This window comes from Agromyces sp. NPDC057679, assembly GCF_042799635.1.
In the GTDB taxonomy this organism is placed as follows: Bacteria; Actinomycetota; Actinomycetes; order Actinomycetales; family Microbacteriaceae; genus Agromyces.
Map to the genome: position 1 here is coordinate 1,293,515 of NZ_JBHVIK010000001.1, position 111,465 is coordinate 1,404,979.

The following is a 111,465-nucleotide window of genomic DNA, read 5'->3' on the forward strand; positions in this document are numbered from 1 at the left end:
CGCGGCGTGCTCGAGCTGCACGGGGCCGACCTCGAGGCATCCGAACGCCGCCTGCTGCAGGTGATCGCGACCCAGCTCGACCAGGCCATCGAGCACGGCGCCCTCGCGCGGGCGGCCGAGGCGGCGGCCGGCCTCGCCGAGACCGACCGGGTGCGTTCGGCCCTGCTCGCCGCCGTCGGCCACGACCTGCGTCGCCCGCTCACCTCGGCGTCGGCCGCCGTGAGCGCGCTGCGATCCCCCGAGCTCGAGCTGCCCGCCGCCCAGCGCGAAGAGCTCCTCGCCACCGCCGCCGAGAGCCTCGACTCGCTCGCCGAACTCGTCACCAACCTGCTCGACGTGAGCCGCGTGCAGGCCGGCGCGCTCGCGGTCACGCTCGCCCCGACCGAGGTCGCCGACGTCGTGTTCCCCGCCCTCGACGAGCTCGGCCTCGGACCCGGCGCGGTCGAGCTCGACCTCGCCGACGAGCTGCAACCGGTGCTCGCCGACGCGGTGCTGCTGCAGCGGGTCGTGGTGAACCTGCTCGCGAACGCGGTGCGACACACGCCCGAGGGCGAGCGCGTGCGGTTCTCGGCGTCGGCGTTCCAGGGCCGCGTCGAGCTGCGCGTCGTCGACCGCGGGCCGGGCATCCCGGTCGAGCGGCGCGACGAGGTGTTCACGCCGTTCCAACGGCTCGGCGACACCGACAACGACACGGGACTCGGCCTGGGGCTCGCCCTGTCGAAGGGCTTCGTCGAGGGGATGGACGGCACACTGGAGGTCGACGACACCCCCGGTGGCGGCCTCACCATGGTCGTCACCCTGCCGGCCGCCGAGGAGGCGCGATGAAGATCCTGCTCGCCGACGACGACGGCCAGCTGCAGCGTGCGATGCGCATCACGCTCAGCGCGCGCGGCTACGAGGTGGTGTCGGCCCACGACGGCGCCGAGGCCATCGACCTCGCGGCGAGCGCGCACCCCGACCTCGTGCTGCTCGACCTCGGCATGCCGAAGGTCGACGGCCTCGACGTGATCCGGGCGGTCCGCGCATGGTCGAGCGTGCCGATCCTCGTGCTCTCGGGTCGCACCGACTCGGCCGAGAAGGTCGAGGCGCTCGACGCCGGTGCCGACGACTACGTCACGAAACCCTTCGCGATGGACGAGCTGCTCGCCCGCATCCGCGCACGCTCACGTCGCCCGGCGGGAGATGACGACACCGCGGCCGTGCACCGCATCGGGGAGCTCGAGGTCGACCTCGCCGCGAAGACGATCCGCCCCGCGGGCGACGACGGGCACGGGGCATCCGTTCGCCTGACCCCGACCGAGTGGCGTCTGCTCGAGCTCTTCCTCAAGCACCCGGGGCGCCTGCTCACCCGCGAGATGCTGCTCGGAGAGGTGTGGGGCCCGTTCCATGCGAACGACGCGGGCTACCTGCGCCTCTACGTCGCCCAGCTGCGACGCAAGCTCGAGCCGGTGCCCGCAGAGCCCCGCCACTTCCTCAACGAACCGGGCATGGGCTACCGCTTCGAGCCGTGACCGGGCTCGTGGCAGGGGCGCCTGACCGGGCTCAGCGCAGCAGCTCGCCGAGCCGGGCGAGCCAGTGCTCGGCGGTGGCGCCGTCGAAGGGCGCCTCCCGTCGTCGCACCGCGGCGAGCACGGCGTCGGCGTCGGCCCGCACCCGGGCGACGAGCTCGGCGGGATAGCCGAAGGCCACGGCGTGCTCGGCGAACTCGTGCTCGTCGTCGATGAACGCCGAGGCGCCGTCGCGCTCGACCACGTCGAGATCGAGGTCGACGTACGAGACCGTCGCGCCCGTCGCATCGCTGCGCCACTCGGGCGGCGTGGCGAGGTCGACGTACGTGCCGAGGCCGCGCGGGTGGCTCGCGTTGAACCCGGCGGCCCACCCGCCCGACGGGAAGAGCGACACCGAGACCCAGCTCGCCGTGAAGGCGTTGCCGGGGCGGGCGAACGAGGTGCCGGCCGGGAACCCCACCCAGTCGCCGTGCTCGTCGGCGCCGAGCCAGAGCCCGTCGAACTCCCAGTGCGGGCGGCCGCCCCATTTCGTCGCGCGGACGCGGACGAGGGTGCCGGGGACGGTCGGGTGGCTCGCGGGATCGATGCTCGTCACGCCATCACCGTACGCCCCGCCGACGTGCGGCGCCGACGAGGCTCGGCCCGGCGCGGCGCGGCTCGGCCCGGCCCGGCTCGGCCCGGCTCACTCGCCCGATGCCGCCGCAACCGGCCCGCGCGTGCTCGTCGCCTTGGCGCGCAGGCGCAGTGCGAACACGCCGCCGGCGAGGAGGAAGCCGGATGCCGCGAAGAGCGCCCAGCGCGAGGCATCCGCCATGCTGGCCGAGAGCGCGTCGGCGACGGGCGGGCCGGCCTCGCCGAGCTGACCGTCGGTGCCCTCGGCGCGCAGCGGCGGGATGTTCGCGCCCGCCGACTGCTCGGTCGAGTCGATGATCTGCTGCTCGGCCTCGGCCGAGAGCCCCGACTGCCCGTCGAGCTGCGTCGGCAGGACCTGGGCGAGGCCCGCGGCGAGCACGGCGCCGATGATCGCGGTGCCGAGCGCCGAGCCGACTTGGCGCACCGTGCTCTGCGTCGCCGAGCCCTGCCCCGACTGCTCGGGCGGGATGTCGGCGAGGACGGTGCCCGTGAGCTGCGCCGAGGCGAGGCCGAGGCCGAGGCCGTACACGGCGAGCACGGCGGCGAGCAACCAGCCCGACATCTCGGGGCCGAGCATGAGGGCGGCGACGAGCGTGCCGACGAACTCGATGCCGAGTCCGAGCAGCACCACGTTCGGCGCACCGAACCGCTCGGAGAGGTGGCGGGCCGAAGCGCCGGAGACGAACGCGCCGAGCCCCATCGCGGCGAGCACGAAGCCGGCGGCGAGCGTCGAGAGCCCGAGGGCGTTGACGATGAACAGGGGCAGCACGAAGAGGATGCCGAACTCGCCGACGGCCACGCAGAGCGCGACGAGGTTGCCCCAGGTGAAGGTGGGCACCGAGAAGAGCCGCACGTCGAGGATGGCCGACCGGCCGTTGCGGGCGCGATGCCGCTCCCAGAGCACGAAGAGCACGAGCGAGACCACGCCGATGGCGAGCGCGATCGGCACCGGGGAGACGGGCCAGTCGGCGGGCCAGGTCCAGCCGAACAGCACGAAGGGCTGCTCGGGCGCCCACCAGCCGAGCGAGCCGCCCTCGATGAGGCCGAAGACGAGCGCGCCGAAGCCGATCGCCGAGAGCAGCAGCCCGTCGATGTCGAGGCCGGGGCTCGTCACGTGCGCGCGGGTCTCGTCGACGGTGAAGATCGCGACGACGGCGATCACGATGCCGAACGGGAGGTTCACGAGGAAGATCCACTGCCAGCCGAACGACTCGGTCAGCCAACCGCCGAGCAGCGGGCCGAGCGCAGCCACGCCGGAGATCACCGCACCCCACACGCCGAACGCGACCGCCCGGTCGCGACCGCGGAACGTCGCGTTCACGGTCGACAGGGTGGTCGGCAGGATGAAGGCGCCGCCGACACCCTGCACGAGTCGCGCGAGGATGAGCGAGTCGCCGCTGGAGGAGAGCGCGGCGAGCAGGCTGCCCGCGAGGAAGAGCGCGATGCCGAAGAACATGGCGCGCCGTCGCCCGAGGCGGTCGCCGAGGCGGCCCGCGGTGAGCAGCAGGGCGGCGAAGACCACCGAGTAGATGCCGTTGACCCACTGCGCCTCGCTGAAGTCGAGCTGCAGCTCGGTGATGAGCGTCGGCAGCGCGACGCCGACGATGGTGCCGTCGAGCACGATCATCGACAGGGCCGCGGCGAGGACGCCGAGACCGACCCACCGCCGTGCCCCCGCCCGACCCGGAGTTCCTCCGGTGGCCACCACTGCGTCGTTCCCCTGTTCGCCCACGCGCCAACGATACGAGCACGCGCCGCCCGGGTCATCCATCGAACGACGGAAGGCGTGTCGCGAAGGCGGCCGACGCCGTGTCCGGAACCCGCCGGACGCCCGTGCGCCGCGCCGCGAGGCTGGGACCACCAGACAGGAAGGCGGCCGACGTGGGAACCCTGACCCCGATCGACGCGCACGCGCGCAGCACCCGGCACTCGACGATCTCGCCGGCGATCCTCTACTTCGGCAGCCAGGTGTCGCTGCTGTCGACCGTCGACGACGAGGGGCACCCGAACCTCGCGCCGAACTCCTCGGTGTGGTGGCTCGGGCAGACCGCCATGCTCGGCGTCGCCGCGCGCAGCCAGACCGGCCGGAACCTCGTCGCGAACGGCGAGGCGGTGATCAACCTGCCCTCGGTCGACCATGTCGACGCCGTCGACCGGCTCGCCCTCACGACCGGGCGCAACCCGGTGCCCGAGCGCAAGGCGGGGGCCGGCTACCGGCACGTGCGCGACAAGTTCGCCGCGGCGGGGCTGCGGCCGCTCGCGTCCGAGACGGTCGCCCCGCCGCGGGTGGCCGAGTTCCCGGTGCACCTCGAGGGGCGCGTGGTCGCGATCCACCCGATGGGCGGCGCCGGGTCACCGGCCGAGGCGAGCCTGCTCGCGGTCGAGCTCGGCATCACGCGGGTGCACGTGGTCGAGTCGGTGCGCATGGCCGGGCATGCCCACCGCATCGACCCCGTGCGCTGGCGTCCGCTCATGATGAGCTTCCAGCGCTTCTTCGGCCTCGGCGGCGAGGCGCGGCCGTCGCGCCTCGCGAGCATCGACGAGGAGTGGTACCGCGGCTGAGGCGGATCGCGCGACGGCGTCAGTTCAGTTCGGCCACCGCCCGACTCGCCTCGTCGACCGCGGCGTGCGTATAGCCGAACGCCTGCGCGTCGGAGTTCGCGATCGTGATGTTCCCGTGCCGCCGCCGAGCCGACTGGAATGGCTGCTGCTCGAGCGGTCCGAAGATCGACGGGTCGGCGATGGAGTTGTACTCGTAGGCGTAGCCGTGCGACCACCGGTTGACGGTGATCGCGGCGATATCCCGTTTGGCGTCGAATCCTGCCCCGCCGAGCGAGCGCTGCATGAGGTCGCGGATGTCCCGTTCGAAGTCGGCGAAGGTCACCTGAAGCAGCTCGCGGCGCCCGGCCTTGTGCTGCTCGCGGGTGATGCGCTCCCCGGGAAGGTTCGGCGTCTTCGACAACGTGACGACGATCGGCTCCTTCGGGTCGCGCGCCGATCGATACCCGCCCTGATCGGTCGGGGTGGCGAGGCCGAGGCTGTCCCAGAAGTGGTTGTACGGGGTGACCCGCGAGACGCCGGCGTCCGCGAACGCCGTCCAATTCTTCACCGCGACCCGCGCGTAGACCAGCGGCACCTTCACGCCGTAGCGCATGGCCTCGACCTGGTCGCCCGGCAGCCCGTCGACGACGTACGACGACACCGCGTTCCAGCAGGCCATGACGACGTGCTTCGCCTCGACCCGGTACGCCTTGCCGCCGTTGACGTAGTCGACATCGATCGGCCCGCTCGTGCCCGAGCGGTGGCGCACCGCGGTCGCCATGCTGTTCAGACGGATCCGCACCGACGACTTCGGGTGGTCGAGCAGCGCGTAGTTGGCCGATGCGGCGATGATGCTCTCCTGCGTCTGCACCCCGCCGAAGGCCTGCGGGATCAGTCGGGAGACGAGCAGACGCGAGACCGTCGCTCCACCGTCGGGGAAGTAGTAGAGCTCCTCGTCGGTCGTCGTGAGCGTCATCGCGGGCGTACGGCCGATGCCCGGGTACGGCTCGGGGCTCAGCCCCAGACCGCCGAACCCCGGGTAGCCGACGCCCCAGCAGTCGCCCGCGGGCACGGCCTCGATGCCGGCGCCCCAGAGCCCGTGCGGCCGCTTCTGGTAGTAGACGAGCGCCTCGTCGCCCACGCCGACGAGGTTCTGCAGGTACTCGCGGTACGTCATGCGAGCGAGCGCCTGCTTCTTCTCGGCGTCGCTCATGCCGGGCAGCACGTCGTCGCTGAACGTCTCGATCCGCATGATGTCGTCGCGAGCCTGCTGCGAGAGCGGCAGACGCGACACGAGCGAGGCGGTCGACTCCCCCGGCGCCCGGCGCAGGAAGGTGTCGGCGCCGAACGACTCCTCGGGGAAGAAGTACCCGTTCGTGAGTCCCATCGAGCTGTAGAGCCCCGTGTCGACGCCCTCGGCAAGCTCGGCGAAGTCGATGCCGAGGTCGTCCATGAGTTCGAGCGAGGGGGCGTTCCACGTATCGGGGCTGTCGAGGTTGACCATGCCGCCGTTGCTGAGGAGGGTGCGACCGCGCACCGAGAACTCGTTGCGGTGCTGGTGCCCGCCGAAGTCGGCGAGCGCTTCGACCACCAGGATCTTCGCGTCGGCACCGAAGCGCTTGCGGTAGAAGTGCGCCGCGGCGAGGCCGCTCACGCCGCCGCCGACGACCACCAGGTCGTACACCTCGCGCAGACGCTTGGGCGCTCCGAAGTCGGCGCCCCCGAAGGTCGCGCCGTGACCGGTCGAACGCGCGGCATCGGTCTGGCCGACGAGCCCCGTCTGCCTCGGACGGCTCGCGACCGCGTGCCCGCCCGCCTGCGCGTGCGCTGCTCCGCCCGGCACCGCGGTGAGCGCCGCGGCCCCGGCCGCGACGGCCATGCCGTTGAGCAGATCGCGTCGGCTGATGCCCGCCGACATCCCCAGTTCGTCGTCCCCGTGCTTCGCCATCTCGACTCCTTCGTCTCGTGTGCCCGTCCGTGCCCGCAGGCTAGCCACGCGACGATCGCACGGTCAACGATTTCGTTGCACAATCTGCGAAATCGGCTGATTTCAGCAGAGTTCCCTGCGAGATGCGACGGAATCCGAAGCGTCAACGCGCGCGCTGCTCGGTCCCCTCGCCCACTGGCGGACCCGCGCTCGCGACCGGGACGACGCGCCTGACGCCTACGCTGGAACCGTGGACTGTTCGTACTTCGACGCCGGGCGCTGCACCTCGTGCGCCCTCATGGGTCGGCCGTACGCGCAGCAGCTCGCCGACAAGCAGGCGCACGCCGAAGAACTGCTCGCCCCGTTCGACGTTCCCGTCTGGGAGGCGCCGGTCGCGAGTCGCGAGGACGGCTACCGCAACAAGGCGAAGATGGTCGTCGGCGGCACCGTGGATGCCCCGACGATCGGCATTCTCGACGCCGACGGGCACGGCGTCGACCTCGAGGCGTGCGGCATCTGCTCGCCCGGTCATCGGGCCGCGTTCCCGGTGCTCGCCCGCTTCATCACGCTCGCACGGCTCACCCCCTACGACGTCCGCTCGCGCACGGGCGAGCTGAAGCACCTCATCGTCACCGAGTCGCCCGACGGCGAGCTCATGATCCGCTTCGTGCTGCGCTCGACCGAGCCGGTGCCCCGCCTCCGCAAGCACTTGCCGACGCTCCTCGCCGAGCTGCCGCACGCGCGCGTCGTCACGGCGAACGTGCTGCCCGAGCACAAGGCGGTGCTCGAGGGCGAGCAGGAGATCGTGCTCACCGAGGCGCAGACCCTCGCGATGCGGCTCAACGACGTGACGATGCACCTGCGCCCGCAGAGCTTCTTCCAGACGAACACCGAGATCGCGGCGGCGCTCTACGCCGACGCCCGCGACTGGATCCGCGACCTCGCACCCGACACCGCCTGGGACCTCTACTCGGGCGTCGGCGGCTTCGCCCTGCACCTCGCCGGCACCGACGGCGCCGGCCCCGAGGTCACGGGCATCGAGACGAGCGTCGAGGCGGTCGCGAGTGCCGAGCTCAGCCGAACGGATGCCGCGCTCTCGCGCCTGCGCTTCGCCTCGGGCGATGCCACGGCCTTCGCCCTCGGCGCCGAGGCGAGCCCCGACCTCGTGATCGTGAACCCGCCCCGGCGCGGCATCGGCGCCGAGCTCGGCGCCTGGCTCGAGGCATCCGCCGTCTCGCACGTGCTCTATTCGAGCTGCAACGCGGCCTCGCTCGCGAAGGACCTCGCGGCGATGCCGTCGCTGCGCCCGGTGAAGGCGCGCGTCTTCGACATGTTCCCGCAGACGACGCACTTCGAGGTGATGGTGCTGCTCGAGCGGCGCTGAGCCCGCGTCGAGCGCGGCTACGCTCCGGCCGGCACCTGCTGGGTGATGCAGTGCGGTCCGCCGCCGCCGAAGGCGATGGTCGACCCCGGAACGCCGACGATCTCGCGGTCGGGGTGCACCCGCGCGAGGAACTCGAGCACCCCCGCGTCGCGCTCGTCGCCCCCGACCGGCACGATGACGGCGCCGTTCGCGAGGTAGTGGTTCGCGTACGACACCTCCGAATCGGGGTCGGGGTCGAGCAGGTCGATCTCGAGCGTGCGGCCGGCGGCATCGGGCGAGGCCTGCAGGCGCGCGAGGTTCTCGCGGGCGCGGGCGTACTCGCTCGAGCGCGGGTCGGAGGGCACCTCGAGCAGCACCCGGCCCGGGGCGACGTACTGGGCGACGCCGTCGACGTGGCCGTCGGTGCCGGCCGGGCCGACGTCGAGGCTGTGCCCGAAGGGCAGCCAGGTCACGGCGGTGACGCCGAGGTAGTCCTTGAGGCCCTGCTCGATCTCGGCCTTCGAGAGGTGCGGGTTGCGGTTCGGGTTGAGCAGGCACTGCTCGGTGGTGATGAGCGACCCCTCGCCGTCGACGAAGAAGGCGCCGCCCTCGAGCACGAACGGGGCCCGGAAGAGCGGCACGCCGAAGTGCTCGGCGAGCCGGTCGGGGATGAGCTGGTCGCTGTCGTGCGGGTGCCAGCGGCCGCCCCAGGCGTTGAAGCCGAACTTCACCGCGGCGAGCTCGCCGGCGGCGTTCGTGACGAACGCGGGGCCGCTGTCGCGCGCCCACGAGTCGTCGACGGGCACCTCGAGCGCTTCGACGCCCGAACCGCAGAGGCTGCGCACCTCGGCACCCTGGCCGGGGTTGCAGAGCATGACGACAGGCTCGAACGCGGCGATCGCCCTGCCCACCGCGGCGTAGTCGCGCTTGGCCTCCTCGAAGCGGTCCTTCCAGAGCTCGCGACGCGCGGGCCAGATCATGATGCAGGCCGAGTGGGGTGCCCATTCGGCGGGCATCGAGTAGCCGGCCTCGGCCGGGGTCGGCGTCGAGATGCCGGCCTCGGCCGGGATGGGAGTCGTCTGAGTCACGGCGGACCTCCAGGGATTGCGCGTCGGTGCGAAAGCGATGTCCCGACTATTTTGGATGAGAACCAAAATTCTCGCAAGTGCGCCCCGACACGCGAAACGGGATGCCTCGCCGCGGCCCGAGGGCACGGCGGGACATCCCGTCTCGAAGTGCCGCCCCACGGGGCGGCGGTGCGTCTCAGCGCACCCGTCAGCGTCGCGCGGGCTCGCCCAGGAACACCGCGCAGGTCTGTATGCAGAGCGCGAGCAGCCGATCGTGGTCGACGCCCGCCGCCCCGACCGTGAGCTGGATCGACAGGCCGTCGATCGTCGCGGAGAGGATCTGCGAGACCTCGTCGAGATCCTCGAAGGCGAACACCCCGCGCTCGCGCCCGTACTCGAGCACGTCTCGGAGGATCCGACGCCATCCCTCGTCGAGTTCGTTGTGCACCTCGGAGACGAGGTCGTCGGTGGCCGCGTCGGACCAGACCTGGAACCACAGGATCCAGCCGGGATCGCCGCGCCCATTCGACGCCGAGAGCTCGATCAGCCGCTCGAGCCGGGCCCACGGGTCGTCGATCTCGCCGAGCTCGGCCCCGGCCTGCGCGACGAGCGACTCCTCGCTCTGGCGGATCGCGAGCATCAGGAGCTCGGTCTTCGAGGGGAAGTAGTAGGTGATGTGCCCGGGGCGCATGCCCGCGCGCTCGGCGATGTCGGAGACGCGCACGTTCGCGAGGCCGAGCTCGGCGATCGCCTTGGCCGCAGCCTCGACGACGAGCTCTTCGCGCGCCTTGCCCTTCGCGCGCCGGTCCGTCACCACGTCACACCGCCGTCCCCTCGCTCATCGCGACACCATCCTAGCCAGCGGCTCCGGCGCAGCTCTCCCGGCGCGATCGGTCTCGCCGGCAACCGCGAGACCGTCCGCCGGAGGAACCGCGAGCCGGCCGGCCGGCGGCGCCTCGAGTCCGCGGGCCGGCGGGGTCGACGCGGCCCACGACGCCCCCATGCGCGGCGCCGCCGCCAGCAGGGTCGCCGTGTACGGGTGGTGCGGATCCCGGAAGAGCTCCTCGGTCGGGCGGTCCTCCACGATCCGGCCCGCCGTCATCACGACGACCCGCTCGGTGAGGTGCCGCACCACCGCGAGGTCGTGCGAGATGAAGAGCAGGGTCAGGCCGAGCTCGGCCCGCAGCCCCTCGAGCAGGTTCAGAATCGCGGCCTGCACCGAGACATCCAGCGCCGCGACCGACTCGTCGGCGATGAGCACCTCGGGCTCGAGGGCGAGCGCACGGGCGATGCCCACCCGCTGACGCTGCCCGCCCGAGAGCCGACGGGGGTATGCGCCGAGCAGCGACACCGGCAGCTCGACGAGTTCGAGCAGCTCGGCGGCGCGCTGCGGCACCTCCCGTGCCGGCACCATCCGATGCACCTTCAGCAGTTCGCCGAGCGCCTGCCCGATGGTCATCGACGGGTTGAGCGAGGCGCTCGGGTCCTGGAAGACCATCTGGATGCGCCGGGTCGCGGCCTTGGTGCGGTGTCGCGCCAGCGGCTCGCCGTCGAGCACGATCGAGCCCTCGTCGAGTTCGACGAGGCCGACGATGGCGCGTGCGAGCGTCGACTTGCCGCACCCCGACTCACCCACGATGCCCACCGCCGAGCCGCGCTCGACCACGAGGTCGACGCCGTCGAGGGCGTGCATCACCGGCACGGGGCGCCCGCGCAGCCGCGCCGCGAACGCCGAGCCCGTCCGGTAGCTGACCCGCAGTCCGCGGGCCTCGAGATACGCGCTCATACGCCGACCTCCATCAGCATCTCGGGGTGGATGCACGCCGTCGCGCGCTTCGCGTCGCCGACGAGCTCGTGCGGCGCACGGCGGCAGTCGTCCTGCGCGAACGCGCAGCGGGGGGCGAAGCGGCACCCCTCGGGGAACCGCCGCGGGTCGGGCGGCGAGCCCGGAATCGTCGCGAGTGCCCCGTCGCCGCCGGCGAACGACGGCGCCGACGCCAGCAGGGCGGCCGTGTACGGATGCCTCGGCGAGCGCAGCACCTCCCCGACGGGGCCGATCTCGACGATGCGGCCGGCGTACATCACGGCCACCCGGTCGCACACCTCGGCGACGACCGCGAGGTCGTGCGAGACGAAGACCATGGCGAGCCCGCGCTCGGTGCGGAGGCGCCGGAGCAGTTCGAGGATCTGCGCCTGGACCGTCACGTCGAGCGCGGTCGTCGGCTCGTCGCAGAGCAGCAGCTCGGGCTCGGTGGCGAGCGCCGCGGCGATCATGACGCGCTGGCGCAGCCCGCCCGAGAGCTCGTGCGGCCACATCCTCGCGCGCCGCTCGGGCTCGGGGATGCCGACGCTCGCCATGAGCTCGATCACCCGTGCCCGCACCTCGCGTCGCGGCATCCGCCGCCGTGCCCCGACCGCCTCGCCGATGAGCTCGCCGACCCGCATCGTCGGGTTCAGCGCCGTCATCGGCTCCTGGAAGATCATCGCGACGCCGTGCCCGCGCACGCGCTCGACGTCGACGGTCGGGCGCTCGCCACGGCCGCCGCCGCGGTCGGCATCGAAAGCGAAGCGGATGTCTCCACCCGCCGTGCCGCCGGGCGGCAGCAGGCCGAGCACGGCCTTCAGCGTGAGGCTCTTGCCCGACCCCGACTCGCCGACGATCCCGAGCGATTCGCCGGGCGCCACCTCGAACGAGACCCCGTCGACCGGATGCATCGTGCCGCCGCCGAGCGCGAGATCGACCCGCAGCTCGCCGACGCTGAGCACGGGGCGGCTCACTTCCTCGTCCATTCTTCGATTCCCTCTCCGATGAGGCTGAGTCCGAGGCCGAAGCCCACGACGACGAGACCGGGCACGGTCGAGAGCCACCACTGCTCGCGGATGTACGGCTGGCCGGCGGCGATCATGGCGCCCCACTCGGGCGTCGGCGCCTGGATGCCGAGGCCGAGGAAGGAGAGCGCCGCGAGGCCGAGCGTCGCGCCGACGATGTCGCTCGGCAGGTAGACGAGGGTCTGCCCCACCGAGTTCGGGAAGACGTGGCGCCAGAGCACCCGGCGCGGCGACAGGCCGGAGGCCCGAGCCGCCGAGACGTACTCGAGTCCGCGGGTGCGCAGCACCTCGGTGCGGATGAGTCGCGCATAGGCCACCCACGCGATGAGCGTGAATGCGACGAGGATCGACGTGACGCCCGGCCCGAGCACGAAGACGAGCGCGATGATCAGGATGTACGTCGGGAACGCCTGCACGACGTCGGAGACGCGCATGATGACGCCGTCGACCCACCCGCCGCGGAACCCGGCGATCGCGCCGAGCGCCGTGCCGAGGATCGCGGGCAGCGCCGCGCCGAGGAATCCGACGAGCAGGTCGATGCGCGAGGCGAACACGAGCCGCGACACGACGTCGCGACCGAGCTCGTCGGTGCCGAGCCAGTGCTCGGGGCTCGGGTCGGCGAGCGCGTTCACGATGTCCTGCTCGAGCGGGTCGTACGGCGCGACGAGCGGCGCGAACACCGCCACGAGCACGTAGACGGCGACGATGCCGGTGCCGACCCACACGCGGCGCGGCAGCCGCACCCGCTCGGCGCCGATCACCGAGTGGGCGGGCATGACGTCCGCCGCGGCGGCGGTGACGGTGGTGACGGTCCCGGGGCTCATGACTCGACCTCCAGTCGCGGGTCGGCGATCGACGTGATGATGTCGGCGATGAGGAAGACGAGCACGACCGCCACCGCGAACAGCAGCGTGTAGCCCTGGATCGAGGGGATGTCGCGCTGGCGGGCCGCCAGCACGATGCCCTGGCCGATGCCCGGCAGTGCGAAGGTCGTCTCGATCACGACGGCCCCGAACAGCAGGTAGCCGAGGTTCAGCGCGAGGATCGAGACCGTCGGCGGGGCCGCGTTGCGCAACACGAACCGCGACATGATGCGCGAGCGGCCGATGCCGAGCGACCGGGCGGTCGTGACGTGCTCGGCGCCGAGCACCGTGATCATGCTCGCCCGCAGGCTCCGCACCTGCAACGGGGCGATCGAGAGCGCCAGGGTGAGCGCCGGCAGCGCGATCGACCGCAGGTGCTCGGCGGGGGTCTCGCCGAAGCCGCCGACGGGGAACCACCCGGTCGGCAGCGCGACGGTGAGGATGAGGATGATGCCCACCCAGAACGACGGCATCGCGAGTGCAACGAGTCCGAAGGCCCGGGTGGCGTGGTCGAACGGCCGGTCGGGCCCGCGCGCCGAGACGATCGCGAGCGGAACCGAGATGACGAGCGACAGGAGGGTGCCGAAGCCGAGCAGCCACACCGTCACGGGGAGTCGCTCGCCGATGAGGCTCGCCACCGGCTCGTTCGACTTGAACGAGTAGCCGAGGTTGCCCGTGAGCACCTCGCCGACGTAGCGGAAGTACTGCACGATCGCGGGGTCGTCGAGGCCGAGCTGGGCGCGCACGACCGCCAGCTCGGCGTCGGAGGCGCGAAGGCCCACGATGAGCCGGGCGGGGTCGCCCGGCGTCACCTTGAGGATGAGGAAGACGAGCAGCACGATCGCGAAGAGGAGCGGTATCGCGAAGACCAATCGCTTCGCGATGAAGAGGTAGCGGCCCATGAGCTACTCGCCGACCTCGATCGTGTCCCAGTAGTACATGCCCCACGGCGCCGCGCTGAAGCCCGAGACGCGGTCGGAGACCCCGTGCAGCACCTGGAACTCGGCGAGGCTGATGGCCTGCGCGCTCTCGATGGCGTCGTTCTGCACCGCCTCGACGATGGCCTGCTTCTCCTCGGGCGACTCGGTCGCGGTGTACGCGAAGAACTGCTGCTCGACGGTCTCGCCCTCGAATCCGGTGAAGAGCCACGAGGTGCCGTGGATCCAGCCGAGGGGGTCGATCACGTCGGGCGAGACGGCCCCGTACGACCAGAGCACCATGTCGGCGTCGAGCCCGTACGCCCGGCTGAGGAACGCGCCGGTCTCGAGCGCGGTGAGGGTGACCTCGATGTCGAGTTCGGCGAGGTTCGACGCGACGACCTGCGCGACGAGGTGATCGGTGGGGTTGCCGGCGTCGTAGATGAGCTCGAGCGGGCCGGGCTGCGGCGTCGCGGAGTCGGCGAGCAGCTCGCGCGCCTCGTCGAGATCGAGCGAGAACGGCGCGGCGCTCGGCGCCGCCCAGTTCGCGAGGTTCGGCGGGATGATTCCGCGAGGCGCCGAGCCGTAGCCGCGGAACGCACCCTCGACGATCGCGTCGTAGTCGATCGCGTGGGCGAGGGCACGACGGAGCTGCGGGTCGTCGAGGGGCGCTCGGGTCGTGTTGAAGCTCAGGTGCTCGACCTGCCCCACCGGCAGGTCGACGAGTCCGTCGCCGTACTGCTTGGCGTCGATCGCCGAGACGTACTCGGCGATGTCGACCTGGCCGGCCTGGAACTGGGCGCCGCGCTCGGTCGCGTCGGCGACGACCTCGATGACGACCCGGTCGAGGTGCGGTCGGCCCTCGAGGTAGTAGTGGGGGTTCTTCTCGAGGGTGATCCGGCCACCGGGCGTCCAGTCGGCGACCACGAACGCGCCGGCGCCGACGGGCTTCGCGAAGTACTCCTCCTTCGAGAGCCCGCCGAAGCCCTCGGGGAAGATCGCCGACGACGACCAGGTCATCAGCACCGGCAGGGTCGAGTCGGGGGCGGCGAGCGAGAAGACCGCGGTGCGCTCGTCGGGGGTGGTCACGCCCGTGAGGTTCGCGTAGAGGGCGCCGTAGTTCGGGCCCTCGGCCCAGACGCCGGCCGAGAAGGCGACGTCGGCCGAGGTGAGCGGGCTGCCGTCGCTGAAGAGGGTGCCATCGCGCAGCACGAAGGTCCAGGTCAGGGCGTCGGCGTCGTACGTCCACGACTCGGCGAGGCCCTCCTCGACGCCGGAGCCGTCGGGGGCGACGCGGAGCAGCGGTTCGAGCACGCCCTGCAGGGTCTGGTAGGTCGAGTACGCCGCCGCCTTGTCGGGGTCCCAGCCGTCGAACGACTCGGCGCGGGCGACGTGGAGCGTGCCCGCGTCGGCCGGATCGGCGGCGCCGCCGCCAGGGCTGCAGGCGGCGAGTGCGGCGACCGCGAATGCGCCGGCGAGTGCGGCGAGCGCCTTCGTCATGGAGGGGGCCATGAGGACTCCTGTCCCCGATGACGGCGTCGTCATCGGTCGAAATTGGATGATATCCAAACATCATCGACGTCCGCCGCCCGGTTGTCAAACACCGGCGAACGACCGTCCTCGGCGGGGCCGCGCGGACACGCCGAACAGCCCCGGCGCGCCCGCGAACGGGTGCGCCGGGGCTGCGGCAGGACAGCAGCTCACCCGGCGAGGCGGCACGGGGATCGCGCGCCGCGTCAGCGACTCGAGGTCACTCCTCGGGCTCGCCCGGCAGGTCGTGCGTCGCGCAGTGGATGCCGCCGCCGCCCGACGCGATGGTGTCGATCGCGACCGGGACGATCTCGCGGTCGGGGAAGTGCTCCTGCAGGATGTCCTGCGCACGACGGTCGGCGCTCCGGTCGCCGAACTCGGGCAGGAAGACGGCGCCGTTGGCCACGTAGAAGTTCACGTACGACGCGAGGAAGTCGTCGCCCTCGCCCCGGATCTTCGCGAAGTCGGGCTGCGGCAGCTCGACGACCTCGATCGCGCGCCCCCTGGCATCCGTCGCCCCGTCGAGCACCGAGCGCGCCTGCGCGCTCGAACGCGACCACACGTCGTCGGGCGCGCCTGGCCCGGGCACGTCGAGCAGCACCACGCCGGGCGCGACGAAGCGCACGAGCGAGTCGACGTGGGCGTCGGTGATGTCCTCGCCGTAGACGCCGTCGAACCAGATGACCTTCCGCATGCCGAGGAGCTCGATCAGCTCGGCCTCGATGTCATCGCGCGAGAGCCCCGGGTTGCGGTTGTCGTTCACGATCGAGCTCTCGGTGACGAGGAGGGTGCCCTGCCCGTCAGTCTCGAGCGAACCGCCCTCTGCGACGAGCGAGGCGACGATGCGCGGGATCTCGAACTCGGCGAGGACTGCCGCCGAGACCCCTGCGTCATGGTCGTGGAACTGCTTGTCGCCCCAGCCGTTGAAGTTGAAGTCGACCCCCTCGAGGCCGTTCGGCCCCTCGACGAAGACCGGCACGGTGTCGCGCGCCCAGAGGTCGTCGACGGGCACGGTCAGGATCTCGACGTCGGAGCCCGCCTCGTACGCGGCATCCTCTTCGTCGCCCGGCGAGGCGAGCAGCACGACCGGCTCGTAGGCGGCGATCGTCGCCGCGAGCGTCGCGATGTCGTCGCGCACGTACTGCAGGTCTTCGCCCCAGATCGCCTCGGTCGGCCACGACATGACGGTGAGCTCGTGCGGCTCCCATTCGGCTCCGAGCCTGCGGGCCATGGCGGCCTCCCCTTCGGTCGGGCCCGGCGTCTTCGTGCCGGGGTTCGTCGTCGGGGCGCAGCCGGCCGCGCCGACGCCGAGCAGGCCGATGCCCGCCGCGGTGAGCACCCCTCGTCGAGAGATCAGGAATCCCGACATGCTCCACCTCCTAGAATTGGATATCATCCAATATAGGTGGAGGCGTCGCCTCGCCCTCGCTGAACGATCCGCTCCATGGCGCATTCACAGCGTGGCACACGCGCCCGCCGGGCGACCGGAGCAGAGCTTCGCGACCGGCGCCAGCGCCGACCGGATCACCCCGGTCGACGCGGCGCGGGTCACCGCTTCCGCGGCTTGATCAACCCCTCGTCGAGCTTCTCGCGCTTCTGCGCGCGCTTCTCCTTGAGCGAGAGCTGGGCGGTCTTCTTCGCGCCGTTTCCGCGCGGGGACTTCTTCGACATTCGAGCTCGCTTCCCTTCATCAGCTGGCGGGCTTCCGAAGACCATAGCCCGCTTCCACGAGGAAGTCACTTCGGGTGGGAAATGGCACCTGTTCAGGAAATTTTCTCCGGCTCGGGCTATGCTGGAAGGTCATGCGAAAGGAGGTGGACATGCGCAGGATCCCCCTGATCCCCGCCATCATGATCGTCGCGACCTGGCTGTTCGCGGTCGGGTTCGTGCTCGCGTACGAACTGCGGCCGGGCGAGCAGCTCGAGGCCGACGCCGTCGCCGGCGCGGTCGGCATCGGTGCCGTCACGGTCGCCGTCGTCGGCGTCGTCGCCGGCATCGCGTGGCTCGCCGCCGGGCCCGCACGCCGCAGGCTCGCCGCAGCCCGCGGCTGACCGGGCGAGCTGCTCGAACGGGCACGAACGCCCGGAACGAGCCCGCCTCGTGACGAGCCGTCGGCACCCGCCGACACGCCGCCTCGGAGACGGATGGGCGGCGTGTCGCGCGCCGAGTCCGACGACTCGTCAGCCTGCACCACCGATGCCTCGTCGCACGGCCACGGCCACAGCCACGCATCGTCGGCGCTACGAGGCCGAGCCGGCGCCAGTGCCGGCGCGCGCCAGGCAGAACCGGCGCACCGGTTCGGTCGGCACGAGCCCGGCGAGTCGCGAGTACTCCGCGGATGCCTCCTCACGGCGCCCGGTGCGCCACGCGAGGTCCGCCAGCGCGAGGCTCGCGTCGATCGCGGCGTACGGCGCAGCGCCCTCGGCGAGCGCGCGCAGTTCGTGTTCGACGGCACGCAGCCGCGCGGTCCGCTCCCCCGACGGCGGTGCGAGCAGCGCACGGTGCAGTTCGGCCGACAGCCGTGCGACGGTGACCGACGGCGCTCCCCAGACCCGCTCGAGGGCACGGTAGAAGTCGACGACCCGGGCCCAATCGGTCTCGGCGAAGCTCGGCGCGGTGCTGTGCAGGCCCGCGATCGCCGCCTCGAGCACGAAGCGGCCGTCGCCGCGCTCGGCGGCCGCCGCCGCGTCGTCGAGCCCCGCTTCGATGAGGCGGCGATCCCAACGACGGCGGTCGACCTCGTCGAGGGGCACGGCCGCACCGGTCGCGTCGAGGCGCCCGGGTCTGCGGGCGAGCCCCAGCCGGATCACCGCCCGCAGGCCGCGCACCTCGGCGTCGTCGGGGTACTCGGCGACGAGCGCATCGGCGATCGACAGCGACTGCCGCCCGAGGTCGTCGAGCGGGGTCTGCGGGTCGAGCACGTCGCGGTGCGCCACCGTGAACATGCCCGCGACGCTCGCGAGCACGACCGGCAGCCGCACGCGCCGCTCGGGCGCCTCGGGCACGTGGAACCGCCCGCGCGCCTCGGCGAGCGCGCGCTTCGCCCGGGTCAGCCGGGCCGCGGCCGCCGAAGGCTGCACGCCGAGATGGGCCGCGATGCGCGGCACGTCGAGCCCGCACACGAGCCGCAGCGCGAGCACGAGTCGCGCCTGCTCGGTGAGCGCGGGATCGCACGCCACGAAGAGCAGGGCGACGCGGTCGTCGAGCGCACCGCTCGTGCGGGTTCCACCCATCGAGGATGCCGCGTCCGAGACATCCCCGTCGTCGTGCAGCCCGGCCGAATCGGCGGCGAGCTGCTGCGCGTGCCGTTGCTCGGTGGCCGCCCGGCGCCGATCGTCGATGAACGCCCGCTTGCCGACCGCGATGCACCAGGCTGCGAGCGAGCCGAGCGGCGGGCCGTCACCGGCCTGGGCGACGGCCCGCGCGACGGCCTCGGCCGCGTACTCCTGCGCGTCGTCGACGCTGCCCGTGTAGGCGGCGAGCGCACGCACGATCCGCGGCCAGGCGTCGACGAAGTCCTCGCCCAGTTCGGCGATCGGGTCGGTCACGAGACCGGGAACACCTTGCGCCACTCGATGTGGCCGCCCGTGGGCACGAGCGCCGCGATCTGTCGTGCGAGCCGCTCGTCGTCGGTCTCGACGAGGTAGTAGCCCGAGACGACCTCGCTCGTGTCGGGGTACGGCCCGTCGGAGTAGACGGCGTCGTCGAGCGCACGGTCGCCGGCGCCGGGGGTGACCTGCCCTCCGTGCCGCGCGTTCTGCAGTGCGGCACCGCCGACGAGGCGAGCGCCGAGCTTCACGACGGCCTCCTGGAAGGCGTGGTGGGCGGGGAAGTTTGACTCGGGCTCGCCACCGGGAACGCCGTCGCGCGCGCCCAGGTACGCGTCGGAGTCCCAGTCGGGCTCGTGGATGAGGTACATGTACGTGTCGGTCATGGCGTCTCCTTCGTCGGGCCCGTCACGGGCCTGTGACGACGTTCGTCACACCATGGTGACGAACTCGGCCGCTCGAAATCGACATCGTTCGCAGAAATCCCCGTCGACCGAGGGGTGCGGCGCCCTACTCGACCGACCGCTGCGAGCGCAGCGTCGCCGTGAGGCGCTCGAGCTCGGCGAGCCGGTCGGCCCGCTCCCGCGGCACGCCGGGCACACCCGGCCGCTGCTGATCGGGTCGCGGTCCGTCGAGGGGCCGGGCGTCGACGCCCTGCGCGTCGAGCCAGGCGAGGTAGGCGGGCAGCCGCTCGGCGAACGCCGCCCAGTCGAGCGGGCCGCCGTTCCAGGCCACCTCGGCGAAGGCCCCGAGCCGCGGGAAGACGGCGTAGTCGAGCCGGTCGCGGGTGTCGAGGTGCTCGGTCCAGACGTTCGCCTGCACTCCGGCGATGCGAGACGCGTACCAGTCGGGCGCGTCCGCCGGCACGGGGTCGAACGTCGCGACGTCCTCGAGCGAGAGCACGGTGCCGACCGGGATCGGCTCCTCCGGGGCATCCGACTGGCGGTAATCGAAGTAGGTCCAGAGGTCGGGGCAGAGCACGACCTCGTGCCCGAGCCGCGCGCCGAGCTCGGCGCCGACGGGCCCGCGCCACGAGGCGACGACCGCGTCGGGCGCGGGGTCGCGACCCTCGAGCATCTCGTCCCAGCCGACGACGCGGCGTCCGTGCCCGCGCAGGCGGTCGGCGATCCGGGCGAGGAACCACGACTGCAACTCCTCCTCGTCGGCCAGGCCGCGCTCGGCCATGAGCTCCTGCGTGCGCGCGTCCTCGTTCCAGAGCCGCTTGCGCGCCTCGTCGCCGCCGATGCCGATGAACTCCGAGTCGAACACCTCGCACAGCTCGTCGAACACGGTGCCGACGAACTCGAGCGTGGCCTCCTCGACGTTCAGCACTTCGTCGCTGATCCCGTAGCGCGTCCACGGTTCGGCGACCCGTGCGCGCACCGTGTCGGCTCCGCCGACCCCGAACTCGGGATACGCGGCGAGGATCGCCTGCGCGTGCCCCGGCACGTCGATCTCGGGCACGATGCGGATGCCGCGCTCCGCCGCGAACCGCACGAGCCCCCGCAATTCGTGCTGGGTGTACGAGCCCGCGTGGGGCACGCCGTCGAGCGTCGAACGCGGCCCATGGCCGAGCTGCGACTGTGAGCGTCGCCCGCCGATCTCGGTGAGGCGCGGGTAGGCGCGCACCTCGAAGCGCCAGCCCTGGTCGTCGGTGAGGTGCAGCTGCAGCACGTTGAGCCCGTGCGCGGCGAGCAGTTCGACGAAGCGCTCGAGCTCGGCGATCGGGCGGAACCGCCGGGCGACGTCGAGCATGACGCCGCGCCAGGCGAAGCGCGGCTCGCCGTCGAGCCGAAGGCCGGCGGCGGGGCTCACCCGGACGTGGGCCGCGCTCACGCGCCGGCCGCCATCTCGCGGGCGCGGGCGAGCGCCGCGTCGGTGGCGCGGTCGAAGGTCTGCTTGAGCGCGGCCTCCTCGAGCACGGCGACGGCCCGCTCGGTCGTGCCCTTCGGGCTCGTCACCCGGCGGCGCAGCTCGGCGGGCTCCTCCCCCGAGGCCGCGAGCAGCTCGCTCGCTCCGCGGAAGGTGCCCTGCACCATCGTCGCCGCCTGCTCGGGCGTGAAGCCCTTGTCGATCGCAGTGGCGGTGAGCTGCTCGATCAGGTAGAAGACGTACGCCGGCCCCGAGCCCGAGATGGTCGAGAGGGCGTCGAGCTGCGACTCGGGCACGACGAGCACCTCGCCGACGGTCTCGAACATCGCGACGGCGAGCGCGAGGTCGTCGTCGCTCGAGCGGGTGCCGGCCGAGACCCCGGTGACGGCGCGGCCGACGACGGCGGGGGTGTTCGGCATCGAGCGGATGACCGAGACCCCGGCGGGCAGCAGCGCCTCGAAGGTCGCGACGGTGACGCCCGCGGCGACCGAGACGACGACGGTGCCGGGTTCGAGGGCGTCGGCGATCTCGCGGAGGAGGTCGGGCACCATCGCGGGCTTCACGGCGACGACCACGAGCTTCGCGCCGGCGACCGCGCGGCGGTTCGCTGCGGCATCCGATTCGGTGGCGTACGCGGTGACGCCGTCGACGCCCCCGAAGGCGGCCGCCTTCTCGGCGGTGCGGTTCGTGGTGCGGATGCCCCCGTCGACGACGACGCCCGGCTGGAGGAGGCCCGAGATGACGGCCCCGGCCATCGATCCGGCGCCGAGGAAGGCGATGGGGGGAAGGGTCACGGTCGCTGACTCGGATGCTTCGGGGGTCATGGCGACCATCCTAGGATTGTCGCCATGAGCGCATCCGGCGGCACCAAAGCAATCATCGCGGCATTCCTCGCCAACACGGGCATCGCCCTGACGAAGTTCATCGCGTGGTTCTTCTCGGGCTCCGCCTCGATGCTCGCCGAGGGCGTGCACTCGCTCGCCGACGCCGGTAACCAGCTGCTCCTCATCCTCGGCGGACGCAAGGCGAAGAAGGCCGCCGACAAGGAGCATCCCTTCGGTTACGGGCGCGAGCGCTACGTCTACGCCTTCGTCGTCTCCATCATCCTGTTCTCGGTCGGCGGCATCTTCTCGATCTACGAGGGCGTCGACAAGCTGACGCACCCGCACGAGCTCGAGAACGCCTGGCTGCCGATGCTCGTGCTGACCATCGCGATCGTGCTCGAGTCGTTCTCGCTGCGCACCGCGGTGAAGGAGTCGAACCACGTGCGCGGGCGGCAGAGCTGGGTGCAGTTCGTGCGTCGGGCGAAGGCGCCCGAGCTGCCCGTCGTGCTCCTGGAGGACATCGCGGCGCTCATCGGCCTCGTCTTCGCCTTCCTCGCCGTCGGCCTCACGGTCATCACCGGCAACCCGCTGTTCGACGCGATCGGCACGCTCATGATCGGCACGCTCCTGGTGCTCGTCGCGATCGTCCTCGGCATCGAGACGAAGTCGCTGCTCGTCGGCGAGGGCGCGAACGACGACGACGTCGCGAAGATCGAGGAGGCCATCACGGCGGGCCCCGAGATCGAGCGCATCATCCACATGAAGACCCTCTACCTCGGGCCCGACGAGCTGCTCGTCGCCGCCAAGCTCGGCTTCGCCGCCGACCAGCGCCTGCTCGAGGTCGCCGCCGCGACGAACGTGATCGAGCAGCGCATCCGCCACGCGGTGCCCGCCGCGCGGGTCATCTACATCGAGCCCGACGTGTACGTCGAGCCGAACCAGCCGGCACCGCCGACCGACGCGATCGTCATCAAGGGCCTCGAGTGAGCGCTGCCGCCGGCGCCGAAGGGCGCCGCGTGGCGCTCGTGCTGCGGCACGACTCGGCGATCGGCCTCGGCAACCTCGGCGAGACGCTCGAGGGTCGCGGCTACGAGATCGTCACCGTCGACGCCCCCACGGCGGATGTCTCGGCGCTCGACCCGCTCGACGCCGACCTCGTGATCGTGCTCGGCGGCGACGAGGCGGCGTACGAGTCCGACCGCTACCCCTACCTCGCCGACGAGATCGAACTGCTGCGCGAGCGCATCGCCGCCGAGGCGCCGATCTTCGGCGTGTGCCTCGGTGCGCAGCTGCTCGCCGAGTCCCTCGGCGGACGTGCCTACAAGGGCGACGGCAAGGAGGTCGGCTGGCTGACGGTCGAGCCGACCGAGGCGGGCGCCGCCTCACCCGTGCGGCACTTCGCCGGCGTGCCGACCGTGCAGTGGCACGGCGACAGCTTCGAACTGCCCGACGATGCGGGGCTCACCCGCCTCGCCTCCTCGGCCCGGTACGAGAACCAGGCGTTCGCGAAGGGCGACTGGCTGCTCGCGGTGCAGTTCCACCCCGAGGTCGACGACGCGATCCACGAGGACTGGCTCGAGGCCTGGGGTGACGAGCTGCCCGAGTACGGGCTCAGCCGCGAGCGGCTGCGCGCGGAGCGCGCCGTGCACGGGCCGCGTGCGCAGGAGGCATCCGCCCTGCTGCTCGGCGAGTACCTCGACGGGCTCGCAGCCCGCGGCTGAACCCCGTTCACGCCGCTGAACCCCGGACATCCGGGGTTCAGCCACGCAGACGGGGTTCAGTGCCGGCGAACGGCGACGATCAGAAGTGCGTGCCGCCGTCGATGCGTACCTCGGTGCCGGTGATGAAGGCGCCGTCGGCGCTCGCGAGCATCGCGACGACCGAGGCGACCGTCTCGGGTCCGGCGAAGCCCTGGCCGAGGGCGGGCGACAGCTTCATGAAGAGCATCATGTCGGCGTCCTCGGGCAGGCCGGGGCCCTGGCTCTGCTTGGACTGGCCCGAGCCGTCGGTCATGCCCGAGGAGATGGAGCCGGGCTGCACCGAGTTGAAGCGGACGCCCTGCTTCGCGTACTCGGCGGCGAGCGCGTGGGTCATCGACTGCACGCCGCCCTTGCTCGCGGCATAGGCCGCCATGTAGGGGTGGGCGAACGTCGCCGAGGTCGAGCTGAAGTTGACCACGGCCGCGCCGTCGCCCTCGAGCAGTGCGGGGATCGCCTCGCGGATCACGAGGAACGTGCCGACGAGGTTCACGCGGACGACCTGCTCGAAGGCATCGAGCGTGGTCTCGTGGGTGTGCGAGGAGCGGAGGATGCCCGCGGCGTTGACGAGCGAGTCGAGCCCGCCGAGTGCGCTGACCGCGGCGGCGACGCCCTCGCGAACGGATGCCTCGTCGGCGATGTTCATCGTCACGGTGGTCAGCCGCTCGGCAGCCTCGCCGGCCTTCGCGACGGTGTCGGCGAGGCCGGCCTCGCTGACGTCGGCGGCGACGACCCGGCCGCCTTCGGCGAGCATGCGCAGCACGGTCGCCTGTCCGATGCCCGATCCGCCGCCGGTGACGAGTGCGCGGCGGCCTTCATAGCGGTTCATGTGTTTCGACCTTTCACTGGGAGGCTGTTTCACTACACGCTACGCCTGCATGGCACATCGTGCCACTCTGGCCAGAACCGACATCTGGTGAAGAATTCGCGTACGCTGCGATCGTGGAACCCAGCACCCCGAGCCCGACGCTCACCGAACGCCGCAAGGCCGCGACCCAGCTCGAGATCGCGCGCGCCGCAGCGGTGCTGTTCGCCGAGCACGGAGCCGACCGCGTCACGGCCGAGGCCATCGCGGCGGACGCCGGGGTGTCGCTGCGCACCTTCTACCGCTACTTCCGCAGCAAGGAGGACGCGATCGGCCCCCTGCTCGCCGTCGGGGCGGGCGCCTGGCAGAGCGCGCTCGCGGCCTCCGAGCGCGGAGACCCGATCGCCTCCGTTCCCGCGATCATCGCCCAACAGCTCACTCCGCGCGACGACGAGGCTCGCGAGGGCCTGCGCTGGACGCGCGGCGTGCTCCGCGCCGCCGAGGGCGATCCGGCGCTGCTCGGCGTGTGGCACCGCGTGAACCACGACTCGGAGTCGCGCCTCCGCCAGATCATCGCCGAGCTCGTCGACGACGCCGACCCGTTCGAGGTGCGCCTCGCCGCGGCAGCCGCGACCGATGCGATCCGCGTGGGCCTCGAGGCCTGGGCCGCGGGCGACGGCCCCGACGAGGGGCCCGGGTCGCCCGCCGACCTCGCCGTGCGCGCGTTCGCGCAGCTGTCGCACGGCATCGCCCTCGTGCCCGACGCGACAGGCCGGTAGCCCTACCCGGTGGGAGCGGGCGGTCGTCGCAGCGGATCCTCGAAGAAGTCGAGCAGCAGGCGGGCCGACGCCTCGGCCTCGACCCCCGCGAACACCTCGACGCGGTGGTTGAGCCGCCGGTCGCGCAGCACGTCGTAGAGCGAGCCCGCGGCCCCCGCCTTCTCGTCCCACGCGCCGAAGACCACGGTCGGCACCCGGGCGGCGAGGATCGCCCCCGCGCACATCACGCACGGCTCGAGGGTGACGACGAGCGTGCACCCCTCGAGCCGCCAGTCGCCGGTGGCCTCGGCGGCGGTGCGCAGGGCCAGCAGTTCGGCGTGCGCGGTCGGGTCGCCGTCGCGTTCGCGTTCGTTGCGTCGCGCCGCGATGACCGCGCCCGAGGCATCGACGACGATCGCGCCGACGGGCACGTCGCGGGTCGCGGGCGCCTGGGCGGCTTCGGCGAGCGCGAGCCGCATCCACTCGCGGTGGAGCGCCGGCCCCGGTGCATCCATGCAGCTCTCCCCTCGCGAGACCCCCGCAAACTAGAATCGAGCCTATGCGAGTCCACGTTGCCGATCACCCGCTCATCACCCACAAACTGACGGTGCTCCGCGACGTGAACACCCCGTCGCCCGTCTTCCGCTCGCTCGTCGAAGAACTGATGACGCTGCTCGCGTACGAGGGCACGCGGAACGTGCGCGTCTCGCCGGTCGACATCCAGACGCCGGTGGCACCGACCACGGGCGTGCGCATCGCCGAGCCGAAGCCGCTCGTCGTGCCGATCCTCCGCGCCGGCCTCGGCATGCTCGAGGGCATGGTCAAGCTCGTGCCGACGGCCGAGGTCGGGTTCCTCGGCATGGCGCGCAACGAAGAGACCCTCGAACCGGCGACGTACGCCGAGCGCCTGCCCGACGACCTCTCGGGCCGCCAGTGCTTCGTGCTCGACCCGATGCTCGCGACGGGCGGCTCGCTCGCCGCGGCGATGGAGTACCTCTTCCAGCGCGGTGCCGACGACGTGACGGCGATCTGCATCCTCGGCACGCCCGAGGGCCTCGAGGCGGTCGAGAAGGCGATGCACGGCCGCGAGGTCACCATCGTGCTCGGTGCGGTCGACGAGCGCCTCAACGAGCACGGCTTCATCGTGCCGGGCCTCGGCGACGCGGGCGACCGCCTCTACGGCACGGTATAAGGGCGCCCTGAACCCTCTCCTTCGCAGATTCTTCGCTCCACGACACGCCGAGGCGCAGATCGACTGCGGAAGATTTTCGAGATTCGCATCTGATCGCAGAATCTTTCATGCGAGGCATCCGGTCATCTGATTCCTCCGGATGCCTCGCGCTGACGCGCACCCACTGCGACGTCACACCCCGTCATCCGACGGACATGAATTGACACATGCTCGACCGTCGGATTTACTCGCACCCATGACTGACAACGCACGCACCCTGACCGCCCTCGGCGCTCTCAGGACGAACGACATGATGATGTCGTCGCGTGCACCCATGTGTTGTCGAATGTGCCGCTGACCGCGACCCCTCCGCCGAGTCACGCAGCCGATCAGCATCCCGATCGGCACGGACTCCACTGAACCCACCGAGTCTCGGGGGTTCGCCAGGCCGATCGGCCGTTCGTTCACGACCCCGCAGACCGGGGTCTCCTGCAGCACCCTTCGACACAAGGATTCCCGTCATGCCTCTCGCACTCGCTCCCGTCCGCACCGCTTCCGTCCGTCCCGTGCAGGCCCGCACCGCTCCGTCGCTGTCGGCCGCGACCTCGGCCGCGCCGCTCCGCTCGCTCTCGAGCGTCGCCGCCGCCGACCGCTCCCCCGCTCCCGCCGCCGCGCCGGCCGCGCCGGCCGGACCCCGCGTCCGCGCCGTGCCCGAGGGCACCGAGGCCCGCGGCTTCGTGCTCTACGTCGGCATCGACGAGGCGAAGGCCGCCGAGGACGGCACGACCCTCCACCGCATCGTCGAGGCGCTTCGCGCGCTGACGGCCGAGGTCTCGCCCTCGTCCGAGACCTACGCCGCCGTCGCGCTGGCCCCCGAGGGCGCCGGCGGCCGCGACGTCGACGTCGTGCGCCTCGCCCTGCAGGACCCGTCGGCGCTCGCGAAGCAGCGCGACGGCCAGGGCGTCCGCGACGACGCCGACCGCCACCCCAACGGCGTGATCATCGACATCTCGCGCAAGCGCGTGCTGCTCGACGGCGAGGCCGCCGGCCTCACCTACAAGGAGTTCGAGCTGCTCCAGTACCTCGTGCTGCGCGAGGGCCGCACGATCGACCGCCACGAGCTCATCGAGAGCCTCTGGGACGCCGACGACGAGGCCCCCAGCGAGCGCACGATCGACGTGCACGTGCGTCGCCTGCGTTCGAAGCTCGCGCACTACCAGGACATCGTGCGCACCGTGCGCGGCGTCGGCTACCGCTTCGACCGTCACGCCGACGTGTCGATCCGCCAGGCCTCGACGCCCTCGCCCGACCTGTACTGACGCGCCGGCCGCCGCCGCGACGAACGCCGTCGGCGGCAGTTCCGAAAAATCACGAAACGATAACTAGCGCCTGTTACCGATCCGTTATATATTCGGAAGTGCGCCGAACGTTTGCTGTGGCGGACGGCGCGGAATGTGATTGCAGGACACTCTTGGTGCAAGGGCGAGGGCCGGTCGTCAGCCTCTACGACCGGCCCTCAACCGTTTCCGGAGTGCCTCGTTTTCCTCTGCCGAGTCCCTCCTTCCTCCGCCGATTCCCTAATGTTGGTTGAGTCGAAGACGAAGGGAGCCCCGATGGCCGAACGCGCACTCACGGTCGCTGCATGGGAGGCGCTCTTCCGCACCCAGGTGACGACCATGCGAGAGCTCGCCGCGGAGTTCCCGACCGAACTCATGTCACTGAACGAGTACGACGTGCTCTTCAACATCTCGCGTGCGCCAGGCCGACGGCTGCGGCTGAAGGAGCTCAACCGCAACTCGCTCATCACCCAGCCGAGCATCAGCCGCCTCATCGACCGGCTCACCGCACGCGGCCTCGTCGTGAAGGAGCCCGACCCCGACGACGGGCGCGGCACGATCGTCGGGATCACCGACGTCGGCTTCGCGCTGTTCCGACGCGTCGCCATCCAGCACATGGACGCGATCCACCGGCAGTTCGGCGCCTCCCTCACCGAGGACGAGCTGCACACGCTCGCCGATCTGAGCGTCCGCGCGCGCCCCGAGTCCGCCCGCGACTGAAGCCGTCCCGTCGAACTCCGGCGCGCGGCATCCGGTACTGGACTCAGCCTCACCGCGCGCAGTACTGTCTGGTCAGGAGTGAGCGCCTTGCGACTCCGGGAGTGAGTTCCAGTCCATCCTGTGGGGGGATTCCATGGACATCCTGCTCGTGATTCTGCAGGCCGCCGTCGTCATCGGCGCGATCGTGCTCGGCGTTCGGACCGGCGGCCTCGGCCTCGGCCTCTGGGGCGTCGTCGGCACCGTGATCCTCGTCTTCGTGTTCCAGCTGCCACCGGGCTCCATCCCGATCGACGCCTTCTTCATCATCATCGCGGTGATCACGGCGTCGTCGGCGATGCAGGCCGCCGGCGGCATCGACTACCTGGTGTCCATCGCCTCGAAGATCATCCAGCGCAATCCGAAGCGGCTCACCTACGTCGCCCCGATCGTCGCGTTCGTCTTCACCGTGCTCTCGGGCACCTCGAACATCTTCTTCGCCCTGATCCCGGTGATCTACGAGACGGCGTACCGCAACGGGCAGCGACCCGAGCGGGCGCTGGCCTCCTCGACGGTGACGTCCGGACTCGGCATCACCGCGAGCCCGGTCTCCGCCGCGATGGCCGCGTACCTCGTGCTCATGGACGGCACCGGCTACGGGCTGCCGCAGATCCTGCTCATCACCGTTCCGGCGGCGATCGTCGCGTGCATCGCCACCTCGGCGGTGCAGCAGCGCATCGGCAAGGACCTGCTCGACGACCCGGTGTTCATGAAGCGGGTCGCCGAGGGAACCGTCGCGGTGCCCGCCTCGCTCAAGGCCCGCTACGAGGCGAAGGTCGGCGGCACCGCGGTCGCCACGGGCGCCGGCGGTGCTGCGACGGCCGGCGAGGGAGCCGGCGCATCGGTCACCGCGACCGATGTCCCGCCCGCACGCATCGAGCACCCGGTCCCCCCGGGCGGTGCGACCGCCGCGTGGATCTTCGTCACGGGCACCCTGCTCATCGTGCTGCTCGGGCTGTTCCCCAGCCTCCGCCCGGCGTTCCCCGACGAGTCGGGCGAGCTGGTGCCGATCGGCATGGCGACCCTCATCGAGATGGTCATGTTCTCGGTCGCGCTCGTCATCATCCTCGTGCGCAAGGTCAAGCCGGCCGTCGTCGTCGAGCAGCCGCTGCTGCGGGCCGGCTTCGTCGCGGCGGTGGCGCTCTTCGGCATCGCGTGGATGGCCGACACCTTCATCTCGGCGAACGAGGAGACGATCATCGAACCGCTCGGCGCGATGATCGAGGCGAACCCGCTGCTGCTCGCCGTCGCGCTGTTCGTCGTCTGCGGTCTCACGACGAGCCAGTCGGCGACCACGAACACGATGATCCCGATCGCCCTCGCGGCCGGGCTGGCACCGGGCGTGATCACGGCCATGTGGCCCTCGCTCATCGGCGTCTGGCTGTTCCCGGCGAACGGCTCCCAGATCGCCGCGGTCGAGACCGACCTGACCGGGTCGACCAAGCTGACCCAGGTGCCCGTCTGGCACTCGTTCACGATCCCGATGCTCGTCTCGTGGGTCGCCGTCGTGGCCTCCGGCCTGCTGATCCAGCTCGTCGTCCCCGTGTGATCCGTACGGCGCCACTCGGCGCACGTCGACCGTCTCGCCGCCCCGACGGCGAGCACCGAACCGTCCGTCCGTCGATCCGAGGAGGAACCAAATGAACGACCCCGGAAACGTCTCGTCCGCTGCGGCGGCGCTCATGCCCGAGGTGATCGAACGCCTCGAGACCCTCGTGCGCATCCCATCGGTCGCCTTCCCGGGATTCGATCCCGAACCGGTGCACCGCATGGGCGAGGCCGTGGTCGACCTCTTCGAGGCGGCGGGCGCCGAGGGCGTACGCCTCCTCGACGTGCCGGGCGGGTACCCCTGCGTCTACGCCGACCTGTCGGGGCCCGAGGGCTCGCCGACCGTGCTGATCTACGCCCACTACGACGTGCAGCCGGCGCCCGAGAGCCAGGGCTGGTCGAGCACGCCGTTCGAACCGGTGACGAAGGAGGACGGGCGCATCTACGGGCGCGGCGCCGCCGACGACAAGTCGGGTCTCGTCATCCACTACGGCACGCTGAAGCTCATCGGCCCCGACCGCCCGTGCCGCATCAAGATCCTCGTCGAGGGCGAGGAGGAGACGATCTCGCACCTCGAGGACTTCGTCGAGGCGAACCCCGAGCTGTTCGCCGCCGACGCCTACGTCATCGCCGACATCGGGCCGCAGAAGGTCGGCCGCCCGGGACTCACGACCGCGCTCCGCGGCGACGTCGCCTGCACGGTCACCGTGCGCACCCTCGCGAACCCGGTGCACTCGGGAATGTTCGGCGGGGCGGCGCCCGATGCGATGACCGCGATGATCCGGATCCTCGACACCCTCCATGACGAGCACGGCGACACGGTGATCCCCGGCGTCGACCGCTCCGCCTGGAGCGGCGCCGACATGGACGAGGACGTGTACCGCGAGGGCTCCGCGATCCTCCCCGGCGTCGACTTCCTCGGCACGGGCTCCCTCTCCGACCGCATCTGGGCGAAGCCCTCGGTGACCGTGCTCGGCATGGACCTGCCGAACACCGCCGAGGCGTCGAACGTGCTGCTGCCCTCGGTCACCGCGAAGCTCTCGATGCGCATCGTGCCCGGCTCGGACGGCGACGCCCAGCTCGAGGCCCTCATGTCGCACCTGCGGTCGCAGCGCCCCTGGAACTGCGAGGTCGAGGTCGAGAAGGTGAAGGTGGGTCACGCCTTCGCGGTGGATGCCTCGAACCCGGCGATCGTCGCGGCGGAGTCCGCGCTCGAGGAGGCCTACGGCGCCCCGGTCGAGAACATCGGGAGCGGCGCGTCGATTCCGCTCGTGGCGTCGCTGCAGAAGGTCTCCCCCGGCTCCGCGATCATCCTCTGGGGCGCGGAGGACACCGCGCAGTCGCGGATCCACGCCTCCGACGAATCGGTCGACCCCGGTGAGATCGAACGCATGATCGCCGCGCAGACGCTCTTCATCCGCGGGTTCGCCGAGCGGGCCTGACGCGGGCCGACAGGCCGACGGCGTGACGATGGGGTGGGAACCCTACCTCCCACCCCATCGCGGTCTCCTGAGGAGACCCTCTCGCCGAGCGACCCGAACTGAGCTCGGCGAGCCTGACCCGAGCGATCGATAGGGACATTCCGATCGCTCGGCCGTCGAGGCAAGACGGGCCGGTCCGGTCGGGTCGGACTCGGGTTGTGCTCGAAATGGTAATCCTGTGCCGGGCTCGACGCACCGCCCCCAACTGGGGGTGATTCCGTTCCCGCACACGGCGACGGCCGGTGATCCTCCGATCACCGGCCGTCGCCACCGTCACGTCACGGGCTCAGGGCCAGTCGACGGAGCTCTCGTACTCGTCGTGCCTGCGGAGGTAGGCCGCGATGAACGGGCACTCGGGCACGATGCGCTCCCCGCGCGCGACCGCATCGTCGAGCACGTGCCGCGCGAGGCGACTGCCGAGACCACGGCCCTCGTACTCGGGCTTGATGACGGTGTGGGTGAACACCACCTTCCCGGGTTCGTCGCGGTACTGCGCGAACCCGGCGCGCGCGCCGTCGACCACGAGCTCGTAGCGGTGCCGCTCGTCGAGTCGCGTGATCTCGACGACTCCCGCCTCGGCGGTCACTGCTCGACCGGCTCGACGCGGTCGCCCGCGGGCGAGGGCGTGGACGAGGCATCCGTGTGCTCGACCGCGATCTTGCGCGGCTTCGCCTTCTCGCTGACGGGGATCGTGACGCTCAGCACGCCGTTCGTGTAGTTCGCCGAGATGCGCTCGGTGTCGACGCCCTGCCCGAGGTTCAACTGGCGCAGGAACGAGGCGGCCTCGCGCTCGCGGGTGATCCACTTGACGCCGTCTCCGGCGGCGAGGGTGCGCTCAGCCCGGATCGTGAGCAACTGGCCGTCCACGTCGATGTCGACGGAGCCGGGGTCGATGCCCGGCAGGTCGGCGGTGAGGACGTAGTGGTCGCCGTCGCGGTAGAGATCCATCGGCATGCGACGCGGCCCGCGGCGGGGCTCGAACAGCGCGGACGCGACTCGGTCGAGATCGCGGAACGGGTCGTAGGCGGTGGGCATGTTTCCTCCTGGTCGGTGTTCTTGAGTCATCCCGACTCAACTCTCTACCGAACATAACGCCGAGCGCGTGGGAGGATTCCGGGTCGCCGTGCGCCGACAGCGAACGACCGTGCGAGTGGTGGCGGCCCGACGTCGTCGCGACGAGCGCGATGAGCCAGGCGAACACGAGCGTGAACGCGATGATCTCGAAGACCGTGAGGTTGAACCAGCCGAGGGCGTCGTAACCCGCCATGGCCACGAGCTCGAGCGTCAGCGCCGTGTACGAGAACACGAGGAGCCGACGAGGGATCCGCCTCGCGTACCAGCGCGCCCCGATGCAGAGGAGCGCGAACGCGAGCGCCGCCCCGAGTGCGAACGCGTTGTGGAGGTCGGTCTCGCGGTCGATCGGCACCGTGCCGACCCCCATCAGCCCGAAGCCGACGAGCCCGATGAGCACGCGCATCGTCGTGCGGGCCCCTCGACGGATGGCGAAGCCGCCGAACGCGAGCGCCCGCGTGAGCGCGCCCGACAGCCCGGCCATGCCTGCCCCCGAGACGACCACGGCGACGTTGAAGCACGCCGCGGCGAGGTCGTTCGAGGTGCCGAGCGTGCTGAAGTTGCGCGTCCACCAGTCGCCCGTCGGGGTGATGCTCATGCTCGCGAGGCTGCCGGCCGCGAGCAGCATCGCGACGAGGTTGAAGGAGCGGTACGCCTCGTGCTCGAGCGCATGCCGGTGCAGGCGGTAGGTGCCGAAGCCGAAGGTCGCCCCGAGCAGGCAGCCGATCGCGAGCGGTCCGCCCGGCAGCGGTTCGAAGGCCGCCGAGGTGAAATGCACTCCGAGCAGGGCGAGTGCCGCCCAGGCGAGTCCGTTCGCAGCCGCGCGAGGCCCCGGGGCGAGGCCGGGCAGGCGCAGGTGCGCGATCGAGGCGATCCCGGCGTGCGACGCCGAGACGGCGATGAGCGCGGCGCACACCGCCACCCCTCCCGCGAGTGCGGGAACGAGGCCGACGACGTCGAGGGCGCTCGCGGGATCGAGCGCGGCGGGCGCGAACGCGCGAGCGAGCACGACCGAGATCGCCATGGCGATCAGCAGGGCGTAGAGCCGGCGCACGAGCGAGACGAGGCGGCCCGAACGGCCCGTGGGCTCGACCATCGGCCGACCGTGCCCCTCACGGTCGGCTGCACTCGGATGCATCGTGTCGAAACACGACGCGAACCCCGAGTCGAACGAGACGGGGATCGCCCCCGCGCACACACCCCTCATAGGTCGAACCCTCGATCAACGGGAACCAGGCCTGAGGCGAGCCTACTGACGGCCGCCGATCCGTGTCATCCCGGGGATGGCATCGCTGCCATGATGCGCGGTGGATTCCCAGCCCCCGGCCGCCCGGAATTCGGGGTCTCGACACGTCCTCGGAAACGACGAAGGCGGCTCGCAGAGCTGCGAACCGCCTTCTTCCGTGCGCCCGGAGGGACTCGAACCCCCAACCTTCTGATCCGTAGTCAGATGCTCTATCCATTGAGCTACGGGCGCATGGCTTGTCGCCTGCCGCATCATCTGCGATCAGGCAACCAGGTAACTCTAACGCACCGTTCGCGTTCGCGCCAATCGAGCGACCCGGAGCATCGGCGAGGCCCCGCCGCGGCGCCCGCCTGTGCCCGGCCTCTGGCACTCAGCCGCCCGCGTGCTCGGGCCGCTGCGCGTCGAGCGCGGCGAGCTGGCGCCGGTTCGCGACCTGCCGGTAGGAGGTCTCGATGAGTTCGGCGAGGAGCGCCCAGTCGGTGTCGGGCCCGTCGAGGTCGGTCGCCACCCAGCGGTCGCGGTCGTAATAGGGCGGCCCGAAGAACCGCGCGTCCTGCACGAGCGCGGGGTGCTCGTCGGGGTCGGTCTTCACCACGATCGAGAACGGGCGCTCCATGCTCGCCGAGACGTGCACGAAGATCGGCTTCGCCGCCCGGAACGTCGGGCGGCCCCACGCCTCGACCTCGACCGCCTCGGGCAGGTCGAGGCAGAGCGCGCGCACGCGCTCGATGAGCGGATGCCCGGGGTCGACGACGCGGGGGTGCTCCATGCGGGTCACCCTACCCGCGGGCGGCGACGCCCACCACGGCGGAGCGCCCGAGCGGCGCCCCGCCGTGGCATCCTCAGCCCTTGACCGCGCCGCCGAGGCCGGCGCCGCGGAGGAACAGCCGCTGGAACACCAGGAACAGCGCGACCGGGATGAGCGTCGAGATCGCGAGCGCGGCGAGGAAGACGTCGAGCTCGGTCTGCGACTGCACCGCGGGCAGGCGCACCGACAGCGGCTGCACCGCGGGGTCGGGCAGCACGAGCAGCGGCCAGAGGAAGTCCTTCCAGGCGGCGATCACCGCGAACACCGAGACGACGCCGAGGATGGGCTTCGACATCGGCAGCACGATCGACCAGAACACGCGGAAGGGCCCGGCGCCGTCGGTGCGGGCGGCCTCGAACACCTCGCGCGGCAGCCCGTCGAAGAACCGCTTCACGAGCAGGATGTTGAACGCGTTCGCCGCGGCCGGCAGCCACACCGCCCAGTAGGTGTTGAGGAGCGAGGTGTCGATGAGCGGCGGGTGCAGGATCGTGAGGTACAGCGGCACCAGCAGCACGACCGCGGGGATGAACAGCGTCGCGAGCACGAGCGCGTTCAGCAGCGGCGCGTACTTCGGCCGCAGGATCGACAGCGCGTACCCGGCGGTCGTCGCGATCAGCAGCTGGAAGAACCACGATCCGGCCGCGACCCAGATCGTGTTCAGGAAGTACTGGTCGATGTGGATGTCGTTCCACGCCTGCTCGAGGTTCGCCCAGTCGATGCCGTTCGGCCAGAGCGCGAACGGCTGGGAGAGCGTGTCCTGGGTGGGGGTGACCGCCGCCTTGGCCAGCCACAGCAGCGGCCCGAGGCCCGCGACGACGAGCCCGACGAAGAGGAACACGTGGATCGCGCCCATCGACGTGCGAACGCCGCCGCGCCCCCGTTCGTACTCGGAGACGATGCCCCGGTCATTCCCGTCATCGGGCGTGCCCGGCCTGCGCCGCGTCATCCGCGACAGCCGTGCGCGCAGCGTGATGGAGTCCGCCGTCGTGGCGGGGGCGGTGCCCTGCGCGGTGGTCAATTCGTGCTCCAACGGTCGGTCAGCTTGAAGTAGAGCCAGCTCAGGAGGCCCAGGAAGATCGCGAGCATGAGGCTCAGCGCGGTCGCCTCCCCGTAGTCGCCGCCGAGGCTGTTCTGGAAGGCGTAGCGGTAGATCAGCAGCAGCACGGTGAGGGTCGAGTTGTTCGGCCCGCCGCCCGTGAACAGGTACGGCTCGAGGAAGACCTGCGCGGTGCCGATGACCTGCAGGATCAGCATGATGAAGAGGATGCCGCGCAGCTGCGGCAGGGTGACGTGCCAGATCTTGCGCCAGATGCCGGCGCCGTCGACCTCCGCGGCGTCGTAGAGCTCGGGCGGCACCGCGATGAGCGCCGCGAGGTAGATGATGATCGACCCGCCGGCGGCGGCCCACGTCGCCTCGATGACGAGCGACGGCATCGCCGTCGCCGACGACTGCAGCCACGGCTGCGGCGGGATGCCGACCCAGCCGAGCACGGTGTTGAATACCCCGTCGGGACTCGCGTTGTAGAAGACCTTCCAGAGCAGCACCGCGACGACGGGCGGCACGACGACGGGCAGGTAGGCCAGGGCGCTGTACAGGCCCTTGCCGCGGCGGACCTCGCTCATCAGCACCGCCATGAGGATCGGCAGCGGGAACCCGAACACGAGCGCGAGGCCGGCGAAGTACAGGGTGTTGAGCACCGCGGTGCCGAGGTTCGGGTCGCTGAGCACTCGCGCGAAGTTGTCGAGCCCGACCCACACGGGCGGCGTGATCAGGTTCGTCTTCTGGAAGCTCATGACGACCGCCTGCGCGATCGGCCCCCAGCTGAAGACCCCGAAGACGATGAGCATGGGCGCGAGGAACGCGAGGTTCCAGAGCCCGCCGCCGCGCAGCCAGGTCGCGGGGGTGCGGCGATGCCGCCGGCCCGCCTTCGGCGCGGGGGGCGAGGGATGCCGCGGGGCGACGTCGGTCGCGGCATCCGGATCGATGGTGGTGGTCATGATGGTCCTTCCTCGGCCCGACGGTCTCGCCGGTCGAGCAGCGCGGAACGCGGAGCGCGTATCGAGGCCTCGGGGGCGGCCTCGATACGCGTCCTGCTCCGTCGGGCGCTCCTCGACCGACGAGGGTGCACTACTGGTCGAGCAGGGCCTGGGCGTCGACGTCGACCTGCTTCAGCAGCGCGTCGACGTCGGCGTTCTCATCGGTCAGCACGGCCTGCACGAGGTTGTCCATGAGTGCGTAGATCGGCTGGGTCTGGCCCTTGAACTCACCCACCGGCGTCTGCTCGAAGATGCCGTCGAAGAAGCCGGTCATCTGGTCCTGCGGCACGTTGACGTAGGGCGCGATCCACTCCTGCTGCTGGTCCCAGGTGTCCTTGTCGAGCACCGGCAGCACGGGGGTTCCCACTGCCTGGTCGGAGGCGGCGAGCGCCTTCGCGTCGGCGACGGCGGCGTCCTCGTTCAGGAGCTTCTGCATGTAGTACCAGTCGATCCACTCGACGGCCGCGGCCTTGGTCTCGTCGTCGAGCGTGGGCGGCATCACGGCGATGTCGCCGCCGCCGAGCACGCCGCCGCCGTTCTCCGTCGGGATCACGGTGAGGCCGTAGATGTCGGGGCTCATGCCGAAGTCGCGCACGAGCGCCGTGTACACGTCGGAGCCCGAGGTGTACATGCCGACGTTACCGGCGGCGAACTCCTGGTTGATGCTGCCCCAGTCGAGGTCGAAGGTCGCCCCCATCGAGTCGTCCTCCCAGCGGAGGTCGTGCAGGTACTCGAGCGTCGCCTTCGTGGCGTCGTTGTCGATCGTCGAGGTGTAGCTGCCGTCGTCGTTCGCCTCCTGCAGCGACGCCCCGCGGGAGTCGGCCTGCACGGACAGCTGCCAGCCGCCGGTGTTGCCGGCGGCCATCGTCGCGTACCCGGCCTTGCCGGTCTTCTCGGCGATGGTCTTCGCAGCCGCGCGCACCTCGTCCCAGGTGGTCGGCGGGCTGTCGGGGTCGAGGCCGGCCTCCTCGAAGAGCGCACGGTTGTAGTGCAGGCCGTTGGCATACGCCTGGCGCGGGAAGCCGTAGAGCTTGCCGTCACCGCCCGTGACCTCGTTCAGGATGATCGGGTTGAACTTGTCGGAGTAGCCGAGGTCGTCGATCTCCTTCGTGACGTCCATGAGCTGGCCGTTCTCGAGCAGCGTCTTCGAGTCGGTGAACGGCACCGTGAAGACGTCGGGCAGGCTGCCGCCCGCGAGTTGGGCGGCGAAGGTCGGTGCCGTCCACTCGTACTCGAGGCCGACGATGTCGATGTCGGGGTTGTCCTTCTCGAACTGCTTCTCCTGCTCGGCGAAGGCGTCGTAGGCGGCCTGGTCGGCGCCGGGCGGGAAAGTGGCGACGCGCAGTTCGAGCTTGCCGTCGTCGCCGCTCGAGTCGGCGCTGCAGGCGGCGAGCGAGCCGGCGACCACGAGCGCGGTGAGCCCCGCGATCGCGATGCTGCGTGATGACTTCATTGTCCTGTTCCTTTCGGTGCTGTGCTGGGTGGTGCGGATGGTGCGGTTCGGGGTGGTGGGGCGGAGCTGTTCAGGGATGCCTCGGCGCCGGCGCGATGCGCAGCCAGGCTGTCGCATCGCTCGGGAGCAGGCCGGCTTCGAGCGGGGCGCTCGCGAGCAGGATGCTCTCGTGCTCGGGCAGGGCGATCGGCGCCCCTCCCAGGTTCGTGATCGAGACGAGGTCGTCGCCGCGACGGAAGCAGAGCACGTCGGCGCCCGCGTCGATCCAGCTCATGGGCCCGTCGCCGAGGGCGACCTCGCGCTTGCGCAGGCGCAGCGCCTGCCGGTAGAGCCAGAGCATCGACGAGGGGTCGGCCTGCTGGGCCTGCACGGTGAGCGCCGCCCACTCGGCGGGCTGGGGCAGCCACGGGGTCGTGACGTCGGGGCCGAACCCGAACGGGGCCGTGGTGCCGCGCCACGGCAGCGGCACCCGGCAGCCGTCGCGGCCGGGGTCGACACCGCCCGAACGGAAGTGCATCGGGTCCTCGAGCACCTCGCGCGGCAGCTCGACCTCGGGCAGGCCGAGCTCGTCGCCCTGGTAGAGGTAGAGCGATCCGGGCAGGGCGGCGGTGAGCAGCGCCGCCGCCCGGGCCCGCCGGCTGCCGAGGTCGAGGTCGCTCGGCGTGCCGAACCGCTTCTTCGCGAACGCGAACGACGAGTCGTCGCGCCCGTAGCGGGTGACCGGCCTCGTGACGTCGTGATTCGACAGCACCCAGGTGCTCGGCGCCCCGACGGGCGCGTGCGCGGCGAGCATGAGGTCGATCGAGGCGCGGAGCTCGTCGGCCCGCCAGGGGCGCGACATGAAGTCGAAGTTGAACGCCGTGTGCATCTCGTCGGGGCGCAGGTAGGCCGCGAAGCGGGAGGCATCCGGCACCCAGACCTCGCCGACCAGCACGCGGGTGCCGTCGTACGAGTCGGCGATGCGCCGCCACGAGCGGTAGACCTCGTGCACCTCGTCGCGGTCCTCGGTGGGGTGCTGCCCCGGCGCGACCATCTCGGGCACCTCGCCGAGCGCCGGGTCCTTGATGAGCAGACCCGCCGAGTCGATGCGCACCCCCGCGACGCCGCGGTCGAACCAGAACCGCAGGATGTCCTCGTGCTCGGCGCGCACCTCGGGGTGGTTCCAGTTGAGGTCGGGCTGCTCGGGGGTGAAGAGGTGCAGGTACCACTCCCCCGGCGTGCCGTCGGGGTTCACCGTGCGGGTCCACGTGTCGCCCTGGAAGTTCGAGACCCAGCGGGTCGGCATCTCGTCGCCGTTCTGCCCCTTGCCCGGGTGGAACCAGAACCGCTCGCGCTCGGGGCTGCCGGGGCCGGCGGCGAGCGCCTCGCGGAACCACGGGTGCTCGGAGCTGACATGGTTCGGGACGATGTCGATGATGGTGCGGATGCCTCGCGCCGCCGCCTCGGCGATGAGCTCCTCGGCGTCGGCGAGCGTGCCGAAGGCCGGGTGGATGTCGCGGTAGTCGGCGACGTCGTAGCCGCCGTCGGCGAGCGGGGACGGGTACCAGGGGTTGAACCAGAGCGCGTCGACGCCGAGGTCGGCGAGGTAGTCGAGGCGGCTGAGCACGCCGCGCAGGTCGCCCGTGCCGTCGCCGTCGGAGTCGGCGAAGCTGCGCACGTACACCTGGTAGATCACGGCGCTGCGCCACCAGAGCGGATCGCGGGTGAACGCGGTCGGCGCGGTGGCGATGGGGTCGGTGAGCGGCATGGTCACTCGGTCGCTTCTCCTCGAATCGGGCGGGCCTCGTGCCGGACCGTTCGAGACGCCGGCGTCGATGCGGCTCAACGTAATGAGAGCAACAGAATGATGCAACTATTCAACAATCAAGCATCAGTTTGCGACAACTTGCGCCGACTTGCGGCAGCGGCTTGCAGAAACCGTGCGCATCGTCGGTCGCAACAGCGCGCAGCGCCGTATCGGAGACCACCGCACGTGGCCTCGTGACGCTCGTTCGTCGCTACTCGACCGGCGCCGACGGCACGGGCGCGGTCGACGCGCGCACGACGAGCTCGGGTGCGAAGAACACCTCGTCGCCGATCGCCCGTTCGCTCGACATCTGGCGCATGAGGAGTTCGATGATCATCTTGCCCATCGACTCGATGGGCTGCCGGACCGTCGTGAGCGGCGGCTCGGTGCAGTTCATGAGCGCCGAGTCGTCGAAGCCGATCACCGAGACGTCCTCGGGGACGCGGAGGCCGGCCCGTCGCACCGCGCGCACGGCGCCGAGCGCCATCGGGTCGCTCGCGCAGACGATGCCGGTGACGCCCGCGGCCAGGAGCTTCGACGCCGCGGTCTGCCCCGATTCGAGCGAGTAGAACGAGTGCACGACCCGCTCATCGGGAAGCTCGAGTCCGAGTCGCGCCGCCATGGCGATCGCCGCGGCGTGCTTGCGCCGCGACGGCATGTGGTCGCTCGGTCCGAGCAGGATCCCGATGCGCTCGTGCCCGAGCTGCGCGAGGTGCCCGAGCGACTGCTCCATCGACATCGCGTCGTCGCACGAGACGGTCGCGAAGTCGAGGCCGTCGATGGGCGCGTTGACGAGCACGGTCGGGAGCCCGAGCTCGCGGAGACGCTCGTAGTGGTCGTGGTTGACGTCGGCCTGCGCGTACGCCCCGCCGGCGAAGATGACGCCCGAGACCTGCTGGTGCAGCAGGAGCTCGACGTAGTCCGACTCCGAGATCCCGCCCGCGGTCTGGATGCAGAGCACCGGCGTGAAGCCGTTCTGGGCGAGGCCGCCGCCGATGACCTCGGCGAGCGCGGGGAAGATCGGGTTCTGCAGCTCGGGCATCACCAGGCCCACGAGGCGGGCCCGCTCACCGCGGAGCTTCGTCGGCCGTTCGTAGCCGAGCACGTCGAGCGCCGTCAGCACGGCGTCGCGCGTCGACGCCGAGACCCCCGGCTTGCCGTTGAGCACCCGGCTGACGGTCGCCTCGCTGACTCCGACCTTCCGCGCGACATCCGCCAGCCTTCTCGACATGGCCGCAATGCTACGCGAGGCGATGCAAGAACTCGACAATCGCCCGGAACCCGGCCGCACCGTCAAGCCCTTGCCGCCCGGCTCCCGACGGGGCCAGCATCGGAGTGGCACGAAGGGAGCCTCGATGACCCACGACGCCGGCACCGTCGGGCGGCGAGCATCGACCCGCAGCGGCGGTGCCGCCCGCTGGTTGCACGAGCACGCCCTGTTCCTCGTGTGCATGGCGGTCTTCGTGCTGTGCCTCGCCGGCATGGCCGCGAGCGGATTCCAGGTCGCGAACGAGGAACGGCTCGACCACGGCGCCGGACCGCTCGCGCTCGGCGACTACCTGCGGTCGGGGCAGTTCATCGAAGCGACCTTCGAGAACTGGGAGTCCGAGTTCCTGCAGATGGGCGCGTACGTGGTGCTGACGATCTTCCTCTTCCAGAAGGGGTCGAGCGAGTCGAAGCCGATCGGCAGACGCACGCCGCAGGACGACGATCCCCGAACCGCCGAGCTCGGCCCCGGCACCCCCTGGCCCGTCCGTCGCGGGGGGCTCGTGCTCGTGCTCTACGAGAACTCGCTCGCGATCTTCTTCTTCGTGCTGTTCGGGCTCTCGTTCTGGCTCCACGCCGTCGGTGGCGCCGAGGCGTACTCGGAGGAGCAGCGGCTGCACGGGTCGCCCGGGATCTCGGCGTGGGAGTACCTCGGCACCGCGCAGTTCTGGTTCGAGTCGATGCAGAACTGGCAGAGCGAGTTCCTCGCCGTGGCGGCGATCGTGGGGGCCTCCGTGTACCTGCGCCAGCGCGGATCGCCCGAGTCGAAGCCCGTCGCGACCCCGCACCACGAGACCGGCTCGTAGTCACCCGGGCGCAAGTCGGTCGCCACGCGCTCAGGCTCGACCGCCCCGGGTCGCCACGGTGCCGGCCACGCGGCGCGGTCCGAGCAGCAGCCCGAGCAGGATCATGCCCAGCGCGAGCGCCGCGTGCAGCCAGTTGTCGGCGGCGTTCAGCGGCACGAAGTTCGCCGCGTCCTCGCCCGGCACGACGAGCCCGTACAGCAGCAGTGCGGCGTACACGAGCCCGCCGATGATGAGGTAGCCCCGCGCCCCGCCGATGCCCGTCGCGAAGACGAGGCCCGAGACGCCGAACAGGAGGTGCACGATGTTGTGCAGGATCGACACCTGGAACACCCCGAGCACCATCGCCCCCGACTCGTGGCCTGCGAAGACGATCGTGTCGAGCCCGGTGGTGATCCCGGGGATGAAGCCGGCGATGCCGACCAGGAGGAAGACGATGCCGATGATCATCGCCGCCTTCTGGACGGGTGTCTCGGCGTATCGGACGGTGCGGGTGTGCGTGCTGGTCATGATCGACCCCCTCGCGGCCGCCGGGCGGTGCCCCCACCCGGCTCCTTCTCGCATCATGCACCGGACGCGCGGGTGCAGCCAGGGGGTTGATTCACCGCGGGAGGTGTGGGGCTGGGCACGTCGCCATCGGCCTCACGAATCGGCAGGAGCCCCCGGGGTCAGCCCGGTCTAGAGTGCAGACATGGGCAAATTGATCTACAACTCCTCGACGCGGGAGCTCGACATCGACGACCGCACCCTCGCCCACCTCCGGATCGCGATCCTCAACAAGCTACGGCGCTCGGAGAGCTTCGCGCTGACGTGGGAGCACGGCGTCGAGAACGGCAGCGGCCGCACGACGCTGTGGCTGAACGAGTCGATCCCGTTGCAGTTCGTGTTCAGCGGCAACCGCCCGCCGACGCTCAACCGCCTCTGGATCGAGCAGCTGCTGCTGACGGCCAACAGCACGAGCGGCCTTCACTACGTGCCCGAGCCCGCCGAGAGCGAGGAGCTCGAGAACGACTGATCGCTCGCCTCAGTCGACCGGCTCGATCTGCGTGAGCACGAACCGGCGCTCCTCGTGCGTGAGCAGGTCGGGAGCGTGCCCTCCCGAGATGCGCTCGATCTCGGCCGCGACCTCTGCATGGATCGGGGCCTCCAGATCTTCGAGCACGCGGTGCTTCGCGCGGATCGAGAGCTTCGGCCACCAGTCCTCGATCGCCGGTCGTGATGCCTGCGATTCATCGGCGCCCATCGAAACCACCTCCCGGATTCCCGGAGCCGGAAAGCTCCCCCACTCCCGTCTACCAGCCGCGGCGTCGGCTGACAAGCCCCTCGCGATCAGGGCGCCGCGCTGCCTACGGTGGCCACCGGGCGCCGACGGTGCGCCCGGAATGGGAGGATCACCATGAGCACGACCGTGACCGCATCGACCGAGGTCGACGTTCCCATCCGCGTGGCGTACGACCAGTGGACGCAGTTCGCGACGTTCCCCGAGTTCCTGAGCGGCGTCGAGGAGGTGACGCAGCTCGACGACGAGCTCACCCACTGGGTGGTCTCGATCGGCGGGGTACGTCGCGAGTTCGATGCAGACATCAGCGACCAGGTTCCTGACGACCACATCGCGTGGCGGAGCGCCGGCGAGGTGCTGCACCGCGGTCGGGTGCAGTTCGCCCCAGAGGGACCGGACCGCACTCGCATCGATCTCGAGATCGAGTGGCAGCCCGAGGGGTTCGTCGAGCAGGCCGGCGCCGTGCTGCAGATCGACGACCTCCAGGTGAAGCGCGACCTGCACCGGTTCAAGGAGTTCGTCGAGGATCGCGGGGCGGAGACGGGCGCCTGGCGCGGTGAGATCCATCGGGGCGGTGCGACACCGGCGCCCGGGCGCGCCGACACGACCGACGGAACCGTCGGGTCGGACCCCGATCTCAGCGTCTGAGGCGGGGCCATCGGCGAGGGGCCGCGAGGGTCAGGCGGGGCGCGCCCCGTCGCCCGCGGGCTCCGGGGATCGGCCCTGTTCGACCTCCTGCACGTCGACGCCCACCTGCACGGGCTGCTCGACGACGGTCGGGATCGCCGAGGTGTCGAGCTGCTCGGGCACGAGTTGCACGCCACCCGTGCTGTTCGCCGACCGCATCAGTTCCTCGATCCACTGACGGCTGAGCTCGGGCGTCTCGGGCTCGTCGAACACGAAGCGGAGCGGGATGGACTGGTGGATCCAGAGCGTGCTCCGCCCGCGCGGCTGGTCGTCGGTGTGGCGCCACGAGAGGGTGAAGCTCTCGCCGCGCCGCAGCTTCGTGATGATCGCGACCTTGAGGTGCGCGAGCGCCCGGTCCTCGATACCGATCGGCGTGCCGGAATCACCGTAGTAGAGGGTTCCCACGTTCGTCAGCCTATGCCTCTCCGGCGCGCGCGGCGCCCGTCACGGGACGAGCGGCAGGCTCGCCGAGCGAGCGGGAGGCCCGATGGGCCCCCCGCTCGACGCACGTTCGCGTGGGTTTCATACCGTGCGGTTCCCACCGATGTACCGCACCAGGAACACGATGACGGCGATGATGGCGAGCGCCAGGCCGACCCAGAGCAGGAAGTTCAGTGTCGGTACGATCCCGCCGGTGATGAGCAGCGCGACGGCAGCAATGGCGATGATGACGACAAGAATGTTCATGATTCCTCCTTCACGTCCCCGACGCTACGGGTCCCGGGCCGCCCATGCGAGGGGTTGACCTCGCATTGGAACCCCGTGTAAGCGCGTGCACGAGGGGTTCCGCGAGGGCGGCCTCGCACGCTGTCAATCCCCTCGCGCACACCGATCGCGCCGCGTACCGTGGCTCGGGTTCGAGGGGGCGCATGACCATGATGAACGACCGACTGATCGATCCGACCACGAAGCACACCACCGACCGGTTTCCACGGCAGGAACAGGCGCCTCCCGGGCTCACCGAGGCGATGTCACCGCTCCCCGACCACGGCGAGCAGAGCTACCAGGGCAGCGGCCGGCTCGACGGACTCCGCACGCTGATCACCGGAGGGGATTCGGGCATCGGCCGTGCGATCGCGATCGCGTTCGCCCGAGAGGGCGCCAGGGTCGCGATCTCCTACCTGCCCGAGGAGCAACCCGACGCCGAGGAGACGGCGAGCTGGATCACCGACGCCGGCAGCGACCCGTTGCTGCTGCCCGGCGACCTCCGCAGCGAGGCGCACTGCAACGAGCTCATCGAGCACACCGAGCAGGCGTTCGGCGGCCTCGACGTGCTCGTGCTGAACGCGGCCCACCAACGCGACCGCGAGGGCATCGAGCACGTGCCGAGCGACGACTTCGAGACGGTGATGCGGGTGAACCTGTTCGCCCCGGTGTTCCTCGCCCGAGCAGCCGTGCCGCTCATGGAGCCGGGGGCGAGCATCATCACGACCGCTTCGATCCAGGCCACCGAGCCCTCGCCGGCGCTCGTCGACTACGCGATGACCAAGGCGGCGCTCGTCGCGTTCACGAAGGCCCTCGCCGAGGAGCTCGGGCCCCGGGGCATCCGCGTCAACGCCGTCGCACCGGGACCGGTCTGGACGCCCCTCATCCCGGCGACGGGCTGGCCCGACAAGATCACCGACTTCGGCAAGGACACCCCGCTCGGCCGAGCCGGACAGCCGGCCGAGCTCGCCCCCGCTTACGTCTACCTCGCCTCCGACGACGCCTCGTACGTCTCGGGGGCGGTGCTGCCGGTGACCGGCGGACGGCCGTTCTGAACAGCCGGGTCGACGAACGATCAGGAAGGAGCGCACCATGCCCGGACGCAGGAACGCGTCGCTCAAGGATCCGGAGCTCTACGAGGAGCTCCGCGAGGACGGCGCCTCGAAGGAGAAGGCCGCGCGCATCTCGAATGCCGCGGCCGCGCAGGGCCGCAGTGCGATCGGGCGCAAGGGAGGCCAGCACGGCGACTACGAGAGCTGGACGGTCGACGAACTGCGCCGGCGCGCGAAGGAGCTCGGCCTCACCGGGTACAGCGGCAAGCGCAAGGCCGAGCTGATCTCGGCGCTGCGCAACCACTGAGCCAGGCGGAAGGATCGCGCGATGCCGCGGCTGAAGCGGGTCGTGCCCTACGTCTCACCCGGCTACACGCGGGTGAGACGAGGGCGCGGCTTCGGGTACGTCCACAGCGACGGCGGGTCGGCGGGTCGCGCCGAGCGGTCCCGCATCGCCGAACTCGCCGTGCCACCCGCCTGGCAGGAGGTCTGGATCTCGGACTCGGCGAACGCGCACCTGCTCGCGGTCGGCGTCGATGCCGCCGGCCGTCGCCAGTACCTCTACCACCCCGCATGGCGTGAACGGCAGGACGCCGAGAAGTTCCAGCGCATGGCGGAGCTCGCGCGGTCGCTCCCGGCGGCGAGGCGCAGCGCGCACCACGATCTCGCCCTCGACGGGATGCCTCGCGCCCGCGTGCTGGCGGCCGCGTTCACGACGCTCGACCTCGGCGCGATCCGGATCGGCTCGGAGGAGTCGCTCGCGGGGTTCCGGAACCGCGGCCTGACGACGCTGCTCGTGCGCAACGCGAGCCTCGAGGACGAGAAGACGGTCCGCCTCAGGTTCCGGGCGAAGGGCGGCGTCGCACAGCAGCTGCGCATCATCGACACCGGACTGGCTGGTTACGTCGAAGGTGCGGGCGAACGGTCGCGCGCCGCACGGCTCTACGCCTGGACGGAGGGCCGGGTCGCCCGCGCGGCCGCGCCGGTCGACGTGAACGACGACATCCGCGAGCGCACGGGCGGCGAGTTCACGGCGAAGGACTTCCGCACCCTGCGCGGCACCCTCGTCGCCGCTGAGCATCTGGCGCTGATCGGTCCCGCGGGCACGGCACGGGCCCGCGCCGCTGCGGTGCGCGACGCGGTCGAGGCGACCGCCCTGGCGCTCGGCAACACCCCCGCGATCGCCAAGGGCAGCTACATCGACCCTCGGGTCGTCGCGGCGTACGAGCGGGGCGCGGTCGTGGCATCCGGTGCCGACCGAGAGCGTCGCCTGCTCGAACTGCTCACGTCCGACGGCGAGTGAGCGGGCGTCGCCGCCGGGGCGAGACCGCTGCTCATCCCTCGTCCTCGCGACGCACCTCGTCAGGCGACTTGTCGGGCCTGAGGCCGCGCCAGCGCGGGTGGCGGGCGACGCCCGTGCCCGTCCACTCGCTGAACTCGATCTCGCCGACGAGCTCGGGCCGCACCCAGACGGCGTCGACGGCGTCCACCGCGGGCACCTCGACGAACGGCGGATCGCGGCGCACCTCCGCATCGAGCCGGGCGAGCAGGCGCTCGAGCTCCCGCTCCCGGAACCCCGAGCCCACACGCCCCACGTACTCGAGCACGCGCTCCCCATCGGCGCGGTCGCCCTCGACCGGGATGCCGACGAGGAGCGATCGGATGCGCCCGGCCCGGCTCCCGACCCCGCGTCGGTAGCCGCCGACGACGACCTCCTGCGTGCGAGTGAGCTTGAGCTTCACCCAGTCGTCGGAGCGCACGCCCGGGCGGTACGCCGAGCCCGGACGCTTCGCCATGATCCCCTCGAGGCCGAGGAGACGGCTCTCCTCGAGCGCGTCTTCCGGTCGCCCCTCGGCGAGCGCCGGCACCTCGACGGGCACCCCGCGCCGCGGCCGCACGAGCGTCTCCAGGCGGGCCCTCCGCACCCGGTACGGCTCGTCGACGAGCGACTCGCCGTCGGCCTCGAGCACGTCGAAGAGCAGCAGGCGCACCGGCACGGATGCCGCGACTGCGGCGATCTCGCGCGGCTTCGTCAACCCCATCCGCTGCTGGAGCACGCCGAAGTCGGGCCGGCCCCCGGGGTCGAGCGCCACGATCTCGCCGTCGAGCAGGGCATCACCGTCGATCAGTTCGGGCAGCCGATGCAGTTCGGGGTAGCGCGCGGTGACATCGATCCCGTTCCGGCTCGACAACCGCACCCGACCGCCCTCGACCCTGGCGAGCGCGCGGATCCCGTCCCACTTCCATTCGAGCGCCCAGTCCTCGCCGTGCAGCATGCCGAGCGTGCCTGGAGTCGCGAGCATCGGCGCCTCACGCACTGGCGACGTCGACGACACGGCGTCGCTCATCGACCCGGCGTCGCTCGTCGACCCGGCGTCGCTCGTCGACCCGGCGTCGCTCATCGACCCGGCGTCGCTCGTCGACCCGGCGTCGCTCGTCGAGCCGCTCGACCGCGGTGCCCGGACGGACGAGCCCCCCTGCTCCTTCATCCGGTGCAGCAGCCACGAGCTCTTCTCGCCGCTGCCGTCGGTGCGGATGAGCACGAGCCGCACCCGGCCGAGCGGCCCGCCGGTCGATCCCGTGAGCGTGAAGATCACCTCGTCGTCGCGCCACTTCTCGACGTCGTAGGTGCCGGTGTCCCACACGGTCATCGAGCCCGCCCCGTACTCGCCGGAGGGGATCGTGCCCTCGAAGTCCAGGTACTCGATCGGGTGGTCCTCGGTCTGCACGGCGAGGTGATTCCTCCCCGAGGTCTCGGGCACGCCCTTCGGCACGGCCCAGCTCTTCAGCACGCCGTCGCGCTCGAGCCGCAGGTCGAAGTGGAGACGCCGCGCGTGGTGCTCCTGGATCACGAAGCGCGGCTCCTCCCCCGCCCGCCCATTGCCCGGTCCGCCCGGCATCGGCTCAGGAGTACGGCCCTCCCGACGCATCGAGAGGTACGTCGCGAGCGGGCCGGGCCCCGCGGCATCCGCGAGCCCGGCCATCGGGTCGCCCTGTTCGGCGACCCGCGCGAGCACCTCGTGCGCCTCGAGGTGCCGCAGCCCCGGATCCTCGAGCTCCTCCCAGGTGCGCGGCGCCGCGACCGTCGGCCGCAGCCGGCCCCGCAGCGAATACGGAGCGATCGTCGTCTTCTTGCCGTTGTTCTGGCTCCAGTCGATGAGCACGCGGCCGCCCCGCAGCGACTTGCGCATGCTCGAGACGACCAGCTCGGGGTGATCGGCCTCGAGCGCGCGGGCGAGTTCGTGCGCGACCTCCGACACCTGCTGCGAGGTCTGCGCGCCGTCGAGCTCGGCGTAGAGGTGGAGGCCCTTGCTTCCGCTCGTCACCGGCATCGCCTGGAGGCCCATGCCGGCGATGAGGTCGCGCACGAGCCGGGCGACCTCGGCGCACTCGGCGAGGCCCATGCCGGGCCCGGGATCGAGGTCGAAGACCATCCGATCGGGATTCGACGCGCTGCCATCGGGCGCGAAGCGCCACTGCGGCACGTGCAGCTCGAGCGCAGCCTGCTGGGCGAGCCACACGAGCGTCGCGCGGTCGCCCGCGATCGGGTAGGTCTTCGGGCCGTCCGAGTGCTCGATCACGCCGCGCCGGATCCAGTCGGGGGCGTGGTCGGCGAGCTGCTTCTCGAAGAAGGGCGACTCGGGGGTCTCGCCCGTGCCGACGCCGTGCACCCAGCGCTTGCGCGTGATCGGCCGCCCGGCGACGTGGGGCAGCATGACGGGGGCGATCTCGGCGTAGTACGAGATCACCTCGCCCTTGGTCATGCCCGACTCGGGATACATGACCTTGTCGAGGTTCGTCAGCCTGAGCCTCCGGCCGTCGACCTCGACGAGTTGCCGCTCCCCATCGGCCATGCCCCCATCTTGGCGTCTCGCGCCCGCGCTGTCGAAGGGCTCGGGGTTCCCACGAGGCATCCCCGGGTGTGTACTAGGGGGTATGCGAGCCGTCTGGAAGGGGGCGGTCACATTCGGCCTCGTCAATGTGCCCGTCAAGTTGTACAGCGCCACCGAGGATCACGACGTGTCCCTGCACCAGGTGCACGACGAGGACGGCGGGCGCATCAGGTACCAGCGCAAGTGCGAGGTGTGCGGCAAGGTCGTCGCCTATCAGAACATCGACAAGGCCTACGACGACGGCGAACGCACCGTCGTCATCACCGACGCCGACCTCAAGGCGCTGCCCGCCGAGCGCAGCCGCGAGATCGAGGTCGTCGAGTTCGTGCCGAGCGAGCAGATCGACCCGATCATGCTCGACCGCAGCTACTACCTCGAACCCGACTCGGCCTCGAACAAGGCGTACGTGCTGCTGCGCGAGACGCTCGAGTCGACCGACCGCACCGCGATCGTGCAGATGGCGCTGCGGCAGAAGACGCGCCTCGCGGCGCTCCGCGTGCACGGCGACGTGCTGGTCGTGCAGACCCTCCTCTGGAGCGACGAGGTGCGCGCGGCCGAGTTCAAGAGTCTCGACGAGCCCGTGAAGATCTCGGCGAAGGAGCTCGACCTCTCGAAGCAGCTCGTCGAGAGCCTCGTCTCCGACTTCGATCCCGAGCAGTACGTCGACGAGTACCAGCAGGAGCTGCGCACGCTCATCGAGGCGAAGCTCGAGCAGGGCGAGACGCTCGACACGGCGGCGACGTTCGGCGAGGAGCCCGAGGAGGAGCAGGGCGGCGAGGTCATCGACCTCATGGAGGCGCTGCGGCAGTCGATCGCTGCGAAGCGCGGCGGCAAGGGCGACGAAGCCGCGGCCTCCGCGAAGAAGAAGGCGGCCCCGAAGAAGGCGCCCGCCAAGAAGGCGGCGAAGTCGAAGTCGGCCTGAGTGCGATGCCGCCCGGGCGGCATCGCCGTCGCCGAAACGCGAAGCACGCGGCATCCGACGATGGGATGCCGCGTGCTCGCGTACTGGGGATGCCCCGATTACTCGGCCGAGCACACCTCGGTGACGGTGACCGCGGCGGCCTGGATGTCGCCGGTGGCGGCGGCCTGCGCGTCGGCGTCGGCCTCGAAGTCCTCGGTCTCGGTGGTCGGCAGCGTGGCCGCGTAGGTCTCGGCGGCCTCGATCTTCTCCTGCAGCCCGTCGAGCGCCTCGGCGAGCTTGGTGTCGTCGGCGGCCTGCTCGTCGAGCTCGTCGACGCGCTCGGAGTACCCGTCGAGCTTCTCGAGGAGCGCAGCCTGCTCGGTCGAGGTGAGGATGGCGTTCTGCGCGCCGTTCGAGATGTCGCGCACGGCGACCCGGACGACCTCGCAGTCGTCGCTGCCGCCCTGGGCGGCGGTGTTGTCGTCGCTGCTCGTGGCGCACCCGGTGAACAGCAGTGCGGCGGCGAAGACGAGCGCGGTGGACGTGATGATTCGTTGCATGGTGCAGTTCCCCCTGAATTCAGTGACCCGAAGAGTCTAGCGACGGCGTCGGACACCCGCCGGGGGTGGCGCTGCCGGGGCCCGGGCGCTACGCGCAGCGGCACAGCGGTGGTTCTCGGTCATCGATTCCGGTTTCGTGGGTGGTCGGGATCGTCGGACGGGCGATACGACCGTAGCGAACGCGAGCGCCTCCCACGCGCGGCCGGTGGCGCACCGAGGCACCCGCCCCCGGGTATGGGGTGCTTCAGGTTGCCGAGCAGGAGGGAGCACATGACCGACGCCGAGACGACCGCCGAGGACCGACCGGCCGCAACACCGTCCGCGCGGACCAGACCCCGGTCGACCCGCAACCGGTGATCATGGATCCGCCGCAGGCGCCATTCGAACAGTGATGCACCCGGAGACAGCGAAAGCCCCCGCGAACCGCGGGGGCTTCTCTGGTCTGTGCGGAGACGGCGGGATTTGAACCCGCGGTCCCCTTACGGGGACTCCACCTTAGCAGGGTGGTGCACTCGACCGGACTATGCGACGTCTCCTCGCGGGTGCGCACGCGCACACGCGACTGTCATCATAACCCGACGACCGCCGGAATGACGATTCGGCCGGGTGCGAGCGCCCCGCGAGCGTCCGCCCGGTCGCCGAACGACCCGATCCGGCCGCCCGCCTACTGGTCTTCGAGGGTGCGTCCCGCCGAGCAGCGCGTCTCGGCCGCCGTCTGGCCGGTGACGTCGGTCGGCAGCGCCTCGGTCGTGGGCGCCGGAGTCGCCGGGGTCTCGGCGGCCGGCTCCTCGGCGGCGGGCTCCTCGGCGGCCGCCTCACCCTCGGCCGGCACGGCCGTGGGGTCGCCGGCCGACGCGAACGAGGCCTCGTCGGCGTCGGGGTCGAAGACGACCGGGGTGTCGTTCTGCAGCGCGAGGTTCACGATCTCGGCCGAGTCGCTCGGGATGACCCCGCCGTCGGTGGTGCCCGTCGGGTACTGGATGAACGCGATCTTCGAGAGGTCGATGTCCTTCATCGCCTTGGCGATCGAGACCATCGTCGTGGGGTTCGCGAGCGAGTCGGAGAGTTCCATGTTCGCGAGCGCGGCCTTGGCGATCGAGTAGAGCGCGACCGGGTCGCTGAGCGTGCCACCGGACTGCAGCTTGCGGGCGAGCGCTGACATGAACACCTGCTGGTTCGAGATGCGCCCGAGGTCGGAACCGTCGCCGACGCCGTGGCGCGTGCGCAGGAACTGCAGCGCCTCGAGCCCCTTGAGCTCGCGCATGCCGGCTGGGAGGTAGAGGTCGGTGTGCTCGTCCTCGATCGGTTCTGCGATGCAGACCTCCACGCCGCCGACGGCCTCGCTCATGGCGGCGACGCCCAGGAACTGCACCGTGCCCGCGAAGGGGATCGTGACGCCGGTGAGCTGCTCGACCGTCTTCACGACGCAGCCGAGCCCGCCGTAGTCGAGCACCGAGTTGATCTTCACGCCGTACTGCTCGTAGAGCGGCTCGCCGGCGGGGTCTTCGGGGTCGGTGCACGCGGGAACGTCGACGAACATGTCGCGGGGGAAGCTGATGACCTCGACGTGCGAGTGGTCCTCCGAGATGTGCATCAGCATCGTGACGTCGTTGAGCACGGCGGTCTCTTCGTCGGGGTCGCCGAAGCCGTCGCCCTGGCCCTCACGGCTGTCGCTGCCGACGAGCAGCAGGTTCACGCCGCCGGGCATCGCGCCCACGTCGGGCACGCCCTCGAGTACGTCCTCGTTGCCGAGCGAGACGGTCGGCTTCACGGTGCTCGCGAGATCCCATGCCGCGTACGCCGCGACGGCGCCCCCGGAGACGAGGGCGACCGAGAGGCCGATGCCGACGACCTTCCCGAGGGTGCGGCCGATCGAACGGCGACGGAGCTTGCCGTGGTGCGCCACCGCGGGGTTCTTCGCGGCACGCCGCGAGCTGGGTCGCAACGCTTCGTTCACCGGGATCCTCTCGTGTGTGGTGGTCGCGCGGAGGGCGTGGGATTCGAACCCACGAGACATTTCTGCCCACTGGTTTTCAAGACCAGCTCCATCGGCCGCTCGGACAGCCCTCCTCGCCCGCGCGACGTCCCGTCGAGGGATTCGTCGTACAGGCAGGCCCCGATTCTAGCCGAATCGCGTTCCGTTCAGCCTCGCAGGCACTCCTGAGAGAGCGCTGAAGCGGGGGCGGGTGCCTCCCTCAGCCGTCGTTCGAGGTGGTGCATCGCACCTCGTCGCCGGTGAGTCCGGTGATGTCGGGCGGCAGCTGCTCGGCGGGCGGCGCCGACGCGGTGGCATCCGGTGCGGGCGCCTCCGGCGTCTCCTCGGCAGGAGTTCCCGCAGGGGCCTCCGTCGCCGGGTCGGCGGGGGCCGTGCCGAACTCGGCGTTCTCGTTCGCCGTCGGATCGAGGACGACCGGGCGATCCTCCTGGAGGGCCAGGTTCACGGCCTCGCCGGAGTCGGCCGGGATCACGTGCTGGCCGTCGCCGTACTCGACCGTCGGGTACTGGATGAAGGCGATCTTCGACAGGTCGACGTCCTGCAGGGTGCGCGCGATCGACATGAGCACCGTGGGGTTCTGCAGGAAGTTCGACAGCTCCATGTTCGAGAGCACCGCCTTGGCGATCGAGTAGAGCTTCACCGGGTCGGTGAGCGTGCCGCTCGACTGCAGCGTGCGGGCGAGCGAGGCCATGAACGCCTGCTGGCTCGCGATGCGGGCGAGGTCGCTGCCGTCGCCGACCGAGTGGCGCGTGCGCAGGAACGCGAGCGCGTCGTAGCCGGCGATCGTGCTCCTGCCCGCCGGGAGGTGGAGCCCCGAGTCGATGTCGTCGATGGGATCGACGAGGCAGACCTCGACACCGCCCACCGCGGACGAGAGCGCGGCGACGCCCTTGAACTCGACGACCCCGCCCACGGGGATCTTCGTTCCGGTGAGCTGCTCGATCGTCATCACGACGCAGTTCAGCCCGCCGTGCTCCAGCACGCTGTTCAGCGGCACCTCCGACATCGCCGAGAGCGGGCCCGTCGCGGGGTCTTCCGGGTCGGGGCACTCGGGCACCGCGACCATCATGTCGCGCGGAAAGCTCACGACCTCGACGTGCGAGTGGTCCTGCGAGATGTGCAGCAGCATGTTGACGTCGTTCAGGGTGCCCGAGTCCACTTCGGGGTCGCCGAACGAGCCGTCCTTCGGCCGCTCGTCGCTGCCGACGAGGAGGAAGCTGAGGCCCCCGTCCATCGCGCCGATGTCGGGCACGCCCTCGAGGATCTCCTCGTTCGCGAGCGTGACGCCGCTGCCCACCGATCCGACGAGATCGGCGGCCGCGTAGGCGCCGACGGCCCCCGCGCTCACGAGCAGCACGGCGGCGGCGGATGCCACGAACTTCACCGCGGTGCGCGGCCCCGTGTGCCGGGGCAGGCGCCCGTGACGGGTCGGAACTTGCGCCCCGCCCGCCGAATCGGGGGCGGTCGCCTCCGCCGTCTCGGGGGCCGCCTGCTCCGAGTCGCTCGTTCCAGGCGCCTCCGGCGCCGTATCCTGCCCCATGTCGCCCTTCCCCTCGGCACGATCGATTCTATTCGCGCCCGTGTGCACGAGTCAGGGAAGCGAGTCGAGCGCCGTGGCGAGTCCGGCCTCGGCGACCGGGCCGGTCACCTCGCCGGCGGCGGCCCGCACCTCCTCGGGAGCCTGTCCCATCGCGACGGCGCGCCCGGCGGAGCCGGCCCAGGCGAACATCTCGAGGTCGTTGCGACCGTCGCCGGCGGCGAACACGCGGTCGGCGTCGACGCCGAGCCATCCGCGGACCCGCTCGAGCGCCGTCGCCTTGTTGACGCCGTCGGGAGCGATGTCGAGCCACGCCGTCCAGCCGATCGCGTAGCTCACGTGGTGCAGGCCCATCTGGTCGACGATGTCGAAGAACTCGTCGAGCCCGTGCTCGAGGCTCGTCACGACGACGCGGGTGGCGCGCTGGTCGAGCAGCTCGTCGAAGACGACCTCGCGGGCGTTCTCGAGGTTCCACTCGGTCATGCCCTCGGTGTACAGGCGGTAGCCGTCGGCGAGCTCGACCATGAACTTGCCCGACGGGAGGAAGGTGCGGATGCGCTCGAGCACCGCCGTGGGATCGAAGGTCTCGACGTGCTCGCGCACGTACCCGTCGGACGCGGTGTCGTCGCGGCGCATCGTGATGGCGCCGTTCGCGCAGACCACGTACTCGGGCGCGAGTCCGAGCGCCTCGATCACCGGTCGCGTCGTCGACCACGATCGCCCGGTCGCGAGCGTGACGAGGTGGCCCCGCTCGACCGCACCGGCGACCGCCTCGGCGACGGCCTCGTCGATCGTGCCGTCCTCGTGCATGATCGTGCCGTCGACGTCGAGCGCGACGAACCACGCCTCGGTCGCGACCTCGGCCTCGCGCGCTCGCTCGATGCTCATCGCGCGACGGGCTCGAGTCGGTCGAGTCCGCCGAGGTAGCCGCGCAGCGCCTCGGGCACCAGCACCGAGCCGTCGGCCTGCTGATGCGTCTCGAGGATCGCGACGAGCCAGCGGGTCGTCGCGAGCGTGCCGTTGAGCGTCGCGACCGGCGCGGTCTTGCCGCTCTCGGTGCGGTGGCGGATGTCGAGTCGGCGGGCCTGGAACGTCGTGCAGTTCGAGGTGGAGGTGAGCTCGCGGTACGCGCCCTGCGTCGGCACCCACGCCTCGACGTCGTACTTGCGGGCCGCGCTCGACCCGAGGTCGCCCGCCGCGGTGTCGATCACGCGGTAGGTGAGGCCCAGGTCCTGCAGCATGCCCTCCTGCCAGGCGAGCAGGCGCTCGTGCTCGGCCTCGGCGTCGGCGGGGTCGATGTAGGTGAACATCTCGAGCTTGTTGAACTGGTGCACGCGGATGATGCCGCGGGTGTCCTTGCCATGGCTGCCGGCCTCGCTGCGGTAGCAGGTCGACCAGCCGGCGTAGCGGATCGGGCCGTTCGACACGTCGATGATCTCGTCGGCGTGGTACCCGGCGAGCGCGACCTCGCTCGTGCCGGTGAGGTAGAGCTCCTGCTCGGGCAGGTAGTAGACCTCGTCGGCGTGCGCACCGAGGAACCCGGTGCCGTTCATGATCTCTGGGCGCACGAGCGTGGGCGTGATGAGCGGGGTGAACCCGGCCGCGATCGCGCGGTCGAGGCCCATGTTCATGATCGCCAGCTCGAGGCGGGCGCCGACGCCCTTGAGGTAGTGGAATCGCGCACCCGAGACCTTCGCCCCGCGCTGCATGTCGATCGCGTCGAGGAGCTCGCCGATCTCGAGGTGGTCGCGCGGCTCGAACGCGAACGCGGGGATCTCGCCGACCTCGCGGAGCACGATGTAGTCGTCTTCGCCGCCGGCCGGCACGCCCTCGAGGACGACGTTGCCGAGCTTCTGCACGGCGAGCGTGAACTCGGCCTCGGCGTCGCTCACGGCCTGGTTCGCCGCCTTCACGCGGGCGGCGAGCTCCTGCGCCTGGGCGACGAGGGCGGCCTTCGCCTCCTTGGGCGCCTGCGCGACCTGCTTGCCGAAGGCGTTCTGCTCGGCGCGCAGCGCCTCGAAGACGGTGATCGCGGTGCGGCGGGCGGCGTCGGCGGCCACGGCGTCGTCGACGAGTTCCGAGGACTCGCCGCGGAGCTCCTGCGAACGCTTGATCAGGTCGGGGTTCTCGCGAAGCAGTACGGGATCGATCACCCGAGCAAGTCTAGCCCGGGGCATCCGACACCCTTCATGGGCGCGAAGCGCCCGTTCGCCGTGTTCCCGGGCGGATGCAATACGGTGGCAGCGTGTCGGACGATCGGAACGAGCGGCAGGGGGATGCCACGCAGCCGCGCCTGCGCGCCGCCGTGATCTTCAACCCCAGCAAGCAGGGCACCGATGCCCTGCGCGCTGCGGTCGGCCGCGCCGAGGAGCGGCAGTCGTTCGCGCCGAGCCTCTGGATCGAGACCGCCGTCGACGACCCCGGCAAGGGCATGGCGCGCGAAGCGGCCGAGGCCGGCGTCGACCTCGTGATCGCCGCGGGCGGCGACGGCACCGTGCGGTCGGTCGCCGCAGCCCTTCGCGGCACCGGGATCCCGCTCGGCATCGTGCCGATCGGCACGGGCAACCTCTTCGCCCGCAACCTCGACATCCCCGTGAACGACATCGACGACGCGGTCGTGCTGGCCTTCGCCGGCGTCGACCGCGCGGTCGACGTCATCGTCGCCGACATCACCCGCCCCGACGGCGACGACGAATCGCACGTCTCGCTCGTGATGGCGGGCATCGGCATCGACGCCGAGATGATCCAGAACACGAACCCCGAGCTCAAGAAGCGGGTCGGCTGGCTCGCCTACGTCGACGCGGGAATCCGGGCGCTGCCCGCCTCGAAGCCGTACCGGGCGATGTACCGCCTCGAGTCGAGGCGCCACCACCGGGCGCGGGTCGCGAGCATCCTCGTGGCGAACCTCGGCTACCTGCCGGGCAACATCGAGCTCATCCCCGACGCCGAGATCGACGACGGCCACCTCGACGTGGTCGTGTTGCAGCCGCGCAACCTGCTCGGCTGGCTGCTCATCTGGCGCACGGTCTTCTGGGAGAACCGGGTGCTGCGCAAGTCGGCCCTCGGCCGGCAGTTCATCGACCTCACGAGCGGCAACCGCAAGCAGCAGATCGTCTACCGACGCGGCCGCTCGGTCGAACTCGAGATCGAGGGCGGCCCGCAGGAGTTCGAGATCGACGGCGACGAGTTCGGCAGCGTGGTGTCGGCGCGGTTCCGTGTCGACCCGGCCGCGCTCGTGGTGCGCGTCCCGCGCTGAGCTCCGTTCGTCGAGACGCCCTGGCACCCGGTGGTCGAGCGGCGAAGCGCATCGGGACCCCTCAGCCGAGCATCGTGCCCTCGGCCGCCTCCGACGGCTTCGGATCGGGCAGTCGGCGCATCCGCAACGCGTTCAACACCCCGAGCAGGCCCGCGAGGATCGGCACGAGCAGGGCGACCTGCAGGGCGATGTCGCGCGAGTCGTTGTTGATGCGCAGGATCTCCTCCTGCACGTCGGCCGGCTCATCGACGAGGAGTTCCGCGAGCCCCTCGTCGGTCATGATCTCGGCGTCCTCCTCGAGCACGGCCGAGACCTGCTGCGCCTCCTCGGCGCTCAGCACACTCGACGACTCGGCGCTCGCCGTGAAGGTGAACGCGAGCGTCGCGAGCATGATCGCCCCCGCGAAGGCCAGGCCGAACGAGAGTCCGAACGAGCCGGCCGCGGAGTTCACGCCGGCCGCCTCGCTCACCCGCTCGTCGGAGATCGGCGAGAGCGTGTAGTTGTTCAGCTGCGAGACGAGGAACCCGAGGCCGCAGCCCGCGACGATGAGCGGCACGGTCAGGTACCAGCCCGAGTCGGCGATCGGCACGATCGGGACGAGCACGCCGACGCCGACGACGACGAGCGCGAAGCCCCACAGGATGATGGTGGCCGGGCGCCGCTTGAGCCCCCGCCCGGCGAGCAGCGCGACGACGAACATGCTGAGCGAGAGCGGTGCGATCGAGAGGCCAGCCTGGAGGGCGTTGTACCCGAACACCATCTGCAGGTAGATCGGCAGCACGATCATCGTGCCGCCGAGGGCGATCTGCTGCAGCAGCTGACCGCTCGCCCCGGTGCGGAACATCTTCGACTCGAAGAGCGCGGGATCGAGCAGCGTCGGCTTGCCGCGGCGCTTGCGGTTGCGCAGCCAGAAGACGAGGAGCCCGAGCCCCACGACCCCGATGCCGATGATGAGGCCGACGTAGCCGCCGCCCTCCTGCCACACGAGGATGCCGGTGACGACACCGCCCATGCCCACGATCGAGAGCAGCGCGCCGACGTAGTCGACCGAGCGGTCGCCGTGGTACGGCACGTCCTTGACGAGGCCGATGCCGGCGAGCACCACCGCGATGATGACCGCCTCGAGCGCGAAGCCGACCCGCCAGGAGAGGAAGGTCGTGATGAAGCCGCCGAGGAGGGGCCCGACGGCGGCCGCGATCGCGGCCGACGCCCCCACGAGCGCGTAGACCCGCTTCTGGTGCGCGCCCTCGAAGTTGCCGTGGATGAGCGACTGCATCGCCGGCAGCAGCAGCGAGGCGCCGATGCCGCCGATGAACGCCCAGAAGACGATGATCGCCGTGAGGTCCTGGGCGAGCATCATCGCGACCGCACCCACGGCGTAGCCGAGGAGACCGAGGATGTACGCCAGCTTGCGGCCGATCAGGTCGCCCGTCTTGCCGCCGATCAGGATGAACGCGGCGGAGACGAGCGCCTCGAGCGCGATCGCCCCCTGCACGCCGCTCACGGTGGTGTCGAGGTCGCGCACGACGGCCGAGATCGACACGTTCATGAGCGAGGTGTCGACGACCAGGACGAACATCGCCATCGCCAGGAGGATGGCGAGCTTGCCGTTGAACTTCACTTCACCGCCGCTGCGAGAGTCCATGGCTCAGCCAAGCACACCGCCGCCCCTCTGCGGAAGAGTCCAGTTCGGGGCCCGGCCGCACGGCCGCGTGGTGACGGGCGGGCCGACCGATGCCGGCCGACCCCGCCCGAGCCGTCATCCGGCGGTCACTCGCAACTCACCGCGGCGTCCGCCCAGTCGGCCCGGTCCCACCACTCGGCCTGACCGGCCGGCGAGCCGGCGGCGTTCGGGTCGACGACGAGCTCGAGCGTCTGCACGCCGGTGAGGTCGACGGCGACCTCGGCAGCGAGGCCCTTCGTCATCGCGCCGCTGTCGTAGAGGAGTTCGTCGTCGCCGAGCACCCTGAAGATGACGTTCGGCGACGCCCCCGCCTTGTTCATCACGTCGTCGATGCCGACCACCGCCTCGAACGTCGAGCATCGCCCGCCGAGGTTGAAGCCGATCGTCGTCGGCGAGTTCACGCCGAGGCCCTTCGCGTACTGGACGCCCGCGAGCCGGATCGGCTTGCCGTCGCCGTAGGCCGCCTCGCCGATCTCGGTGTCGCGCTCGATCGGCCCGTAGGCCGCGTTGAGCGACACGGTCGCGAACGGCAGGTCGGAGAGGAAGTGCTCCCCCGCCGCCGGCGGCTCGGGCACATCGGGCACGGTCGCGTCCCATGCCTCGACCGCGAGCGCCGCAAGCTCGACGACGTCGCCCTCGGGCTCGGTCAGGAAGCCCGAGGTGTCGGTCGAGGCGGTGAACTCCGCCCCGACGGCGTACCAGTCGATCGCCGCCGGCGCCTTGCCGGTGTCGAACGAGGTCTGGACGCTCGCGAAGAAGCGCTCCCAGCGGTCCTTGTAGTAGGTGCCGACGAGGCCCTGCCATTCGCGGTTCGCATAGTCGTTGAGGCCCGCGTTCACGGCGCTGCGGTCGCCCCACGTCGTGACGATGGATCGTGCGTCGAACTCGAGCCGGTCGGCCTCCGCCGAGTCGGCGGCCGCGGCGCGGGCGTCGGCGATCCACCGGCCGAAGAGCATCTGCGGCTGCGTCGCGACGAGGTCGTCGAGCAGCTCGATGTTGCCGAGCCACTCCTCGCTGAGCTGTGTGAAGGCCGCCCGATCGCGCATGCCGTACGCCTGCTGGAGCTGCGGCAGCAGCACGCGCGAGGTGTTCGAGGTCACCTGGCGCGCGACGTCCATGAGGTCGTAGCGGTAGCTCGGCATCTCGGCCGCGGCCGGTGCCGCGGCGAGCAGGTGGTCGAGCGCCTCGGCGAAGCGGTCGGGGTCGTACGAGAAGCTCCCCGGCGACCAGCTCGCAGCGCGGCTCGCCGAGAGCGAGGGTCGTGCGCCGTAGAGCCCGTCGTGCGCCTCGCTGTAGCTGTCGTTGCTCGGCAGCGTGTACGCCGTCTCGGCGAGGGCGCGCCACGCGGCCTTCAGCTCGGGGTCGTCGACGCCGTAGCGGCGCTCGGTCCACTCGTCGAACCAGGCGTTCACGTCGACGGGGCCGTCGCGCCAGGCGAGGCCGGCGAAGAAGTCGATCGCGGCGGGGTTGTTGAGCCCGCCCTCCGGCATCGCGGCGATGCCGTCGACCGCGCTGCCCTCGGCGTCGAGCCAGTCGTAGTAGCGCTCGTTCCACGTCGAGAGCTCGGCGCCCATGGTCGTGTGCCCGCCGAAGTTCCAGATGGTGCCGAAGGCGTACGGGATGCCGCTCCACTGCTCCTCGAGCCCGCCGCGGCCGTCGTAGCGGTCGGAGAGGCCGTCGACGATGAACGTGGTCTCGGGGTTCGCGGCGGCGGCGACGTCGGCGGGCGGGTTGTTCTGCCAGCCGAGCAGCACCCACGTGGCATCCGGATGCGCCGTCTGCAACGCGGTCTCGATCGCCCGCGTGGCGGCGGGCACGTCGACCGTGCCGCGACGACCGCCCTCGTGCAGGACGTCCATCTTGTACGCGGCCGAGACGCCGAGCTTCTGCTCGGACGCCGTGTAGAACGCGTCGGCCACCTCGGGGAACACGGTCGAGTTCGGGTCGAGCCATCCGGGGCGCTGGAAGCCGACCCAACCGCCCTGCGGCTCGACGCGGGCACCGGCGTTGCGCTCGGCGAAGTCCGTCGGCACGGTGCCGAAGTACCCGGGCAGCACGGGGGTCATGTCGAGCTCGCGCAGTCGGTCGGCGATCTTCCTGCCGAGCTCGGCCCGCTCGGCGAGCAGGGCGTCGCTCGTGCCGGCGGGGTAGCTCGACATGTTCTGGAGCAGCCACCACGGCTGGTGCCCCGGCAGCGGGATCCAGGCGCGCGCCTCCTCGGCGGAGTACCCGAACTGCGTGAGCACCTCGAAGTACACGGCCTCGGAGCCGACGGGCATGAACACCTCGTTGAAGCCGAGCGCGGCGAGCTCGTCGATCTCGCGCTCCCATTGCTCCCAGCTGCGGTAGGCGCCGGTGTAGCCGTCCTCGGTGTCGTTGCCGTAGAAGCGGTGCGAGACGTTCGAGCTCGCCGTGATGGGCGAACGCGGCAGCGGCAGTGCGGCGTCCTCGTCGAGGTTGCGCACGTTCCACGAGATCGACTGCCCGATCGTGCCGAGGTAGGCGTTGACGCCCGCGATGGCGGTGGCCGGGTCGGTCGCGGCCACGCGGACGTGGTTGCGCTTCGACGTGATCTCGTACCGGTCGGCGCCGTCGGCCGCGTCGAGCTTCGCGAAGTCGAAGCCGTCGGCCGCGTCGCCGAGGAGGCGATCGGCCGCGGCGCGAGCCGACTCGAAGCCGTTCGCCGTCTTCGGCGGGACGTTGAGCTTCGCGTTGCGGTCGGGCGGCTCGGCACTCGCGCCGACGGCGGTGCCGGTCACGAGCAGCAGGGTCGTCGCGAGCGCCGCGAGCGGCGCGATCACGGCGCGTCGACGGCGGTTGGGCGTTGGGTGCATCATCGGGCCTTTCGCCAAGGGAGTGCGCGGGATCCGCGCGGTCACGACCGACCCAACCAGAGCCCCGACATTTACGCAAGGTCTTAACGTAAAGTCTCGGCTAAAGTATTCTCGGAACGGAGCCCGCATGAACGACCCGATCGTCGGCACCGCGCGACTGAAGCGCTACAACACCGCGCGCGTGCTCGATGAGCTCCGCACCGGCACCGATCCCCAGCGCATCGTCGAGATCGCCGAGCGCACGGGACTCACCCGCTCGACGGTCGCCACGATCATGGAGGAGCTCGAGGCCGACGGCTGGCTGCAGCGTCACGAGCCCGCCGGGTCGCTCGGCCGCCCGGCCGTCCGCTTCTCGGTCACGCCCGGCCGGTTCCACGTCATCGGCGTCGACATCGGCCTGCACCGCGTCGTCGCCGAGGTGGCGGATGCCTCGGGCACGGTCCTCTCCTCGGCTGATGCGCAGCACGAGCTGCACGACGGGCGGGCGCTGCTCCAGCTCGTCGGCTCGACGATCGACCGCGCCCTGGACGGCGCCGGGCTGACGCGGCACGACGTGGCCGCGCTCTCCATCGCGAGCGTCGGCATGATCGATCACGCCGAGGGTCGGGTCCGGGTCATCCGCGGCATCGACGCCTGGTCCGACCTCGACCTGACCCGTGAACTCGGCCGCGGCTTCACCTGTTCCGCCGAGCTCGACAACGACGCCAACCTCGCCGCGCTCGCGATGTCGCGGCTCGACGACTGCCCGCCCTCCTTCCTCACCGTGCAGTGGGGCGAGCGGCTCGGCGCCGGACTGGTGCTCGACGGGCGCCTCTACCGCGGCCCGCTCGGCGCGGCCGGCGAGATCGGAGCGCTCCGGGTGGTCGACCCGTGGAGCGGCGAGCCGGCGACCCTCGAAGCGGTCGTGGGAGCCGAGCGGATCGACGAGGTCGCCCGCCTCGTCGCCGCGCGCGATCCGTTCACGCGGCTCGCCTCGGTGCTCGGCGCCGAGGCGGCGACCGCCCAGGTGTTCGAGCGGGCGAACGACGGCGAGCGCGCCGCGATCGAGATCGTCGACCTGCTCGCGGACGTCGCGGCGCGCGCGCTCGCGCCGATCCTGCTCGCCCTCGACCTGCACCGCATGTACATCACGGGCGGCATCGCCCGCGGCGGCGAGGTGCTCACCGCCGCGCTCGAACGACGCCTCGCCGTCGGCGGCGCGTCCCCGATCGAGGTGCGGCTCTCGCCCTTCACCGAGAACACGGTGGTGCGGGGCGCCATCACCGCCGCGCTGCAGTCCGCCTGGGACGCCGCGCTCGACGGCGGCCTCGGTCGCGTGGACCGCCCCGCCGACCTGCACCGGGCCGCCCGCTGACGACCTCGCCCGCCGGGTCAGCGGCCGCCGGGTCAGCGCCCGTCGGGCTCGATGCGGCGGGGCATCCCGCGCGCCGCGCGCCAGACCTCGATCACCGCGACGGCGACGAGGGCCGCGATCGCGGCGGACGCCAGCGCCGGGATCAGCATCTGGGCGACCTGACCGAGCGCCATGGTGTCGAGGAGCGCCTGCTGGTCGTCGGAGACGTTCCCGTCGGGGCTGAACTGGAGGCTCGAGCCGACCCGGTTGCCCTCGGCCGCGAGCGCGACCGCCCAGGCGATCAGCACGACCGCGGCCACCACGATCGCGAGCAGCGCCCACCACGCGGGTGCGCGCCGGAATCGCGGGCCCTCCTCCGACCCGGCGGGCCGCGCGTCGTCGTGGAGGTTCGCCGCGACTCCGGTCACCACGACCGCGCCGATCGCACCGGTCAGGAGCAGCGACGGCGCGAGCGCCCAGCCGAGGACCCGCAGGTTCTCGGACGCCTGGTCGACGACGCCGCCGTAGTAGCTGAAGTCCGAGTTCACGCTCCACGCCAGCCAGGTGCCGAGCAGCAGCGCTCCCCCGGTGACGGCCCACCCGGCGATCAGCCAGCTGTGCACGCGCGCGACGGCCGCCCGGCGATCGGACTCCGGGTCCCGCTCCCCCGGTCGTCGCGGCCCTGCCATCGGTCCCTGCGCCCGACGCGGGTCCGCCGCGGGGTCCGGGTCCGAGTGCGTCGACGGATCGGGGTCGGCGGGGTGCTCGGGAGGCGGGGCCGTGATGTAGGCCGGCCGGTCGCGCGCCGCATCGAGCGACGAGGGGGGCTCGGGTTCGCCGCCCGCATCGGGCCCGGCCGCGTCGCGACCGGCGGCACCGCGCTCGGCATCGCCCCGCGCTCCGACGGCCGTCGGGGCACCGGCCGGCGCCGTGGCCTCGCCGTCGCGCGACGCGTCGTACCCGCGCTGGAACCGCGGGTCGTATCTCGGGTCCATACCCCGTTCGGTGTCCGTCATCGTCGACCTCCTCCGCGAGCCTGCGCCGCCGTCAGGCGCCGTCGGGTTCGCCGCTCAAGATGCCGCGCAGCCAGTCGCGGGCCTCGATGAAGATCTCGTCATCGTACTTCGAGTGGTACGAGACCTCCTGCTCGTCGGCGCGCGGGTACGAGCCGAGGAAGATCACCTTCGGGCTCGTCCGACGCAGGCCCAGCAGGGCGTCGGCGACGCGTTCGTCGGCCGCGTGCCCGTCGAGGTCGACGACGAAGCGGTACCGCCCGAGGGCGTCGCCGATCGGGCGCGACTGGATGAGCGAGAGGTTCACGCCCCGGGTCGAGAACTGCTCGAGCATCGCGAGCAGCGCGCCCGGCTCGTCGTCGGGCAGCTCGACGATGAGGCTCGTCTTGTCGGCCCCGGTCGGTTCGGGCAGCACGCGCGAGCGGCTGACGAGCACGAAGCGGGTCACCGCGTTGGGATTGTCGCCCAGTTCGCGGGCGAGCACCTCGACGTCGAGGTGCTCGGTGATGCCCGGCGGCGCGACGGCCGCGTCGGCCTGGCTCGATTCGAAGAGGGATGCCGCGGCCGCGACGTTGCTCGTCGCCGGGATGTGCCCGTGGTCGGGCAGCTCGCGCTCGAGCCAGCCCCGCGACTGGGCGTAGGCGACGGGGTGCGCGTTGACGATCCTGACGTCGGCGAGGGTGGTGCCGGGCCGGGCGACGAGCACGAAGTTCACCGGCACGAGGTACTCGCCGACGATGCGGAGCCCCGGCACCGTGGCGAGCGCGTCCTGCGTGGCGCTCACCCCGCCGTCGATCGAGTTCTCGATCGCGATCATCGCCGCCGTCGACCGGCCGCTCACGACGTCGGCGAGGGCCTCGCCCACGTTGTTGACCGGGCGCCAGTGCTTGCCCGCGGCCTCGGGCACCTGCTTCAGGGCCGCCTCGGTGAAAGTGCCGGCCGGCCCGAGGTACGAGTAGGTCTCGTCAGGGGGTGTCGGCGTGGCATCCGTGGTCATGCGCCAAGCCTAACGAGCACCGCGCAGGGCGCCTGAAATACTGCGGAGATGGACCCCGCGGTGACGACGAGGACCGTGCCGCCCGTGCCGGGCGACGCGGAGCGGCTGGCCGCGCTGCGGCGCATGAAGCGGGTCGCCACGGGCCTGCTCGTCGTGGCCGCCGCGGTCTTCACCGTCTCGTTCGCCCTGCAGGACGACATCGCCTGGCTCGGCTACGTGCGCGCCGCCGCCGAAGGCGCGATGGTCGGCGCGATCGCCGACTGGTTCGCGGTGACGGCGCTGTTCCGGCACCCGCTCGGCATCCCCATCCCGCACACGGCGATCATCCCGAAGCGCAAGGACGAGATCGGTGCGACCCTCGGCGCGTTCGTCGAGCACGAGTTCCTCTCCGACGAGGTCGTGCTCGGCAAGCTCCGCTCGATCGGCATCTCGCGCCGGGTCGGCGGCTGGCTCGCGGAGCCCGCGAACGCCGAGCGGGTCACCGCCGAGGCCGCGGTCGCGGCACGTGGCATCCTCACCCTGCTCGGCGACGACGACGTCGAGGACGTCATCGAGCGGCTCGCCCGCCGCCACCTGTTCGAACCCGAGTGGGGGCCCGCGATCGGGCGGATCGGCGCGAGCCTCGTCGCCGCCGACCAGCAGCGCGCCGCCGTCGACGCCGCGCTCGAGAAGGCCGAGTCGTGGCTGGCCGCGCACCCCGAGGCGTTCGGGCGCATGGTCTCTGAGCGGCTGCCGCGGTGGATGCCGGGCTTCGTCGACCGCCTCGTCGACGACCGCGCCCACCGCGAGGTGCTCGCCTTCGTGCGGGCGGTGCGGGCCGACCGGGCGCACCCGCTGCGACGCGCGATCGACCGCTACCTCGCCGAGCTCGCCGACGACCTGCAGCACGACCCCGTGATGATCGGCCGGGTCGAGCGCGTCAAGGCCGACCTCCTCGCGAGCCCCCGCGTGCGCGAGTTCGCCGGCGAGGCGTGGGGTGCGGTGAAGTCGACCCTCGAGGAGGGGCTCGCCGACCCCGCGAGCGAACTGCGCGTCGCGCTGCGCGACGCCGTCGTCGAGGTCGGCACCCGACTCGCGACCGACGAGGCGCTCGCCGCGAAGGTCGACGCCTGGCTGACGGATGCCGCGGCGTACGTCGTGCGCAACTACCGTCACGAGATCGCCGGCGTCATCACCGAGACCGTCGAGCGATGGGACCCGCGGGAGACGACCGAGAAGCTCGAACTGCAGGTCGGCCGCGACCTCCAGTTCATCCGCATCAACGGCACCGTGGTGGGCGCCCTCGCCGGCCTGGCGATCTACTCGATCGCGACGGCGCTGCACGCGCTCGCGGGCTGAGGCGGGCTCCCCGCCTGCCTGCCTGCCCGTCTGCCTGCCTGCCTGCCTGCCTGCCTGCCTGCCCCTGTTTCTCAGGAGAATTCTCCCTCTCGGGGGCGCGTGCGCGGCGTGTCGTCCTGAGAAGGCCGAGTTCGGGCGCTCACCTCCTGAGAAACACTCTGTGGAGGCGGTGGGGCGGTGACGGTGACGCGCGGCGGACGCGGTGCCAGACTGTTCGCATGCACGAGCGAGCGGGAACCCCGGCGACCGAATCCGACCTCATCGACGTGGAGGCCCTCGTCAGGGCCTACTACGAGAAGAAGCCGGATGCCTCGGTGCCCGGCCAGCGCGTCGCGTTCGGCACCTCGGGGCACCGCGGCTCCTCGCTCACGACGAGCTTCAACGAGGACCACATCCTCGCGACGACGCAGGCGATCGTCGAGTACCGCGCCGCGCAGGGCATCACCGGGCCGCTCTTCATCGGCGCCGACACCCACGCGCTCAGCGCACCCGCGCAGACCACCGCGCTCGACGTGCTCGTCGCGAACCGCGTGCGCGTGCTCGCCGACGAGTTCGACGACTACGTGCCGACGCCCGCGCTCTCGCACGCGATCCTGAAGTGGAACAACGACCCCGCGAAGCGCGCCGAGGGCGAGGCCGACGGCATCGTGATCACCCCGTCGCACAACCCGCCGCAGGACGGCGGCTTCAAGTACAACCCGCCGCACGGCGGCCCCGCCGACAGCGACGCGACGTCGTGGATCGCGGCCCGCGCGAACGAGCTCATCGAGGACGGGCTGCGCGGCGTCCTGCAGGCCGAGCCGAGCGCGGTCGAGACCTACGACTTCCGCGGCGAGTACGTCGCCGACCTCGCGAACGTGATCGACTTCGATGCCATCCGCCGCTCGGGCATCCGCATCGGCGCCGACCCGCTCGGCGGGGCGTCCGTCTCGTATTGGGCCGCCATCCGCGACGCCTACGACCTCGACCTCACCGTCGTGAACGAGAAGGTCGACCCTCGCTGGGCGTTCATGACCCTCGACTGGGACGGCAAGATCCGCATGGATCCGTCGAGCCGCAACGCGATGGCCTCGGTCGTCGCGCAGTCGGGCTCGTACGACCTCCTGACGGGCAACGACGCCGACGCCGACCGGCACGGCATCGTCACCCCCGACGGCGGCCTCATGAACCCGAACCACTACCTCGCGGTCGCGATCGAGTACCTGTTCAGCCACCGCGACGGCTGGCGGCCCGACGCCGCGATCGGCAAGACGCTCGTCTCGTCGTCGATGATCGACCGGGTCGCGGCCTCGCTCGGCCGCCGCCTCTGGGAGGTGCCGGTCGGCTTCAAGTGGTTCGTGCCGGGGCTCGTCGACGGCTCGGTCGGCTTCGGCGGGGAGGAGAGCGCGGGCGCCTCGTTCCTACGCTTCGACGGCACCGTCTGGACGACCGACAAGGACGGCATCCTGCTGTGCCTCCTCGCCGCCGAGATCCGTGCGGTCACCGGCAAGTCGCCGTCGGAGCTCTACGCCGAGCTCGTCGAACGGTTCGGCGACCCCGCCTACGAGCGGGTGGATGCCCCGGCCGACGCCGCGCAGAAGGCCGCGCTCGGCAAGCTCGACGGCGACGCGATCGCGGCGACCGAGCTCGCCGGCGCCCCGATCACGGCGAAGCTCTCGCACGCGCCCGGCAACGGCGCCGCGATCGGCGGGGTGAAGGTCGAGACGGCCGACGCCTGGTTCGCCGCACGGCCGAGCGGCACCGAGGACGTCTACAAGATCTACGCCGAGTCGTTCCGGGGCGCAGAGCACCTCGCGGAGGTGCAGGCCGAGGCGAAGCGCATCGTCGACGCCGCGCTCGGCGGCTGAGACCCCGCGGCCTACTTCAGCGAGAAGTAGGTGACCGCGCCGCCGCCCGAGGCGAGCGCCTCGTCGACGTTCCAGTAGTCGGCGTCCTTGGTGTGGCCGCCGACCCAGACGGCGGTGCCGTTCGCCGAGTGCTCGACGCGGGTGACGACGGCGGTGTGGTCGCGGTCGCCCGAGCCGTCCCAGTCGAACTGGGCGATGTCGCCGACCTTCACGAGGCCGCGCTGCGAGTCGTCGAGCGGAGTCGCGAGGTCGGGGCGGCTGTACAGCCAGTCGCGCATCGCGGTCGAGCTCGACCAGCTCGGCGACATGGCGCCGGTCGCGCGGTCGTAGTACCAGCCCGCGTCCATCTTCCAGCCGCGGGCCATGAGCGACTGGCTCGCGAAGTTCGCGCAGTCGACGCCGCTCAAGACGGTGTACTCCGCCGAGTTGTAGTTGTTCCAGTGGGCGAGCACGTAGCCGAGCTGCGCGTCGATCGCTGGGTTGCTCGTGTAGGTGAGCGTGAGCGCCTCGAGCTGCTCGGTCGGTGCGACGGTCGTCGCCGACAGCTCGACGCCGGCGGCGGCGATCGAGGAGACGGTCTCCTCGACGGGCACGACCTCGCCCGAGGCATCCGTGAACTGCACTGCGACGCCGCCGAGCGCGTCGGCCGTCGTCGCGGGCACGGCGAAGGTGACCGTGCTCTCGTCGGCGGCGACGATCGTCGCGGGCACGCCGGCGACGCTCACGGCGCCGACCTGGTCGAGCTCGTCACCCGTGACGGTGATCTGCGTGCCGCCCGTGAACGGCACCGAGGCTGTCGAGAGCCCGCTCGTGATGGTCGGCCCCTCGTCGACCACGGGCGTCGCGACGATCTCATCGGCGGCTCCCGCTTCGGCCGCGGCGTCCGTCACGGCCGATTCCTGCGCGAGCAGCGACGGCGCATCGGAGGGGTCGGCGGCCGCCGCGACGGCGCCGAAGGCGCTCACGCCGAGGATCGCCGTGGTGCACGACAGCGCCGCGAAGCGGCGGGCGCCGCTCGACGGGCGCCGGTTGCGCACGTGGTCGGCGCGGTGGCGGGGCTGGTGCTGTCGCGCGACGGCGGGTTCCCGGGCCGGCGCGGCCTCGGGCTCCCGGTCGGCCGGGCTCGGCGATTCGGGAGCGGAGTCGGCTGCGTCGGGGTCGGCGTCGGCGTCGGCGTCGGCGTCGGCGTCGGCGTCACCCGATACGGCGAAGTCACCCTCGTGCGTGTGACCCTCGCGCGTGTCACCCTCGTGCGCGTCGGCGTCGTGCGCGTCGGCGTCGTGCGCGTCGGCGTCGCTCGTGACGGCTGCCGGGTCGACGGCTTCGGCTTCGGCTTCGGCTTCGACGGCGGTCGGTGTGGCGCGGAACCCCCGCCGACGACGCGCGGGCTCCGAAGGCTCGATCATCTCCGCGGCCGCGGACTCCTCGCCCGTGGCCGGCGATTCCGTCTCGTCGACCGCCCCCTCTGCGAGGAGGGCGGCGTCGATCGTTCCGGGCGCGCGGAAGGTCGAGCGACGGCGTTCGGGCATGGAGGCAGGCGGCGTCTTGCTGAGGCGTTTGAACACGAAGGGGGTTTCGGGTCGGCGTTTCGGGGGACAGGACACCTCATCACGCGATTTTGTGAGGAACCCTCCTGAACTCTGGGAGACCGGTGAGAACGCTCTCTTGAAAAGCGAGCGGCGTTCCGTTCTCCGAACGGTCTGCACCCGCTCGGCAACTGTTCTAGTATTTATAGAACAGTTGTGAAGGAGTCCAGGTGCTGATCCGAGTCGATCCCGCGAGCGAGACGCCGATCTTCGCCCAGGTCGCGGCGTCGGTCCGCGCCGACGCCGCAGCCGGCCGCCTCCGCCCGGGCGACCGCCTCCCGTCGGCGCGCGACGTGGCCGCCTCGCTCGGCGTGAACCTGCACACGGTGCTCCGGGCCTACCAGGTGCTGCGCGACGAGGGCCTCGTCGACATGCGGCGCGGCCGAGGTGCCGTCGCCACCGACGCCGTCGAGCCGCTCGCCCGGCTGCACCACGACATCGAGGCGCTCGTCGCACGCGCCCGCGCCCTCGCCCTCTCGCCCGATGCCCTCGCCGCCCTCGTCAAGGAGACGTACCGATGACCCGTTCCGACGAATTCCACGTCGCCCGGCGCCGCTACCTGCTCGTCGCCGCCCTCGCACCCGCGCTCGTCACGCTCGTGGGCGTCGCCCTCATGCTCGCCTGGCTGCCCGAGGTGCCGTCGACCGTCGCGACGCACTGGAGCGGCGACGGCGCCCCCGACGCCTTCGCACCGGCGTGGACGGTGCCGCTCGGCGCGGCGCTGCTCGGCTTCGGCCTCACGGCACTCTTCGTCGGGATCATGTTCGCGGGCACCCGTGACGGTCGCTGGGGGCCGATGATGCGGCTGCTCGGCGCCTTCTCGCTCGGCACGACGGTGCTGCTCGTCGTGCTGCTGACCTGGTCGCTCGGCATGCAGCGCGGGCTCGACGACCCCGCCGACGCGCCCGGCATCGGCATCCCGCTGCTCGTCTCGGCCGGGCTCGCCGCGCTGTCGGGCCTCGCCGCCTGGTTCGCCCAGCCGCGCACGACGATCGCCGGCGCGCACGCGAACACGACGGTCGCCCCGCTCGAGCTCGGGCCGGACGAGCGTGCCGTCTGGGTGCGCACCACGACGATGTCGCGCGCGGCCATGATCGCGATCGGTGCGAGCATCGCCGCACTGGCCGTCGGCACGATCGTCTTCGCGGCGGTCGGGTCGCAGGCCTGGTGGATCATGCTCGCCACCACCCTGCTGCTCGCGGCGCTGGCTGCCGCGACCTTCGTGTTCCGCGTGCGTGTGGACGAGCGCGGCCTCGAGGTGCGCTCGTCGATCGGCGCGCCCTGGTTCAGGGTGCCGCTCGCGCAGGTGCGCTCGGTGTCGGTGACCGACGTGAACCCGACGGCCGAATTCGGCGGGTGGGGCGTCCGGCTCGCCCCCGACGGCGCCTTCGGCATCGTGCTGCGAAGCGGCGAGGCCCTGCAGGTCGTCCGCGAGAACGGCCGGCGCTTCGTCGTGACGGTGCGCGACGCGGCCACCGCCGCCGCACTGCTCGAGGCGCTCAGCGAGCGGGCGCGCGCGTCCCGGCGCTGACCTCGGCGCCGGCGCCGCCCGAGCGCGCCGCGCGAACGCCCGCGACCACGAGCGGCACGAGCACGAGGACCGCGACGGTGTTCACGCCGGCGAAGCCCCCGACACCGAGCACGAAGCCCGAGAGCGCGGCGGCGATCGCCGCCGAAAGGTTCATCGCCGCATCGGTGGCGCCCTGCAGCGGCACGCGGATCGACGGATGGACGGAGCTCGTGAGGAGCGTCGAGCCGCCGATGAGCCCGCACGACCAGCCGAGCCCGAGCAGGCCGAGCGCGAGCGGCACGAGCAGCATGTCGTCGGCCGGCGCGAGGATGCCGGTGAGGGTCGCCCCGAGCAGCACGCCCACGCCGATGAAGATCACGCGCGAGGCGCCGATGCGGTCGACGAGCCACCCGACGAGAGGGCTCGCGCCGTACATGCCGAGGATGTGGATACTGATCACCACGCCGATGAGCGTGAGCGACAGCCCGTGCGCCATCATGTGCACGGGCGTCATGACCATGACGCCGACCATGACGGTGTGCGAGCACACGATCGCGAGGATCGCGAAGAGCGCCCGCGGCGTCCTCGCCGCGATCCGGAGCGCGTCCCACGCGCCGACGGGTTTCGCGGGGGCGGGGTCGGATGCCTCGGCCGCCGTCGTGGCGGAGACCCCGGCGCCGATCGGCCCGGCCGGCACGGCCTCCGCCGCGGGATCATCACCCGGCGCCGGCGCCGGCGCGGCATCGGCGGCGAGCTGCCCGGCCTTCGGCAGGCGCAGCAGGGTCGCGACCAGCAGGGTCGAGAGCGCGAACGCCGCCCCCGAGAAGAGGAACGGGCCGACGAGCGGCGGGAGCCCGAGCGCCCGGCCGACCGTGTCGCCCGTCTCGGAGAGCAGGGGGCCCGCGACGGAACCGAGCGTGGTCGCCCAGAGCACGAGCGACATCGAGCGGGCCTCGAACCCCGGCGCCGCGACCTCGGTGGCGGCGAAGCGCGCCTGGAGCCCTGCGGCAGTGCCAGCGCCGAAGGCGGCGAGCCCGAGGAACAAGAGCGGCACCCAGCCGCTCGTCGCCGCGATCACGATGAGCACCGCGCCGGTCATGCCGAGGGCGTAGCCCGTCGCGAGGGCGACGTGCCGGCCCGAGCGCACCGCGAGCCGGGCGAGCGGGATCGCCGAGAGCGCCGCACCGAGCACGCTCGACGACTGGGCGAGGCCGCCGAGCACGGCAGCGCCGGTGAGCTCGCCGATGAGCAGGGCCGCGACGGCGATGCCGGAGGCCACGCCGACGCCGGCGAGCAGCTGGTTGACGATGAGCACCGCGAGCGACAGGCCGCGGTGCGGCACGGGGGTCGCCCGAGGCATCCGGCTCATTGCGCCGCGCCGCCCTGGACGCCGAAGAACTCCTCGAGGGTCGTCACGCCGCGCTCGTGCATCTCGGTGGCGAGCTCGACGCCGACGTAGCGGAAGTGCCACGACTCGTGCGGGTAGCCGGTGATCTCGACCTTGTCGGCGGGGTACCGGAGGATGAAGCCGAAGCGGTATCCGTTCGCCCGGATCCATTCGCCCTCGGCGCTGTCATCCATGCACTCGAAGCTGCAGCCGCCCTCGGTGCCGATGTCCATGGCGAGGCCGGTCTGGTGCTCGGAGTGCCCGGGCGGCGCGGTCGTCGGGTCGCTGCCGTCGCCGTAGAGCTCGACCTGCGTCTCGTAGCTGCGGAAGGCGCTGTTGGAAGCCAGGTAGAAGTCGGCTTCGTCAGCGGCGGCCTCGAACATCGCGACGGCCGCGTCGGAGGCCTCCTGCCGCAGCTCGGGCACCCAGGTGTGGGCGACCGGCACCTCGACGAGGTCGTCGGGCACGTAGTCCTCGGGGTTCAGCGCACGCACCTGGTTCACCACGACCCAGATGCTCGCCGGGTCGTCGAGCGAGTGCGCGGACTTGTCGAAGGTGTCGACGGTCGCGGGCGCGGCGGGCGCGGTGGGCGCGGGCCGCGGCGTGGCGGTCTCGTCGGCGGATGCGGATCCGGGGGTCGCTCCCCCGCCGCCTCCGGTGCCGACCACGGCGCCGACCACGATCACGGCGATCGCGACGAGCACCGCGATGAGCGAGAGCGCGATGGTCATGCGGCGTCGCTGGACCGCCTCGTCGATGGGCGGCAGGCCTGCGGGATCGGACACTCTCACGAGTCTACGCGGGGCCTCCGTGCCGGTCCGGCCCGCGCGCCGAGGGGGTTCCCAGCGGGGTGTGCCGCGCCCGCACCACCGCGTCGCGGGCGCTCCGTGAGAGCGCTCTCTTGACATCTCGCGAAATCACTCGTAGAGTCACCTCCCGACAGCGTGAGAGCGCTCTCACGTTGACGTGAGAGAGCGCTCTCACCCTTGCACCGAAACACCTCCCCATGCACACAAACCACGCACACAAAGGAGTGACCGTGAAGCTCTCACGACGCACCCGTGGTGCCGTCGCCCTCGCCGGCGCGGCATCCATCGCCCTCCTTGCCACCGCATGCTCCACCGGTGGCGACCAGGGCTCCGACGGCGAGGACATCACCCTCACCATCACCACGTTCGGCACGTTCGGCTACGACGACCTCTACAAGGAGTACGAGGACGCGAACCCGGGCGTGAAGATCGAGGCGACCAACATCGACACGGGCGGCAACGCCCGGACCGACGCGTTCACGAAGATCGCCGCGGGCTCCGGGCTCAGCGACATCGTCGCGATCGAAGAGGGCTGGCTCGGCGCCATCATGGAGGTCTCCGACCAGTTCGTCGACCTCACCGAGTACGGCATCGATGACCGCAAGGGCGACTGGGTCGACTGGAAGTACGACCAGGCGACCGACGCCGACGGCCGCGTCATCGGATACGGCACCGACATCGGCCCGACGGGTCTCTGCTACAACGGCCCGGCCTTCGCCGCCGCCGGCCTTCCGACCGACCGCGAAGAGGTCGCGGCGCTGCTCGAGGGCGACTGGGCGCACTACTTCGACGTCGGCCGCCAGTACCAGGCTGCGACCGGCAAGGCGTGGTTCGACCAGTCCGGCTTCGTCTGGAACTCGATCGTGAACCAGATGCCCGAGGGCTACTACACGAGCGACGGCGAACTCAACGTCGAAGACAACGCCGAGCTCAAGGCGAACTTCGACCTGCTCGCCGCCGCGGTCGGCGACAAGCTGTCGGCAGCTCAGGCCGAGTGGGACTGGAACAGCGGAAAGTCCTTCGTCGACGGCACCTTCGCCACGGCGGTCTGCCCCGGCTGGATGCTCGGCGTGATTCAGGGCAGCACCGAGGCCGGCGGCGGCGACGCCTCCACCGGCTGGGACTTCGCCGACGTGTTCCCCGGCGGCCAGGGCAACTGGGGCGGCGCGTGGCTCTCGGTCCCCGAGACGAGCCAGCACAAGGAGGAGGCCGCGAAGCTCGCCGACTGGCTGACCCAGCCCGAACAGCAGGTCAAGCAGTCCACGGCCGCCGGCAACTTCCCGAGCACCCTCGGCGCCCAGGAGGAGCTCGCGTCCGCCGCCGAGCCCAACGAGTTCTTCAACGGCGCACCCACCGGTGCGATCCTCGCCAAGCGCGCCGAAGGCATCGTCGCCCAGTTCAAGGGCGCCGACGACTCGGTGATCCAGGAGAACGTGTTCGGCCCCGTGCTCGATGCCCTCGACCGCGGTGAGGTCGACGCCACCACCGGGTGGGACCAGGCCATCGAGCTCCTCCACGAGCTCGTCGAGGACTGACCGACCGCTCGCGCATTCGGGGTCCCCGGGCTCGCGCCCGGGGACCCCGTCCCGTCCTGATCCTCACACCCCGAGAACGGCCAGCCATGACCACCACGCTCCGCACACCCCGCGCGGACACGGCGCCGACCCCGCCGCCCGCAGGCCCGCCCCGACCGACGTTCCGGCAGCGACTGTCCAGGTTCGACCTGAAGGCGTCCCCGTACCTCTACGTCTCCCCCTTCTTCCTCCTCTTCGCCCTCGTCGGCCTCTTCCCGCTCGGGTACACCCTCGTCGTCTCGATGCACGAGTGGGACCTGCTGAAGGGTCAGGGCCCGTTCGTCGGGCTCGACAACTTCGTCGAGATCCTCGGCGACAGCATGTTCTGGAACTCGATCTTCAACACCGTCAGCATCTTCCTGCTGTCCGCGATCCCCCAGCTCATCGTCGCGATCGTCTGCGCGTACCTGCTCGACCAGGGGCTCCGGGCCCCGACCTTCTGGCGCATGGGCGTGCTGCTGCCCTTCGTCGTCACACCCGTCGCCGTCGCCCTCATCTTCTCGAGCATCTTCAACGAGGCCGACGGCCTCGCGAACAACCTGCTGAACCTCATCGGCATCCCCGATCAGGCGTGGAAGCACGATACGTTCCTCAGCCACATCGCGATCGCCACGATGGTGAACTTCCGCTGGACCGGCTACAACGCACTCATCCTGCTCGCGGCCATGCAGGCCGTGCCCCGCGACCTCTACGAATCCGCCGCGATCGACGGGGCCGGCAGCATCCGCCGCTTCTTCTCGATCACGATCCCCTCGATCCGGCCGACCCTCATCTTCGTGATCATCACGGCCACCATCGGCGGCCTGCAGATCTTCGCCGAGCCGAGACTGTTCGACGTCTCGAGCGCGGGCGGCATCGGCGGCAGCGACCGTCAGTTCCAGACGACCGTGCTCTTCATGTGGGAGCTGGCCTTCTTCCGCCGCGACTTCGGCGAAGCCGCCGCCGTCGCGTGGCTGCTGTTCCTGCTGATCGTGGGCTTCGGCCTCGTGAACTTCCTGATCTCGCGGCGCATCGCAACCGGAGAGGGTCGCCCGAACCGCCGCACCCGCCGCGCCCTCGCCCGAGGAGAGAACCGATGAGCACCGCCATTCCCGAGCCGCTGCCCGCCGTCCAGGTCGACACCGTGGGCCCCGACCAGCCGCGCCGCCCGCGCGACGAGCGTCCGGCCGACTCGGCGCCCCGTCGTCGCCGCTCCGGCGTGGCCGGCCTCGGCAGCCGCCCCGGGTTCCTCACCTACGGACTGCTCACCGCGTTCCTCATCGGCAGCGCCTACCCGTTGTGGTGGTCGTTCGTCGTCGGCTCCGGCACGAACTCGACGCGCGGCGAGACCCTTCCGCTCATCCCGGGCGGCAACTTCCTCACCAACGCGCAGAAGGTGCTCGACGCGATCCCGTTCTGGCTCGCGCTCGGCAACTCGATCCTGATCTCGACGATCATCACGATCTCGGTCGTGACCTTCTCGACGCTCGCCGGGTACGCGTTCGCGAAGCTCCGGTTCCGCGGCCGCGACGGCCTCCTGGTCTTCGTCGTCGCGACGATGGCGATCCCGACCCAGCTCGGCATCATTCCGCTCTTCATGATCATGAAGGAGCTCGGCTGGACCGGCACGATCGGCGCGGTCATCGTGCCGACGCTCGTCACCGCATTCGGAGTCTTCTTCATGCGGCAGTACATGGTCGACGTCATTCCCGACGAGCTCATCGAGGCGGCGCGCATGGACGGCGCGAACCAGCTCCGCACCTTCTTCACCGTGGGCCTGCCCGCGGCACGACCGGCGATGGCGATCCTCGGGCTGTTCACGTTCATGACCGCCTGGACCGACTACCTCTGGCCGCTCATCGTGCTGAGCCCGTCGAACCCCACGCTGCAGACCGCGCTCAGCCAGCTGCAGTCGGGCTTCTACATCGACTACTCGATCGTGCTGACCGGTGCGGTGATGGCGACCATCCCGCTGCTGATCCTCTTCGTCATCGCCGGAAAGCAGCTGATCTCGGGAATCATGGCAGGAGCAGTGAAGGGATGACCGTCGAACTTCGAGAGGAACGCCAGATGACCGCCACGACGGATGCCACGCGCCGCCGCTTCCCCGACGGCTTCCTGTTCGGTGCGGCCACGGCCGCCTACCAGATCGAGGGGGCCGCGTTCGAGGACGGCCGCCGCGCCTCCATCTGGGACGCCTTCACCCGCGTCCCCGGTGCGGTGACCGGCGGAGACAACGGCGACGTCGCCTGCGACCACTACCACCGCATGCCGCAGGACGTCGCCCTGATGCGCGAGCTCGGGCTCCAGACCTACCGGTTCTCGACCTCGTGGGCGCGGGTGCGCCCCGACGGCGGCCCGGTGAACCCCGCCGGCGTCGACTTCTACTCGCGCCTCGTCGACGAACTGCTCGGCGCCGGCATCAAGCCGTGGCTGACGCTGTACCACTGGGACCTGCCGCAGGCCCTCGAGGAGCTCGGCGGCTGGACGGTCCGCGAGACGAGCGACCGCTTCACCGAGTACGCGCTCTCGCTGCACGACGCACTCGGCGACCGGGTCACCACCTGGACGACGCTCAACGAACCGTGGTGCGCCTCGTTCCTCTCGTACACGGGCGGCGAGCACGCACCCGGGCACCAGAGCGTCGCCGATGGGCTGCTCGCCTCGCATCACCTCCTGCTCGGTCACGGGCAGGTCGTGCGCGAACTGCGGGCGCGCGACGCGTCGCTCGACCTCGGCCTCACGCTGAACCACACGGTCGCCGACCCGGCCGACCCGCAGAACCCCGCCGACGTGGATGCGGTGCGTCGCCTCGACGGGCAGTTCAACCGCTGGTTCCTCGACCCGGTCTTCCGGGGTTCGTACCCGGCCGACATCATCGAGGACGTCCGGGCGGTCGACGCCGCCGCCGTCGAGCGCTTCGAGGCCGCCGTGCACGAGGGCGACCTCGACGTGATCGCCGCCCCGATCGACACCCTCGGCGTGAACTACTACCACGGCGACCTCGTCTCAGCGGAGCCGCCCGCGACGCCGCCGGTCTCGGGAGCCCCTGCGAACGCGCGCCCGACGCGCAGCCCCTACCCCGCGCCCGACGGCCTCCACTCGGTCGAGCGGGGCCTGCCCCGCACGGCGCAGAACTGGGAGGTGCAGCCCGAGGGGCTCACCCGCCTGCTGCGGCGCATCTGGGACGACTACGCCGCCGACGCGGGCACGGTGCTCGCCGTCACCGAGAACGGCGCCGCCTACGACGACGCCGTGACGGTCGACGAGGGCACCGGAGGCATCCGCATCGACGACGCCGATCGGGCCGAGTTCCTGCGCGCGCACCTCGCGGCGACGCTCGACGCCGCCGACGCCGGGGTCGACGTGCGCGGGTTCTTCTACTGGTCGCTGCTCGACAACTTCGAGTGGGCCTGGGGCTACGACAAGCGCTTCGGCATCGTGCACGTCGACTACGACACGCAGGTGCGCACGGTGAAGCACAGCGGGCACGAGTACTCGCGGATCATCCGCGACCGCGCGCTGTGACCGCAGACCTAGACTGACGACATGGCGAAGGATGCCGCGGGGTCGCCCCCGACCCTCGAGATGGTGGCCCGCGTGGCCGGGGTGTCGCGCGCGACGGTGAGCCGCGTGGTCAACGGCTCGCCGAAGGTCAGCCCCGACATCGTCGAAGCCGTGAACGCCGCCGTCGCCGAACTGCACTACGTGCCGAACCGCGCGGCGCGCTCGCTCGCCCGGCGCTCGTCGAACGCGATCGCGCTCGTGGTGCCAGAAGACGTGACCTGGTTCTTCAGCGACCCGTACTTCGCGACGATCGTGAAGGGCATCACGAGCCGCGTCGACGACAGCGAGTTCGTGCTGAACCTGCTCGTCGCTTCGACCGACCCGCACCACAAGACCCTGCGCTACCTGAACTCGGGCGTGGTCGACGGGGCGATCGTCATCTCGCACCACGTGGGCGACGCGATCCTCGCCGACACCCGGCCGTCGGTGCCGCTCGTCTTCGGCGGCCGGCCCGCGCTCGACGCCGACCAGGACGACTACTTCGTCGACGTCGACAACCGCGCCGCCGCGGCAGCGGGCACCGAGTACCTCATCGGTCGAGGGCACCGCCGCATCGGCTCGATCACGGGCCCCGTCGACATGCCCGCCGGCATCGACCGGCTCGACGGGTACCTCGACGCCGTGCGCGGCGCCGGACTCTCCGACGAGCTGTTCGAGACCGCCGACTTCACGGCCGCCGGCGCGACGCTCGCCGCTCGGCGGCTGCTCGACCGCGTCGGCGACGACGGCCTCGACGCGCTGTTCGTCGCCAGTGACCTCATGGCGACCGGCGTCGTCGCCGAGCTGCGCGAGCGCGGCCTGCGCGTGCCCGACGACGTCGCCGTGGTCGGCTTCGACGACAGCCCGGCGGCGGTCGCCGGGCCCGTGCCGCTCACGACCGTCGCGCAGCCCTCCGAGGCGGCGGGAGCCGCGATGGCCGACGTGCTGCTGCGGCTGCTCGCCGGCGAGGCCGAGGTGCCGCACGCGACGATCCTGCCGACCGAACTCGTGGTGCGCGAGTCGGCGTAGCTCAGCCCGCCGCCGCGGCAGGCCCCGTCGAGAACTCGACCCCCGCGACCTCAGCGAAGCGCGCCTGCATGACGGCGATCGCGTCGGGGTGCTCGTCGACGAGCACGAAGCGGCGGCCGAGCGTCGCCGCCACGGCACCGGTCGTGCCCGAGCCGGCGAAGAAGTCGAGCACCCAGTCGCCCTCGCGGGTCGAGGCCTGCACGATGCGCCGCAGGATGCCTTCGGGCTTCTGCGTCGGGTACCCGGTCTTCTCCTTGCCGGTCGGCGAGACGATCGTGTGCCACCAGACGTCGGTGGGCAGCTTGCCGAGTTCGGCCTTCTCGGGTGTCACGAGCCCCGGCGCCATGTACGGCTCGCGGTCGACTGCGGTCGAGTCGAACCAGTAGGCGTCGGGGTTCTTCACGTAGACGAGGATCGTGTCGTGCTTCGTCGGCCAGCGCCGCTTCGACTTCGCGCCGTAGTCGTACGCCCAGATGAGCTCGTTGAGGAAGCACTCGCGCCCGAACAGCGCGTCGAGCAGCACCTTCGCGTAGTGGGCCTCGCGGTAGTCGAGGTGCAGGTAGAGGGTGCCGTCGTCGGCGAGCAGCCGCCACGCCTCGACGAGGCGCGGCTCGAGGAACGCCCAGTAGTCGTCGAAGCGGTCGTCGTAGCGCAGCAGGTCGCCGCGGATGCGCTCGTACTGGCGCCCCGCGAACCCGGTGATCGTGTTGACGGTGTTCGCCGAGGCCCGCTCGAGCGCCGGGTCGCCGGCGGCGCGCTGACGCACATGGCGGGTGGCCTGCCGCGCCTGCGCCCGACCGGTGTTGAACGGCGGGTCGAGGTAGATGAGGGTGAAGCCGCCCTCGGGCAGGGTGGGCAGCACGGCGAGGTTGTCCGCATGGATGATGCGGTTCGGTTCGTCGGCTGCCACGCCCCCAGTCTGCCAGTCGCCCCGCTCGGCTCAGTGGCCGCCGTGCGCGTGCGCCTCCGAGAACTCGCGGCCCGCGACCGGGTCGGCGGCGGGCGCCGCACCGACCGCGTCGGCCACCGCACCGCGCGAGTGCACCACGCGCCCGCCCACGAGCGTCACCTCGGCGTGCTCGCCGAGGAGGGCCGCCGGGTCGTGCTCGTGCGCGTAGAGGTCGCCCGACCAGACCACGAGGTCGGCGTCCATGCCGGGCGCGAGCCGGCCGCGCGAACGCTCGAGGTGCCAGGCCCGTGCGCCGTGCACCGTGTACGCCCCGAGCGAGCGATCGAGGCCGACCCGCTCCCCCGCCGTCCACGCGTCGCCGCCGTCGAGCGCCGCGCGGGTCGCGGCCGAGAAGAGGCCGACGAGCGGGTCCATCTCGCCGACCTGCCAGTCGCTCGAGAAGGCGACCGTCGCACCCGAGTCGAGCAGGCTCCTGAACCGCCAGGCCCGGTTCCACCGCTCCTCGCCGACGTTGTCCATCCACGTGCCGGCGACGAGGTCGGGCGAACAGTGCCGCGGCTGCATCGCCGCTGTGACGCCGAGCTCGGCGAAGCGACCGAGGTCGTCGGGGTGCAGGCATTCGACGTGCACGACGCCGTGACGCCGGTCGATCGTGCCGTTCGCTCGCTGCGCGTGCTCGATCGCGTCGAGCGCGAGCCGGATGCCGCCGTCGCCGGTCGCGTGCGTATGGGTCTGCAGGCCGAGCCGGTCGAGTTCGGTGACGACGTCGACGAGTTCGCGCCCACCGTTTCCGGCGTAGCTCGGGCGCCCGCGTCGGCCGGGCCGGTTGGCGTAGTCGTCGAGCATGAGCGCCGTGTGCGGCTCGATCACGTCGTCGGCGTAGAGCTTGATCGGGCCGAGGCGCAGGAGGCCCGAGGCATCCGCGTGCTCGGCCGCGTTCGTGATCGTGTCGCGCAGCGTACTGCGGAACGCGCCGTCGGCGCCGACCGGGTGGAACAGCGCCGCAATCACCCGCGAGCTCAGCACGCCCTCGGCGAGGGCGCGCTCGAAGAGCGGCAGCTCGGCGAGGGGCACCTGCGGCTCGACGACGGTCGTGATGCCGAGCGCGGTCGCCATGCGCATGCTCGACTGCAGCTTTCGGTAGCGGCGTTCGGGCGAGTACATCGGGATGTCGCGTTGCAGCGCCGCGAGCCCCGCGACCGTCATCGCGCTCGTGTAGAAGTCGGTGACCCATCCGGTCGCCGCGCCGTCGGCGTCGCGCTCGGCGCGGCCCCAGGCGATTTCGCCGCCGTCGTCGATGCCGAGCACCTCGAGGGCGCACCGGTCGAGCCAGACCGAGTGCTGGTCGTAGGTCGTCACGAAGATCGGCCGGCCCAGCGGATCGAGCCCCGCGAGATCACGCGCGTTCGGGCGGCGGTTCTCGACGATCGCGTAGACGGCGTTCTCGGCGCAGATCCAGGGCAGCTCGGGACGCGCCGCGCCGAACTCGGCGATCCGTCGACGCACCTCGTCGAGGGTGTGCGCCCCCTCGAGCGAGACCGCGTCCTCGTCGAAGCCGAGCAGCAGGTGGTTGTGGCTGTCGATGATGCCCGGGGTCACGAGCCGCCCGTTCGCTTCGATCGTGCGGCGGGCGGCGGGCGCCTCGTTCGCCGGGCCGACGTAGGCGATGCGGTCGCCCGTGACGCCGATCGCCTCGGCCCATGGCTGCGCCGGGTCGAAGGTGCGCACTCGGGCGCCGGTGATGAGGAGGTCGAGGGTCATGGTGCTGGGTGCTTTCCGGGTATCAGGCGAGGTCGTCGTCTTCGTCGGCGTCGAGGAGGTGGGCGGCTCCGGGGTTCCGACGGAGGTAGAGCGCGTAGTAGGCGAATCCCGCGGCGATGATGCCGGCGGCGATGCCGAGGCTCAGCCACTGGGCGGGGTCGAGGATGCCGATGACGAAGATCGTCGCGATCGCGGCGAGGGCGACGATCGGCGCGAGCGGCCAGAGCGGCATGCGGAAGTACGCCGAGGTCGAGAGACCTGCCGCGGTCTCGCGGTTCGTCTGGCGGCGCACGACGAGCGCGGCGAGGGCGATGAAGCCGTAGCTGAAGGCGAGCGTCGAACCGGTTGCGTTGAGCAGCACGTCGAAGGGCACGAAGCAGGCGGCGAGCGCCAGCACGCCCATGACGACGGTCGCGGCGACGGGCATCTTCGTCGACGGGGAGACCATGGCGAGGGGGCGCGCGAGCCCGGCCGGCATGGCCCCGTCGCGGGCCGCGGCGAAGAGCAGTCGGCCCGACTGCAGGGCGATGGCGATGATCGCGTTGACGATCGCGAGGGCGATCGCCACGAGCACGACGATCGTGACGGCGTCGCCGGCGCGCTCGGCGAGGAAGGTCTCGACCGGGAGCGCCGCACCGAAGAGGCCCTCGAGCGAGTCGGCGCCGAGCAGGATCGCGGTGAGCGGGATGAGCTCGGCGAGCACGGTGATGAGTGCGCTCCAGAGCACGGCGCGGGCGATCGTGCGGCGGGCGTTGCGGGTCTCTTCGGCGAAGTAGATCGCCCCGCCGTAGCCGTTGTACGAGAAGATGCCCTGGGTGATCGCGAGCACGAGGCCGGCGATGCCGAGCGGCGCGAGACCGCCGGTCGCGGGGTCGAGCACCTGCGGGTCGAACAGCGCCGTGACGGGCCGCTCGACGTGGATGAGGCCGAGCACCGCGAGCAGCACGAGCGCCGCCATCTCGACGAAGAGGAACGCGCCGGTCACCCAAGCGTTGGTGCGGATGTTGAAGCACGCGGTCACGGTCGCGAGCACGATCACGATGAGCGCCGTCCACAGCGGGTCCAGTCCGGCGATCGCGACGCCGAGGTAGTCCGCGACGCCGAGCGCGAAGATCGCGACGATGAGCGGCAGGGTGATGAGGTTGATGAAGAAGACGGCGGCGCCCGCCGCCGGGCCGAGCACGCGGTTCACGAGCGAGTAGTCGCCGCCGGCGATGGGATGCCGCGACCCGAGCTCGGCGTAGCAGAGGGCCACGAGCAGGCTGATGACGCCCGCGAGGGCGAAGCCCCAGAAGACGCCGGTGCCGTAGGTCGCGAGCGCGGCGCCGCCGAGGATGAAGACGCTGGAGGCGGGCGAGATGCCCGAGAGCGTGATGAGCACGTTGCCGCCGACGCCGAGCGAGCGCGAGAGCTGCGCGCCGTGGGTCGTCGTCGCCGCGGTATCGAGGGAGGGAGGGGTGGACATGTCGGTCTCTCTTCGTCGGGGGATCCGAGTGGTGCTTCGTTGGGGACGAATAATTTGACTCAAGTGTCAAAGAATGCACCGAGCATGACAGGGCGATCGGTTAGTGTCAAGGGCATGGCCCGACCCCGCGACCAGCGCGCACGCCGCGAATCGCTCATCGAGGCGACGTATGCCGCCGGGCGCATGCACGGCCTCCGATCGCTGTCGCTGACCGATGTCGCCGCACAGGCAGGCCTCACCCGAGGCGCGATCCTCTACTACTACGAAGACCTCGACGCGCTCCTCGCCGAGGCGCACGCGGCCGGCGTCGAGCGCTTCTGCGATCAGCGCGACGCCACGGTCGCAGCCCTCGACGACCCGCGCGAGCAGCTCGCCGCCGCGATCGACGGCGGTCTTCCGAGCGGTCCCGACGACGCCCTCATGAGCCTGCTCTACGAGTTCGACGTGCTCAGCGGCAACTCGACGCTCCACGACGAGCTCGTGCAGAAGCTCTACCTGCGCCAGCTCGAGACCTACCGGCGCATCCTCGCGGCGGGGCGGGCCGCCGGGCACTTCACCCCGAGGCTCGACGACGAACAGCTCGCGATGACGTTCGTCGCCCTCGAAGACGCCTACGGCCTGCACATCGTCGGCGGCAACGCGCTCATGACCGTCGCGACGGCGGCGGCGGCCATGCGCGCCGTGGCCGCCGAGCTCGGCTGCCCGACGTCGACGACGACGGCGACGACGGCCGAGTAGCCGTCAGACGTCGAGGCGGATCGAGCCCTTGAACCGCTCGGCGCGCGCCGCAGGCGCCCCCGAGGCATCCTGCTCGTCGGCGAAGGCGATGCCCTTGTCGCCGTCGGGCGTCGGGGCGGGCGTCGGCAGGCGCTTCTGCCGCTCCATCTCGACCTGGGCCTCGTACTTGCGCGGCGCGAAGACCTCGTCACCGATCATCATGACGGCGCTGCCGCTCGGACGACCCTTCTTCGTCTTGTCGGAGAGGTCGATCCAGCCGCGCTTCACCGCGACGCCGAGCACGACGACGGCGAGGAGCGCGCACAGGAGCCAGATCCACCAATCCACCCGGCGAGTCTAGCGGGGCGACCCTGAGACTTCCTCGCAGGGGTCGGAGAGCGGATCCTCGGGTGTGCTCTGACACTGACCCGCCTGGTGGGTCAGTGTCAGAGCACACCGATCACGGCACCCGGTAGAGCCACTCGCGGGTCGCGAACTTCGTCTCGACGAGCTCCTCGGCCTCGGCGAGCTCGTCGGCCGAGACGGTGCCGACCGTGGCCCCGGTGAGCGAGGAGAAGGTCTGCTTGAGGCTCTCGATGATCGCCGCACGGCTGAGTCCGGTCTGCGAGCGAAGGGGGTCGACCCGCTTGGCGGCGCTCGCGATGCCCTTGTCGCTGATCTTCTCGCGGCCGATGCGCAGCACCTCGAGCATCTTCTCGTTGTCGAGGTCGTACGCCATCGTGACGTGGTGCAGCACGCCGCCCGAGCCGAGTCGCTTCTGCGCAGCACCGCCGATCTTGCCCGCCGGGCTCGCGATGTCGTTGAGCGGCTGGTACGTCGCCTCGATGCCGACGTTGCGCAGCCCCTGGAGCACCCAGTCGTCGAGGAACGCGTACGAGTCGGCGAAGCTCATGCCCTGCACGAGCTCACCGGGCACGTACAGCGAGTAGGTGACGACGTTGCCGCGCTCCATCATCATCGCGCCGCCGCCCGAGATGCGGCGGACGACCTCGAAGCCGTACTTCTCTGCGCCCTCGGGGTCGACCTCGTTCTTCACCGACTGGAACGAGCCGATCACGACCGCCGACTCGTCCCACTCCCAGAACCGCAGGGTGGGCTTGCGGCGCCCCTCCCCCACGCGGGTGGCGAGCACCTCGTCGAGCGCGAGGTGCGTGCGCGGCGGCACGGCCTCGTCGTGCACGATCTCCCACTCGTAGTCGGCCCAGCTCGTCGCCTCGGTGAGCGCGCGTCGCACCGCGACGGCGACCGCTTCGGCCGAGAAGCCGAGCATCACGGCGTCGCTGCGGAGGCCCGCGGTGATCGCGGCCGCGATCTGCTTCGCATCGGATGCCGCCGGCAGCCCCTCGAGCGCGGCGTTGATGTCGTCGAGGGCCTCGTCGGGCTCCAGGAAGAAGTCGCCCGCGACACGGACGTTTCGCAGCGCACCGCCCTCGACGTCGAAGTCGACGATCACGAGCTTGCCGCCGGGCACCTTGTATTCACCGTGCATGCCGTACAGCCTACGGATCACCGCCGGCACCGGTGGCGAGTCGCAGGAGAACCGACGATCGGCACCGGTCGTTCACGGCGTGTCCGCCGAATCATCCTGCGGCTCGTTCCCGTTCGTCGACCTCCTGCGTACGCTGGCGGCATGACGACGTTCTTCCTGGCCAGGCACGGCGAGACCGTCTGGCACGCCGAGCACCGCTACGCGGGCAACTCCGACGTGCCGCTCACCCGGCACGGACTCGGCCAGGCCGCGGCGCTCGGCGCGTGGGCGGTGGGCGCCGGGCTCGATGCGATCGTGGCCTCGCCGCTCAGCCGAGCCCAGCGCTCGGCGGCGCCCGCCGCCGAGACGACGGGCCTGCCCGTGCGCAGCGAGGCGCGGCTCGTCGAGATCGACTTCGGCGACGCCGAGGGCCTGACGCCCGACGAGCTCGTCGAGCAGTACCCCGAGGAGTGGGCGGCGTTCTGCGAGGCGCCGGCATCGAATCCCTTCCCGGGCGGCGAGACCGGCCGCGCCGGCATCGAGCGGGCGCTTCCGGTGTTCGACGAGCTCGTGGAGGAGTTCCCCGACGGCCGGGTGCTCATCGTCGCGCACGCGACGCTCATCCGGCTGCTGTTCTGCGAGATGGCCGGCATGGACCCCGACGGCTACCGCGACCTGCTGCCGGTGCTCGGCAACTGCAACGTGACCACGATCGTCTACCCCTGGGCGACCGAGTCGCGTGCGGCGCACCATCCCCGCATCCGCCTGCTCGGCTACGACGTGCCGCCGTGGCACGCGGGCGTGTAGCGCCGGGCGGCACGAACACGACGAGGCGCCACCGGGAACCCCGGTGACGCCTCGCACGGGTGCGACGGCCCTCAGCCCTCCCAGGGCACGTCGGGCGCGCGGTAGTAGCCGATGCCCATCTCGTCCCAGCGGTCGGCGTGCGCGACGATGCGCCGCTCGAAGTCGTCGAACGAGCGGACCTCGGGAGCGGACCAGCCGACCTCGGCGATCGCGGGCATGCGCGGGAAGCTCGTGAAGTCGGCGTACTGCGCGACCGGGATGAACTGGTCGAGCGAGGTCGGCAGCGAACTCGAGCCACGGTAGGCGCGGTCGGCCCAGAGTGCGGCCTCGACGCCCTCGATCTGCTCCTCGGTCGCGAGCGAGACACTGCCGTCGGGGCTCGAGGTCACCGAGATCGGGTCCCAGCTGTAGGCGCGCTCGAGGTCGACGTACCCGGCCCAGCTCAGGCCGTACGGAACGCTCCGGTCGTACTTCATGTCGAGGTAGGAACGGTCGGCCGGCGAGGCCACGACGGTCGCTCCCTGGGCGAGTGCGTTGCGGAGCTCGCGCACGTCGGGGCGCTCGTTCGGCGTGCCGATCGACGCCTGGTCGCCCGCGTCGGCCCACCACTGCATGATCGATCCGGCCGGCAGCGGCGAGGCGCCGATCTGGTGCCAGCCCATGACGCGCTTGCCCTGCTCGGCGAGCACCTCGGCGGAGGTCTCGACGTACCAGTCCATCTGCTCCTGGGTCGTCGACGGCACCTCGTCGCCGCCGATGTGCACGATGTCGGAGGAACTCTGCTGCGCGGCCTCGGTCAGCACGTCCTGCAGGTAGGCGCGCACCTCGTCGCGACGCTCGGGCGTGAGGCAGATCGTCGGCAGACCGACGTCGAAGCCCGAGTACGGGGCGACGGCCTTGCCGTCGCAGTTGATCTCGGGGATCGAGGCCTTGGCGGCCATCGCGTGACTCGGCCCGTCGATCTCGGGCACGACCTCGATGAAGTGCTCGGCCGCGTACGACACGATCTCCTGGTAGTCGGCCTTCGTGTAGAACCACGGCCCGCCGGTCCCGGGCTTCCAGCCGCTCTGGGTCGAGGCGCCGATCTGCGTCAGCTCGGGTCGCGCATCGACCGTGAGCCGCCAGCCCTGGTCGTCGGTCAGGTGCAGGTGGAGCGCGTTGTACTTGTAGAGCGCCATCTGGTCGATGAACCGCTTGACGTCGTCGACGGGGTAGAACCGTCGACCGACATCGAGCATCGCGCCGCGGTAGTCGTAGCGGGGCGCGTCGTCGATGCTGACCGCGGGAACCGACCAGTCGCCCCCTGGCGACCCGGCGGACTCGATCTCGTCGGGCAGGAGCTGACGCAGCGTGGTCACTCCGCGGAACAGCCCCTCGGCGCTGTGCGCCTCGATCGTCACGCGCGTGCCCTCGGCGTCGAGCCGATATCCCTCGTCGCCGAGGTCTGCGTCACCGCGGGTCGAGAGCACGATGGTGGCGCCCTGGGATGCCCCGGCCGTGCGTTGCCCGACCGGGATCGAGTAGCCCGTGGCATCCCGGAGCAGCTCGGCGAGGCCTTCGCCGACCTCGGCGGCGCCGTCGTCGCGGGGGTGGATCTTGATGACGCTGCCCGAGCCGAGCTCGACGGGTTCGCCCGCGGCTTCGGCGAGCTCGCTCGGCGCAGGGATGAGCGCGATCTCCGCTCGATCGTCGCCGGTGTCGGCTGCATTGGCCGGGAGCGGTGCGGCGATGAGCGCGAGCGCCCCCACTACGACGGTTGCGGCGAGCGCGGTGGCGCGGGGCCGTCTGGACATCGGTGTCCTCCTCGAGCATCGGCGGTCAGGTGGTCCCGGGTTTCCTCGAAGCTAACGAGATCTGATCGAGGATGTCAATAGCAAGCCAAATTCGATCATCAACGCGCAATATCCATGATCATTCACGCAGGTTGACCCTCGGATGACGCCGTCCGCCGAGCCCCGTAGACTCCGCCTATGGACGAGGACGACCGGAAACCCGCACCGACCGGCACGGCCGATCCGCCGTATCAGGCGGTCGCGCCGAACCTCGACCGGCTCTCGCGCGACTCGCTGAAGCCGGGCAGCGTGAGCCGCCGCCGCATCGGCCGCGCGGCGATCGGTCTCGCCCTCGTGCTCGCCGCCGTCGCGGCGATCATCGTCTGGACGCTCGTCGCTTGAGCCGGCCGGCGCGCGAGCCCGCGCCCGGCGCCCCGCTCAGTCGACCGCGAACCGCTCGTCGAGCCAGCGCACGAGATCGGCCCGCACCTCCTCGCGGTTCGTCTCGTTGAAGATCTCATGGCGGGCGCCCTCGTAGACGACGACCTCGACATCGGCGAGCCCCGAGTGCCGTACGTAGCGCTCGGCGAGGAGGCGCACGCTGCGCTCGCCGCCGAGCGGGTCGTCGGATCCGATCATGATGAGCAGCGGGAGCTCGGCCGGGAGGCCCTTCACCGGGCGGCCGAGTAGGCGGGCGGCGTCGACGAGGCCGAACAGCTTCCGCACGGAATCCGCGGTGGTGTACGGATCGGCCATGAACGCCGGGGCGACCGCGGGGTCGCGGCTCAGCCACTCGACCGGCGTCGGGCCGAGCTTGCGGAAGCGCGCGTTGAGGTCCCCGCCGTTCATGTGCAGCAGCGTGCGATACGCCGTGCCGGTGAGCACGAACGCGTCGTAGTCCTCGGCCGAGCGGTTCATGATGATCTGCCCGACGAGCGACCCCCACGAGTGTCCCAGGTAGACGAGGGGCACGTCCGCCCCCTCCTCGGCGCGGATCACCTCGGTGAACCGCTCGACGGCGTCGACGGTGGCCCGCAGCCCGCCGGGTCCGAGCCGGCCCATGCGGGTGAGGTCGCCGCCGTGCTGCTCGAAGCCCGTCTTGCCGTGCCCGCGGTGATCGTCGGCCCAGACCGAGTAGCCGGCGGCGTTGAGGGCCTCGACGAGTTCGCCGTACCGACCGATGTGCTCGCCGACGCCGTGCGCGAGCTGGATCACCGCATGCGGCTCCGCAACGCGCCACGACTCGTAGTGGACTCGGACCCCGTGCGCGTCGGTGAAGGTCGGCATGTGGTCATTGTGGCAGGCCGTTCGTCCTGAACCGCGCCGACCCCTTGACGGGGGTGATTCCGGAGTGATCTCATTTGAACGTTTAGTGCGTCAAAACGTCATAAACCATCATTTCCGAGAATGCGAGCAACGATGCAGCAACCTGGAACACGCGCCGCGGGTCGACCGCGGCGCACGACCGCCCTCGGCCTCGCGGCGCTCGTCGCGATGACCGGACTCAGCGCCGTCGCCTTCACGGTCGGCGCCACGCCCGAGCCGGCCGCGGCCGCCTCGTCCGAACCCACCCCGATCACCCCGAAGAAGGTGAACCCCGAGGTCCCCGTCGACGACACGGGCGAGTCCCTCGGCGCCGTAACCGACGTCACGAAGGACGGCGCGAGCGTCACACTCGAGGCCGAGCACGGCGCCATCCGCGCCACCTTCCTCGACGAGCGCACCCTCCGCCTCGAGGCGACCCCGACCGGCGAGTTCACCGACCCGGCGAACACCCCGCAGAACGACCCGGCGCGCACGGCGAACATCGTCGTCGGCACCGACGATTTCGACGGGGCATCCGTGGAGGTCGCCGAGGGCGACTCGATCACCGTCTCGACCGAGCAGGTCTCGCTCGAGATCGACCGCGCGACCGGCGCCGCGACGCTGACGCGCGCCGACGGCTCGCTCGTGTGGGCCGAGTCCGAGCCGCTGACCTTCGGCGGCTCGTCGACCACGCAGCACCTGGCCGCGGTCGACGGCGAGCAGTTCCTCGGCGGCGGCATGCAGAACGGGCGGTCGATCCACACCGGCGCGACCATCAACGTCGCCCGCAGCTACGACTGGGACGACGAGGGCTACCCGAACGCGGTGCCCTACTACATGTCGTCCAACGGCTACGGCGTGCTGCGCAACACCTTCGCGGCGGGCAGCTACGACTTCGCCGGACACACGACGACCCACGCCGAGCAGCGCTTCGACGCCTACTACTTCGTCGGCGACTACACCGACGCGCTCGACGGGTACACGAAGCTCACCGGCCGGCCGATGATGCCGCCCGTCTACGCCCTCGAATACGGCGACGCCGACTGCTACAACCGGTCGAGCCCCACCTACTCGGGATCGAAGGACCCGGCGAAGCTGAAGACCCCGCAGGCGCTCGAGATCGCGAAGGACTTCGTCAAGAACGACATGCCCGCGGGCTGGATGCTCGTGAACGACGGCTACGGCTGCGAGTACCAGGAGCTGCCCGAGACGGTCGACGCGATCGAGGAGGAGACCGGCCTCAAGACCGGCCTCTGGACCCAGCGCTCGCTGACCCAGCAGGAGTACGAGGTCGGCGAGGCCGGCGTTCGCCTGCGCAAGCTCGACGTCGCGTGGGTCGGCGCCGGCTACCGCCTCGCGCTCACCGGCTGCGAGGCCGCGCACAGCGGCATCGAGCAGTACTCCGACGCCCGCGGCACCTCGCTCATGGTCGAGGGCTGGGCGGGCTCGCAGCGCTGCGGCATGCAGTGGACGGGCGACCACACGGGCAATCTCGACGCCGTGCGCTGGCAGGTCTCGGCGCTCACCGGCGCCGGCAACTCGGGCATGCCCTTCACCACGGGTGACGTCGACGGCATCTTCGGCGGTTCCGCCGAGAGCTACGTGCGCGACCTGCAGTGGAAGGCCTTCGCCCCCGCGCTCTACTCGATGAGCGGCTGGGCCTCGGTCGACAAGCGGCCGTGGCTCTACGGCGACCAGGCGACCGAGATCAACCGCTCGTACCTGCAGCTGCGCCAGCAGCTCATGCCGTACATCTACTCGCTCGCGGCCGAGTCGCACGAGAGCGGCCTGCCGATGATGCGCTCGCTCGCGCTCGAGTTCCCGAAGGACGCGGGCTCGTACAGCGTCGAGGCGAACAACGAGTTCCTGCTCGGCGGCGACTACCTCGTCGCCCCGGTGTTCACGAAGACGACCGTGCGCAACGGCATCTACCTGCCCGACGGCGAGCAGTGGGTCGACTACTGGACGGGCAAGCTCTACGAGGGCGGCCAGGTGCTCAACGGCCACCCCGCACCGCTCGACAAGCTGCCGATCTTCGTGCGCGCCGGTGCCGTCGTGCCGCAGGGCGTCGTCGCCCGCAACGCCTCGCTCGTGCCCGAGGACTCGCCGATCACCCTGTCGGTCTACCCGCAGGACGAGAGCGAGTTCGCGCTCTACGAGGACGACCAGGTGACCCGCGCCTACGCCGACGGCGAGTCGAGCGTGCAGCGATTCACGGTCGACGCGCCGAAGGCCGGCAAGAAGGGCACCGTGCGCATCGAGATCGGCGAGCGCGAGGGCGACTACGACGGCAAGGCCGAGTCGCGGCCGTACCGCGTCGAGGCGCACACCGGTTCCGAGCCCAAGAACGTGAAGCTCGGCAACCGCACGCTGCCGCGCGTCGACGACGTCGCGGAGCTCGACGAGGCGCCCGGCTGGGCGTTCCTCCCCGAGCAGGCTGGCGGGGTCGTCGTGGTCTCGACGGGTGCGATCGACTCGAACGAGTCGGTGCGACTGACCCTCACCGACACGAGCGGCGTGGGCGGACAGGATGCCGACGCCACCGCGGCATCCGTGGCCGTCGACCTCGTCGACCGCGTCTTCCAGGGCGACGAGACCACCGTCACCGCGACCTTCACCAACACGGGCACGAAGGCGAAGGACGACGTCGTGCTGACGCCCGTCGCGCCCGAGGGCTGGAGCCTCGTCTCCGCGAGCGGTGAGCAGGCGGGCACCGTGAAGAAGGGCGGCACGGCGAGCGCCGAGTTCGTCTTCGAGGTCACGGATGCCGCGGCCGCCGACCTGCAGACGGTCGCCGTCGAGGCGTCGTACACCTCGAAGGGCCAGCCGAACACGGTGTCGGGAGCGAACCAGCTCTACGTCGCCTACGGCTCCCTCGCGGGCGCCTACAACGCCGACGCGATCAGCGAGATCGCGACGGCGAAGGCGGCGAACTTCGACGGCGGCGGCGCGAGCTTCTCGGCCGAGGCGCTCGCCCGCGCGGGCGTCACGCCGGGCTCGACGGTCACCGTCGGCACGGGCGACGCGGCGATCGAGTACACGTGGCCCGCACCCTCGGGGGCGGCCGACTCGGTCTCGCCGGCGGGGCAGACGATCGCGCTCTCGGGCAAGGGCACGCACCTCGCGGTGCTCGCGTCCGCGGCGACGGGCGGCGGGGTGAACCCCGAGCTCGAGCTGCACTACGCCGACGGCAGCGTCGCGAAGCAGAGCGTGTACTTCCCGAACTGGCTGCTGCAGGCCTCCGGCCTGCAGGGGTCGTCGGTCGCGATCACCTCGCTCGGGCGCAACAGCGCGACGAACCCGAACGTGTACGAGTACCCGACGGGCAAGTACCAGGTGTACTCGAACGTGCTGCGGCTGAACCCGTCGAAGGAGCTCGCCTACGTCGTGCTGCCGACCGAGTCGCGGATGAAGATCTTCGACTGGAAGGTCGTCGACCAGCCGCTGCCGACGCCGCCGTCGGGCACGGTCTTCGCCTCCGAGCTGCCGTGGCTGAGCGCCTCGAACGGCTGGGGCGTCATCGGCAAGAACGTGGCGAACAAGGACGCCGCGAACTCGCCCGACGTGCCGCTCGCGATCAATTACACCGACCCGGCCACGGGGCAGAACCCGACGTACGCGAAGGGACTCGGGGTGCACGCACTCTCGAAGATCACGTACTACGTGGGCGGGGCGTGCAGCGCCTTCACCGCGGAGGTCGGGCTCGAGGCGAAGTTCGCCGGCAACGTCATCTTCAAGGTCGACGCCGACGGCGACAACCGCTACCAGTCGCGCACCTTCACCCCCGGGTTCGCGCCCGAGAAGGTGAGCGTCGATCTCGACGGCGTGCAGTACGTCGACCTGATCGTCGAGGCGCCCGGCAGCATCAACGGCGCCCACGGCGTGTGGGGCGACGCGAAGTTCACCTGCGACTGAGGTCGCGATGAACGGATGCCCCGGCGAGTGCGACTCGCCGGGGCATCCGCGTGTTCGGTCCGGTGCCGATCAACTCACGCTGGGCGTGAGCTGCAGCACCGGGATCCGACGGTCGGTCTTCTCGAGGTAGCCGCCGAACTGCGGCTCCTCGGACACGATCGCGTCGTACGCCTCGCGCCACTCGTCTTCGGGGATCTCGGTCGCGGTCACCGTCTGGACGACGACCTCGCCGTCGACGAGCGCCTCGAGCTCGAACGTCGGGTTCGCGCGCAGGTTGTGGTACCAAGCGGGGTTCTCGGGCGTGCCCCCCTTGGATGCCACCACGCGCCATCCCTGGTCGTTGCGGAAGCCGACGACGGGATTCAGGCGCGTCTCGCCCGACTTGGCGCCGATGGAGTGCAGGATCACCAACTTCGGCCCCCAGTGGTTCTCGGTGCCCTTGGTGCTGCGGAACTGCTCGATGACGTCATCATTCCAACCCATGCCCGACTCCAACGCGGGCGGAGTGCGGAATCTTCCTCGCGCCGTCGAATCCGCGGGAGGATCTCGCGGCATCGCTCCCTGAAATACTTAGCCACACTAATTTGTTAGACTAAGGATCATGACGGATGCCACGAACACTGCCGCGATCACGCGACCCAACCCCGTGGCATCCTCTCGACGCCTGACCCTGGCCGAGCAGTCGACCGAACTCCGCATCGCGGTGATGCGCCTCTCGCGGCGCCTGCGCCAGCAGCGCAGCGACACCGAGATCAGCGCCTCGCAGTTCTCGACCCTCGGGTGGATCCACAGCGAGGGGCCGCTCACGATCGGCCGCCTCGCCGAGCTCGAGCGGGTGACCGCGCCGAGCATGAACCGCACGGTCAACTGCCTCGTCGACGCCGGCTACGTCACGCGCCGCACCGACGACGACGACCGCCGCAAGGTGCTCGTCGAGGTGACCGAAGCGGGCGACGTCGTCGTCCGCGAGACCCGCAAGCGCCGCGACGCGTGGATCGCGAAGCGGTACGCCGCCCTCGACCCCGCCGACCGCGAGGTCCTCGCTCGCGCCACCACGATCCTCGGGAGGCTCCTCGACCAGTGAGTGCCATGTTCCGTTCCCTCAGCCACGTCAACTACCGAATCTGGTTCATCGGCGCCCTCGTCTCGAACGTGGGCGCCTGGATGCAGGCCACCGCCCAGAACTGGGTCGTCCTCACCGAGCTCACCGCCAACGACGCCCTCGCCGTGGGCGTCACGATGGCCCTGCAGTTCGCCCCGCAGCTCCTGCTCGTGCCGATCACGGGCCTCATCGCCGACCGCTTCGACCGCCGCAAGATCCTCATGTGCACCCAGACGGCGCTCATGCTGCTCGGCCTCGCCCTCGGCCTGCTGCTCATCTTCGGGCACGCCGAGCTCTGGCACCTCTACGTCTTCGCCGGCCTGCTCGGCATCGTGAACGCGATCGACAACCCGGCGCGACAGACCTTCGTCACCGACCTCGTCTCGAGCTCCGACATGTCGAACGCGGTCGCGCTCAACTCGGCCTCGTTCAACACCGCGCGCCTCATCGGCCCCGCCGTCGCCGGGGTGCTCATCGTGCTCGTCGGCTCGGGCTGGGTCTTCATCATCAACGCCGTCACCTTCCTCGCGGTGCTCGGCGCCCTCGCGATGCTCAAGGGCAAGAAGCTCAAGCGGATGCCCCGGGCGAGCCGCGAACGCGGCGCCTTCGTCGCGGGGTTCCGCTACGTGTGGAGCAGGCCCGACCTCGTCGTGGTCTTCGTCATCGTGTTCCTCGTGGGCGCGTTCGGCATGAACTTCCCGATCTTCTCCTCGACGATGGCGGTCGAGTTCGGGCGCGGGGCCGGCGAGTACGGCCTGCTCAACTCGATCCTCGCGATCGGCTCGCTTGCGGGCGCCCTGCTCGCCGCCCGCCGTGAGCGCGCCCGCCTGCGCGTCGTGATCCTCGCCGCCGCCGGCTTCGGCCTCGCCGCGGCGATCTCGGCCGTGATGCCGACGTTCGTGCTCTTCGCCGCGTCGACGGTGCTGATCGGCTTCGCCGCGGTCACCATGCTGACCACGGCGAACGGCTACGTGCAGACGACGACCGACCCGGCGCTGCGGGGGCGCGTGCTCGCGCTGTACTTCGCCATCCTGTCGGGCGGCACCCCGATCGGCGCGCCGATCGTCGGCGCGGTCGCGAACAGCTGGGGTCCGCGCTGGAGTCTCGGCGTCGCCGCGATCGCCGCGGGAGTGGCCGCGCTCATCGGCGTGGTCTGGCTCGTCATGTCGCGAGGCATGCGGCTCGCGAGGCATCCCGAACGTCGCTGGGCGCCCGCCGTACGCTTCGACGCCCCGCCGACCGCCGCGATCGCCGTCGTCCCGACCTCGGCCATCGCGGTGCCGACCGAGGCGCTGCAGGTGCCGACCGAGGCGACGCCGATCGTCACGACGGAGGCCCTGCGGGTGCCCTCCGCCGCCAAGGGCTGAGCCCGCGACGCCTCACCACGCGCCGGACCTCGATCGACGGCGTGGCGCCGCTGGACCGCAGCCCGCGCTCAGCCCCGCCGTGCCTCCGAGCGCGAGGCGAGCAGCTCCGCCAGCCAGCGCCCGCTGTCCTTCACGAGGCGCTCCTGCGTGTCGTAGTCGACCCGCACGATGCCGAATCGCTTCGAGTAGCCGTAGCCCCACTCGAAGTTGTCGAGCAGCGACCAGACGAGGTAGCCGCGAAGGTCGACCCCGCGGTCCATCGCCCGGCGAGCCGCGGCGAAGTGCCGGCGCAGGTAGTCGACGCGCTCGACGTCGTGCACGCGGGGGCCGTCGGGCGCCGGCGTCACCACGTCGGCGAACGCCGCGCCGTTCTCGGTGATCATGAGCGGCTGCCCGGGGAACTGCTCGGCGAGCGAGACGAGCAGCTCTTCGAGCCCGTCGGGGGCGATGTTCCACCCCATGTCGGTGTAGGGCCCGGCCTGGGGCAGGAACTCCACGTGCTCGCTGCCGGGCCACGGCGTGCCGCCGACGTCCTTGTGGCCGTCGTTTCGGCTGCGCTCGCTCACGCCGTCCCACATCGCGACGGTCACGGTCGAGTAGTAGTTGACGCCGAGCACGTCGATCGGCCGGTGCACGAGTTCGAGGTCGCCGTCGCGCACGAACGACCAGTCGGTGACTCCGGCCGTGTCGGCGATGAGGTCGTCGTCGTAGCGACCGAGCAGCATCGGGCTCGTGAACGCCCGGTTCGCGAGCGCGTCGATGCGGCGGGTCGCCTCGGCGTCGCCGCCGCGGATGACGTGGAAGTTCAGCGTCGCCGAGACATCCGGAGTGTTCGTCGCATGCCGCCGGATCTCGGGCACCGCGAGCCCGTGCGCGAGGTTCAGGTGGTGCACCGCGGCGAGCGCGGCGGCACCGTCGGTGCGGCCCGGCGCATGGGCGCCCGACCCGTAGCCGAGGTAGGCCGAGCACCACGGCTCGTTGAGCGTGGTCCAGGTGTGCACCCGGTCGCCGAGCGCGTCGACGGCGTGCCCCGCGTAGTCGGCGAAGCGCAGCGCGGTGTCGCGGTTCGTCCAGCCGCCGGCGTCCTCGAGCTCCTGCGGCAGGTCCCAGTGGTAGAGCGTCGCGATGGGGCGGATGCCACGGGCGAGGAGCCCGTCGACGAGGCGCGAGTAGAAGTCGACGCCTGCGGGGTTCGGCCGATCGCCGGCGCACGGCAGCAGCCGCGACCACGAGAGCGAGAATCGGTATGCCTCGAGGCCGAGCGAGGCCATGAGGTCGAGGTCGGACTCGAGCCGGTGGTAGTGGTCGCAGGCGACGTCGCCGGTGTCGCCGTTCCAGGTGCGGCCGGGTGTGCGGCTGAACGTGTCCCAGATCGAGGGCGTGCGGCCGTCTTCGTCGGCCGCGCCTTCGATCTGGTACGAGGCGGTCGCCGAGCCGATCACGAAGCCAGGGGGGAACTCGAGCGGGCCGACGTCACTGGGCGATGCACTGGTCACGGCGCTCATCCTCGCACCTTCCGCCCCGTGCGGACGCGCGATCGTCACGATTTCGTCAGCCGAGCGCCGCGAGCGCGAACACCGCGCCCGCAACGGTCACCGGCGCGACGGCGAGCCCGAGCGCGGCGAACTTCGGCCACGAGATCTGCACCCCCATCGAGACGAGCCGATGATGCCAGAGGAGGGTCGCGAGCGACGCCCACGGGGTGACGAGGGCGCCGGCGTTGACCCCGATGAGCAGGGCGGCGGTCCGCAGCGGGCTCGACGCGAACGGTTCGAGGGCGAGATACGCGGGGAGGTTGTCGAACGCGTTGGCGCTGACCGCGGCGACGCCGGCCAACCGCAGGAGCTCGAGCGGGTCCTCCCCCTCACCGGCGATCGACGCGAGGACCTCGGTCAGGCGGAGTTCGTGGGCGGTCTCCATGACCAGGAAGAGCCCGGCGACGAACACGACCAGCTGCCACGGCACGAGCGCCGGTCGGAGCACCGAGGGGCGGCGCACGAGGAAGGCGACGAACAGCACCGCCGCGCCGGCCGTCGCGGGAATCCACACCTCGATCCCCGACACGAGGAGCGGCACGAGCAGGACGAGCACGGCCGACCCGATCACGAGGAGGACCCGGTCCTCGGCCGGCACGGCCTCGTCGGGCTCGAACCGGGCGCCGAGCTGTCGCCACCGCGTCGCCAGCAGGAAGGCGACGGGCACGAGCACGCCGACCACGGCCGGCGCCCACATGACCGCCGCGAACTCGACCGGGTGCGCGCCGAGCCGCTCGGCCGCGAGCAGGTTCGTGAGGTTGGAGACGGGAAGCAGGAGCGAGGCGGTGTTCGCGAGCCAGACCGTCGTCAGGGCGAAGGGGATCGGCGAGATGCGGGCGTGGGCGGCGACCGACACGACGACCGGCGTGAGCAGGACCGCGGTCGTGTCGAGCGAGAGGAACACCGTCGACGCCGTCGCCAGGGCGACGACGAGCAGCCACAGCGCCATCGCGCGACCCCGGGCGAAGCGGGCAAGCTGCTGGGCGATCGACCGGAAGACCCCGGCCTCGGCGGCCAGTTCGGCGACGATCGTCATCGCGACGACGAAGCCCAGGATGGGCGCCGACCGCGCCGCGAGCGCGCCGACCGCCTCGATCGGGAGCACACCGCCCGCCACCGCGATGATTCCGAGCGCGACCAGCACGCTCCCGACGACTGCGATCCGCACCAAGCGAGGCTAGCCGACCCCGAGGGGTCGGCCATGCCTCAGACGAGCACGGGCGTCACGCCTCAGATCACGCCGAGCGCGAGCATCGCGTCGGCCGCGCGCACGAAGCCCGCGATGTTGGCGCCGACCACGTAGTCGCCCGGTGCACCGTACTCGTCGGCGGTCGTCGCGCAGCGCTCGTGGATCGACTCCATGATCTCGGCGAGCCGCTGCTCGGTGTGCTCGAAGCTCCACGAGTCGCGCGAGGCGTTCTGCTGCATCTCGAGCGCGCTCGTCGCGACGCCGCCGGCGTTCGCCGCCTTGCCCGGGCCGAACAGCACGCCCGCGTCGCGGAGCACGGTGATCGCCTCGGGCGTGGTGGGCATGTTCGCGCCCTCGGCGACCGCGACGACCCCCGCGGCGACGAGCGCCCGCGCGTGCGTCTCGCCGAGCTCGTTCTGCGTCGCGCACGGCAGCGCGACGTGCACGGGCCCGCGATCGGCGAGATCCCAGACGGTGGCGCCTGCGACGAACTCGGCGCGGCCGCCCCGCTCGGCGACGTACTGCTCGATGCGGTCGCGGCGCACCTCCTTCACCTCGCGGAGGAGCGTCACGTCGATGCCGTCGGGGTCGTAGACGGCGCCCGAGGAGTCGGACGCGCCGACCACGACGCCGCCGAGCTCGTGCACCTTCTCGATCGCGTAGATCGCGACGTTGCCCGAGCCCGACACGAGCACGCGCGCCCCGTCGAACGAGCGGCCGCGCGTCTCGAGCATGTGCTGGGTGAAGTACACCGCGCCGTAGCCGGTCGCCTCGGTGCGCACGAGCGAGCCGCCCCAGGTGAGGCCTTTGCCGGTGAGCACGCCCGACTCGTACTGGTTCGTGATGCGCTTGTACTGGCCGAAGAGGTAGCCGATCTCACGCGCACCGACGCCGATGTCGCCCGCCGGGACATCCGTGTACTCGCCGAGGTGGCGGTACGCCTCGGTCATGAACGACTGGCAGAAGCGCATGACCTCCGCGTCCGACTTGCCCTTCGGGTCGAAGTCGCTGCCGCCCTTGCCACCGCCGATCGGCATGCCGGTGAGGGAGTTCTTGAAGATCTGCTCGAAGCCGAGGAACTTCACGGTGCCGAGCAGCACACTCGGGTGGAACCGCAGCCCGCCCTTGTAGGGGCCGAGCGCCGAGTTGAACTGCACCCGGAAGCCGCGGTTGATCTGCACGCGCCCCTGGTCGTCGACCCACGGCACCCGGAAGATGATCTGCCGCTCGGGCTCGCAGATGCGCTCGAGGATCGACGCCTGCACGTAGTGCGGGTTGCGTTCGAGCACGCGGTCGAGCGAGCCGAACACCTCGCGCACCGCCTGGTGGAACTCGAACTCGCCCGGGTTGCGGGCGAGGATCTGGGCGTAGACGTCGTCGATGGCAGTGCGAGATGCGGTCACGCGCGCTCCTTCATGGTTCGAACGGATGCCACGTGGTGCAGTCGCGCGCGGCGTCCTTCCAACATACCCAGTGCTGAGGAAGCCTCCGACCGTGTGACGCAGCGGGCGCGCGAGGTGCTCAGTGGCCGTGCGCGAGCTGCTGCAGCACCACGACGCCGAGGCCGAGGGTGACGAGCGCGCCGAGCGCGACCACCTGCTTCCACCAGTCGATCCGCGTGCGACGTACGGCGACGAAGCCGATGACCCCGAGCGTCGCGACGTACACGATCGAGGCGGCGCGCAGCGCGTGCTCGAGCTGGATCACGCCGACCGCCGCGAGGCCGAGGAGGACGAGCGGGACCCCAGCGGAGGCGATCGCCGACCCGGCGATGCGGAGCATCCGGCCGACCTCGGCGCGGTCGGGGAAGGCGGCGTGCACGGCGAGATGCGAGATGACGTCGGCGACGAACCCCGCCGTGGTGATCGCGACGATGCCGACGAGCAGCGTCACGACCGCGCGGGGCGCCTCGACGTGCTCGACGTTGGCATGCTGCACGAGCACGATCGCGAGCCCGGTGAAGGTCGCGTAGACGCGCTCCTTGAGGGCGTCGACGCGCTCGTCGGCGGGCCGGTCGTGACGGTCGTGGCGGTGCCGACGAGCGTCGCCCCCGGCGTCGCCCGTCGCCGGGGCCGCGTCATCCATGCGCGCAACGGTAGCAGCGGGGCATCCCCGACGTCGTGCGCGACGCCGCGCCGTCCCTGGGCTCCTACGGCGTGATGTTGTGGTTCAGCCGGAAGACGTTGTCGGGGTCGAAGGCCCGCTTCACGGCGACGAGGCGATCCCAGGCGGCGCCGTACCCGGCTCGCGTGCGGTCGGGTCCCTCGTCGCCGATGAAGTTGAGGTAGACGTTCCCCGTCGCCCATGGCCGCATGGCGGACCGCACCGCCCTCGTCCAGTCGCGGGCGCGGTCGTCGTCAGCGGGATCCGACCAGAGCGCGAACGGGTGGGCCACCCACGGTGCCGTGCGCCACGGCACGGGGTACTCCGTGCCCGCCCGGCCGACGGCGCCGCCCTCGGGGAACAGCACGTGCTGGGAGGCCGAGGGGACGATCATCCCGTCGACGGCGGACTCGAATGCCGCGATCGCCGCGTCGGGAAGGCCGGCCAGGTGCTCCGCCGACCAGTAGTTGCGGTAGTCGGGAGGGTCGTCGAGCATGCAGTTCAGCTCGGCGTAGGGCAGTTCGACGATCATCCGGCCGGCCGGGTCGTGGGCGAGGATCGGCCGGAGGTGCGGCCGGGCCTGCTCCTCCGTGCCGACGAAGGTCACCACGAGGAGCAGCACGAGCCGTCCCTGCAGGTGCTCGGGCACGAACTCCTCCTCAGGGCCGGTGCCGTACAGCACGCCGCCGCCGAGTTCGTCGGGACCGTGCTCGATCGCATCCCGGAACGCCCTGATCACCTGCTCCCCCTGTTCGGGGTCGAAGACGAGGAGCGCGGCCGTCATGGTGGGCACGTCGTGGAGGCGGAAGGTCATCGACGTCGCGACGCCGAAGTTGCCGCCGCCGCCGTGCAGCGCCCAGAACAGCTCAGGATGCTCGTCGGCCGACGCCGTCACGGAGGTTCCGTCGGCGGTGACGAGTTCGACCGACACGAGGTTGTCGCAGGCGAGCCCGAACTTGCGGTCGATCCAACCCGACCCGCCGCCGAGTGCGAAGCCGCCGACGCCGGTGGTCGAGACCCGGCCGCCGGTCGTCGCGAGGTCGAACGGCTGAGTCGCCCGGTCGAGGTGGGCCATGGTGGCCCCGCCGCCGACCCGTGCGGTCTTCGCGACCGGGTCGACCGCGACGGTGTTCATCCGACGCAGGTCGACGACGAGCCCGCCGTCGGTGAGGGCGTTGCCGGCGACGGAGTGTCCGCCGCCGCGGACGGCGATCTCGAGGTCGCGCTCCCGCGCGTGCCGGATCGCCGTCGCGACATCGGCGGCGGTCTCGCATTGCGCGATCACCGCGGGCCGCTTGTCGATCATCGTGTTGAACACGACGCGCGCCGCGTCGTAGTCGCTGTGAGCCGGGGTGAGCAGCCGCCCCGTCAGCTCGATGGTGTGGAGTGTCATGCCTGCAACGCTAGGAATCGCAGGCGGGCCGCCTCTTCGCCGGAACCGGCCAATTCACGGGTCCCCGGGATGGCCCGATCGGGCCACCTCGCTCAGAGCAGTCCGCGCGCTGCGGCCTTCGCAACCGCGGCGGCCCGGGTGGCGACCTCGAGCTTCGTCATGATGTTGGCGACGTGCCGGTGCACCGTGTGCTCGCTGAGGTGGAGCCGCGCGGCGACCTGCGCGTTGCTCATCCCCTCGGCGACGAGTCGGAGCACGTCGGACTCGCGCGCGGTGATCACCCGGTCGCGGTCCGTGCGCTCGCCCCGGGTCGCCCGGTCGATCCGCTCGAGCAACGCCCGGGACCCGGTCGCGGCGAGCGGCGCGCCCGCGCGCTCGGACTTCACGATGGCGTCCTCGGCGGCACGACGGGCGGCCTCGTCGTCGCCCTGCGCGAACTGCACGACGGCGGTCGCATGGAGCGCGGCCGCGACGAGGACGCCGTCGCGCAGCGTCGCCACCGTCTCCTGCAACTCGCGGAGCGGGGCCTCCGCCTCCTCGCTCCGGCCGTCGGCGACCAGGGCGAGCACCAGCAGTTCGAGACCGCGGAACCGTCCGATCCGATCGTCGGGATCGTGCTGCCTGAGGTACCGCTCGGCGGCCCGACGAGCCTCCTGCGCGTCGCCCGCGTCGAGGGCGATCGCACCGAGCCCGAGGATCGCGAGCGGCTGCCCTTCGCCGCGGCCGAACAGCTCGACCGCCTCGGCGACGCGCCCCTGGCGTCGGCGCAGCTCGCCGAGCTGCACGATCGGCACCGTGACGAGCGGGGGCCGCCGCGCCGCCAGGATCTCGGCCGCGACCCGCAGTTCCCGGTCGGCACGATCCCAATCGCCCTGCTCGACCAGCACGCCCGCGTACTCGGTCCGGCAGATCTGCTGCAGCGCGTAGTAGCCGGCGCTGCGGCAGTGCTCGTCGAGCTTGGCGCACCATTCGCCGGCCCGCCCGACGTCGCGCACCTCCTGACACGCGGTGATCAGGTAGCAGCACGCGTACCCGGCGTAGGCGGGGTCGCTGATCTCGCCGGTGAGCGCGGCGACGGCGGTGGCCTCGAGCAGCCGCATGCCGTCCTCGATCTCACCGCGCATCAGCCGGACGAGCCCCTGCTGCGCCCTCGCCAGCAGCTCGATGTCGGAGTCGTCGAGCAGCCGGCCGATCTCCAGCGCCTCGGCGGACTTGAGCTCGGCGATGCCGAGGTTCGAGTCGCTCAGCGCGAAGTCCGCCTCCCAGAGCGCCAGGTGCCCGTGCTCGGCGGCGACCTGCCGTCCGGCGAGCGCGCGGCCGGCGAGCTGCAGCCAGCCCTCGGCCACCGACTCCTCGTTGCGGAAGTTGACGTGGTCCCAGGCCAGGGCGATCGCGACCCGCGCCGCGCCGTAGGGGTCGCGGGCGGAGCGGTACTCGCGATACGCCCGCTCCCGCACCTCGATGGTCGCCGCGTGGTCGGTCCAGAAGTACGCTGTGCCGAGCGCCTCGAGCACCGCCGCCGACGGCTCGTCGGCGGCAGCCTCCTCCAGCAGCGTCGCCGCCTGCTGCCAGTCGCGTGCGCCGAGGGCGTCCAGGCCCGCGTCGTACGCGCTCCTGCCGGTCACACGCTCAGGCTAGACGATCGGGCCTGCGCCGTCGCCACCATCCGGACGCCTCGCTCGGCCGAGGCGGCGACGACGGCGCGGTCTGCGAGGATCGGAGGATGGATGCCCCGCTCCTCGTCTCCGTTCCCGGCGCGACCCTCCGCAACGCCCTCGGCGACCCGCCCGAGGGGGTCGAGGTCGTCGTCTGGAACCTCGACTCGCCGCCGCCGGCCGCGCACCTCGACATCGTGGTGCCGCCGTACATGGGCGCCGCCGAACGGCTCGGGGCGCTGGCCGGCGTCACCACCCGCCTCGTGCAGTCGCAGTCGATCGGCTACGACGACATCCCCGCCGCCCTGCCGCCCGGCCACGCCTTCGCGAACGCGGCGAGCGTGCACGAGACCTCGACGGCCGAGCTGACGCTCGCCCTCGTGCTCGCGTCGCAGCGCGGCATCCCCGACTTCGTGCGCGCCGCCGGCGAAGGCCGCTGGGCCCCCGCCCGGCACGAGAGCCTCGCCGACCGGCGCGTGCTCATCGTCGGCTACGGCGGCGTCGGGCGGGCGATCGAGGCCCGGCTCGAGCCCTTCGAGGTCGCGATCACCCGGGTCGCGGGGCACGCCCGCGACGACGAGCGCGGGCGCATCCACGGCGTCGACGAGCTGCCGGCGCTGCTGCCCGAGGCCGAGATCGTCATCGTCGGGGTGCCGCTCAGCGACGCGACGACGGGCCTCGTCGACGCCGGCTTCCTCGCCGCCCTCCCCGACGGCGCCCTCGTCGTGAACATCGCGCGCGGCCGAGTCGCCGACACGGATGCAGTGCTCGCCGAGGCGCGCTCGGGCCGGCTGCGCTTCGCGCTGGATGTCACCGACCCCGAGCCGCTGCCCGACGGCCACCCGCTCTTCGCGCTGCCGAACGTGCTCGTCTCCCCGCACGTCGGCGGGGCGTCGACGGCGATGATCCCGCGCATGGCGCGGCTCCTCCGCGAGCAGATCGACCGGATGCTCCGGGGCGACGAGCCGGCGAACGTCGTGCTGCGCAGCTGAGGTCGCCGACGATCTCTACTCGGTCACGCTGCCGACCGGCTGCACCGCCGCGTACCCCTCGAGCACGCCCTGGACCCGCGCGAGCGCGGCGTCGTCGAGCTCGCCGTCGCCCGTGACCGCCTGCCACCCGTCGAGCACGACGTCGCCGTAGTTGTGGCCGTGGCTCGCGGGCACGCTCTCGCCCATGAACATGTCGATGACCACCTGCAGCGCGGTCACGGCCGGGATCCATCGCATCGAGTCGCTGACCTCGTCGGCTCGCTCGCCCGGCTTCAGCCAGTCGGGCTCCGCCCAGATCAGTTCGAGGCCGAGCCACGTGACCGGGTCGTTCGCGTGCTGCAGGTAGGCGACTCGCGGTGCCTGCCAGTCGGGCCCGAGCGCGTGGAAGTCGCCGGGCGTCGAGAGCCATCGCACCTCCGCACCGCCGTCGACGACGGGCAGCCACTGCGGGCTCCCGGCGTCGCGGCCCTCGGTGAGGGTGCGCCACATGGTCGAGCCGTTCGGGCTGCCGACGAGGAGGGCTCCCTCGGTACGCGCACGCAGTTCGTCGAGGTCGTCGAACGCCTCCTGGGTGCCGTGCGCGCCGAGGCTCAGCCCGTAGACCACGAGCTGCGGGCGGGTCTCCTCGGGCAGGGTGTCCCACTTCGCCCGAACGGCGTCGAAGAGGGCGACGGATGACGCGACCGGCGCGTCGGGGTCGAACACGAACGACACCCAGCTCGGCGTGTACGCGTACTGCATCGAGACGATCGCGGTGTCGCCGCCGTGCAGGTACTCGACGGCGTCGACGGCCTGCGGTTCGAGCCACCCCGACCCGGTGGTCGTCGCGACGACGAGCACCTCGCGGTCGAACGCCCCGGTGCGTTCGAGCTCGCGAACGGCGATCGCGGCGCGCTCCTCGACGGTGGGGGCGTTCGCCTGGCCGACGTAGACCCGCACCGGGTCGAGGGCGGGGCGCCCCGTGAGCTCCTCGATGTCGGCCGCCGTCGGGCCGCCGCCGAGGAACGCGGTGCCGTGCCGGCCGACCACGTCCCACTCGACCTCGGAGTCAGGGCCGGCCGAGCGGAAGGCGCTCATCGGCTCGGTGACCCACGGAGCCGCCGGGCCGTTGTTGGCGAGGTAGAGCCGATCGAGGCCGAACATCACGACCGAGACCAGTGCGACGGTCGAACCGACGACGATCGCCGTCGTGGCCGTCGCGCCCCACCCGCGCCCGAGCCGGGCCGACAGGCGCCGGCCGAGCCGACGCACGGCCCGGGCGAGCGCGATGCCGAGGAGCACGACGGGAACGAAGCCGACGATGAAGACCAGGGCGTCGAAGCCGTCGATCTCGGGCAGCTCGACGGTCCGGCGCACCTCGTTCTGCCAGCCGACCGACGCGAAGCCGAGCACGATCGCGAGCAGCACGGCGACGCCCGCGTAGACCCACCAGCCGATGCGGCGCTGCGACGCGGTCGGGCGCCAGCGCGCGAATCGGCGCACGAGCCACCATGCGCCCGCACCGACGCCGTAGCCGATGAGGAACGCGAGCGCGGTGATGACGCCCTGGAACAGCGCCGGGCGCGGCAGCAGCGACGGGGTCATCGAGAGCGCGGCGGCGAGCAGGCCGACGAGGGCGCCTCCCGGGTCGAGCCGCCACCAGTGAGCCTTCACGCCCGCCCTCCCCACCGCCGCCGGAGCGGCGACGTCACCGCATCATGGCACGGCACCCGGTGCCGAACGCGGCGACGCGGCCCGTCACGGGACCGTGTCGCCACGCCGATTCAGGCGGAGGCGTCGGCGAGGGCCGCGAGCTCCGCCGGGGTCAGCTCGAGCCGGATCGACGCGAGCAGGTCGCCGAGCTGCTCGACGCTGCGGGCGCTCGCGATGGGCGCCACGACGCTCGGCTGCTGCCGGAGCCATGCGAGCGACACCGCGGCCACGGAGGCCGCGTGGGCCGCCGCGATCTCGTCGAGCGCCGCGAGCACCCGGTTCCCACGCTCGCCGAGGTACGGCGCCGCACCGCCGGCGCGCACGCTCGCGCCCTCGGCGGTGACGTCGGCCTCCGTGCGGTACTTGCCCGCGAGGAAGCCCTTCGCGAGCGAGAAGTACGGGAAGACCGCGAGCCCCTCGCGCTCGGCGCGCTCGCGCAGCCCGTTCGTCTCGAAGTCGCGCTCGACGAGGTTGTAGTGCGGCTGCAGGGCGACCGCCCGGTGGAAGCCGTGCTCCTCGGTCACCCGGAACCACTCGTCGATGCGCTCGGGCGAGTAGTTCGAGATGCCGATCGCGCGCACCTTGCCGGCGTCGACCAGTTCGGAGAACGCCCCGACCGTCTCCGCGAGCGGCGTCTCGGCATCGTCGAAGTGGGCGTAGTAGAGGTCGATGACGTCGGTGCCGAGACGCTGGAGCGAGGCATCCGCCGCCGCATGGATGTTGGCCGCCGCGAGGCCCGTGAACTCGGGGTGCGTGCTCACCTTCGTCGCGATGACGACGTCGTCGCGCGCGCCGCGCGACGCGATCCACTCGCCGATGAGGCGCTCGCTGTCGCCGCCCGTGTTGCCGGGCACCCAGGCCGAGTAGCCGTCGGCGGTGTCGAGGAAGTCGCCGCCTCCGGCGGTGAACGCGTCGAGCACGGCGAACGTCGCGTCGCGGTCGGCGGTCCAGCCGAAGACGTTCGTGCCGAGCGAGAGCGGGGCGATCTCGAGGTCGGAGGCGCCGATGCGGGCGCGTGCGGCGGCGGTGGCGGTCTCGGTCATCTGTGCTCCAGTCGGGTCGATCGTCAGGGTCGGCGCCGGCGACGCGAGTCCCTCCGGCAGTGACCACAACGACGCGCGGAGGCCGGTATTCCCGTGTTTCCCCGCGTGACGCCGGGTCGGCCGGAGCCGCCGGCGCACCGACTCCCGGGTTCGCACAGCTCGGCGGCGTAGCATCGGAGGCACACCCTCGATGGAAGGTCTCCATGCCCATCTCGGCAGAACCCCGCGTGGCCCTGTACTTCGACTTCGACAACATCGTCATCTCGCGCTACGACCAGTTGCACGGCGATTTCGCGTACCGCAAGGACACCTCGCGCTCGAAGGCGCCGTCCGCCGGCACGAAGACCGCCGAGAAGCTGCGGGAGGCGACGGTCGACATCGACGCCGTGCTCGACTTCGCCGCGACGTTCGGCACGATCGCGATCGCCCGCGCCTACGCCGACTGGTCGACGCCGGTGAACGCGAGCTATCGCGGCCAGCTCATCGACCGCGCGGTCGACCTCGTGCAGCTGTTCCCGCTCTCGGCGACGAAGAACGGCGCCGACATCCGGCTCGCGGTCGACGCGGTGGAGGACATGTTCCGCATCGACGACCTCTCGCACATCGTGATCGTCGCCGGCGACTCCGACTACGTCGCGCTCGCGCAGAAGGCGAAGCGGCTCGGCCGCTACGTCGTCGGCATCGGCGTCGCGGGCGGCACGAGCCGCGCGCTGACGGCGGCGGTCGACGAGTTCGCCGACTACGACGCGCTGCTCGCGACCGATGCCGAGGTGGGCGACGACGCCGATGAGGCGGCGGCGACCGCCCCCGCGGAGCCCGCGCCGAACCGGCGCCGCCGGGCGTCGACGAAGACGGTGGATGCCGCGGCCGACGAAGCGCCCGAGGCATCCGGCCGTGCCCGTGGTTCGCGGCGCGCGAAGAGCGAACCCGTCGAGGCCGACGAGCCCGCCGAGCCGGCCGCGCCGGTCGAGCGCCTCTCGCCGCGGGTGCTGCAGTTCGTGGCACCGGGCGATCCCGTGCCCGACGAGGTCGGCAGCAGCCCGCGCAACCCGGGGCGCCTGCTGCAGAAGGCGATCGAGCTGCTGCACGCGAAGAACGACGAGGAGTGGCAGTCGTCGAGCGCGGTGAAGAACCAGATGATGCGCATGGACCCGTCGTTCCAGGAGCGGCGCCTCGGATTCGCCTCGTTCACGGAGTTCCTGAAGTCGCGCGGCGGCGTCGTCGAACTCGACGAGACGGGTCGGGGGCGCGTCCGGATCCGGCCGAAGAAGGACTGACTCCGGCGCTCGCGACGCCGGCCATCACGAAGAAGGGGATCGAGATGAAGGCACTGCAGTACCGCAGCATCGGGCAGGAGCCCGAGGTGGTCGAGATCGACACGCCCGAGCCGGGCCCGGGCGAGGTGCGCATCCGCGTGACCGCGGCCGGCGCGTGCCACTCCGACAGCTTCATCATGGGGCTGAACGAGGAGCAGTACATCTACGGCCTGCCGCTCACCCTGGGCCACGAGGGCGCGGGCGTCGTCGACAAGCTCGGCGACGGCGTCACGGGCGTCGAGGTGGGCGAGGCCGTCGCGGTGTACGGGCCGTGGGGCTGCGGGCGCTGCGCGCAGTGCGCGCAGGGCAAGGAGAACTACTGCGAGCGGGCCGCCGAGCTCGAGATCCGTCCGCCCGGACTCGGTGCGCCGGGTGCGATGGCCGAGTACCTCGTCGTGCCCGACGCCCGGTTCCTGCTGCCGCTCGGCGACCTCGACCCGGTCGAGCACGTCGCCCTCACCGACGCCGGGCTCACGCCGTACCACGCGATCAAGATGTCGCTGCCGAAGCTCGTGCCGGGCTCGACCGCCGTCGTGATCGGCGCCGGCGGACTCGGGCACGTCGCGATCCAGATCCTGCGCGCGCTCACGCCCGCGACGGTGATCGCGCTCGACGTCAGCCAGGACAAGCTGCGGCTCGCGACCGAGGTCGGGGCCCACCACGTGTTCCCCTCCGACGCCGACTCGGCGACCCGGGTCAAAGAGCTGACGGGCGGAAGGGGCGCGGCGGCGGTGTTCGACTTCGTGGCGATCCAGCCGACGCTCGACGCGGGCCACGCGATGCTCGCCGTCGAGGGCGATCAGGTCATCGTCGGCGTCGGCGCGGGCATGCTGCCGGCCGGCATGCTGATGACCCCGTACGACGCGACGGTGCGCTCGCCCTACTGGGGCTCGCGCGCCGAGCTCTTCGAGGTGCTCGACCTCGCGCGAGCGGGCCTCGTGAAGATCGAGACCGAGCGCTTCACGCTCGACGAGGCACCCGAGGCGTACCGCCGCCTGCACGACGGCACCCTGCGCGGGCGTGCGGTCGTCGTGCCCTGACGGGCGACGCGCAGCTTCGACGGATGCCCCGGGGTCGCCCCCGGGGCATCCGTCATGTGGTCTGACCACATCTGCTACCCTGTGGTCAGACCACAGCGGCAGCCAATGGGCGACCGCAGAACGCGAAGGGGCGAGAGCATGAGCGAGACGCGCGCCTGGCGCACCGTGCTCGAGCACATCGAGACGCGACTTCTCGACGGCGCCCTGCGCCCCGGCGACCGCCTGCCCGGCGAACGCGCCCTCTCGGCCGAGCTCGGCGTCGGCCGCTCGAGCGTGCGCGAGGCGCTGCGGGTGCTCGAGGTGCTCGGCCTCATCCGCACCCAGGCGGGCTCCGGCCCGAACGCGGGCGCCGTCATCATCGCGACGCCCGGCGGCGGCATGAGCGCCCTCATGCGGCTGCAGGTCGCGGCGAGCGGGTTCCCGGTCGCCGACATCGTGCGCACCCGCCTCATCCTCGAGAGCGCGGTCGCGGGAGAGCTCGCCGAACGGCTCGGCGGCGAGGCATCCGACCCGATCGATCTCGGCGCGGCCGACCGCCTGCTCGACGCGATGGACTCGCCCGTCCTCACCGCCGCCGAGTTCCTCGCGCTCGACGCCGAGTTCCACCTCGCCCTGGCCGAGGCCTCAGGCAACCAGGTGATCACCGCCACCATGGCCGGGCTCCGCAGCGGCATCGAGGGCTACGCCCTCGAGGGCCTCGCGCACCTCGACGACTGGCAGGCGACCTCGCAACGGCTCCGCGGCGAGCATCGCGGCATCGTCGCCGCGATCAGGGCGGCGGATGCCTCTTCGGCACGCGCCCGCACCCACGACCACATCTCGGGGTACTACGCCGAGACCTTCATCCACCACCACTGACACCCCCAGCACGAGAGGCAGCACCACGATGGTCCAGCGCCAGTTCCCGAACCCGAAAGAGCTCGCCGAGCTCATGCGCTTCAAGAAGCCGACGCTCGACGCGAAGCGGCGCCGGCTCGACGCCGCACTGACGATCGCCGACCTCCGCACGATCGCGAAGCGCCGCACGCCGAAGGCGCCGTTCGACTACACCGACGGCGCC

General features: G+C 71.5%; 100 protein-coding genes, 3 tRNA genes and 2 pseudogenes (2 of these 105 only partly in view). 42 read left to right on the plus strand and 63 right to left on the minus strand.

The annotated features are described in order from the left end of the window. Both ACFVAJ_RS05785 and ACFVAJ_RS05790 read left to right on the plus strand, forming a co-directional pair. Positions 1-825, plus strand: the final stretch of a protein-coding gene (locus tag ACFVAJ_RS05785; protein ID WP_376942001.1) for an ATP-binding protein. Its footprint begins 1,659 nt before the window's first position; the window shows 825 of its 2,484 coding nt (coding positions 1,660-2,484); its start codon lies beyond the left edge, outside the window; its stop codon occupies positions 823-825. Beyond that, positions 822-1,511 (plus strand): response regulator, encoded by a 690-nt coding sequence (locus tag ACFVAJ_RS05790; protein WP_376942003.1) that lies wholly within the window; start codon positions 822-824, stop codon positions 1,509-1,511. The genes ACFVAJ_RS05785 and ACFVAJ_RS05790 overlap by 4 nt, the downstream gene beginning before the upstream one ends. Positions 1,512-1,542: 31 nt before the next feature. Here the strand turns inward: ACFVAJ_RS05790 and ACFVAJ_RS05795 are convergent, their stop codons facing one another. Both ACFVAJ_RS05795 and ACFVAJ_RS05800 read right to left on the minus strand, forming a co-directional pair. Then, complete coding sequence (locus ACFVAJ_RS05795) at positions 1,543-2,103, minus strand: DUF402 domain-containing protein (protein ID WP_376942005.1); 561 nt, start codon at positions 2,101-2,103, stop codon at positions 1,543-1,545. Positions 2,104-2,190: 87 nt separating this feature from the next. Next, a complete protein-coding gene (locus ACFVAJ_RS05800; protein WP_376942007.1) occupies positions 2,191-3,873 on the minus strand; it encodes a DHA2 family efflux MFS transporter permease subunit in 1,683 nt (560 codons plus the stop codon). A 149-nt stretch (positions 3,874-4,022) separates the two neighbouring features. Between ACFVAJ_RS05800 and ACFVAJ_RS05805 the strand changes: the two genes are divergently transcribed. After that, positions 4,023-4,703, plus strand: coding sequence for a flavin reductase family protein (locus ACFVAJ_RS05805; protein WP_376942009.1), 681 nt, complete (start codon positions 4,023-4,025; stop codon positions 4,701-4,703). Positions 4,704-4,722: 19 nt separating this feature from the next. On the opposite strand, the gene ACFVAJ_RS05810 is transcribed toward ACFVAJ_RS05805, so the two are convergent. After that, complete coding sequence (locus ACFVAJ_RS05810; RefSeq protein ID WP_376942011.1) at positions 4,723-6,630, minus strand: NAD(P)-binding protein; 1,908 nt, start codon at positions 6,628-6,630, stop codon at positions 4,723-4,725. 229 nt (positions 6,631-6,859) lie between these two features. Between ACFVAJ_RS05810 and rlmC the strand changes: the two genes are divergently transcribed. Next, positions 6,860-7,993: a 23S rRNA (uracil(747)-C(5))-methyltransferase RlmC gene (rlmC, locus tag ACFVAJ_RS05815; RefSeq protein ID WP_376942013.1), complete on the plus strand. Its 1,134-nt coding sequence runs from the start codon at positions 6,860-6,862 to the stop codon at positions 7,991-7,993. 17 nt (positions 7,994-8,010) lie between these two features. Here rlmC and ACFVAJ_RS05820 read toward each other — a convergent pair whose 3' ends face one another. From ACFVAJ_RS05820 to ACFVAJ_RS05860, 9 genes are all read right to left on the minus strand, one after another. After that, positions 8,011-9,060: an agmatine/peptidylarginine deiminase gene (locus ACFVAJ_RS05820; RefSeq protein ID WP_376942015.1), complete on the minus strand. Its 1,050-nt coding sequence runs from the start codon at positions 9,058-9,060 to the stop codon at positions 8,011-8,013. A 187-nt stretch (positions 9,061-9,247) separates the two neighbouring features. Beyond that, the gene (locus ACFVAJ_RS05825) at positions 9,248-9,856 is read right to left on the minus strand and encodes a TetR/AcrR family transcriptional regulator (protein WP_376942017.1); all 609 of its coding nucleotides are present in this window, start codon (positions 9,854-9,856) and stop codon (positions 9,248-9,250) included. A gap of 21 nt (positions 9,857-9,877) precedes the next feature. After that, the gene (locus ACFVAJ_RS05830) at positions 9,878-10,825 is read right to left on the minus strand and encodes an ATP-binding cassette domain-containing protein (protein WP_376942019.1); all 948 of its coding nucleotides are present in this window, start codon (positions 10,823-10,825) and stop codon (positions 9,878-9,880) included. After that, positions 10,822-11,829, minus strand: a complete 1,008-nt coding sequence (locus ACFVAJ_RS05835) for an ABC transporter ATP-binding protein (protein ID WP_376942021.1) — start codon at positions 11,827-11,829, stop codon at positions 10,822-10,824. Before ACFVAJ_RS05835 ends, ACFVAJ_RS05830 begins: the two co-directional genes overlap by 4 nt. Then, a complete protein-coding gene (locus ACFVAJ_RS05840; protein WP_376942023.1) occupies positions 11,814-12,692 on the minus strand; it encodes an ABC transporter permease in 879 nt (292 codons plus the stop codon). Before ACFVAJ_RS05840 ends, ACFVAJ_RS05835 begins: the two co-directional genes overlap by 16 nt. Beyond that, entirely contained in the window at positions 12,689-13,633 is a 945-nt protein-coding gene (locus tag ACFVAJ_RS05845) for an ABC transporter permease (protein ID WP_376942025.1), read from the minus strand. Before ACFVAJ_RS05845 ends, ACFVAJ_RS05840 begins: the two co-directional genes overlap by 4 nt. A gap of 3 nt (positions 13,634-13,636) precedes the next feature. After that, a complete protein-coding gene (locus ACFVAJ_RS05850; RefSeq protein WP_376942027.1) occupies positions 13,637-15,160 on the minus strand; it encodes an ABC transporter substrate-binding protein in 1,524 nt (507 codons plus the stop codon). A 238-nt stretch (positions 15,161-15,398) separates the two neighbouring features. Continuing rightward, positions 15,399-16,547 carry an agmatine deiminase family protein gene (locus ACFVAJ_RS05855; RefSeq protein WP_376942029.1) on the minus strand — a complete coding sequence of 383 codons (1,149 nt, stop codon included), beginning with the start codon at positions 16,545-16,547 and terminating at the stop codon, positions 15,399-15,401. Between the two features lie 179 nt (positions 16,548-16,726). Then, complete coding sequence (locus tag ACFVAJ_RS05860; RefSeq protein WP_376942031.1) at positions 16,727-16,849, minus strand: hypothetical protein; 123 nt, start codon at positions 16,847-16,849, stop codon at positions 16,727-16,729. Between the two features lie 149 nt (positions 16,850-16,998). Here ACFVAJ_RS05860 and ACFVAJ_RS05865 point away from each other — a divergent pair, with 149 nt between their 5' ends. Then, positions 16,999-17,229, plus strand: a complete 231-nt coding sequence (locus ACFVAJ_RS05865) for a hypothetical protein (RefSeq protein ID WP_376942033.1) — start codon at positions 16,999-17,001, stop codon at positions 17,227-17,229. 189 nt (positions 17,230-17,418) lie between these two features. On the opposite strand, the gene ACFVAJ_RS05870 is transcribed toward ACFVAJ_RS05865, so the two are convergent. The 4 genes from ACFVAJ_RS05870 to proC all read right to left on the minus strand — a co-directional run bounded on the left by ACFVAJ_RS05870 (position 17,419) and on the right by proC (position 21,422). Further along, positions 17,419-18,726 carry a DUF6596 domain-containing protein gene (locus ACFVAJ_RS05870; RefSeq protein ID WP_376942035.1) on the minus strand — a complete coding sequence of 436 codons (1,308 nt, stop codon included), beginning with the start codon at positions 18,724-18,726 and terminating at the stop codon, positions 17,419-17,421. Continuing rightward, positions 18,723-19,112, minus strand: coding sequence for a YciI family protein (locus tag ACFVAJ_RS05875; protein ID WP_376942037.1), 390 nt, complete (start codon positions 19,110-19,112; stop codon positions 18,723-18,725). Before ACFVAJ_RS05875 ends, ACFVAJ_RS05870 begins: the two co-directional genes overlap by 4 nt. A gap of 124 nt (positions 19,113-19,236) precedes the next feature. Further along, entirely contained in the window at positions 19,237-20,562 is a 1,326-nt protein-coding gene (locus ACFVAJ_RS05880; protein ID WP_376942039.1) for a beta-N-acetylhexosaminidase, read from the minus strand. Next, positions 20,559-21,422 carry a pyrroline-5-carboxylate reductase gene (gene proC, locus ACFVAJ_RS05885; RefSeq protein ID WP_376942041.1) on the minus strand — a complete coding sequence of 288 codons (864 nt, stop codon included), beginning with the start codon at positions 21,420-21,422 and terminating at the stop codon, positions 20,559-20,561. The genes ACFVAJ_RS05880 and proC overlap by 4 nt, the downstream gene beginning before the upstream one ends. Before the next feature lie 24 nt (positions 21,423-21,446). Here proC and ACFVAJ_RS05890 point away from each other — a divergent pair, with 24 nt between their 5' ends. Together ACFVAJ_RS05890 and ACFVAJ_RS05895 are read left to right on the plus strand one after the other, a co-directional pair. Then, positions 21,447-22,409: a cation diffusion facilitator family transporter gene (locus ACFVAJ_RS05890; protein ID WP_376942043.1), complete on the plus strand. Its 963-nt coding sequence runs from the start codon at positions 21,447-21,449 to the stop codon at positions 22,407-22,409. Beyond that, complete coding sequence (locus ACFVAJ_RS05895; RefSeq protein ID WP_376942045.1) at positions 22,406-23,143, plus strand: gamma-glutamyl-gamma-aminobutyrate hydrolase family protein; 738 nt, start codon at positions 22,406-22,408, stop codon at positions 23,141-23,143. Before ACFVAJ_RS05890 ends, ACFVAJ_RS05895 begins: the two co-directional genes overlap by 4 nt. Before the next feature lie 79 nt (positions 23,144-23,222). Here the strand turns inward: ACFVAJ_RS05895 and ACFVAJ_RS05900 are convergent, their stop codons facing one another. Next, positions 23,223-24,008 carry an SDR family NAD(P)-dependent oxidoreductase gene (locus ACFVAJ_RS05900; protein ID WP_376942046.1) on the minus strand — a complete coding sequence of 262 codons (786 nt, stop codon included), beginning with the start codon at positions 24,006-24,008 and terminating at the stop codon, positions 23,223-23,225. Positions 24,009-24,121: 113 nt separating this feature from the next. On the opposite strand from ACFVAJ_RS05900, the gene ACFVAJ_RS05905 reads away from it, so the two are divergent. After that, entirely contained in the window at positions 24,122-24,763 is a 642-nt protein-coding gene (locus tag ACFVAJ_RS05905; RefSeq protein WP_376942048.1) for a TetR/AcrR family transcriptional regulator, read from the plus strand. Positions 24,764-24,765: 2 nt separating this feature from the next. Here the strand turns inward: ACFVAJ_RS05905 and tadA are convergent, their stop codons facing one another. Next, complete coding sequence (gene tadA, locus ACFVAJ_RS05910; protein WP_376942050.1) at positions 24,766-25,257, minus strand: tRNA adenosine(34) deaminase TadA; 492 nt, start codon at positions 25,255-25,257, stop codon at positions 24,766-24,768. A gap of 44 nt (positions 25,258-25,301) precedes the next feature. Between tadA and upp the strand changes: the two genes are divergently transcribed. From upp to ACFVAJ_RS05935, 5 genes are all read left to right on the plus strand, one after another. Further along, positions 25,302-25,934: a uracil phosphoribosyltransferase gene (gene upp / locus ACFVAJ_RS05915; RefSeq protein ID WP_376942052.1), complete on the plus strand. Its 633-nt coding sequence runs from the start codon at positions 25,302-25,304 to the stop codon at positions 25,932-25,934. A 500-nt stretch (positions 25,935-26,434) separates the two neighbouring features. Beyond that, positions 26,435-27,232, plus strand: coding sequence for a winged helix-turn-helix domain-containing protein (locus tag ACFVAJ_RS05920; RefSeq protein WP_376942054.1), 798 nt, complete (start codon positions 26,435-26,437; stop codon positions 27,230-27,232). 294 nt (positions 27,233-27,526) lie between these two features. After that, the gene (locus tag ACFVAJ_RS05925) at positions 27,527-27,970 is read left to right on the plus strand and encodes a MarR family winged helix-turn-helix transcriptional regulator (RefSeq protein WP_376942056.1); all 444 of its coding nucleotides are present in this window, start codon (positions 27,527-27,529) and stop codon (positions 27,968-27,970) included. Between the two features lie 133 nt (positions 27,971-28,103). Then, positions 28,104-29,555 (plus strand): anaerobic C4-dicarboxylate transporter family protein, encoded by a 1,452-nt coding sequence (locus tag ACFVAJ_RS05930; RefSeq protein WP_376942058.1) that lies wholly within the window; start codon positions 28,104-28,106, stop codon positions 29,553-29,555. Positions 29,556-29,646: 91 nt separating this feature from the next. Beyond that, positions 29,647-30,996 (plus strand): M20/M25/M40 family metallo-hydrolase, encoded by a 1,350-nt coding sequence (locus tag ACFVAJ_RS05935; RefSeq protein WP_376942060.1) that lies wholly within the window; start codon positions 29,647-29,649, stop codon positions 30,994-30,996. A gap of 325 nt (positions 30,997-31,321) precedes the next feature. Here ACFVAJ_RS05935 and ACFVAJ_RS05940 read toward each other — a convergent pair whose 3' ends face one another. From ACFVAJ_RS05940 to ACFVAJ_RS05985, 10 genes and pseudogenes are all read right to left on the minus strand, one after another. After that, complete coding sequence (locus tag ACFVAJ_RS05940; protein WP_376942062.1) at positions 31,322-31,621, minus strand: GNAT family N-acetyltransferase; 300 nt, start codon at positions 31,619-31,621, stop codon at positions 31,322-31,324. Continuing rightward, positions 31,618-32,070, minus strand: a complete 453-nt coding sequence (locus ACFVAJ_RS05945; protein ID WP_376942064.1) for an Hsp20/alpha crystallin family protein — start codon at positions 32,068-32,070, stop codon at positions 31,618-31,620. Before ACFVAJ_RS05945 ends, ACFVAJ_RS05940 begins: the two co-directional genes overlap by 4 nt. 148 nt (positions 32,071-32,218) lie before the next feature. Next, a pseudogene (locus tag ACFVAJ_RS05950) lies at positions 32,219-33,313 on the minus strand (DUF998 domain-containing protein); the annotation flags it as partial. Positions 33,314-33,510: 197 nt separating this feature from the next. After that, positions 33,511-33,583 (minus strand) — tRNA-Arg (locus ACFVAJ_RS05955). A 139-nt stretch (positions 33,584-33,722) separates the two neighbouring features. Then, positions 33,723-34,121: an MmcQ/YjbR family DNA-binding protein gene (locus ACFVAJ_RS05960; protein WP_376942066.1), complete on the minus strand. Its 399-nt coding sequence runs from the start codon at positions 34,119-34,121 to the stop codon at positions 33,723-33,725. Between the two features lie 73 nt (positions 34,122-34,194). Then, positions 34,195-35,106 carry a carbohydrate ABC transporter permease gene (locus ACFVAJ_RS05965; RefSeq protein ID WP_376942488.1) on the minus strand — a complete coding sequence of 304 codons (912 nt, stop codon included), beginning with the start codon at positions 35,104-35,106 and terminating at the stop codon, positions 34,195-34,197. A 68-nt stretch (positions 35,107-35,174) separates the two neighbouring features. After that, complete coding sequence (locus tag ACFVAJ_RS05970) at positions 35,175-36,158, minus strand: carbohydrate ABC transporter permease (protein WP_376942068.1); 984 nt, start codon at positions 36,156-36,158, stop codon at positions 35,175-35,177. Between the two features lie 130 nt (positions 36,159-36,288). Further along, on the minus strand, positions 36,289-37,650 hold the full coding sequence (locus ACFVAJ_RS05975) for an ABC transporter substrate-binding protein (RefSeq protein WP_376942070.1): 1,362 nt from the start codon (positions 37,648-37,650) through the stop codon (positions 36,289-36,291). A gap of 70 nt (positions 37,651-37,720) precedes the next feature. Continuing rightward, on the minus strand, positions 37,721-39,397 hold the full coding sequence (locus ACFVAJ_RS05980) for an alpha-amylase family glycosyl hydrolase (protein WP_376942490.1): 1,677 nt from the start codon (positions 39,395-39,397) through the stop codon (positions 37,721-37,723). A gap of 250 nt (positions 39,398-39,647) precedes the next feature. Beyond that, positions 39,648-40,667 carry a LacI family DNA-binding transcriptional regulator gene (locus tag ACFVAJ_RS05985; protein WP_376942072.1) on the minus strand — a complete coding sequence of 340 codons (1,020 nt, stop codon included), beginning with the start codon at positions 40,665-40,667 and terminating at the stop codon, positions 39,648-39,650. A 124-nt stretch (positions 40,668-40,791) separates the two neighbouring features. Here ACFVAJ_RS05985 and ACFVAJ_RS05990 point away from each other — a divergent pair, with 124 nt between their 5' ends. Further along, a complete protein-coding gene (locus tag ACFVAJ_RS05990) occupies positions 40,792-41,508 on the plus strand; it encodes a DUF6766 family protein (RefSeq protein ID WP_376942074.1) in 717 nt (238 codons plus the stop codon). 30 nt (positions 41,509-41,538) lie between these two features. On the opposite strand, the gene ACFVAJ_RS05995 is transcribed toward ACFVAJ_RS05990, so the two are convergent. After that, positions 41,539-42,015 (minus strand): DUF4383 domain-containing protein, encoded by a 477-nt coding sequence (locus ACFVAJ_RS05995; RefSeq protein ID WP_376942076.1) that lies wholly within the window; start codon positions 42,013-42,015, stop codon positions 41,539-41,541. Between the two features lie 181 nt (positions 42,016-42,196). On the opposite strand from ACFVAJ_RS05995, the gene ACFVAJ_RS06000 reads away from it, so the two are divergent. Beyond that, positions 42,197-42,520, plus strand: coding sequence for an ATP-dependent DNA ligase (locus tag ACFVAJ_RS06000; RefSeq protein WP_376942078.1), 324 nt, complete (start codon positions 42,197-42,199; stop codon positions 42,518-42,520). A 9-nt stretch (positions 42,521-42,529) separates the two neighbouring features. On the opposite strand, the gene ACFVAJ_RS06005 is transcribed toward ACFVAJ_RS06000, so the two are convergent. Then, complete coding sequence (locus ACFVAJ_RS06005) at positions 42,530-42,748, minus strand: hypothetical protein (RefSeq protein ID WP_376942080.1); 219 nt, start codon at positions 42,746-42,748, stop codon at positions 42,530-42,532. Between the two features lie 153 nt (positions 42,749-42,901). Here ACFVAJ_RS06005 and ACFVAJ_RS06010 point away from each other — a divergent pair, with 153 nt between their 5' ends. Next, a complete protein-coding gene (locus tag ACFVAJ_RS06010; RefSeq protein WP_376942082.1) occupies positions 42,902-43,432 on the plus strand; it encodes an SRPBCC family protein in 531 nt (176 codons plus the stop codon). 141 nt (positions 43,433-43,573) lie between these two features. Here ACFVAJ_RS06010 and ACFVAJ_RS06015 read toward each other — a convergent pair. Together ACFVAJ_RS06015 and ACFVAJ_RS06020 are read right to left on the minus strand one after the other, a co-directional pair. Next, positions 43,574-43,876 (minus strand): annotated as a pseudogene (locus tag ACFVAJ_RS06015) (hypothetical protein); the annotation flags it as partial. Between the two features lie 117 nt (positions 43,877-43,993). Next, positions 43,994-44,158: a hypothetical protein gene (locus ACFVAJ_RS06020; protein ID WP_376942084.1), complete on the minus strand. Its 165-nt coding sequence runs from the start codon at positions 44,156-44,158 to the stop codon at positions 43,994-43,996. 182 nt (positions 44,159-44,340) lie between these two features. Between ACFVAJ_RS06020 and ACFVAJ_RS06025 the strand changes: the two genes are divergently transcribed. From ACFVAJ_RS06025 to ACFVAJ_RS06035, 3 genes are read left to right on the plus strand one after another with little or no spacing between them, the layout of a single operon-like run. Then, positions 44,341-45,231 carry an SDR family oxidoreductase gene (locus tag ACFVAJ_RS06025; RefSeq protein ID WP_376942086.1) on the plus strand — a complete coding sequence of 297 codons (891 nt, stop codon included), beginning with the start codon at positions 44,341-44,343 and terminating at the stop codon, positions 45,229-45,231. A 37-nt stretch (positions 45,232-45,268) separates the two neighbouring features. Continuing rightward, positions 45,269-45,535: a Rho termination factor N-terminal domain-containing protein gene (locus tag ACFVAJ_RS06030; RefSeq protein WP_376942088.1), complete on the plus strand. Its 267-nt coding sequence runs from the start codon at positions 45,269-45,271 to the stop codon at positions 45,533-45,535. Between the two features lie 21 nt (positions 45,536-45,556). Next, positions 45,557-46,531, plus strand: coding sequence for a DNA topoisomerase IB (locus ACFVAJ_RS06035; protein ID WP_376942090.1), 975 nt, complete (start codon positions 45,557-45,559; stop codon positions 46,529-46,531). Positions 46,532-46,562: 31 nt separating this feature from the next. Here the strand turns inward: ACFVAJ_RS06035 and ACFVAJ_RS06040 are convergent, their stop codons facing one another. Further along, positions 46,563-49,082 carry an ATP-dependent DNA ligase gene (locus ACFVAJ_RS06040; RefSeq protein WP_376942091.1) on the minus strand — a complete coding sequence of 840 codons (2,520 nt, stop codon included), beginning with the start codon at positions 49,080-49,082 and terminating at the stop codon, positions 46,563-46,565. 82 nt (positions 49,083-49,164) lie between these two features. On the opposite strand from ACFVAJ_RS06040, the gene ACFVAJ_RS06045 reads away from it, so the two are divergent. After that, complete coding sequence (locus ACFVAJ_RS06045) at positions 49,165-50,043, plus strand: Ku protein (protein WP_376942092.1); 879 nt, start codon at positions 49,165-49,167, stop codon at positions 50,041-50,043. 98 nt (positions 50,044-50,141) lie between these two features. Here ACFVAJ_RS06045 and ACFVAJ_RS06050 read toward each other — a convergent pair whose 3' ends face one another. The 7 genes from ACFVAJ_RS06050 to serS all read right to left on the minus strand — a co-directional run bounded on the left by ACFVAJ_RS06050 (position 50,142) and on the right by serS (position 56,268). Next, entirely contained in the window at positions 50,142-50,582 is a 441-nt protein-coding gene (locus ACFVAJ_RS06050; protein WP_376942093.1) for a hypothetical protein, read from the minus strand. Positions 50,583-51,029: 447 nt separating this feature from the next. Continuing rightward, positions 51,030-51,118 (minus strand) — tRNA-Ser (locus ACFVAJ_RS06055). Between the two features lie 128 nt (positions 51,119-51,246). Further along, positions 51,247-52,539: an LCP family protein gene (locus ACFVAJ_RS06060; protein ID WP_376942095.1), complete on the minus strand. Its 1,293-nt coding sequence runs from the start codon at positions 52,537-52,539 to the stop codon at positions 51,247-51,249. A 28-nt stretch (positions 52,540-52,567) separates the two neighbouring features. Then, positions 52,568-52,652 (minus strand) — tRNA-Ser (locus ACFVAJ_RS06065). A 125-nt stretch (positions 52,653-52,777) separates the two neighbouring features. Next, on the minus strand, positions 52,778-54,118 hold the full coding sequence (locus ACFVAJ_RS06070) for an LCP family protein (RefSeq protein ID WP_376942097.1): 1,341 nt from the start codon (positions 54,116-54,118) through the stop codon (positions 52,778-52,780). Positions 54,119-54,169: 51 nt separating this feature from the next. Further along, positions 54,170-55,003 carry an HAD family hydrolase gene (locus tag ACFVAJ_RS06075; protein WP_376942098.1) on the minus strand — a complete coding sequence of 278 codons (834 nt, stop codon included), beginning with the start codon at positions 55,001-55,003 and terminating at the stop codon, positions 54,170-54,172. After that, positions 55,000-56,268 carry a serine--tRNA ligase gene (serS, locus tag ACFVAJ_RS06080; protein ID WP_376942100.1) on the minus strand — a complete coding sequence of 423 codons (1,269 nt, stop codon included), beginning with the start codon at positions 56,266-56,268 and terminating at the stop codon, positions 55,000-55,002. The genes ACFVAJ_RS06075 and serS overlap by 4 nt, the downstream gene beginning before the upstream one ends. Positions 56,269-56,360: 92 nt before the next feature. On the opposite strand from serS, the gene ACFVAJ_RS06085 reads away from it, so the two are divergent. Continuing rightward, the gene (locus ACFVAJ_RS06085; RefSeq protein ID WP_376942102.1) at positions 56,361-57,371 is read left to right on the plus strand and encodes a diacylglycerol/lipid kinase family protein; all 1,011 of its coding nucleotides are present in this window, start codon (positions 56,361-56,363) and stop codon (positions 57,369-57,371) included. Positions 57,372-57,432: 61 nt separating this feature from the next. Here the strand turns inward: ACFVAJ_RS06085 and ACFVAJ_RS06090 are convergent, their stop codons facing one another. Both ACFVAJ_RS06090 and ACFVAJ_RS06095 read right to left on the minus strand, forming a co-directional pair. Continuing rightward, positions 57,433-59,016 (minus strand): MFS transporter, encoded by a 1,584-nt coding sequence (locus ACFVAJ_RS06090; protein WP_376942104.1) that lies wholly within the window; start codon positions 59,014-59,016, stop codon positions 57,433-57,435. Between the two features lie 125 nt (positions 59,017-59,141). Next, positions 59,142-61,892, minus strand: a complete 2,751-nt coding sequence (locus tag ACFVAJ_RS06095) for an alpha-N-acetylglucosaminidase TIM-barrel domain-containing protein (RefSeq protein ID WP_376942106.1) — start codon at positions 61,890-61,892, stop codon at positions 59,142-59,144. Positions 61,893-62,016: 124 nt separating this feature from the next. On the opposite strand from ACFVAJ_RS06095, the gene ACFVAJ_RS06100 reads away from it, so the two are divergent. Further along, on the plus strand, positions 62,017-63,243 hold the full coding sequence (locus ACFVAJ_RS06100; protein WP_376942108.1) for an ROK family protein: 1,227 nt from the start codon (positions 62,017-62,019) through the stop codon (positions 63,241-63,243). A 32-nt stretch (positions 63,244-63,275) separates the two neighbouring features. Here ACFVAJ_RS06100 and ACFVAJ_RS06105 read toward each other — a convergent pair whose 3' ends face one another. After that, positions 63,276-64,238: a hypothetical protein gene (locus ACFVAJ_RS06105; protein WP_376942110.1), complete on the minus strand. Its 963-nt coding sequence runs from the start codon at positions 64,236-64,238 to the stop codon at positions 63,276-63,278. Positions 64,239-64,269: 31 nt separating this feature from the next. Then, positions 64,270-65,232, minus strand: a complete 963-nt coding sequence (pheA, locus tag ACFVAJ_RS06110; RefSeq protein ID WP_376942112.1) for a prephenate dehydratase — start codon at positions 65,230-65,232, stop codon at positions 64,270-64,272. Between the two features lie 48 nt (positions 65,233-65,280). On the opposite strand from pheA, the gene ACFVAJ_RS06115 reads away from it, so the two are divergent. Further along, the gene (locus ACFVAJ_RS06115) at positions 65,281-66,570 is read left to right on the plus strand and encodes a DUF445 domain-containing protein (RefSeq protein ID WP_376942114.1); all 1,290 of its coding nucleotides are present in this window, start codon (positions 65,281-65,283) and stop codon (positions 66,568-66,570) included. A gap of 218 nt (positions 66,571-66,788) precedes the next feature. Beyond that, positions 66,789-68,417, plus strand: coding sequence for a phosphoglucomutase (alpha-D-glucose-1,6-bisphosphate-dependent) (gene pgm, locus ACFVAJ_RS06120; RefSeq protein ID WP_376942116.1), 1,629 nt, complete (start codon positions 66,789-66,791; stop codon positions 68,415-68,417). An 11-nt stretch (positions 68,418-68,428) separates the two neighbouring features. Here the strand turns inward: pgm and ACFVAJ_RS06125 are convergent, their stop codons facing one another. Then, entirely contained in the window at positions 68,429-69,946 is a 1,518-nt protein-coding gene (locus ACFVAJ_RS06125) for an amidase domain-containing protein (RefSeq protein ID WP_376942118.1), read from the minus strand. A gap of 227 nt (positions 69,947-70,173) precedes the next feature. On the opposite strand from ACFVAJ_RS06125, the gene ACFVAJ_RS06130 reads away from it, so the two are divergent. Further along, the gene (locus ACFVAJ_RS06130; RefSeq protein ID WP_376942120.1) at positions 70,174-70,524 is read left to right on the plus strand and encodes a GntR family transcriptional regulator; all 351 of its coding nucleotides are present in this window, start codon (positions 70,174-70,176) and stop codon (positions 70,522-70,524) included. Further along, on the plus strand, positions 70,521-71,534 hold the full coding sequence (locus tag ACFVAJ_RS06135) for a DUF1648 domain-containing protein (RefSeq protein ID WP_376942122.1): 1,014 nt from the start codon (positions 70,521-70,523) through the stop codon (positions 71,532-71,534). The genes ACFVAJ_RS06130 and ACFVAJ_RS06135 overlap by 4 nt, the downstream gene beginning before the upstream one ends. Here ACFVAJ_RS06135 and ACFVAJ_RS06140 read toward each other — a convergent pair. Beyond that, positions 71,503-72,873: an MFS transporter gene (locus ACFVAJ_RS06140; protein WP_376942124.1), complete on the minus strand. Its 1,371-nt coding sequence runs from the start codon at positions 72,871-72,873 to the stop codon at positions 71,503-71,505. The two genes, ACFVAJ_RS06135 and ACFVAJ_RS06140, sit on opposite strands and share 32 nt — an antisense overlap. Before the next feature lie 5 nt (positions 72,874-72,878). Next, positions 72,879-73,685: a M15 family metallopeptidase gene (locus tag ACFVAJ_RS06145; RefSeq protein ID WP_376942126.1), complete on the minus strand. Its 807-nt coding sequence runs from the start codon at positions 73,683-73,685 to the stop codon at positions 72,879-72,881. Positions 73,686-73,906: 221 nt separating this feature from the next. Between ACFVAJ_RS06145 and ACFVAJ_RS06150 the strand changes: the two genes are divergently transcribed. The 5 genes from ACFVAJ_RS06150 to ACFVAJ_RS06170 all read left to right on the plus strand — a co-directional run bounded on the left by ACFVAJ_RS06150 (position 73,907) and on the right by ACFVAJ_RS06170 (position 79,837). After that, on the plus strand, positions 73,907-75,244 hold the full coding sequence (locus ACFVAJ_RS06150) for an ABC transporter substrate-binding protein (protein ID WP_376942128.1): 1,338 nt from the start codon (positions 73,907-73,909) through the stop codon (positions 75,242-75,244). An 86-nt stretch (positions 75,245-75,330) separates the two neighbouring features. Then, positions 75,331-76,362, plus strand: coding sequence for a carbohydrate ABC transporter permease (locus ACFVAJ_RS06155; protein WP_376942130.1), 1,032 nt, complete (start codon positions 75,331-75,333; stop codon positions 76,360-76,362). Next, entirely contained in the window at positions 76,359-77,306 is a 948-nt protein-coding gene (locus ACFVAJ_RS06160) for a carbohydrate ABC transporter permease (RefSeq protein WP_376942133.1), read from the plus strand. The genes ACFVAJ_RS06155 and ACFVAJ_RS06160 overlap by 4 nt, the downstream gene beginning before the upstream one ends. 26 nt (positions 77,307-77,332) lie before the next feature. Beyond that, positions 77,333-78,790, plus strand: a complete 1,458-nt coding sequence (locus tag ACFVAJ_RS06165) for a GH1 family beta-glucosidase (protein ID WP_376942135.1) — start codon at positions 77,333-77,335, stop codon at positions 78,788-78,790. Between the two features lie 21 nt (positions 78,791-78,811). Further along, entirely contained in the window at positions 78,812-79,837 is a 1,026-nt protein-coding gene (locus ACFVAJ_RS06170; RefSeq protein WP_376942137.1) for a LacI family DNA-binding transcriptional regulator, read from the plus strand. A gap of 1 nt (position 79,838) precedes the next feature. Here ACFVAJ_RS06170 and ACFVAJ_RS06175 read toward each other — a convergent pair whose 3' ends face one another. The 3 genes from ACFVAJ_RS06175 to ACFVAJ_RS06185 are packed head-to-tail and all read right to left on the minus strand — an operon-like array spanning position 79,839 to position 83,973. Further along, the gene (locus ACFVAJ_RS06175; RefSeq protein WP_376942139.1) at positions 79,839-80,747 is read right to left on the minus strand and encodes a DNA-methyltransferase; all 909 of its coding nucleotides are present in this window, start codon (positions 80,745-80,747) and stop codon (positions 79,839-79,841) included. Between the two features lie 30 nt (positions 80,748-80,777). Beyond that, positions 80,778-82,508 carry an amidohydrolase gene (locus ACFVAJ_RS06180; protein ID WP_376942141.1) on the minus strand — a complete coding sequence of 577 codons (1,731 nt, stop codon included), beginning with the start codon at positions 82,506-82,508 and terminating at the stop codon, positions 80,778-80,780. Positions 82,509-82,530: 22 nt separating this feature from the next. Further along, positions 82,531-83,973: an APC family permease gene (locus tag ACFVAJ_RS06185; protein ID WP_376942143.1), complete on the minus strand. Its 1,443-nt coding sequence runs from the start codon at positions 83,971-83,973 to the stop codon at positions 82,531-82,533. A gap of 114 nt (positions 83,974-84,087) precedes the next feature. Between ACFVAJ_RS06185 and ACFVAJ_RS06190 the strand changes: the two genes are divergently transcribed. Then, positions 84,088-84,711, plus strand: a complete 624-nt coding sequence (locus tag ACFVAJ_RS06190) for a TetR/AcrR family transcriptional regulator (protein ID WP_376942145.1) — start codon at positions 84,088-84,090, stop codon at positions 84,709-84,711. A gap of 3 nt (positions 84,712-84,714) precedes the next feature. Here the strand turns inward: ACFVAJ_RS06190 and ACFVAJ_RS06195 are convergent, their stop codons facing one another. Both ACFVAJ_RS06195 and ACFVAJ_RS06200 read right to left on the minus strand, forming a co-directional pair. After that, positions 84,715-85,038: a hypothetical protein gene (locus ACFVAJ_RS06195; protein WP_376942147.1), complete on the minus strand. Its 324-nt coding sequence runs from the start codon at positions 85,036-85,038 to the stop codon at positions 84,715-84,717. Positions 85,039-85,150: 112 nt separating this feature from the next. Continuing rightward, a complete protein-coding gene (locus ACFVAJ_RS06200; RefSeq protein ID WP_376942148.1) occupies positions 85,151-86,200 on the minus strand; it encodes a biotin/lipoate A/B protein ligase family protein in 1,050 nt (349 codons plus the stop codon). Between the two features lie 141 nt (positions 86,201-86,341). Between ACFVAJ_RS06200 and ACFVAJ_RS06205 the strand changes: the two genes are divergently transcribed. Further along, the gene (locus ACFVAJ_RS06205) at positions 86,342-86,986 is read left to right on the plus strand and encodes a histidine phosphatase family protein (protein ID WP_376942150.1); all 645 of its coding nucleotides are present in this window, start codon (positions 86,342-86,344) and stop codon (positions 86,984-86,986) included. A 71-nt stretch (positions 86,987-87,057) separates the two neighbouring features. Here the strand turns inward: ACFVAJ_RS06205 and ACFVAJ_RS06210 are convergent, their stop codons facing one another. Beyond that, positions 87,058-88,779, minus strand: a complete 1,722-nt coding sequence (locus ACFVAJ_RS06210; RefSeq protein ID WP_376942152.1) for a beta-N-acetylhexosaminidase — start codon at positions 88,777-88,779, stop codon at positions 87,058-87,060. Positions 88,780-88,956: 177 nt separating this feature from the next. On the opposite strand from ACFVAJ_RS06210, the gene ACFVAJ_RS06215 reads away from it, so the two are divergent. After that, the gene (locus ACFVAJ_RS06215; RefSeq protein WP_376942154.1) at positions 88,957-89,160 is read left to right on the plus strand and encodes a hypothetical protein; all 204 of its coding nucleotides are present in this window, start codon (positions 88,957-88,959) and stop codon (positions 89,158-89,160) included. A 36-nt stretch (positions 89,161-89,196) separates the two neighbouring features. Here ACFVAJ_RS06215 and ACFVAJ_RS06220 read toward each other — a convergent pair whose 3' ends face one another. Further along, the gene (locus ACFVAJ_RS06220; RefSeq protein WP_376942156.1) at positions 89,197-90,045 is read right to left on the minus strand and encodes an alpha/beta hydrolase; all 849 of its coding nucleotides are present in this window, start codon (positions 90,043-90,045) and stop codon (positions 89,197-89,199) included. Between the two features lie 132 nt (positions 90,046-90,177). Here ACFVAJ_RS06220 and ACFVAJ_RS06225 point away from each other — a divergent pair, with 132 nt between their 5' ends. After that, complete coding sequence (locus tag ACFVAJ_RS06225; RefSeq protein WP_376942158.1) at positions 90,178-93,978, plus strand: NPCBM/NEW2 domain-containing protein; 3,801 nt, start codon at positions 90,178-90,180, stop codon at positions 93,976-93,978. A gap of 69 nt (positions 93,979-94,047) precedes the next feature. On the opposite strand, the gene ACFVAJ_RS06230 is transcribed toward ACFVAJ_RS06225, so the two are convergent. Then, positions 94,048-94,461, minus strand: a complete 414-nt coding sequence (locus ACFVAJ_RS06230) for a nitroreductase/quinone reductase family protein (protein WP_376942160.1) — start codon at positions 94,459-94,461, stop codon at positions 94,048-94,050. A gap of 118 nt (positions 94,462-94,579) precedes the next feature. Between ACFVAJ_RS06230 and ACFVAJ_RS06235 the strand changes: the two genes are divergently transcribed. Beyond that, entirely contained in the window at positions 94,580-95,062 is a 483-nt protein-coding gene (locus ACFVAJ_RS06235) for a MarR family winged helix-turn-helix transcriptional regulator (RefSeq protein WP_376942162.1), read from the plus strand. Between the two features lie 5 nt (positions 95,063-95,067). Then, positions 95,068-96,447 carry an MFS transporter gene (locus ACFVAJ_RS06240; RefSeq protein WP_376942164.1) on the plus strand — a complete coding sequence of 460 codons (1,380 nt, stop codon included), beginning with the start codon at positions 95,068-95,070 and terminating at the stop codon, positions 96,445-96,447. Positions 96,448-96,515: 68 nt separating this feature from the next. Here the strand turns inward: ACFVAJ_RS06240 and ACFVAJ_RS06245 are convergent, their stop codons facing one another. The 6 genes from ACFVAJ_RS06245 to ACFVAJ_RS06270 all read right to left on the minus strand — a co-directional run bounded on the left by ACFVAJ_RS06245 (position 96,516) and on the right by ACFVAJ_RS06270 (position 104,292). Continuing rightward, positions 96,516-97,952: a GH1 family beta-glucosidase gene (locus tag ACFVAJ_RS06245; protein ID WP_376942166.1), complete on the minus strand. Its 1,437-nt coding sequence runs from the start codon at positions 97,950-97,952 to the stop codon at positions 96,516-96,518. Positions 97,953-97,998: 46 nt separating this feature from the next. Continuing rightward, the gene (locus tag ACFVAJ_RS06250) at positions 97,999-99,150 is read right to left on the minus strand and encodes an SLC13 family permease (protein ID WP_376942168.1); all 1,152 of its coding nucleotides are present in this window, start codon (positions 99,148-99,150) and stop codon (positions 97,999-98,001) included. A gap of 62 nt (positions 99,151-99,212) precedes the next feature. After that, positions 99,213-100,574, minus strand: a complete 1,362-nt coding sequence (gdhA, locus tag ACFVAJ_RS06255) for an NADP-specific glutamate dehydrogenase (RefSeq protein ID WP_376942170.1) — start codon at positions 100,572-100,574, stop codon at positions 99,213-99,215. Positions 100,575-100,692: 118 nt separating this feature from the next. Beyond that, positions 100,693-101,256, minus strand: coding sequence for a hypothetical protein (locus ACFVAJ_RS06260; RefSeq protein WP_376942172.1), 564 nt, complete (start codon positions 101,254-101,256; stop codon positions 100,693-100,695). A 64-nt stretch (positions 101,257-101,320) separates the two neighbouring features. Continuing rightward, entirely contained in the window at positions 101,321-102,667 is a 1,347-nt protein-coding gene (locus ACFVAJ_RS06265) for an FAD-binding oxidoreductase (RefSeq protein ID WP_376942174.1), read from the minus strand. 92 nt (positions 102,668-102,759) lie between these two features. Then, a complete protein-coding gene (locus ACFVAJ_RS06270) occupies positions 102,760-104,292 on the minus strand; it encodes a LuxR C-terminal-related transcriptional regulator (protein ID WP_376942176.1) in 1,533 nt (510 codons plus the stop codon). A gap of 98 nt (positions 104,293-104,390) precedes the next feature. Between ACFVAJ_RS06270 and ACFVAJ_RS06275 the strand changes: the two genes are divergently transcribed. Further along, a complete protein-coding gene (locus tag ACFVAJ_RS06275; protein ID WP_376942178.1) occupies positions 104,391-105,314 on the plus strand; it encodes a 2-hydroxyacid dehydrogenase in 924 nt (307 codons plus the stop codon). 15 nt (positions 105,315-105,329) lie between these two features. On the opposite strand, the gene ACFVAJ_RS06280 is transcribed toward ACFVAJ_RS06275, so the two are convergent. Both ACFVAJ_RS06280 and ACFVAJ_RS06285 read right to left on the minus strand, forming a co-directional pair. Beyond that, positions 105,330-106,967, minus strand: coding sequence for an alpha/beta hydrolase (locus ACFVAJ_RS06280; protein ID WP_376942180.1), 1,638 nt, complete (start codon positions 106,965-106,967; stop codon positions 105,330-105,332). Positions 106,968-107,077: 110 nt separating this feature from the next. Next, positions 107,078-108,049 carry an aldo/keto reductase gene (locus tag ACFVAJ_RS06285; RefSeq protein WP_376942182.1) on the minus strand — a complete coding sequence of 324 codons (972 nt, stop codon included), beginning with the start codon at positions 108,047-108,049 and terminating at the stop codon, positions 107,078-107,080. A 203-nt stretch (positions 108,050-108,252) separates the two neighbouring features. On the opposite strand from ACFVAJ_RS06285, the gene ACFVAJ_RS06290 reads away from it, so the two are divergent. From ACFVAJ_RS06290 to ACFVAJ_RS06305, 4 genes are all read left to right on the plus strand, one after another. Then, positions 108,253-109,326 carry an NYN domain-containing protein gene (locus ACFVAJ_RS06290; RefSeq protein WP_376942184.1) on the plus strand — a complete coding sequence of 358 codons (1,074 nt, stop codon included), beginning with the start codon at positions 108,253-108,255 and terminating at the stop codon, positions 109,324-109,326. 44 nt (positions 109,327-109,370) lie between these two features. Continuing rightward, positions 109,371-110,405, plus strand: coding sequence for an NAD(P)-dependent alcohol dehydrogenase (locus ACFVAJ_RS06295; RefSeq protein WP_376942186.1), 1,035 nt, complete (start codon positions 109,371-109,373; stop codon positions 110,403-110,405). 138 nt (positions 110,406-110,543) lie between these two features. Further along, a complete protein-coding gene (locus ACFVAJ_RS06300) occupies positions 110,544-111,263 on the plus strand; it encodes a FadR/GntR family transcriptional regulator (protein WP_376942188.1) in 720 nt (239 codons plus the stop codon). 28 nt (positions 111,264-111,291) lie between these two features. Then, positions 111,292-111,465, plus strand: the start of a protein-coding gene (locus tag ACFVAJ_RS06305) for an alpha-hydroxy-acid oxidizing protein (protein WP_376942190.1). Its footprint extends 1,242 nt past the window's final position; only the first 174 of its 1,416 coding nucleotides appear in the window; the start codon lies at positions 111,292-111,294; its stop codon lies beyond the right edge, outside the window.

Excerpts from the sequence above, each read along its gene's own strand:
- ACFVAJ_RS06290 (WP_376942184.1), top strand. The coding sequence starts at position 108,253 with ATGCCCATCTCGGCAGAACCCCGCGTGGCCCTGTACTTCGACTTCGAC.
- ACFVAJ_RS06200 (WP_376942148.1), bottom strand. The coding sequence starts at position 86,200 with ATGCACGGTGAATACAAGGTGCCCGGCGGCAAGCTCGTGATCGTCGAC.
- ACFVAJ_RS06100 (WP_376942108.1), top strand. The coding sequence starts at position 62,017 with ATGAACGACCCGATCGTCGGCACCGCGCGACTGAAGCGCTACAACACC.
- ACFVAJ_RS06025 (WP_376942086.1), top strand. The coding sequence starts at position 44,341 with ATGACCATGATGAACGACCGACTGATCGATCCGACCACGAAGCACACC.
- ACFVAJ_RS06185 (WP_376942143.1), bottom strand. The coding sequence starts at position 83,973 with ATGTCCACCCCTCCCTCCCTCGATACCGCGGCGACGACGACCCACGGC.
- ACFVAJ_RS05855 (WP_376942029.1), bottom strand. The coding sequence starts at position 16,547 with ATGTCGGGATTCCTGATCTCTCGACGAGGGGTGCTCACCGCGGCGGGC.
- ACFVAJ_RS05920 (WP_376942054.1), top strand. The coding sequence starts at position 26,435 with ATGCCTCTCGCACTCGCTCCCGTCCGCACCGCTTCCGTCCGTCCCGTG.
- ACFVAJ_RS06040 (WP_376942091.1), bottom strand. The coding sequence starts at position 49,082 with ATGGCCGATGGGGAGCGGCAACTCGTCGAGGTCGACGGCCGGAGGCTC.
- ACFVAJ_RS06210 (WP_376942152.1), bottom strand. The coding sequence starts at position 88,779 with ATGTCCAGACGGCCCCGCGCCACCGCGCTCGCCGCAACCGTCGTAGTG.
- ACFVAJ_RS06205 (WP_376942150.1), top strand. The coding sequence starts at position 86,342 with ATGACGACGTTCTTCCTGGCCAGGCACGGCGAGACCGTCTGGCACGCC.
- ACFVAJ_RS06295 (WP_376942186.1), top strand. The coding sequence starts at position 109,371 with ATGAAGGCACTGCAGTACCGCAGCATCGGGCAGGAGCCCGAGGTGGTC.
- ACFVAJ_RS06165 (WP_376942135.1), top strand. The coding sequence starts at position 77,333 with ATGACCGCCACGACGGATGCCACGCGCCGCCGCTTCCCCGACGGCTTC.
- ACFVAJ_RS05945 (WP_376942064.1), bottom strand. The coding sequence starts at position 32,070 with ATGCCCACCGCCTACGACCCGTTCCGCGATCTCGACCGAGTCGCGTCC.
- ACFVAJ_RS05935 (WP_376942060.1), top strand. The coding sequence starts at position 29,647 with ATGAACGACCCCGGAAACGTCTCGTCCGCTGCGGCGGCGCTCATGCCC.
- ACFVAJ_RS05840 (WP_376942023.1), bottom strand. The coding sequence starts at position 12,692 with ATGAGCCCCGGGACCGTCACCACCGTCACCGCCGCCGCGGCGGACGTC.
- ACFVAJ_RS06180 (WP_376942141.1), bottom strand. The coding sequence starts at position 82,508 with ATGACCCTCGACCTCCTCATCACCGGCGCCCGAGTGCGCACCTTCGAC.
- ACFVAJ_RS06160 (WP_376942133.1), top strand. The coding sequence starts at position 76,359 with ATGAGCACCGCCATTCCCGAGCCGCTGCCCGCCGTCCAGGTCGACACC.
- ACFVAJ_RS06150 (WP_376942128.1), top strand. The coding sequence starts at position 73,907 with ATGCACACAAACCACGCACACAAAGGAGTGACCGTGAAGCTCTCACGA.
- proC (WP_376942041.1), bottom strand. The coding sequence starts at position 21,422 with ATGACCCCCGAAGCATCCGAGTCAGCGACCGTGACCCTTCCCCCCATC.
- ACFVAJ_RS05830 (WP_376942019.1), bottom strand. The coding sequence starts at position 10,825 with ATGAGCGCGTATCTCGAGGCCCGCGGACTGCGGGTCAGCTACCGGACG.
- ACFVAJ_RS06095 (WP_376942106.1), bottom strand. The coding sequence starts at position 61,892 with ATGATGCACCCAACGCCCAACCGCCGTCGACGCGCCGTGATCGCGCCG.
- ACFVAJ_RS06010 (WP_376942082.1), top strand. The coding sequence starts at position 42,902 with ATGAGCACGACCGTGACCGCATCGACCGAGGTCGACGTTCCCATCCGC.
- ACFVAJ_RS05995 (WP_376942076.1), bottom strand. The coding sequence starts at position 42,015 with ATGACCAGCACGCACACCCGCACCGTCCGATACGCCGAGACACCCGTC.
- ACFVAJ_RS06275 (WP_376942178.1), top strand. The coding sequence starts at position 104,391 with ATGGATGCCCCGCTCCTCGTCTCCGTTCCCGGCGCGACCCTCCGCAAC.
- ACFVAJ_RS05985 (WP_376942072.1), bottom strand. The coding sequence starts at position 40,667 with ATGTCGAGAAGGCTGGCGGATGTCGCGCGGAAGGTCGGAGTCAGCGAG.
- ACFVAJ_RS06020 (WP_376942084.1), bottom strand. The coding sequence starts at position 44,158 with ATGAACATTCTTGTCGTCATCATCGCCATTGCTGCCGTCGCGCTGCTC.
- ACFVAJ_RS06000 (WP_376942078.1), top strand. The coding sequence starts at position 42,197 with ATGGGCAAATTGATCTACAACTCCTCGACGCGGGAGCTCGACATCGAC.
- ACFVAJ_RS06245 (WP_376942166.1), bottom strand. The coding sequence starts at position 97,952 with ATGAGCGCCGTGACCAGTGCATCGCCCAGTGACGTCGGCCCGCTCGAG.
- ACFVAJ_RS06115 (WP_376942114.1), top strand. The coding sequence starts at position 65,281 with ATGGACCCCGCGGTGACGACGAGGACCGTGCCGCCCGTGCCGGGCGAC.
- ACFVAJ_RS06230 (WP_376942160.1), bottom strand. The coding sequence starts at position 94,461 with ATGGGTTGGAATGATGACGTCATCGAGCAGTTCCGCAGCACCAAGGGC.
- ACFVAJ_RS05960 (WP_376942066.1), bottom strand. The coding sequence starts at position 34,121 with ATGGAGCACCCCCGCGTCGTCGACCCCGGGCATCCGCTCATCGAGCGC.
- ACFVAJ_RS05890 (WP_376942043.1), top strand. The coding sequence starts at position 21,447 with ATGAGCGCATCCGGCGGCACCAAAGCAATCATCGCGGCATTCCTCGCC.
- ACFVAJ_RS06225 (WP_376942158.1), top strand. The coding sequence starts at position 90,178 with ATGCAGCAACCTGGAACACGCGCCGCGGGTCGACCGCGGCGCACGACC.
- ACFVAJ_RS06005 (WP_376942080.1), bottom strand. The coding sequence starts at position 42,748 with ATGGGCGCCGATGAATCGCAGGCATCACGACCGGCGATCGAGGACTGG.
- ACFVAJ_RS05980 (WP_376942490.1), bottom strand. The coding sequence starts at position 39,397 with ATGCCGCTCACCGACCCCATCGCCACCGCGCCGACCGCGTTCACCCGC.
- ACFVAJ_RS05790 (WP_376942003.1), top strand. The coding sequence starts at position 822 with ATGAAGATCCTGCTCGCCGACGACGACGGCCAGCTGCAGCGTGCGATG.
- ACFVAJ_RS05975 (WP_376942070.1), bottom strand. The coding sequence starts at position 37,650 with ATGAAGTCATCACGCAGCATCGCGATCGCGGGGCTCACCGCGCTCGTG.
- ACFVAJ_RS06075 (WP_376942098.1), bottom strand. The coding sequence starts at position 55,003 with ATGAGCATCGAGCGAGCGCGCGAGGCCGAGGTCGCGACCGAGGCGTGG.
- ACFVAJ_RS06140 (WP_376942124.1), bottom strand. The coding sequence starts at position 72,873 with ATGCCTCGGGCGACCCCCGTGCCGCACCGCGGCCTGTCGCTCGCGGTG.
- ACFVAJ_RS06090 (WP_376942104.1), bottom strand. The coding sequence starts at position 59,016 with ATGGACTCTCGCAGCGGCGGTGAAGTGAAGTTCAACGGCAAGCTCGCC.
- ACFVAJ_RS06045 (WP_376942092.1), top strand. The coding sequence starts at position 49,165 with ATGCGAGCCGTCTGGAAGGGGGCGGTCACATTCGGCCTCGTCAATGTG.
- ACFVAJ_RS06105 (WP_376942110.1), bottom strand. The coding sequence starts at position 64,238 with ATGACGGACACCGAACGGGGTATGGACCCGAGATACGACCCGCGGTTC.
- ACFVAJ_RS06300 (WP_376942188.1), top strand. The coding sequence starts at position 110,544 with ATGAGCGAGACGCGCGCCTGGCGCACCGTGCTCGAGCACATCGAGACG.
- ACFVAJ_RS05875 (WP_376942037.1), bottom strand. The coding sequence starts at position 19,112 with ATGACCGACACGTACATGTACCTCATCCACGAGCCCGACTGGGACTCC.
- ACFVAJ_RS05865 (WP_376942033.1), top strand. The coding sequence starts at position 16,999 with ATGCGCAGGATCCCCCTGATCCCCGCCATCATGATCGTCGCGACCTGG.
- ACFVAJ_RS06265 (WP_376942174.1), bottom strand. The coding sequence starts at position 102,667 with ATGACACTCCACACCATCGAGCTGACGGGGCGGCTGCTCACCCCGGCT.
- ACFVAJ_RS06070 (WP_376942097.1), bottom strand. The coding sequence starts at position 54,118 with ATGGGGCAGGATACGGCGCCGGAGGCGCCTGGAACGAGCGACTCGGAG.
- ACFVAJ_RS06220 (WP_376942156.1), bottom strand. The coding sequence starts at position 90,045 with ATGCCGACCTTCACCGACGCGCACGGGGTCCGAGTCCACTACGAGTCG.
- ACFVAJ_RS05925 (WP_376942056.1), top strand. The coding sequence starts at position 27,527 with ATGGCCGAACGCGCACTCACGGTCGCTGCATGGGAGGCGCTCTTCCGC.
- ACFVAJ_RS06155 (WP_376942130.1), top strand. The coding sequence starts at position 75,331 with ATGACCACCACGCTCCGCACACCCCGCGCGGACACGGCGCCGACCCCG.
- ACFVAJ_RS06190 (WP_376942145.1), top strand. The coding sequence starts at position 84,088 with ATGGCCCGACCCCGCGACCAGCGCGCACGCCGCGAATCGCTCATCGAG.
- ACFVAJ_RS05900 (WP_376942046.1), bottom strand. The coding sequence starts at position 24,008 with ATGAACCGCTATGAAGGCCGCCGCGCACTCGTCACCGGCGGCGGATCG.
- ACFVAJ_RS06260 (WP_376942172.1), bottom strand. The coding sequence starts at position 101,256 with ATGGATGACGCGGCCCCGGCGACGGGCGACGCCGGGGGCGACGCTCGT.
- ACFVAJ_RS06135 (WP_376942122.1), top strand. The coding sequence starts at position 70,521 with ATGACCCGTTCCGACGAATTCCACGTCGCCCGGCGCCGCTACCTGCTC.
- ACFVAJ_RS05810 (WP_376942011.1), bottom strand. The coding sequence starts at position 6,630 with ATGGCGAAGCACGGGGACGACGAACTGGGGATGTCGGCGGGCATCAGC.
- pgm (WP_376942116.1), top strand. The coding sequence starts at position 66,789 with ATGCACGAGCGAGCGGGAACCCCGGCGACCGAATCCGACCTCATCGAC.
- ACFVAJ_RS05845 (WP_376942025.1), bottom strand. The coding sequence starts at position 13,633 with ATGGGCCGCTACCTCTTCATCGCGAAGCGATTGGTCTTCGCGATACCG.
- ACFVAJ_RS06170 (WP_376942137.1), top strand. The coding sequence starts at position 78,812 with ATGGCGAAGGATGCCGCGGGGTCGCCCCCGACCCTCGAGATGGTGGCC.
- ACFVAJ_RS06285 (WP_376942182.1), bottom strand. The coding sequence starts at position 108,049 with ATGACCGAGACCGCCACCGCCGCCGCACGCGCCCGCATCGGCGCCTCC.
- ACFVAJ_RS05990 (WP_376942074.1), top strand. The coding sequence starts at position 40,792 with ATGACCCACGACGCCGGCACCGTCGGGCGGCGAGCATCGACCCGCAGC.
- tadA (WP_376942050.1), bottom strand. The coding sequence starts at position 25,257 with ATGGATGCACCGGGGCCGGCGCTCCACCGCGAGTGGATGCGGCTCGCG.
- pheA (WP_376942112.1), bottom strand. The coding sequence starts at position 65,232 with ATGACCACGGATGCCACGCCGACACCCCCTGACGAGACCTACTCGTAC.
- ACFVAJ_RS06050 (WP_376942093.1), bottom strand. The coding sequence starts at position 50,582 with ATGCAACGAATCATCACGTCCACCGCGCTCGTCTTCGCCGCCGCACTG.
- ACFVAJ_RS06215 (WP_376942154.1), top strand. The coding sequence starts at position 88,957 with ATGGACGAGGACGACCGGAAACCCGCACCGACCGGCACGGCCGATCCG.
- ACFVAJ_RS06235 (WP_376942162.1), top strand. The coding sequence starts at position 94,580 with ATGACGGATGCCACGAACACTGCCGCGATCACGCGACCCAACCCCGTG.
- ACFVAJ_RS05850 (WP_376942027.1), bottom strand. The coding sequence starts at position 15,160 with ATGGCCCCCTCCATGACGAAGGCGCTCGCCGCACTCGCCGGCGCATTC.
- ACFVAJ_RS06030 (WP_376942088.1), top strand. The coding sequence starts at position 45,269 with ATGCCCGGACGCAGGAACGCGTCGCTCAAGGATCCGGAGCTCTACGAG.
- upp (WP_376942052.1), top strand. The coding sequence starts at position 25,302 with ATGCGAGTCCACGTTGCCGATCACCCGCTCATCACCCACAAACTGACG.
- ACFVAJ_RS06125 (WP_376942118.1), bottom strand. The coding sequence starts at position 69,946 with ATGCCCGAACGCCGTCGCTCGACCTTCCGCGCGCCCGGAACGATCGAC.
- ACFVAJ_RS06035 (WP_376942090.1), top strand. The coding sequence starts at position 45,557 with ATGCCGCGGCTGAAGCGGGTCGTGCCCTACGTCTCACCCGGCTACACG.
- ACFVAJ_RS05970 (WP_376942068.1), bottom strand. The coding sequence starts at position 36,158 with ATGACCACCACCATCGATCCGGATGCCGCGACCGACGTCGCCCCGCGG.
- ACFVAJ_RS05965 (WP_376942488.1), bottom strand. The coding sequence starts at position 35,106 with ATGACGCGGCGCAGGCCGGGCACGCCCGATGACGGGAATGACCGGGGC.
- ACFVAJ_RS05860 (WP_376942031.1), bottom strand. The coding sequence starts at position 16,849 with ATGTCGAAGAAGTCCCCGCGCGGAAACGGCGCGAAGAAGACCGCCCAG.
- ACFVAJ_RS06240 (WP_376942164.1), top strand. The coding sequence starts at position 95,068 with ATGTTCCGTTCCCTCAGCCACGTCAACTACCGAATCTGGTTCATCGGC.
- ACFVAJ_RS05835 (WP_376942021.1), bottom strand. The coding sequence starts at position 11,829 with ATGGACGAGGAAGTGAGCCGCCCCGTGCTCAGCGTCGGCGAGCTGCGG.
- ACFVAJ_RS05930 (WP_376942058.1), top strand. The coding sequence starts at position 28,104 with ATGGACATCCTGCTCGTGATTCTGCAGGCCGCCGTCGTCATCGGCGCG.